Source organism: Flavobacterium sp. EDS, from assembly GCF_020991525.1.
Taxonomy (GTDB): domain Bacteria; phylum Bacteroidota; class Bacteroidia; order Flavobacteriales; family Flavobacteriaceae; genus Flavobacterium.
Genome location: NZ_JAJMOZ010000003.1, coordinates 115,343 through 230,685, shown reverse-complemented (window position 1 = coordinate 230,685; position 115,343 = coordinate 115,343). Strand labels below are relative to the sequence as shown.

The window sequence follows — 115,343 nt, the reverse complement described above, 5'->3', positions numbered from 1 at the left end:
TAGCTGCGGTTTTATGCATATCGGTAGAGGTAGTGGTGCCAACAGTATCGTAAGTTATTGCCTGGGCATAACTGATATCTGCCCTATCGAACTTGATTTGTATTTTGAACGTTTTCTGAACCTCAACCGTAAAACGCCTCCCGATTTTGATATCGATTGGTCGTGGAAAGAGCGCAATACCATCCTGGAGTATATTTTCAAACGTTATGGCGCGGATCACGTTGCTTTTTGTGGCACCAACGTAGAGTTCAAATACCGCTCGATATTTAGAGAAGTGGGTAAAGTATTCGGACTCCCAAAAGAAGAACTCGATATGTTGGCCAAGAATCCCATGGCACTGCATGAAACCAATACTATCGTTAAATATGTTCAGCAGTATGGAATGTTACTCGAGAAATACCCCAACCAGCGTAGTATGCACTCCTGTGGAATCATCATCTCTGAAGAGCCTATTACCAATTATACGCCACTAGAAATGCCTCCAAAAGGATTTCCCATTGTACTCTTTGACATGCACATTGCCGAGGACATTGGTTTTGAGAAGTTTGATATACTGAGCCAGCGTGGTATCGGGCATATTGATGATAGTGTAAAACTCATCCAAAAAAACCGCGGGATTACCGTGGATATTCGCAATACGGCGCTTTCTAAAGATGAAACCCTATGTAATACCTATTTGGCCACTGGTAAGACCATTGGCTGCTTTTATATTGAAAGTCCCGCCATGCGAGGGCTACTGCGCCGTCTCAATTGTGATAATTACAAGATACTCGTGGCGGCCTCTTCCATCATTCGCCCCGGAGTGGCCCAGTCTGGTATGATGAAGGAATACATCTTCCGTCACAACCATCCCGATAAGTTCGAATATTTTCACGAGGTGTTCAAAGAACAGCTCGGAGAAACCTATGGGATTATGGTCTATCAGGAAGATGTCATTAAAATTGCTTTACATTATGGTGGATTGCCCGCCGCCGATGGAGATATCCTGCGTCGCGCCATGAGTGGTAAAGGACGCTCCAAAGCTGCCTTGCAAAAAGTAAAGGATAATTTCTTTGCTTGTTGTCTGCAAAAAGGACATCCAGAAACACTCAGTCAGGAAATATACCGCCAGATTGAATCCTTTGCTGGGTATTCCTTTTGCAAGGCGCACTCTGCTTCCTACGCCGTGGAGAGTTATCAGAGTTTATACCTCAAGGTACATTATCCTGTGGAATTCATGGTAGCAGTGATTAATAATCAGGGAGGATTTTATAGAACCGAAGTCTATGCCCATGAGGCGAAAATGTCTGGCGCTACCCTGCACAATCCCTGCGTCAACAAAAGCGATTATGAAACCACACTATACGGCACCGATGTCTATTTAGGGTTCATGCACCTTGAGGGTTTGGAAACCAAATTGGCGCATCTTATTATCACAGAGCGTGAGACCCAAGGCGCCTTTTTATCTTTGGAGAACTTCATCAATCGTATTGCTATTGGTATTGAAGGCATACAAATCCTAATCTTCATCGGTGCCTTTCGCTTCACTGGTCAATCTAAGAATCAGCTACTGGTGATCGCCCGACTCATACTGGTAAATTTCAAACCTGAAAACAGAAGTCTGCTGTTACTTCAGCAACCTGTTAAAGAGTATCAATTGCCTGTGCTGGAACGCTCCGCTTTTGAAGATGCCTTTGATGAGATTGAACTGCTGAGTTTTCCAGTATCCTGCACCCCCTTTGATTTGTTACAAACCAAATACAGAGGATCGGTAATGGTTAAGGATTTAATTAGTCATCATAAAAAAACAATAAAAATGCTTGCCTATCTCATCTCCAGAAAACACGTACCCACCAAAAGAGGGACAATGTATTTCGGGACTTGGATCGATGCTAAAGGAGATTATTTCGATACGGTACATTTTCCCGATAGCTTGGGGCAGTATCCATTTCAAGGTGGTGGTTGCTATTTACTCTTGGGTACTGTAGAAGTAGATTATCATTTCCCAACAGTCACCATAACCAAAATGGCAAAGATGCCCTTTATTGCTGATCCTCGCTATTCTAATGCTCCAGAGAGACAATATACCGCTCATCAGCAGTTACGAGAAGATGTGAGTATGACCCATCGAGCTCCTTATCCACAAGAACATGAGATTAATATTCCAAGACAGAAAATGGTTGGATAAATACCAAAGGACGACTGCAGATGATTTGCTTTTTTTTGAGAAAATACAGGACTTACCAATGTAATAAATGAAATAGGAATTAGATGGCATTTAGTTACATAGATAGCTTGGATTCAGATAAACTATGTTGAAGTTATGACACTGGGCTGCCTATAAGATTAAGTATCATCTTTACGTTATATATACAGATGAAAGAAGTACAGTATGCCATAGTAGATATTGAGACCACAGGAGGTAATGCCAGTGGCAGTCGTATTACTGAAATTGCCATTATCATCCACAATGGTAAAAAAGTAATGGACCGCTTCGAAACGCTTGTCAATCCACAAAAAGAAATCCCTCTTCCCATTTTTGCCCTAACAGGTATCAATAATAAAATGGTACGCGATGCGCCTATCTTTGATGATATCGCAGAACAGGTACTACAAATGCTCGAAGGACGCATCTTTGTGGCGCATAATGTTAACTTTGATTATTCCTTCGTTCGCCATGAACTCGAAAGAGCTGGACTCAAATGGACAGCCAGAAAACTCTGCACTGTTCGTGCAGCCAGAAAAATTAGACCCGACTTTACCTCCTATAGCTTGGGAAATCTTTGCGTCTCCCTTGACATACCCGTAGAGAACCGACACCGCGCTGGCGGAGATGCTGATGCAACGGCTATATTGTTTGCCAAATTACTGCAATGGGATCATGAAGGTGAAATCCTAAAGATGATTAAAAATACTGCCCAAGATCAGCGCTTGCCTCCCAACTTACCTCCTTCAGACTTTGAGCAATTACCCGAAAAATCAGGAGTATATTATTTTTATGATCAGCAAAAAAAAGTAATCTATGTCGGAAAGGCTATCAACATAAAAAAAAGAGTGGCTTCTCATTTCAGCGGGCACAACATCAATCCACAACGACAAAACTTCTTGCGCGATATTTACGGAATTTCTTTTGAAATTTGTGCCACGGAACTCATGGCATTGCTCTTGGAATGCAGCGAAATTCAAAAACTCTGGCCCAGATACAACAGGGCTTTAAAACGTTTTGAACCCAAATATGGACTGTATCGGTATGAGGCTCGTAATAGGTACAGCTATCTTGTTATTGGAAAAATGGCAAAGTTTCAAACTGTCATTGAATCCTTCAATACTATCTACGACGCAATAAATGTACTCCGTAGTCTTGCCCAGCAGTTTGAAATTGACCATCGTTTCTGTAAATACGGTACAACAGAAGATGCAGCAGCTTTTCAAAATAATGATAAGACCAATTTACCTGATATTACACAACATAATCAACAAGTTGAATCTGCAGTTGATTTTTTGTTGACCAGCAGGAAAAGTTTTGCCATTATCGATAAAGGCCGCACTATAGACGAGCGCAGTTGCATCTGGGTTGAGAAAGGACACTTTTACGGTATGGGTTATATTTCATCTGATATGACCCTAACCCAAGACGATGAACTAAAAGAGTATGTAGAAGCCTATAGAAGCAACCACTACCTCATGCAGTTGATAACTGCCTATGCAACAAAATATCCTGGGAAAGTTTTTTTCTCTAAATAGTCGCTACAAAGCACTTTGGCATCAGCAGAGGATATTATGTTAATTATTAGGTGAAAAAGATGCCTGATAAAGTAAGTTGGTCGATTATTCTATTTTATCAAGATGGTTTTTAGCGAGCCAGTCCTCCATAAGCTGTAGAGCCATAACTTCTTTTAGGTCTCCTGTAGGATCTAATAATCCTTTAATCTTTTTAGTAGTATCATGAAATTTTTCATTTTCAAAAGTACAGGTGAATTTTGGAAATTCATGATGCAAGACCACCCATTTATTTTCTCCTGACTTTTTGATTCCAAATTTTTTCATGACATCCTTTTTTCAATAACTATACCATTTTTATCTTTTTCTTTCCTAATACCTATCCTTAATTCAGCTGGTTATTAGCCTAACTGCATCTTACTTTTTTTGATTAACTGTCAATCAAAAAGATATACAATACTATATCATTGACGCTATTCTTTTTTTAGATTGTATTTTATTTTTTTGAATCTTCAGAATTTAAAAAAAACGAAATCTTCATTAGGGTAATAATTCTGATTTTCGTTATCTCAAAGTGGCTTCATCCTTGACACACATTGACATTTTGCTTACTTTTGCGGTATGAATCACGAAGAAATAAAACGCTATTTTGAAAGCACACCTCCACCTGAAGAAGTACACTGGAAACCATGGGCTAAAATTACTAATACACAGCTTTTCTTAAGTAGCTGCTACATAGGGATACATAATTTTAATGGATCTCTTGAGATGTGTCCCGCCTGGTGGCATTTAAAAGATTTTTACTACCATATTAAGCGTAACGCTCCCGATAATAGCCAGACACAGCCTGAATAAAAAACAAAAAATGTATTAGTAAAAAATATATTAAAAAATAATTTCCTTGTATTTACATAATAAATTAGCCCATTAAGCAGATTGCATAATGGGCTAATTTATTATAGGCTCATAATTGTCAATACAGAATTATTTCCCATGTCCTATTTATATTGGATCGTGTATAAAAACGCACAATACGATAAAATTAATATCCGTACAAGATTATCTTAGTTTGCGGGATTTTCCATTTGGCTTATAATCTTATTTACTTCATTTTCCGTTGATTTGAGTTTCGTTTGGCAAAAAGTAATAAGCTCCGAAGCCCTCTTAACTTTTGTAGCTAATACATCAACCGAAATGGTTTCGTTTTCTATTTCCTTTGCAATTGCTGCAAGCTCAGCATAAGCGGCTTCATAAGTCAGTGTCTCTTCCATTGTATTTTGTTTTTTCTTTGACCGTAGTTTTAAAAATCGAATCAGCTAATATGACATCAATGGTATCACCTACTGCTATAGTATCAGCATTACTGGTAATCTTATCATTCACTTTAACTATTGCATATCCTTTTTTAAGGATATTCTCAGGGGACATCATTCTGATACTTGAATTGTAATGTGCCAAATATCCCTTTTGATTGCGAAGATACTGATTCGTGAATGTTTTTAAATTACTGATCGTATTACCAATATCATTGATCCTATTGTAAAGGATAATCCTGGGTTTACCTGAAATCTGATGTGATAGATTCACCAAAAGTCGATGTTCTTGATACAGTATTGATTTGGAGTTATTAATTGTATTTTGATTAATAGTCATTAAAGCATCTTTGTGTCCTGAAATGAGCTCCCTCGCACTATTGGTAATAGTAGTCTTAAGATTGGAAAGACTCTGATAATTTAGTAGAAAAAGTTGCTGCGATTTAATTACAATATTTTTTTGCAGCAAAAGGATATTTTGCTCAAAACTGCGATTATGTGCAATGATAAACTCAGCGGCTTTAGTTGGAGTCTTAGTCTGGGTATGCGCCATGAGATCCACAATAGAAATATTCTTCTGATGTCCTATCCCTGTGATAACTGGAATGGGAAATTTGGCTACGGCACGCCCAATGTTATAGTTATCAAATATCAGAAAATCAGACTGTGCACCTCCTCCTCTAGTGATAACCACAGCGTCATACAATTTTCCACTTCGGTACACTTCAATTAGTTTGTCTAAAAACAGCTTAGCATTATTGTCCCCTTGGACAATGGTAGGATAATCATCTATCTCAAAAACATAGCCGAAATTATTGTTTTCAAGCGTATGCCTGAAATCTTCAAGACCCGCGGAATTACTCCCTGATATCACCGCTACTTTTTGGATTACTGCTCTGAGCTTTATTTGATTGTTTCTCGTTATGTATTGTTCCCCTTCTTTAACGATAAAAGCATTCTCTTCCACAAGTCTTTTCAGCGTGGCATTTCGTTGCTGTTCAAGAACTCCAAGTGTAAAATTGGTGTCAATATCAAGTACACTCAATGACAAACCAAACAAAGGATGGTAATCCACACTTACCAAAACAAGTACATTAATATTATTGGTAAAACGCTGTCCAGTATTTTTTTCAAAATCGGAAAGATGCATCGATCCTGTTCCCCAGGCTTTCCCAAGAATTCTCGCAACAATGCTGTTTGATGTAGTTCCTTTTTCTACCAATTCAAAGTAATGGATTTTCTTATCCGCCTTATAGGAATGATTGGTAATATCAGCCACAACCCAAAAGGTCTGCCCTTTAAAACGATCCGTCAGGGCGTCACTAATTTTATTGTTTAGCTCTGAGAGTTTAATATGTTTTTCTGGTTCCATAAAAAGTGAGGAACTAAATGTTCCTTTTTAGATCATCCTAAATTCAATAGAAAATGCAATAGTTGAAAAAAAAATAACTGGATTTGCTTTAAAAAAAATATGCGCTCGCAAATTATCGCTCCATACCCAGAAGCGTAATGGTATCTGTAAGATCATGACTGGAAATATAATCCAATACAAAATCTTCTGCCTCTTTTCTATGATCGGCAGCAGTCGAAAACGAATTGAGATAAAAATCTTCGTTTTCATCGGCAATATGGATAATCTCAGTATACCCTTTGGTAATCAAGCTCCCTTTTAGTTTTAATACCTGAAGCTCATTCCTATTATCAATCTCCTTCTTCACTCTAAGCTTTATCGTTTTATCCATGGTATTGCTATTTAATTTTGTCTTATCATGTAAAATAATAGACTTAAAAGTCAAAAGATATAGAGGGTAGTTCCTTCGTTTTTATCTCTTGATTACCTCTTATTTTCTGCTTACCTCAAGAATTCAAGTAAGTAACTTACGAAAACAGACTTCTTGTACTCCCTATTTTACAAACCTAAAAATACTAAAAATCAAAACAGCATGATTGGGTTCAATCATAAAAATATGAACAATTAAAATTTAATTCCATTTACATTCAAAACGGACTAAAAGGGCAGCCAAAATAGTGCCCGCCGTCACCTGCATGCGCATAACGACTTAACGTCGCCCTTCGGGACTTATAGCACTCCGGCTCCTTAACCGGACACTTGATTTGTGCTTTCTTTTTTCCCGTTTTTTCTTTTGAAAAAATTTATTCAGCGAAAAAGCGATGGAAGAAAACTAAAAAAAATATTCACCAAAAAATCAAGTATCATGGAAATTACAGGACGAATTGTAAAAGATGCCTCCGTTTTTAAAGTAAAAGAAAACAGTGAGGTGGTAAACTTCTCCATAGCAGTCAATGACAGCTATAAACCCAAAAACAGCACCGAAGTTAAAAAAATGGTAACCTACATCGACTGCGCCTATTGGCTGTCGTCAAAATCAGCGCAGTGGCTCAAAAAAGGCGCATTAGTCGAGTTATTTGGGCGCATCGGTCTAAATGTCTACATCGGCAGTGATGCTAAGGTGCATGGCAATCTGACCTTTCACACCAGTCATATTAAAATACTTGCATTTGCCAAAGCCCCCCAAGAGACCCCAGAAACACATACCGCAGTTAAAAAGGATTCCGAAAAAGAACCTCACGACCTGCCTTTTTAATATCCCGATAAATAATGTACAAGCCTAAAGAAATGAATTATGAAAGCCTTAAAAAAATCAATATACAAAGAGTACGAAGTATGCCAAGCATTTAATAAAATAATCCTGTCCGATTTGGATTCTTATGATGGAACTAAAAAAGAACAGCTCAAATCCTATTTAGAGGATTTACAAAATGGCGGATGCATGAGTGGTATGATTTCCGAATTTATATACCACTCAGACTGTAAAGAATTTTATGTCGAGCATTTGAATGATTTGGAAAACATCAAAGACGAAATCGAAGATTCTCTTGGAGAGTCTGTAAAAAATAGGCATCGCCTTCCCCACTACACCTTTATTTGTTGGCTCTGTTTCGAAGAATACTGCTATGACATCTACAGAAACAGTTTTGAGTGACACCCATTTTTAATCTTAAATCTTTTGCCTTATGAAAGCTTCTGACCAATTTAAAACCGCTATAGAGAATTACCTGAGTGAAACTGCGCTCAGCGATACTGCCTTTGCTTCACACTTTGCCAAAGAATCAAAGAGCCTTGAAAATTGTATCAACTACATTTTCGGCGAAGTCAAAAAAACAGGATTATGTGCCTTTGACAATCAGGAAATCTACGATATAGCTGTCAAATACTACAGTGATGACAGTATTCTTGCGCCTGCTCCTATTAGCTGTAAAGCAGTGGTAAATCAGCCTGTAAAGGCTGATTTATTCACTCCTGCAACTACACCACAAAATACCGAGCAGAAAAGGGAAGTAATAAATACTCCCAAAACCCTGCAGACCACCTTAACATTTTTTGACCTATGATACCTAAATCGATTATAGAAAAAGAGATTTCTAATTTGAGTAGTACCTTGAAACCCATTACAGCACAGATGCACACTTGGGCAGAAAAAAGCATATTCCTTAAATGGGGTGTACTCTCACGTGGAAAATTTCATTGCTTTGAATGTGCACATTCTTGGAAACCCGAATCTCAAAGTAAATCTTGCCAGAAGTTTATAAAATGTACCTCTTGTGGGGGGAAACTCAAAATCCAGGGATGTAATCAGGTGCATTTCAGAGAAATTGAATACTTCGGCGTTTTAGATGTTTGCCAAGACTATCAAGTCGTTCGTATAATCTGCTCACACAAACACATGAAAAAGAATGTTACCCCGACCTATTCTCACAAAGAAGTGATGCAACATTGGATAAATCCAAAAGGAGAAGTTCGTACCATGTCCCTTAGTACAAATGTTTTTTCGCATGCTTATGATGCGTGGCAATATTATTCCTCCCTTGAAATACGACCAAAAAATTTTCAGAACTCGCCCAAATACCAAATTAATCCTTACAAGGTTTATCCACATATGAAAGTGCTCCCTATCCTAAAAAGAAATGGATTTAAAACAGGGGTTTATAATATCGCTCCACAAATACTCTTTACTGCGCTGTTAAAAGATTCCATTGCAGAAACGATTTTAAAAGCGAAACAAACTTCTCTACTTTCTTATTACTTGCAGTCACCTCATCAGAAGATTCTACGTAACTGGCAAGCCGTAAAAGTTTGCTTAAAAAACAACTATATCATTACGGATTACACTATTTGGGAGGATTATATTGCCACACTTCAATGGTTTAAAAAAGACCTAAGCTGTCCTTCTTTTGTCTGTCCTGAAAATCTAAACGCATCACATGATAAACTAGTTGCGAAAAAAAGGGAATTGCAACGAAAAAAATACCTTATAAAAATGCGTGCTGAAATACAGAAAGTACAGAAAGTTTATGCAGAAGAAAAAAAATGTTTTTTTGGTCTCTGTTTTTCACATCAAAATCTGAATATTACAGTTCTTGAAAACGTGCAGGATTTTATGGAAGAGGGTGATATCCTACAACACTGCATCTTTACCAATGAATATCACAAGAAAAATAATTCCCTGTTATTTTCTGCTAGAATAGATAATATTCCTGTTGAAACTATTGAGGTATCTCTTTCTAAAATGGAAATAACCCAATGTCGTGGCATAAAAAATAACAAATCAAAACATCATAAACTCATTATGAGCCTAATGAAGAAAAACTTGTATCAGATACATTCTCGAATGAAGAAAGGAAAGTCTGTAAAACGCTAAAAGCGGAAAAACCGAAGTAACTTCGGTTTTTCCGCTTGGCATCCCTTTGACAATGTAAAGCCAATAAGCTATATTAATTTTCTACAGAAAATAATTTAAAAAGCAAATCTCTTAATGAAGAAAGCATGCTTATTAAAATCTGTTAATTTAGCTTTAAGCTTCTCTGGTTTGTGAACAACAAGAACCTTTAATAAATCACTTTTTAAATCTTTTAAATCTAGTTCATCATCAGAATTAGTTGAAGGGTAAAGAAAATCAACCAGTTTGATTGTCTGTTTAGGACCTTGGGAATGATGAAGTAGTGATGTTATTACCGGTCTGTATCTGCTTAACAATAATGCAAGGGTCAGTAAAACCAACTCCAGGTCTTCTTTGCCGATTTCAGGACTTCTCATGTATTCATGGGATTTTATAATCCTATAGATATTAATAAATCTCTTGATTAGTCTTGGACTACTGCCTAAAATAATTGACATCTCTTCAATAAAACTGCGTTCTTCCTCAGTAAAGCTTAAAGCTTTTACTATTGTTTCTTTGCGAATCTGCTGTTTTTGAATTATTGGGTAATCAATCTGCACTAACGGATCAGCATTTTCCAAGGTTTCCTGTGCATCTGCATTTTGATTAGATTTCAGCGTCTGATCGGATTTTTTAACTTTTGGCAGTTCCTGTACCTCGGACAATCCTCTAAGCATGTCTTTGATATCGTTGTCATCTGCGGTTTTCAGATGGAAAGCAATTTGAAATATCTTCTCCAAATAATCAGAAGGATCTATTCCTTTATAACCATTCTTTCCCTCTTCATGCTTTTGCAGGTATTTGACCGTAAGGGCATTTCTTACCCATACAGGATCCACACCTACTACCACAACAAAAAGCGGGAATGCCATTAGCAGGTTTACTGCCTCCAATACCTCTACAACCCTTTCTTCAGGACATCTGTCTAAATCATCAATATAAAGTATTATTCGCTCCAAGGGCTTATTAAACAAAGCTCGAAACTCTGCGCTTTCACCTGATTTCAGCAGCTCTTCGCTGTGGCCTGTAAAGAGTTCACTTAGTATTTGAAAATCTTTCCTAATAATAGAAACAAGACCAAGGTGCTTTTTATAGTCATCGCTGTTACACCTTTTTTCAATAAAATCATAGAGTGTACTTGTAGTTAGCGCATTGGTTATTTTATATTCAATGGTGGATTTAACTACAGTTACACTGGTAATCTGTGCATTTATGGAATCCAATTCTTTTGTCTTGTACTCGATTTCCTGCAGCAGTGCCTTTTCCTGCTGATTGAATTCGTCAATTGCGGTTGCACGCTGTTTAAGATAATCTTCTTTTATGGTCCACATTTTTCTTAAAAAAGGCTGAAATTTCCTGTACGTGTTCACAGCCCGAACATATAAAGCCCCACCCGCAGTTATCAGGATCCAAAGCGATGGGGTCACCAAAACAACATTTAATTTAAAAAACTTGACAAATATCCCCAACAGCAATGGTATCAAAAAAATAATAGCGAGAGTACCAAATACCCAAAGCCAGTTATATCTTGCAGCTTTATCAGTAGTAAAGAGTTTAAAATAAGTTGGAAAGCTTTTTGCCTTTTCATAAAGTTCATCGGGTTTCACCCAATACTCCTCAGGGACAATTTTTTTAAAGTGGGCAATATCCATTTCAATACCAGGATTCTCAGTGAGTGCTTTGGTAATTTCGGTTTCTACTTTGAATTGAGTATCAACTTCGTTTAAAACAGACTGTAACGATTTATTTCGTAACAACTTTATTTTGGTATCCAGATCCTCTTTAGTATCCTTCTTTTTCTCATCAAGCTTTTTAAGCTGGCTGTCTATTTCATTCTTTTGGTTTTCAAGCAAGGCTACTTCTTCTTTGGCAGCGGAAAGATCTTTTACCAATTTCTCTTCGATTATCCTTGTATTGTTTTTTGCCAGACTGTCATTCTTTATATAGTAATTCAGCTCGTCAAAGATATTTGTTGTTATACTGGCCCACAGGTTGGTATCCATGTAGGACCAAGCATTGAAATGAACATGAACAATACCTTCACAGAAATACCCTGTACGACTTGCGGACAAATCTTCTATCTCCTTTCTGAGTTTTTTCATAAAAAAACTTTTTCCCGAGCCCCACTTGCCCAAAAGAGCTACTGCGAGCGGCGGACGAAAAGTTTTCGCGGCAAGAACAAGAGAAAAAGCATTGACATCAGGTCCTATGTTAAGGTAGTCAATCCCCGTATCACCATCGCAGACCAGACCTGGAATATGATGCATATCTTCGTCGCCCTGATTCATTATCGCATCAATCAAACCATCTAGTAGAACTTGCGGTAAAGTATCAAATATCTTTTGCAGATCATCGAAAGAAAGCTGGGTAATTGTGTTGCGGTAAAATCCTAAATCTTTGATATCAATTTTATGGTCTTTCTCCACCCATTTTACGGCAATTGTTGTTCCGTCTTCCAGATTTCGGGTTACCCTGCCCCAGCCTTTAAATCTTAGAAATGAATCCCCATCCCTGCTCGGATAGGTAGACTTGTGAATTAAAAAATCACCTTCGCTTATAGAATTTATAACCTCTGCATACTTTTCATCATAACCGGTTTCCCAGATTCCCTGTTCATAAAAACGTGAAGCCTGGTCAACACCATCCCAGTTGGATCCGACAAGAAAAAAACGATAATTATAATTTTTAAGAGCCATTATTATATCAGATCCTTCAATATTATTTTCCAAAATAAGCTTATCATAAAGCTCTTTGCCCATTTGATCCTCTGGTATAGCAATAATAAATTCAGCTGACACAGATACTAAAATCTCATGATTCTCCTCAAGGACAGATGATATGATTTCATAACTTTCTTCATACGACAATCCTGCATTACCTGTACCAAGGAGGGGTAGGAATATTTTCTTATCTGAAAGTTCCAGAGCATACATATTTAAGGCCTTAGAAAGATTTTCTCTAATTAGCTCAACTGTTGGCCTCTGTCCATCTATTGTAACGACAAACATCACTTCGGATTCATTAACTGTAAACAAATAACACCCCCTTTCGAGGTTAAGTCCTTTCAAAGCAGTTTGGTTATAGCCAAATGCAAGTAATATTTTGGAATTAAGGTTTCCAATTGCTCCCTCTTTATTTATTGGTGCAAAGGCAAAGTTAAAATCGGCAGGCGAAGGATTTAATGCAACTTTGTAAAGGTCACTCATAGGTAAAAGGTATATAGGGAACTAAAGTAGAAAAAATATAATACATTGTTAAGATTTTTCCTTAAGATGACGAGTGTTGAAATTATAGTATAAAAAGCTGTTATACAATGGTTATGAATAATTAAAATTATAGACGTCATTATCCATGATTATCATTGGGCGTAAAAGCAGCGCTATGGATAGTATTGTTACCAAGTAATTCTTTCCCTCAATTATATAATCAACATATCGTATTCCTCCATTTTTTTTAATCAAATAATAAGCAATGTACTTTTCACGTATACTTATTTTTTTATCAAATATCACTTTTTAATTCATAGCTCCATTACGGAAAACCATATTTCACTAAAATATATATTCGAGTAAGTAATCCTCCTTTAGATATTATAGATTTAATACCATTAGCTGAAAAAGCAGGTTTCCTTTTTGGGGAAGATATTTCTAAACATATACTATCTTTGGAGAATAAGACTGCAACGCATCCTTTTTTTCCAGATGAAGATTTTAGCAAACCATTCGTTAAATACTTAAAATTAAAAAAATAGTTTATTAAAAAACCAACATTATACAAAAATAAAACACTTTACTAACTAATTAATTTTATAAATGTTATCACTTACAAAATGCCAGAAAATTTTAAATAAGAAGGGGATTACCTATACTGATGACGAAATAATCATAATACGAAATATTCTTTATAAGCTTGCTGGTGTAGCAGTCAACATCATAAATAAAAAATCCCACGAAATTACGGAAAATAATAAAATTAATGAATTGTAATTCTCTTGTTCTCTTTAAATAAATAGCCTGTAGTCATATGTTTTGCCTTCAAATCTTGCCAGTAATTTCCCAATACGAGCAATCTGATTGGACGAATTAATAGTCGCTGGCAATTTTGAATACAAATCAAACGAATTCCAATTCATTTTTGTTAGTCCTAAAATTTCAATTGCAATCGTGTTCAAATCTGATTCTCCATAATGTCTTGTTATTTTAATAGGTGCTGGAATACTCCTTCCTCCTAAGTAATATCTATAATTTGGATTTCTGACAGAAGGAACAATTCCATGAGTCCATAATAGAGCTTCATATTTATTTGTAACAATGCAAGTCCCTCTTGATATTGGAAATTTATCTATACTTAGTAAACTGTTAAACACATTCATAGATAAAAAACGAGCCTCAGTTTCGTAGTTAATTTCTATTAAATCTATTTTTGTTATACCTGCCATATTCAGACTAGCAGTAATTCCCTTAATTTCGTCATCGGTGAATTTTGTCCTCTTATGTATTACAACTCTTTCAGGCAATCTATCGAGTGAATTATAGAAAAGCTCCCTAATAGAAACTCCAAACTGAAAGGCATCATTATAAGACATAAAGGGATTTGATTGTTTATCTAAAAAATAATTATCCACTTTTGATAACTTATATTTTAATCCTTGACCGTTGGAATCGTAAATATGACTACAACCAATTACAACCTCGCTATCATTTGAATTCTTTTTAATGCTATAACCAATTCCTGCATATGCTGTGTTTTTTTCTTGATTATTTAAAATCCAAGGTGTTCTCAATGATTTTACATAAAAAGATAATGATAACCACCAGTAAACTTGACATTTCAATCTATCATCTAAAGTTTCTTCTCTAATTAACTGTGTTGAAACCCCTTTAGAAGCTGAAAATGCTTTTATATAGTCATGCAAATCAAAAGTTTCACCGTTTTCTTGAAAGGTCTCAAATGCCTGCCATTCCTTTGGTATAAAAATTACAATCGTATGTTGACTTTGAATATTAATAATTTGTTCAATTTTTGAAGTTATTAATCTAGCCACAATGATTGCATATTCACTATCACTTTTATTAGACTTCTCTAATTCAATATTTATCCATTTATCGGTATCTTCATAATAGGGAATATTTATTGGGAGATTATATGCCGATGCAAAACCAGGATATTCAATCAAAAAATCTGGGTTTATATTATCCGTAGGATGTTTTAGATTTAGTTGATTTAAAAAATCAAACATTTTTTTTGAATAATTTTTACCACAAATGACAGCTAGATTAACCTCATTAGAATATATAATTCCATTCAAGTTATTATCATACGGTCGGTTATTTGTCAAAGCACGCATAGGATGATAATCTTTCGTATGAGAATTTGATAAACTGTTTTGAAATATTAATTGAGGCTCCAAATACTGAACACCTCTAAATTGAGTTAATTTATTATTATAATCAGAAGGTTTATAAACTCTATAGTTAGGGTCTAAAACCATTATCTCAGCAAAAGCAGTATTTCTAGAAATTTGAAATTCAAAACCAGTTCCTGAATTTAATGGGTATTCGAATTTTAAGTTTTTATAATTAAACAAAATTGTATTCCAATATTCTAAAATTTCATCAAATTTATCATTACGTAATTTCTCTAAAATTTCTTTACTAATTCGTTGTTTTTCCTCCTTTGAAATTTCATTTTCACTTGTTATATGTATCGAAGGGCTAAAAGACATATAACCAAATTTAGAACTTTTATCAAAATAAAACGACAAGTAAATTGCCTTATGTGTTTTTTTATCTCCAAATGAATTATCACTATTTCTAAGCCAAAGTTTATCTTTTAAATTTGAATCAAATATTCCATAACTTAAAAAATGCTTAATAACGGTTTGAATCATTAAAGACCTAAATGAACTAACATTATCAATATCAAACTTTGAAATAGGGACTCTTCTAATTTCACTTTTTAAAACATTTTTAAAAACACTTGATATACCCGATAATGTACCTAGCGCATAAACTTTTCTTTTAAAAGGTATTGCACAAATATCAGTATTATTAGTTTTATCTTTTAAAAATGACCAAGGTTTATTATCTCCGAATTCCACTTCAAATTGAAATAATTCTTTTGGAAATACAATAGCATGTAAATTACTTTTTAAATATTTATCGGTTCTGGTTATAGATTGGCTAAATTCAATTTTAGATAATTCCTCATTATTAGCCAATTTTAAAATAGAATTAAGTGATGCTAATGATATTGAATTATCTTCTAATGCAGATTTTGATAAATCAATGAGAGTTTTATCAAATCCATCAGTTGATATATAAAATGCTTCTCGTCCTGTGGTTCTTACATTTCTTATAAGTTCCTCAATTTCTTTATTAATTTTTTCACCATAACCACACCAGTAAAGTCTTCCCGCTCCTTGTTTAGTAAATGCATCATTTAAAGATTTCATTAAAGATTTATCCCTACCACTATATCCAATTACAATTAGATTTTTATCAACATGATAATTTCCGAGATGCTTAGAAAAAGTACCATCTTGAGAATCCAATTCTTTCTCTGTATTTTTAAGTGTGCTGTATTTATAATCACCATGGAGCGCAATTGAAAGAAGCTCTTTTTTACTTTGGTTGCGAAATAGTCTATCGACATTATCTAAAGTAATCTCAATTGGAGTTAAATTACTTTGAAAAGCTGTTCTTACTGTAAGCCCATCAAAATTTGTTGTCCAAACTGATTTAATTATGTCATTTTTAGCAAGCAAACATAATGCTTTATAACCTATATAGGGTTCCTTATTCTCAAATAAACTCTGAAAATATTTTCGTCTATCATCAGCTATTGGATAAGCCATTTGCGCATAAAAACTGTATTCTTCAGAAGAATCCAAAGCTGGATATACACCTTCATTATCTAACCATTTCTGAATACTACTTCGCACAGATTCATTTTTATGGCTCTTATAAAATTCTGACGTATTTAAATGTTTTGATAAATATATATCTTTTTTCCATTCCCAAATACAATCATATGCAGACTGAATACCTGAAGTAATTGACGCTCCAGCACCTAAAAAAAATGAATGAGGTGTATCAACATTGCGCTTAAATGATCTTAAAAATGCATCATAACTTAGAAAAAGACTTGCTTCGTCTTCAATTGTTTTTTTTATCATAACTAAAAATAAATTTATTTAAAATAATCAGGATTTACCATATTTTCTAAATGCTTGAATTGTTTGATAATATCCATAACCGATGAAAATCCTACCGATAAACAGGACTATGTATGAATAATTATAATCAGTTATGCCAAATGGTTTAATATCCCATTTTGCAATATTCAAAAATTCAAAAAAATGTCTAAAAAAAGATGCAACACCTTTCTCAGTTGGAAGGTAATAAATTTCATCCCATAGAAAGATTAAAAATAAACTATAAAAAATTATCGTTGCTCCAAAAACAAAAAGTAACCCCCTTGCCCAACTTGTCCCAAAATCATTTGAAATCTTATTAAAAAATAAAGAAGTTCGCTCTTCGATTTTATTTTTTCCATTATCAACTTTTAATTCCTTACCATAAGCAGACATTTCTCTCATATAAAATGAAATAGCTTCAATATTATTACCTTCTTTATAGAACACATCCTTAATAATTCTATACGTCTCCCTTAAAACCTGATAAGCTTTTTCATTATTTGTGTTTTGTGATTCAATAATTTCGTCTGTTTGGTATAACCATATTTCAGTAGGCAGGTAATTAATTTTTACACTCCAGAAATTTAGCTTACACCAAAAATTGGCTCTGGAAATATCCAAAGATTGTTTGAAATCTGCATTTTCAAAGCTAATTATTGTATCCTTGGATATTTTATTGTAAATAAATTGAACTTGGTGGGCAAAAGTAACATGTGAAAAAATCGTTACTCCCAAAAAGTCTGTCAGATAAAAACGCTGTACATCTGTAAAAGTAACATTCCAAAAATCTGCTAACTCTTTAAATGTTGTATTTCTAAAAGATACTGTTTTTATAAAGACACTACTATGAAATCTTATTTTTTCTAAAAAACTACTTTCATTAAAGTTTACCTTTTTTTTAAAGGTAGATTCCCGAAAGTCTACTTTAGCTTTAAAAATGCATTTTCTAAAGATTAACATCTCTTCAAATACACAATTTGACATATTAATTTTTGAATCAAATGTTAATTCAAGAAACGCCAATGTTGAATCAATGTGAATTTTCATTACGGTATCAATATTTCTTATAAAGTTTATTAAGATAAAAATATTGCTTTCATCATAGTTACTTAATTTACAAAAATATATACCATTATTATCTTCAATTGATATGCAATTTTGGTAATTATTATTTTGTATTAGAGTTTTAAAATCATCCACAGTTTGTTAAAAATTTGATTAGTTAGTTAGAATTATAAATATAATATAATACTGTGCAAAAATTACCTTCTAAAAGAAAAAATGCAATAGGTCACCGAATCGTGGCACAAATAATTTACAAGAATCAAACATCCCGCAAAAACAAGCGTTACAGAATTAAGGTTCGAATGGCCAAGCCATTACATTAAGCATATTATTTCTCTAAATTAAAATGGTTCGAATCTGCCTCCCTCTTGTACCTAAAATTCTTGAGCTCTACAAAACACAGGCTTGCTAATTACTGGCTCCGAATTTAGCGTATTTTAAACTCCATAAATACAGAGATAAGGTATCTTTACTCATAATTCAAGCATTTAAAGGTCACAATAACTAAGCGTAAATCTTAATTTGAAATATATTGCTTGAAGAATTATGTATTTTCGATAACAATCTTTAGTATTCATTTTTTCATGATTTAAAATTCTAAAGATAAAAGTTGTTTCCACATGTGACAGAACTCCAAAAAACACATATAATGATGTTATTTTTATTCCTGAAAATGCAATTATAAGAGCCAAAAACAACTGTATAATCAACTTATATTTGTACTTACAAATTTTTATCACCAATAACTCCAACTACCAACAAACCTATTGTTGTTACTACTATAGAAAGATACTCTCTAAGAAAAGTAAGTCAATAATTTGAAACAAAAATTACGATAAGTACTGAAACAATGTATAGTATTTCATAGCTGTTAAAGCATTGAACTCATTTGAAATCAATCTTATATTTAAGAAAGTATTTAACAATTCTTGTGATAAAATATTTTCTACAATTTCACTTCTAGTTCACTGTTATCCCAGAAAAACATCTCTCCCTATCTTAGTTACTTATTTTACTAATTCTTTGGACAAATTTTATAAGTAATGGTAAGGCAGGTCCAACCATATTGTGATCAAATCCTTGTAATTCAAACAAAGTAACATCTCGATGACCTACCAATGAAAACATACGGGCTAAATAGGCATTTTCTTCATAGCGTCCTAGTAATTCCATATCTCGATCTCCTGTTATTAATAAAATTGGAGGCGCATCTGGCCTGCAAAAATAAAGTGGGGCATATTTGTCAATAATTGGTTGCCTTTCCTCGATACCATTTTCCTTTCTAATTGTGAAATGCGTAATGGCCTGACCACTTAACGGGATTATACCTGCGATTTTATTTGCATCAATATTGTATTTAGACAAATACATCTTATCTAAGGTTACCATGAGCCCTAAGTAACCTCCTGCAGAATGTCCGGCGATGAAAATTTTACTTGGATCTCCCCCATAATCGCTAATATGGCTAAATACCCATGCAACTGCAGCTGCAGTATCATCAATATAAGCTGGTGCTTTGACTTTAGGAGATAATCTATAGTCAACACCAACTATAATAAATTTATTGTTTTTTAATGCCTCAGGAATTTCAGTTTGACCGCTAGTAAGTCCTCCACCGTGTAACCAAATTATAGTTGTACTACCTTGACTGTTTTCTGGATAATATATATCTAATTTGCATTTAGATTTTATGTAGGGATCCTTTTTACAAATTTCATCAGAATAATAATTTATGTCCGTTTTTGTTAAATAACCTTGACTATGAACAATAATAGTATTTAAAAAAAGTAAGAATAAAACAAAGCTTTTTTTCATGAATAGAGTATTTTGTGCTATTTAATTTTTCAAATATAAGTAGTATTTATGATTCTGTCGCATCTACATTGGTAACATTCTAAAGTTATACTACAAAAAAACAAAATGACTTACACGCAGTTATTCCCTCGATTTCTTATTTGTTTTTTTCAGCATGTGCGCAACCTCAATTCTAATAAGAGCTCTCTTTACAGATTCAAAATTTTTAAAACCTAAGTCTTTTTTATATCCTCCATTATAAAGTGAATAGAAAATCAAATGTATGCCAAGCTGCATATAGATAACACTACTGCCCTTTATCTTTTAAATAAATCTCATCCGTTGTACCCATTTCTTTCGTTTGTTGATTTACAATTCAGTAAATAGACTAATTTTATATACGCTACGAAAACTAGACTATTTATAAGACAAAACTATTGAACCTCTTTTTAACTATTTACAACACTTCTAAACAATTGGTTACTAAAAAAAATATCAGAATATTACGTATATTTGAACTGTGAAAAAATATTTATCCATATTATTTTTATCTGTTTACCTACTCTCAATTACTCAATTAGGTGAACTAATAAAGCTACCTCTCTTGGTAGAACATTATTTGGAACACAAACAGCAAAATAGTAACTTGACTATTTTGAACTTTTTACGTATTCATTACCAAGCGCAACATGTATTTGACGCTGATTACGATAAGGATATGAAATTACCTTTTAAATCACATACTAATATATCCTCTGTTGTATTTTATCCACTAATACAAGAATATAAAACAATACAAAAAGTCAATTTTAAATATAAAAAAGAAATTTTATATACCTATTCTTTTTCCTATTCTTCTATTTCACTTTCGTCTATCTGGCAGCCACCCAGAAACTGTTAATCGTTTTTTATTGGCTTAAAAACTTTCACGTCTAATGGCGCGTGTTTTTGCTATTCCTTATTTTTTATAACGACGATTAATAAAACAAACTTATGCTTACTAAAATAATTGAGTTTTCCGTGAGGAATAAACTCATCGTAGGGCTTTTTATAATTGCCCTGATTGGCTATGGCTCATACGAAGCCACTCACCTACCCATTGATGCTGTTCCAGATATAACCAATAATCAGGTGCAAATTATTACAATCGCTCCCTCATTTGGCGCGACCGACATCGAGAGATTGGTCACTTTTCCTATAGAACAGGCCAATAGTAATATCTCTGGAATGAAAGAAATTCGCAGCTTTTCCAGATTTGGATTATCACTTGTAACAATTGTCTTTGATGATGATATCGACGTATATTGGGCAAGACAACAGGTTGCCGAACGATTACAACAGGTTCAAAATGAGATACCACAAGGTATTGGTACTCCTACCCTAGGACCTATATCTACAGGACTTGGAGAAATTTATCAATATGTAGTAAAGCCTAAAAAAGGCTATGAACAAAAATATAATGTAACCGAACTAAGAACAATCCAGGATTGGATTGTAAGACGACAACTTCTAGGAGTCAAGGGTGTTGCTGAAGTGAGTAGTTTTGGAGGCAAACTCAAGCAATATGAAATCAGCATTAGTCCTGATAAGCTAAATGCTTATGGAATAACGATCAATGATGTTTTTACTGCTGTTCAAAACAATAATCAAAATACGGGTGGTTCTTATATCGAAAAAGGACCAACAGTACTTTATATTCGTAGCGAAGGTCTTATTGGAACTGTTACGGATATAGAAAACATTACTATCCCCAATAAAAATAGTGACACTCCTTTATTCATAAGAGATGTAGCTCAGGTAAAAACTGGATTCGCTACGCGATATGGAGCAATGTGCTATAATGATGAAGGGGAAGTTTCTGGAGCAATAGTTATGATGCTTAAAGGAGCTAATAGTAGCGAGGTCATTAAAAATGTAAAAGAAAAAATTGCTCAAATACAAAAAACACTTCCTGAAGGTGTAGAAATAGAACCTTTTCTTGATAGAACAAAAATGGTAAATAATGCCATTGGTACAGTCGAAAAAAACCTGCTCGAAGGGGCATTAATTGTGGTGTTTGTTTTGGTAATGTTTTTGGGTAATTTTAGAGCAGGTTTATTGGTTGCATCGGTAATTCCGTTAGCCATGCTCTTTGCTATTTGTATGATGAATTTCTTTGGTGTAAGCGGAAACTTAATGAGTCTCGGAGCCTTAGATTTTGGATTAATTGTAGATGGTGCGGTAATTATTGTTGAAGCCATTATGCATCAGCTCTCCAGTAATACTAAATATAAGGAGCATACTTCGCTTACTGCTGATCAGATGGATAAAACCGTTACAAGTTCGGCTAGCAAAATGATGAACAGTGCGGTATTTGGACAAATCATCATATTGATTGTTTACTTACCCATTTTTACGCTGCAGGGTATCGAAGGCAAAATGTTTAAACCTATGGCACAAACAGTTGCTTTTGCTTTGCTGGGTGCTTTTATTTTGTCTCTGACTTATATTCCGATGATGAGTGCTTTTTTTCTAAGTAAAAAAACAAAACACAAAGAAAATCTATCGGATAAAGTAATGAAACGACTTGAAAACACATATCAAAAAACACTAACAAAAGTACTTCGTTTTCCTAAAGCCGTATTAGGTTCTGTCTTACTACTTTTTATTTTGGCTGTTCTAACACTTACTACCTTGGGAGGCGAATTTATACCTGCACTTGAAGAAGGTGATTTTGCCGTAGATACACGAGTACTTACAGGCAGCAACTTAAATACAACAATAGAAAGCACCCAAAAAGCAGCGCACATATTAAAAAGCCAATTCCCTGAAGTACTAAAAGTAGTTACCAAAATAGGTAGCGGTGAAGTCCCTACAGACCCAATGCCTATGGAAGCCAGTGATATGATGGTAATTTTAAAAGATAAGAAAGAATGGACTTCTGCTAAAACTTTTAATGAATTATCTGCAAAAATGAGTAAGGCTCTAGAAGATGTTCCCGGAATTACAACAGGATTTCAATTCCCAGTACAAATGCGTTTTAATGAATTAATGACAGGAGCCCGACAAGATGTTGTTCTTAAAATATTTGGAGAAAATCTAGATACACTAGCAGTCACTGCGAGTAAACTAGGCAAAATTATTAATACAGTAGATGGAACTGCTAATTTATTTATAGAACCAGTTGCAGGTATGCCACAGGTAATTATAGACTACAACCGACCTGCGATTGCTCAACATCATCTGTCAATTGCAGATATTAATAAAGTTATAAATACAGCCTTTGCAGGGCAAAGTACAGGCTTGGTGTTTGAACAAGAAAAAAGGTTTGACCTAATAGTTCGATTAAATGCCAATGAAAGAAAAGATATTGAAGACATTCGAAATCTATTAATTCCCACACCAAGTGGCAATCAAGTTCCTTTATCGCAACTTGCTACTGTAGAAATTAAAAATGGTCCTAACCAAATACAACGAGAGGATACAAAACGTAGAATTGTTGTAGGTTTTAACGTAAAAGACAGAGATGTACAAAGTATTGTAAATGAATTACAAACCAAAGTAGATAAAGAACTAAAATTGCCTGCTGGTTATTACGTTACTTATGGCGGTGCATTCGAGAATCTAAATCAGGCAAAAGACCGCCTTATGATTGCCGTTCCTGTTTCGCTAATACTTATTTTCATTTTACTATTCTTCGCATTCAATTCCGTTAAACATGGTTTGCTTATTTATACAGCTATTCCGCTATCGGCAATTGGAGGAATATTTTTCCTTGCTTTGCGTGGTATGCCTTTTAGTATCAGTGCTGGTGTAGGTTTTATTGCCTTGTTTGGAGTAGCCGTTTTAAATGGAATCGTATTAATAGCTGAATTTAACCGACTTAAAAATAACGGAATGAAAAATCTGGCACAAATTGTTTTAACAGGAACAAAATCAAGACTTCGTCCTGTATTAATGACCGCTTTTGTAGCTTCTTTAGGCTTCTTGCCTATGGCTCTAAGCAACGGCGCTGGTGCCGAGGTACAGCGTCCTCTTGCCACAGTAGTAATAGGTGGTTTATTAGTCGCTACTTTTTTGACCTTGTTTGTATTGCCTCTACTCTATATATTATTTGAAAAAGGCTTTAAAATAAAAAGTTTAACTCAAAAAGCAGCGTTTGTTCTGGTTTTATTTTCTGTCTTTTCAGCTGCAAATGCACAGGAAAAAATAAGCCTTGAAACGGCATTAAAAATGGCAACAGAAAGAAATAATAGTATAAAAAATGAAAAACTTAGAACGGACTATGCACAAGCGCTAATTAAATCAGGAGCTGATATTCCTAAAACAACCATTTTTGGAGAAGCAGGACAAATAAACAGCGCTTATGATGATACCAAATTTGGTATTTCGCAAACTATTACCTTTCCTACCATTTATAAAAAACAAAAACAGCTTTTGTCTGAACAATGGAAAACATCAGTATTAAATACTTCATTAAAAGAACACGAAACTAAAAAAGCTGTAACGCTCGTTTTTTATACCATCTTGTATTTTAAAGAAAAAGAAAAACTGCTACAGCAAGCTGATACCTTATTTAATGACTTTTATGCTAAAGCAAATCTTCGATTGCAAAAAGGAGAAAGCAATATTCTAGAAAAAACGACTGCCGAAAACCAACGAGCTGCTGTTACTATACAATTAATGCAACTTCGACAAGAATTACAAGTAACCTTACTAGAGTTACAAATACTTTTAAACTCGGAAACTCCTATTATCCCTTTAGAAAAAAGCGTTAAATATTCTTTTATACCAATGAGCGATGGAATTGAGAATAATTTGCTTTTAAAATTGTCGCAGCAACAAAAAAATAATGCAATAGCACAAACCCAATTAGAAAAATCTAGATACCTGCCAGACCTCACTATAGGCTACTTTAATAATAGTTTTAAAGGCATGGGGCCTGATAACAACTATTATAACAGTAGCAACCGCTTTAGTTCAATACAAGCAGGATTAGGAATACCTCTTTTTTCAGGAAGCCAAAGTGCCAAAATAAAGGCCTCTAAAATTGGAGAAAGTATTGCAGATAACGAATATGAAATGCAATTGCAAATTTTGCAGACACGATATAAACAAGTAATGACTACATATAAAATCAATACGGAAATAACGCAATATTTTGAAGGTACAGGCTTAAAAAATGCTAGTTTGATTAAAGAAACAGCCAATAAACAATTTACTAACGGTGAAATTAATTTCTTAGATTTTGTAATGGTAGTCAATCAGGCTATTGGTATACAAAGCAATTATTTAGAAGCTGTAAAAGCACTAAACGAGAGCAGTATCGAACTTAATTTTATCACTTCAAATTAACTTTAAATGAAAAATATATCATTGTTTATAAGTATGCTTTTTATAGTAAATGCATGCAAAAACACGACCGAAGAACAAGTAGTAACAGAAAAAACTGTAAACGAAAATAATGTAATACTTACTGATGCGCAATTCAAAAATGCAAATATAGCAACAGCCTTGTTAACAGAGAAAAATATTTCTACGGTTATAAAATTAAACGGAAAAATAGATGTTCCGCCACAAAATTTAGTATCTGTAAATGCTCCACTTGGAGGATATTTAATAAACAGTAAGCTATTACCCGGAATGCTGGTAAAAAAAGGGGAAGTGATAGCTACTTTGCAAGATCAACAATATGTTCAGTTACAGCAAGATTATCTCATGGCTAAATCTAAATTACATTTTGCCGAAATGGAATACGCACGTCAAAAAGATCTTAATCAATCTAAAGCTAGTAGTGATAAAGCAACACAACTAGCCGAATCAGAGGTAAGCAATCTTCATATAATGGTAAATGCATTATCAGAAAAACTCAAGCTAATTAATATTAACCCAAATCGTTTGTCTGCCAATAAAATTTCTAAAAGTATCAGCATTGTAAGTACTATAACTGGTTTTGTAAGCAAGGTTAATATTAATGTAGGCAAGTACATATCTCCTGGTGAGGTAATGTTTGAACTTATAGATCCTAGTGACATTCACCTAAACCTTACTGTTTTTGATAAAAACATTGCACAACTTGCTATAGGACAAAAAGTGATTGCCTACAGTAATGCTGCACCCAACAAAAAGTACGACTGCAAAATTATACTAATCAACAGAGACATCAACTCTAACGGAAATACTGAGGTGCATTGCCATTTTTTAAAGTATGATAAATACCTTTTACCAGGCATGTACATGAATGCCAAAATAGAAACAACATCTGCCTTAGCCAATGCATTACCTGAATTGAGTATTGTGAGTTTTGAGAGTAAAGACTACGTTTTTATTGAAACTGCAAAGCAACAGTATCAAATGACTGAAGTTACAGTTGGAGCCAAAGAAAATGGCTATTTGGAGATTCTAAACCCTGAAAAACTTAAAAATAAAAAATTGGTTACCAATGGAGCTTATACCCTATTGATGAAAATGAAAAATAAAGAAGAATAAAAATTAATAACTTAAAACAAAACATTATGAACGGAGCGCATTATCATTTAGTATTGAATCACTTGCCGATTATTATACCAATCGTAGGCTTATTGGTTCTCATTGGTGGATTTATTGTAAAATCAGAAATTGTAAAAAGAACCGCTTATTGTATTTTTATTCTGGGTGCAATAGCAGCATTTGCAGCTATAGCCACAGGCGAAGGTGCTGAGGATGTAGTAAAACAAATTGACGGAATTTCTAAAAGTTTAATTCACGAACATGAAGAAAAAGCTGAAGTTTTTGCCCTATTATCTTATATATTGGGTATAACCTCAATACTAGCTTTATGGAGCAATTGGAAAAAGAAATCATATACAAATTACATTGGGTATGCTATAATTGCATACTGTCTTGTAGTTTTATACTTTGCCCAACAAACAGGTACTACTGGCGGTGAAATTAGACACTCTGAAATTAGGTAGTAACAGCATCAATGTGTTTGCAGAAATCAGTTATAATCCACAGCGGCTTCATAAATTCCCGCTGTGATTATTACTGATAAAATCAATTTAACCGTTTTATAACCAACTATTTAAACATAAAAACAAAATTACAAAATTTAGAATCATTCTATCTCCCCTAAACTATTATATTACACTTGGTTAATGTAATTTTATATAAAAAACAGAATATTTTATCATGAGTCTTATCCTAGATGAAGCAAAGCTTCATAGCCTTTTAAAAGTAGTAGATTTAAACATACAAAAACTTAATGACCAAAAAATAGTAGCCTTTCTTGAATCTTTAGGATTAAAAGACCGTGAGGATATTCCTAAGAATTATCTAGATTGGGAAACAATACTCATTGTAGTGCCTAATCGTCATGTTTCTCAGCAAATAAAACAATATAAATTCTTGATCTCCCGAATAGCATTTACAACTAATCCTAATGCCCAACAAATTCATATTTATGATTTTAATGAATGGAAAAACGCTACCCGAAATAAAACAGCATTACAAATAAGACAGTTATTGAAGACTAATTTTGGAGGTTTAGAAAAAACCAATAAAGATCCAGACTGGATTAAACAAAAATAAAAATTAAAACTATGCATGTTGAAAATCACTATATTAACAGAAGTGGCTGGCTAAGGGCAGCTGTACTTGGTGCCAATGATGGTATTTTATCCACAACCAGCTTGGCAATTGGTGTTGCGGCGGCGAGTGTAACTAGAGAGCCTATTTTACTTGCAGCAGTTGCAGGTCTGGTTGCAGGTGCACTTTCTATGGCTGCTGGCGAGTATGTATCGGTTAGTTCCCAATCTGATGTAGAGACAGCTGATTTAAAAAGAGAAAAAGCAGCACTTGAAACCCAGCCTGAAGAAGAACTGGAAGAATTAACGGATATCTATATTCAAAGAGGGCTAAATAAAGAATTGGCGAAACAAGTGGCAATCAAATTGACAGCCCATAATGCGCTTGAAGCTCATGCGCGTGATGAACTAGGAATTAATGAAATCACGCAGGCTAATCCTTTAACAGCCGCTTTTGCATCGGCAGTATCCTTTATTATTGGAGGCTTATTACCGCTTCTGGTAGCTATTTTTGCACCTATAAAAGAAATGGTGTTTTATCAATATGGTTTTTCGATACTCTTTTTAGCTTTTTCAGGGGTATTAGCCGCTAAAGCAGGTGGATCACATACTTTAAAAGCCGTTGCGCGAATTTGTATTTGGGGAACTTTTGCAATGGGAATGTCAGCTTTAGTAGGGTATCTCTTTGGCGTTCAAACCGCTTAAAAAATAAATAATTACTTATACGTAACTTCAAAATATAATGTAGTAACGAAGGGAATAATAAACAATCCATACCTAAAGCAATTCGAATATGCCTGCAAATAATTTCAATATAAATGGATTAACAGATAAAGAAGTAACTCTTTCTAAGGAGAAGTATGGTCTAAATAAGCTAGATTACAAAAAAGATAACAACTTGTTAAGTACAATTAAACGGATTGTAAAAGAACCAATGATAATTTTACTCCTAATTGCAGCACTTATTTATTTTGTAAGCGGTAAAACAAATGATGGTTTTTTTCTAGTAGCAGCAATCATTTTTCAAGTATCAATATCATTATTTCAATATTCAAGAAGCAAAAACGCATTAGAAAAACTTAAAGATTTTACACAACCAAAGTGTAAAGTGATTCGTAATGGGAAGGAAGAAGAAATAAAAAGTGAAGAAATAGTTATAGGAGATAGTTTAATTGTTGAAGAAGGCACTTTAATAGCCGCAGATGGTATTATAGTACATTCAAATGATTTTTCTGTAAATGAATCTATTCTTACTGGAGAATCACTATCTGTATTTAAAGATAAGACAAAAGAAGACAACCATATTTATTTAGGCACTACTGTAGCTACAGGTCTTGCAATCGCAACAGTAACTGCCATAGGCAATCAAACAAAATTAGGTAAAATAGGCACTAGCTTAGAGCATATTAAAGAAGAAAAAACACCTTTGGAAATACAAATAAGTGACTTTGTAAAAAAAATGGTCATTGTTGGGGCAATTGTTTTTGCCATAGTTTGGGTAATAAATTATTGGTATTCACAAAATATAACAAATAGCCTGCTACAATCTTTAACTCTGGCTATGAGTATATTACCCGAAGAAATCCCTGTAGCTTTTACAACTTTTATGGCCTTAGGAGCTTGGAGATTAATGAAAATGGGGGTTGTTGTAAAACAAATGAAAACTGTTGAAACATTAGGTAGCGCAACAATAATTTGTGTCGATAAAACAGGTACGATTACTGAGAATAAAATGACGCTTGCTAAATTTTTTTTAATGTCAAGCAAAAAAATAGTAACCTTAGAAAATATTGATACAGAAGAAGAAAAAGAATTGCTAACTGCTGCTATGTGGGCAAGTGAACCAATTCCTTTTGACCCAATGGAAATTGCCTTGCATAAGGCATATAAAGAGATCTGCCAGAAAGACGATCGTTCAAATTACAAACTCATTCATGAATACCCACTTGGTGGCAAACCTCCTATGATGACCCATATATTTGAAGCCATTGATGGTAAACGCATTATAGCTGCTAAAGGAGCACCCGAGGCCATTTTGAAAGTGGCTATGCTCTCAGAGATTGAAAAAAAACAAACTTATGATGCTATCAACACCTTATCTGCAGATGGATATAGAGTCCTTGGTGTAGCTTTATCAACTTTTACAGGAAATACTTTTCCTCTTAATCAGCAAGATTTTCCATTTAAGTTTTTAGGAATTGTAGCCTTTTATGATCCTCCAAAGAAAAATATCCAAAAAGTATTGGAAAATTTTTATAGCGCAGGGATCGCTGTAAAGATAATAACAGGCGATAATACTCCAACCACACAAGCGATTGCAAAACAAATAGGGTTTAAATATTGTGATAAAAGTATTTCTGGAGATGAATTGATGGCAATGAATGAAAATGAATTACAAACCAGTGTAATGAAAATAAACATTTTTACAAGAATGTTTCCAGAAGCTAAACTAAGAATAATAAATGCTTTAAAACAAAATAATCAAATTGTAGCTATGACTGGAGATGGCGTAAATGATGGTCCAGCACTAAAAGCAGCACATATTGGTATAGCGATGGGCAAAAAAGGGACAGAAATTGCAAAGCAAGCTGCATCACTAATTTTATTAGAAGATGATCTTTCAAAAATGGTAGAAGCAGTGGCTGTAGGCCGAAAAATATATGCGAATTTAAAAAAAGCAATTCAGTACATTATTTCAATACACATACCTATAATTCTAGTAGTCTTTATTCCCTTGGCTTTGGGATGGGTCTATCCAAATATTTTTTCGCCAATACATATCATTTTTCTTGAATTGATAATGGGACCTACATGCTCCATAATTTATGAAAATGAACCCATGGAAAAAAATACAATGTCACAAAAGCCCAAACCATTTACAACAACTTTTTTTAATTGGAAAGAATTATCTACAAGCTTTTTACAAGGAATAATTATTACAATCGGAACACTATCTATTTATCAATATTGCATTTTTAATAATTATAATGAAGCATTAACCAGAACTATGGTTTTTACTGTTCTAATAGTTGCTAATATATTCCTTACTTTAATTAACCGCTCGTTTTATTATTCAATCTTGACAACAATTAAATATAAAAACCCAATGGTGTCCCTTATTATTTTAATTACAATCATTCTGCTAGGGTTATTACTTTATGTAAAACCATTAACCTTGTTTTTTGAATTTGAGTTCTTAAATTCCAATCAATTAGCAATAGCAATTGCTACAGGATTTGTGTCGGTAGCTTGGTATGAAATTGTAAAACTATATAAAAGAAGCAAACAAAATATTGCCTAAATTTAATCTAATCTTAAGCGAATCAAAAAAATAAACGAAGTCACAATTCGTTATTTCATTACTATCTAAAAACAAAACTGCAAGATGAAACTAATTACAATGTTCCTTTTATTGACAGTGCTTCCTATAAACTGGGAATCTGACTTTAATAATGCAAAAAAAATTGCAAAGGAAAAAAATGAATTAATTCTATTGAACTTCTCTGGTTCAGACTGGTGTGGGCCTTGTATTATAACACGTAGAGACTATCTTGAAAATCAGTCATTCACAAATATGGCAAATGAAAATCTAGTATTAGTTAATGCTGATTTTCCTAGAAAGAAAAAAAACATTGGAACTCCAGAACAAGTAAAACGTAATGAAGAATTAGCAGAAATATACAATAAGGAAGGAAGTTTTCCTCTCACACTACTTTTAGATGCAAATGGCAAAATATTAAAAAGTTGGCATGGGAAACCAGAAATGACTCCTGATGAGTGGACTGCCGAAATAAAAGCGATTTGTGATAGCAAAAAATAGTATCCTAAAAAATCAAAAATATTCACAATCCCTAAAACTCATGGGAAACAACTTTACTATTACTGTTGTTGCAGAAAATGAGAAGATTGGAAACGAGAATATTAATCTGGCGATTAATGAAATCAAACGGATTGAAAAACTTTTGACTACCTACAAAACCGATAGTCAAACTAATCTGATTAATGAAAATGCAGGTATTGAACCTGTCAAAGTAGATCTTGAGGTTTTCAATCTCATTGAAAGAAGTCTTGGTATTTCGAAAATTACACAAGGAGCTTTTGATATTTCTTATGGAAGTATCGACAAAAGCCTTTGGAATTTTGATAAAACAATGACTAAACTGCCTGATTCTGATACGGCTTTAAAGATGGTACATCTTATTGATTACAGAAATATTATCCTAGACAAAAAACACACAACTGTATTTTTAAAAGAAAAAGGAATGCGAATTGGTTTTGGTGGAATCGGAAAAGGTTATGCTGCTGAAATGGCTAAGCAAATGCTCTTAAAACATAATGTCCAAAGCGGAATCATTAATGCAAGCGGAGATCTCTCGGCCTGGGGATTACAACCTAATGGCAAAAAATGGACTATTGGAGTTGCCAATCCCGACTCACCAACTGCTGCATTTTCGTATATGGAGATCTCTAATAAAGCAATCGCAACTTCTGGTAACTATGAAAAGTTTGTTACCATTAACAGTAAAAAATATTCGCATACCATTGACCCCAAAACAGGATTACCTGTAACTGGAATAAAAAGTGTCACCATTATTGCTTCAAATGCAGAATTTGCAGATGCAATGGCTACTCCAATTGCTGTTATGGGTATTAAAGCAGGTTTGTGTTTAATAGATCAAATTCCCGATTTATATTGTATTATCATTGACGACAACAATAAAATTTACACTTCAAAAAACATCAACTTGAAATGAAAAAGCCAAAACAAAAAGCGCTCGTACTATTCTGTAGCATTGCTTTTACAGGCATTCTACTCACCTCTTGTACTTCGGTAAAAGAATATCAAAAAGGAAAAATAAACGATTCTGAAATGGTACTTTCTAATAGAAAAATCGAAAAGACAGAACTTAGCTTTCAATCCTACCGTGAAGGAGCTTCCGGAGCAAATGCAGGAAAAAGCGGCGGTGGCTGCGGTTGTAACTAATTTTCATACTATCTACAAATGAAAAGAATATTTATTACTGGATTTGCCTTATTGGGATTACTCCAATCAAGAGCACAAAACATTCCTACAGATTCAACCAGTTACAAAAGCAAGAAATTAAAAATTGAAGAAGTAAATTTAGTTTCAAGTTATTATAACCAAAATGGAAACAATTCAGCGGTAACGGGTGGAATTGGTGATCAACATCTTACAGATATTGCCAATACCATCGATGTTAAACTGGTAAAATACGGAGAAACGGGAATCAAACATACTTTTGATATCGAAGCAGGTATTGATCATTATACTTCTGCATCTTCAGATATGATTGATTTGAGTGCCAATTCATCCGCTTCATCATCAGACATACGCTTTTATCCTTCATTATCTTATCTAAGAGAAAATGAAGCAACAGGAAGAAGTATTGGTATCGGAGTTTCGTCTTCGACTGAATTTGATTACCAGTCTTTTGGAGGGAATATAAGTTTCTCTCAAAAAACTAAAGATCGCAATGGCGAATTTACTGCCAAATTTCAAACCTTTATTGATCAGTTAAAACTAATTATGCCTATTGAGCTTCGTCCTCCAGGGAATCATGGTTATGATAACGACAATAGAAATACCTTTGCAGGAACATTAAGTTATTCTCAGATTATAAACCAACGATTGCAAGTAATGCTTGTAGGTGATGTAATTAGTCAAAATGGGTATTTAAGCCTTCCATTTCATCGAGTTTATTTCGCTGATGGTTCAGTGCATCAAGAAAAAATGCCTGATACCAGACTAAAGATTCCTTTGGGTATTAGAGCTAGTTATTTTTTAGGAGACAATATTATTATAAGAGCTTATTACAGATATTATTCTGACGATTGGAGTTTAAAAGCGCATACAGCTGATATTGAAGTTCCTGTTAAATTAACTCAAGCATTTTCATTGAGCCCATTTTATAGATATTATACTCAAACAGGAACGAAATATTTTAAACCTTATGGAGAACATACAGCTGCAGATGAATATTACACTAGCAACTATGATTTATCAAAGTTCGATAGTAGTTTCTTTGGTATGGGAATGAAATACACACCTCCTAATGGAATTTTCGGTCTTAAACATTGGAATACATTAGAGATTCGCTATGGACATTACACCAGAACTACTAATATGACATCTGATATTATTAGCATAAACATTAAGTATAAATAAAAATAAAAACCAGGATCTGTAATTTCAGTCCTGGTTTTGTTTTATGCAAATTATATAATAGTAAAAAAATCTAGCCATTCTTCTTAATTGTTAATTTTAAAATTAAGAAGCCAAATTTTTAATCATTCCATTAAAAATAAAGCCATGAAAAGGCAAAACAGAATACCAATATAACTTACCCAATATTCCTTTAGGTCGAAAAGTAGCTGCTTGATATAATACATTATTAATAATTCTAAATTCTAGCCAAGCTTCACCTGGTAATTTCATTTCAGCATATAAAATTAATTTTCCTTCTTCTTTGTTGGCATATACTACCCTCCAAAAATCTAAGGCATCACCTGGATGTATTTCGTTTTTATGAGTCCTTCCTCTTCTTGTTCCGACTCCACCGAAAATTTTGTCAATAAAACCTCGTAAACTCCAAAGCCAATCTCCGTAATACCATCCTGTTTGTCCTCCAATAGACCAGATTTTTTCAATAGTAGACTCCCTATTTATAATTTCTTTTTTTCTTCGATCTCTAAAACAGTTTTTTTTAGGGATCTTAAGATAATTGGCTACGTTTCCTTTAAACTGTCCGCTAATCAATGAATCTTTCCAACTCGAAACAACTGCATCTTCATTAATTTTTATCAAAGCTCTTTCTAATGCCTGCTTATAAGTAATTGGCTGCACTTCTAAAAGACTATTAATCCTGTTATCCTTACAAACGACTTCTACTTTCATGCTACTAACCAAAGCTGACGCTAGTTTATAGGAGGTTGAAGTAACAAAATAGAGCCAATAAGATGATAATTTTGGAGTCATTACTGGAATGGTATATATGTATCTTGAGAGTTTTTTTGCTTTAGCAAATTCTAATAACATCTCTTTATAGGTCAATATATCTGGTCCTCCAATATCAAAACTCTGATTATATGTTTTAGGATTTAACAATGATTTTGTTAAAAATTCTAAAACATCGGTAATAGCTATTGGCTGGCATTTAGTATTAAGCCATTTTGGAGTTATCATAATAGGCAACTTGTTCACCAAATCGCGTATTATCTCAAACGATGCGCTTCCCGATCCTACTATAATTCCCGCTCTTAAAGTCGTCGTTGGAATTGTCCCATTTTTTAAAATATCCTCTACAGCCTTTCTTGAAGATAGGTGTTTAGATAGTGACTTATCATTTACAATGCCGCTTAAGTATATAACCTGTCTTGCATTAGTTTTATTTATTTTATCTATAAAATAATTTGCCGAGATACTTTCTAATTCATCATAATTAGTAGCAGTACCCGACATAGAATGAATTAAATAATATGCTGCATCAATATCATTAGGAATACTTGCCAAAGTTTCAGAATTTAGAAAATCAACTTCAATAACTTTTATGTTTTTCTCAAATTCCTGTGGATAATAAAATCTGTTTTTATCTCTTACACAGCAAACAACATAATGTCCTTGCTCTATTAATAGTGGCAAGATTCGCTTACCTATATAACCTGTTGCACCTGTTAAGAGAATTTTCATGATTCTTTTTTTTTAAGGGGGTTACAATCTAAAAGTAACCAGACCATAATCCATTTGAAAGACCTGACCCGAAATTGATCCTGCTTTCTCAGAAATGAGATAATCTGCCATTTGGGCTACTTCTTCAACCTTTAAATATTTTTTCATAGGATGTCGTTCCATCATATTTTCTTTCATTCTTTCATTCCGTAAAATAGAAGCAGAAAGTGATGTTTCTGTAATTGTAGGCGCTATTGCATTTATGCGTATTATTGGAGCCAACTCGGCACCAAGTGATTTCACTAGCCCTTCTATCCCTGATTTAGCTGTCGCAATACTGGCATGAAAAGGCATCCCCAATTTTGCTGCAACTGTACTAAATAAAATAATAGATGGATTTTTTCCTCTTTTTAAGCTTGGCAAATATTTCTGAATAACTTTTACAGCACCAATTACATTAATTTCAAAATCTTCTCTAAAATCATCAATACTTAAGCTCAAAATAGGCTTAAGATTTATAGATCCTGGACAATAAATTAGAGAATCTATATTTTCAATCTCTGGTAATATATCTTTAAGTATATCAACTGAGAAATGAACTAAATTCGGATGAGAAATATCTGGCCTAGTTCTACTAATATTATAAACAAAATTATGATCTAATTGCTGTAGTAAAATAGCATTACCAATACCTTTACTTCCTCCGATAATTGCGATTTTTTTCATTGTTTAATACTTAAATTAAGCACGCTTTTTATAATAGCTAAAGATAACACTTGTTTAACTATTAATAACTAACATTAAACAAAAAAAATTCTTTTAAGCCTATTTACTATTTTCAAAAACTTCAGAAATCTTAATAACTAGCTTCATTTTTAAGAAAAACAATACTTTATCTGTTTTCTAATTTTTTTAATTTAAGTCTCCATAGATGAAGTTTATTAATCATTAAAAGCATTCTAATTATAGTTGAAAATGCAATAATACTAATACCTATCATTAAAGTAATTGAAATAAAAGACTTTAAAATCAATACTATAAAAAGTAAGAATACAAAAATAGCACTTACCATGAGAGCTGTTTTTTTATGATTAAGTCCTGTGCCAAGAAGTAAGTGATGTAAATGCGATTTATCTGCACTAAAAGGGGAATTTCCTTTTTTAATTCTTCCCATATAAACTCGCAAAGAATCGAAAACTGGAATGGAGAAAAATAAAATAAGTAATAAAACAGTATAGCTACTAGTGTGTACTTTACCCAACTCTTGCTTTTGTAAAAAATTTATTGCTTCGGTAATTAAAATGAATCCGATAAATAAGGAACCTGAATCTCCCATGAAAATCTTTTTCTTGCCTAAGTTAAATTTTAAGAAACCTAAAACAGCTCCAATAAATAATGCGCTTGAGAAAGCCAAGTTATAATCATTAAAATAAATAGCCATAAAAAAGAAAATTGAAAACCCTAATAAGGATAGCCCTCCGATTAAACCATCAACTCCATCCATAAGATTAAAAGCGTTGACAACACCTGTTATCATTAAAATTGTAACCAAATATTGTTGCCAAATTGCAATTTCATAAACTCCAAACACCCCATACAAAGATGTTATTCTTGTTCCTGAAAATGCAATTACAAGAGCCAAAAACAACTGTATAATCAACTTATATTTTGCACTTATATCTTTTTTATCATCAATAACTCCAACTACCAGTAAAACAATTGCTGTTATAAATATTGGAAAATATTCTTTAAGAAAAACAACTTTAAAATTTGAAACAAAAATTACGATAATTACTGATAAAGCTATTGAAATCCCTCCAACCAAAGGCACTGCACTTAAATGAACCTTTCTGTAATTAGGTTTATCTACAAGGTTCACTTTGATGGCAATATTTCTAATTATTGGAACAAAAACAAGGGTTAAAATCAAAGATAATAATCCGTACGATAAAATTTCAAGTATTGTTTTCATGATTGGTTAGTTTTCGTAAAATAAATTACTGTTATTTATGTGTAACAATTGAAATTCCTGCAAAAAAGAAGCATCCAGATTTTGTAATTCAGAAGTAACACCCACTTTACTTTTAATTGAAAGAGCTTCTTTTATTAACAAGTCATATAGATTAGAAATGTTTTTCCAAGTATATCTTCTTTCAGCAATTAATACCATTTCATTGGCTAGGCTCATTAATTTTAGGGGAGATAATGTACCCAATTCTTCAACTAAATCTTCTACGGATGAGAAATAGACTGCTTTACCTTCTGTAGTTGTAATATTATATGAAACCTTAAAAGCAAGAACAGGAAGCTTTAAATACATTGCTTCTACAAGAGAGGGGTTTGTTCCGCCAGCTGAATGTCCGTGAATATATAACGTTGCGTTTCCTCTTATTAAATCGATTTCCCGCTGATCGTATATAGGGTCAAATAAATGAATATTGGTTACGTCTTTATACTCTTCTTTTAATTTTTGTCCATAATCACTATTGCTCCAGTTCCCAACAAAAACTAAAGCCATGTCTTTTTTAATTTTAAATGCTTCCAAAACTAAGTGTACATTATTCTCTGGTTCAATTCTGCAGACTTTTACAGCATAGCTTGTTTTTAGAAAAGGGTACTTTTCGAAATCACCTGTTACTGGAGAAACTTTCATTGTATGATCTGCTCCATATTCAATAACACGACTTAAGGTTTTGTATCGCATTGCTGTGTAATCTTGTATTGATTCATTATCTGAGATATCAATATGTGAGTATTTAACAGCAATCATCTCAGACCACCACAAATATAGTTTTGCCAATAAAGACCATTTGTCTCTTTTCCATTCGATACCATCAATTGAAATTATAACTTTTTTATTAGTAAATAATCTAATAAAAGGAATAAGCCATGCTCCTGCCACACCTAAAATCAATAAAACATCATTTTTCATTAGGGCATAAAGTATAGAGAGAGAATCATAAGGAATACTTTGAATCCCATTTGCTTCTAAAGGAATATAGTGCAATTTTGCTCCTTTATAAGACACCAATTGCTCTTCTTTTTTATATTTCTTTTTAGAACAATAAACTGTAAAATCATACTTGTCTGATAAGTTACTTACTAAATGATCAGCAAGGGTTTCAAACCCTCCATATTTTGCTGGTAATCCTACTGTGCCAATGATGGCGATTCTTTTATTTTTCATAGCTCGTTATATTTATAATATACTTTGCCAAAATCATACTAAAAACACAATTATCTGATTTACAAGCTATTATACTTAAAAAAGAATTTAAATTTTCCATAATTTGGATTCCAATTTATTTATTGGAATATTATTTCAGCTGCCTTTTTTTCAAATAATTCCAAATTAAACTCTTTACTCATCTCAAAAGCATTGCAACTCATCCATTTATACAATTCATTGTTATCCAAAAGTTCATTCAATTTCTCGGATATTTCATCAATTCTTTTACTTTCAATTAAATAGCCATTTTTGCCCTCTACAACAAGTTCTGTAACACCACCTACAGGAGGTACGACTGTAGGCAGACCATAAGCCATAGCCTCAAGAATTGTTAAGCCAAATGTTTCTACCCATAATTTAGGGTCAGACAAATTCAATACAACACTAGCTTCTCTATAAAATGGATGTGTATCTGTTTGTGTTGGATAAATAACTAAATTTTCTGGAAGTACTACATCATTAAAATAATGTTCAATTTCTAAGGTCGAAGCATTTACCACTAGCTTAAAGAGATATCTTGAATTAGTCAGCGCTAATTTTAAAAATTCATCTACTCCCTTATAAGTCTTGAGCGAGCATATCATTAAAACAATTTTTTCATTTTTATTCCAGTTTTTATTAGCCATGGCCTGTTTTACAAAATCTTCTTCCAAAACATTATAAATCACTCTTTTTTTAATATTTACTGGTTCTTTATTTGCTAAAAAATTAGAAACATAAACAACCTCATCTGCAAATAAATTTAAAACTCCAAAAAGGAATTTCTTAAATACTATAGGTTTCATACTTGTTTCATGCACATGATAAATTACTTTATTACCTCTTATTTTTCCTGCAATGGCCGCTCCAAAAGGAAGTACTGTATTTATATACACCACATCGTTCTTTTTTAAGCTAAACAGTAATTTAAAGGCAAGTAAAAATTGGCTGCTCATAAGAAAAAGGAGTCTTAGTAAAGGATTTCTCATAAATTTATACCAGTAAAAATGGTATTTTACATCTGGTAGTCCTGATAAAAAACCTTCCCTTCCACTGCAAGTGTATAAGTGCAAGTCGATCCCTTTTTTTGCCCATCCGGCAAGTAACTGCTTCAGCACTTTAGGACTTCCGCTGTAATCGTTTAATAAATGAATTGCAATAACTCTCATCTTATAAATTATTATAAATTGTATTTAAATGCTCTCCTCTACTCTCCCATGTAAATCGCTCTATATATCGTTTTCTAGAATTAGCGCTCATTTCTGAAAGTAATGTTTTACTCAAATACAATTTATTTAAAGCTTCTTTCAAATTAAAAATTGTTGAGCAATAATCTGAATGAGGAACTACAAAACCACATTCGGGTGTGATGTATTGCCCCGGACCAATGTTATCAAGGCATATTACAGGCAATCCATACGATAAAGCCTCTGCCACTACCATTCCTGCTCCTTCATGTGAAGGAAACATAAAAACAGTTGCTTTTTCATACAACTTCATCAGTTCTTTACGTTCTATCCATTCAATTATTTCAACATTATCTTCAATATTACTCTCAGCTATTATTTTTTCATAAAAAACTCTTTCTGGACCTGATCCTACTAATGTTAATTTACAATTGGCACGTTCTGATAAAGAAACAGAATCCAGAAACGTAATAAAAGAACGAATAGTAAGGTCAAAACCTTTTAATGGCACAAAACGTCCGGCACTTATAACATGAAAGTTGCTTTCTTTATCATTATTCTCTGTAGTAAAATCTTCTGAAGCTACTGACGGAAACACCGAATAATTATTCCCACTAAGATTAAGTTTTTCTACCACCCCTGTGTTCATACACCATATATGACTTGCATTTTTTATAGTCTTTTTAAGACCTGCAGAGTAGTTCCAAAATAAATTCTTCACAAGCCAGGTAAGACGATCTTTGACAAAGTATTTGAATGAATACGGTTTTAAATAAACACTTGGAATAAGAGGATGATGCCCTACTGGTCCCCAAACCATAGGTTTTTCTAGTTTCCATAAAAAACTTGGCGTCCAATCATTGTGAAAGTTTACATTATGAACTATATCAAAATTGAGTTTCTTACTTTTAACATGAGCTATAATTCCTTTTTGCCACATATAATAATACAGCATAGCACCACGACTGCCTTTCTTCCAAAATCTCATCCAGTAAGGAAGATCAAAATATATAAAAGTAATATTACTGTAAATAACATCAGGATTTTGCAGCATATACAATTCAATTGCTTCTTTATTATTTTCTCTTGTAACAGCTATTACTTTATTAAAACGAGCAATCTGTCGTATAAAGTTCCATCCCATTCCGTCTTCTGATCCTTTATATGGGTTTACGGCATAACAACTAGCCAAAATAATTTTAGTGCTCATGATCTCGTTTTTAAAAGTTTAGAAGGTACACCTCCAATAATACAATCTCTAGGAAACGATTTAGTAACTACACTTCCTGCTGCTATTACACAACCTTCGCCTATTTCTACACCATCTAAAATGGTCACTTTGCTTCCAATCCAACAATTTTTGCCTATATTTATTCCTTTTCTGCTAACACCTTGATGTCTTATTAGAATATCTTTATGCTCATAATTATGATTCTCAGGATGACAACTTAAATATTGTCCTATTATACAATCATCACCTATTTCAAGACCTCCAGCTCCTCCTAGATAAGCAAATTCTCCAATACCAACATTATTACCTATTATGATCCTGTCTCCTAAATTATTTAATGAAGTCGAAATAATTATTCGACTAAAGGCTCCTATACTTACATTATTTCCAAACCAAATACCATTTTTACCTAAGGCCGAAATTGCTACATGATTCCCTAATCGTAAAAATTTACCCCAATGTATTTTTGAAGGATTAAAAAAAGTGACTGCTCTACCAAGCATAAGTCCTTTTGCCTTTTTGAAATAAATAAAAACAAATAATCCTCTGATAATAGCGATACCTTGTATCCAGAAAAATTGCAATAGCGCTAATGAATCTAAATTCTCATCAAATTTAAAAGCAGGATTACGAAGTTGTATTAGTTTTTGTAAAAGAGCTTTCATATTATCTATTAATTAAAGTTTGTAAAACAATATGTAGCGTCTGATCAATTTCTTTATTTTCGATTGTTTTGTAAATTGTAGTGTTACTTGTTTTATCCAGTTTACTAAAAAGGATACGATAGTTAGTAGTTAATTCATTTATAACTTTCTCATCTAACTCTTTTTTCCTACTCAGAATTATTTCTGAATCTGCAAAAAGAAAAAAATTGAATTTGGGTTTCAGTAATAACTTATAGCCTAGGAATGCCATTTTTTTTGACAAAACAAGGTTGCTTCTTTTACTATCTTCTATAAAATCAAAATAGTAACGATCGTAGATTACAACATATCCTCTGATAGTATATTTGATAAAAATAATAAACTGACCAAAAAAATAATCAGCATAATAATACATAAACCGAATTAAAGATGACACTAAACTTTTATTAGTTCCTGAATGCGGAAGCGTATTTTCAAAACTTTCCTGAGCTTTTTTTCCTCTAAAAAGAGCACTAATAATAGGCAATACCGAAGGACGATGGCGCAAAACAACTACTGGTTTTCTTAGTTGTTTTTCTATCATATTTTTCACATTTTCAATTATAGTAGATTTACCGGCTCCATCAACACCACTAAAAGTTATTACATATCCTTTGGAGAAACTTCTAAAAATTGAATCATACAAATAATAAAATAAGTTTCTAAAATAATAGATTCCTTTGTTTTGTTTATTCTTTCTTAGTATTTTAAGTAAATCTTTTTTAGAGGAACAAACATCCTGTTGACTTTGAATAAAGTCATTCTCTTTCTGTTCTTCGTAGATTTTATATTTTTCAGGAATTACCTCATTATTTAAAATATAAAACGCTTTTATATAAGTTTGGGTATCTTTAAAACACAAACTTTTTACTCCAAAATTATTAATATAAGCATTTTCAATAGCTTTTTTTGCGTCCATAAAAACTATATTTCTTCTCTTTAATTCCCATATTAAATCGATTGATAAAATTGATCCATCAGTCATTACTAACTGTAAAGTGTTCATAAATGATTTTTTATTTTGAGAAACTTTTACAACTAATGAATGGTTTTTAACTAATTTAGAGATTGATTCAGATAGATCTTTGTTCAGTAAAATATCAATATCTGAATTAACACAAAGCTGTTCAGGATAACCATTATGAAATTTAATCGTTGCGTACTCTTGATTTTGCAACGCATCGAAAACATCCATAATTACAAGTTCTCTTGCCGTTTTTTCTTTTATAACAAAACTATTTAAAGCATCATTCCAAACTTGCAATAACCAATGAACTTGTATATGCCATTTATCCTGTTCTGCATATGTTTTCAGGTAATTAATACAATTTATAAGAAGGTAAAATTTTAAATATTTATCGAGTATTTCTAAATCATAATTAAATAAAAAATTGGCAGATTCTCCACTACATTGCTCTTTTATGTCAACATAAATTTCTTTCCAGGATTTTTTATCTACCAAAATTCCTTGTTGTATAATAAAATGAAAATAATCAAATCCTGTAGATCTGTCAAAAGCAAATAACTCCCAATCATACAATGAAATTTTATCTTCAGCCTCAAACATATTCCATGAGGTAAAATCACCATGAGAAAGGGAAACATTAATATAATCTTCTTCAGAAACTCTGTTTAAAAGTATTCCAATTTTTCTCATCATATTTGTAGGAAGCCTAGTATCTATAATCTTAAAAAAGTCAAATTTTAAATCGCTAAATAATTCCCAATCTTTAATTTGGATTAAATGCTGTCCTCTAAAATTCATTTCTGTTAGTGCTTTTAGATGAGCAATTCCTATTTTATTAGTACGTATTCCTCCACAAGTAATATCTGAAAGTTGGATTATATCCTCTGAAATTTGTTTTGACTCCGGTGTCTGAAAAAAATCAAAAGTTCCATTAGATAAAATCTTATGCTCTGATTTAATTAACCTTTTAGCATTGTCAGTAGTTGCTATTTTAAAGAATGATCCATCAGTATATAAAATGGCTTTATTATTAACACCAACAGTTCCTGTAAATAAAGCCCAGTTATCTGTACAATCAAAAAAAGTTTTTTCTTGTTTCTTAAAATAATAAGTCATTTTATTGAAAACTATTTTCTGCACTTTTAAGCCAAAAATGACTTTAACTGCCAAACTGAATATTTTAGCTCTAATACCTCCAATATTATAAAATTTCAAGAAAAGAGGTTCTCTATCATTTGCGTTCCAAATCCATCTAATAGTTCCATTTAGATTTTTAATAAATAGAACATCCTGAACTATATCCAGTTCACTATTTTTTTGATTAGAAATAGTGTATCCGATTTTGCTAAATATATTTTCCATAATAAAAAAGTTTTATTAATCATTATATTTGGAAAATCGTGCCTAAAACATAAATACTTGAAAATCAATAGATTAAATAATTTAAATTGTTTTTAATTTCCATATTTTGGAAAAAGAACATTATTTTGGAAATTAATTATGTGACAAGGTCAGGTCTTCTTTTTCGCAAATAAATCTTCTGCTCAGAGGTAAAATGTTTATTACTTTTAAAACAAACTGAAAAAATGATCATTTGATAAAACAAAATTCCATAATTACTTTCCCCAAAAATTCCAAACTCTGTAAACGAATTTATTAAGACAGGAATAAGGATTCCGATGAGCATCAGACGATTTTCTTTATCCTCGCTGATGAATGCGCGAAAAGTAAAAAATAATTGAAAGATAGCTATGCAAAGACCAATAAAACCTAAATTCATTAATACTTGCATAAAAGTATTGTGCGTCATCTTACCAGGATAAGTATGAACACTTTGAAAAAACTCTTTATAATCGATCCTCATATAACCAAAGCCTAAAAGTGGTTCTCTAGGCAAGCCTTCGGTTATTAATGCTTGCCAAAAAGGCAATCGCCCAGTTAAGGTGAGTATTTCTTCCAATCGTTTTTGATCGCCTCCTTTTAAAATAATTTGATTTATCGCAAAAGGAACTACCATGAGCACTCCGGCTATAATAGCTAATTTTAATCCTTTCTTTTTAGTTTGATTGATATGAAAAAAAATAATTAAAAGTACTCCTATCAACGAAGATCTTGAGCCTGTCATGAATAAAGCATAAAATATTACAAGTATTTTTATTATGGTCCATACTTTACTTTTTTTTCTATATAAATCAAAAATAAGGCAGGCAACACCGACTCCAGCGAGCATTCCTAGTTCGTTCGGATTCATCATTACACCACCCAATCTGGCTTCTTCTCCTCCATTGGTAAGCCTGAAAAACGTATCAGGATCGATCCACATTCCCACAACAAAAATGGTTTGCAAAACAAACACGGAATTCCCTAAAAGATGATAAAGTCGAATTGTATGCCCCACAAAAAAGGCGTCTAATATTTTGATACTTTTGATAAAAAAGAAAGCAAAAGCAAAGCTTTGAAAAGTCATAAACCATTGTAAGGCACTAAAACCTGGGTTTGTACTCCACATAAAGGATAAAAAACCCAATGCTAAATAACCAAAATAAAATAAGGGTGAAAATATATTTTTGTAACTTAAGGTGCTTACTGCGCCATAACGAATTATTTTATAATATATAGCAATCGAAGAAAGCATAAGTCCCATTCGCCCAACAACTTTTATGGCTCTTGTAATATTTACATTTTCACTCCATGTAAAAAAACAAGCTATCATAAGTAGCAAAACAATAAACATATAATTGTTTATTGTTTTTAAAAAGGGTTCGTGGTTAATGATTTGCTTTTCCATCATATTTGATATAAATCTGTATTGAATTTTAAGAGTAGTTCATTCCAATTGTAATTTTCTTTTACCATTTTTATAGCATTGCGCTGCATCTCAATAAATTTATCATGATTTTTATAGTCTAGAAAAATTTCACTCATAGCGGCTTCTAATTTTTTACTACTTTGACTATAAATTGTTTTGCCAGAATTGTATTTTACTACTTCATAACCAATATTAGTTGCATCTGTTACAATACAAGGTTTTCCGTAACTAGATGCTTCTATCACTGAGAGTGGCAAACCTTCATTTCTTGAAGGATGAACAAAGACATCCATTTTTTGCAATAATTCATCCTTTTCCTTACCAAATTTGCTTCCGTAAAAAATAACGCTATTATCTAATAAATTTTTAGAAATAATATTTTGTAGCTCATTTTTTTCTTTACTGTCTCCAATTATCCATAACATTGAAGAGGGTTCTTTAACATGAAACTTTTTAAATGCTTTTACCAAAGTATCCAAGCCTTTCGTATAAATATCTAATCTGCCTATAAACCCAAAAACTATGTTTTCATCAGTAATCGTCTTTAACTCTATTGCCATGTTATTTTCAAAGCCATAGGGTAACAAAATGAATTTATCAGTATCAAATATTCTTTTTAAACCGTGTACCTCGCTTTTACCAATACAGTGAATTTTTTGAGCCGTTTGCAGTATTTTTTTTTCAAAAAAATAAAAATATATTTTCTTCAAAGTAGCACTCTTTTTCATAGCAATAACATTATAAGCTCCGTGGGGAGTAAGCACAAATTTTATATTATATCTAAAAAATAATTTTGCCAAAGAATAATATACTGGAATCCATCCTCCATGAAGGTGAAAAATTGCTTTGCCTTTTTTATTAATTATTGCCTGTTGAAGTTCTTTTGAAAAGGAAAAGGGAAAATTCATTTTTTGAAACAGATGTGTTTCAAAGTTTCTTTCTTCAAAATTTATTTCAAGATTATCAGCAATTCCCCAAACAGCAACTTTTTCACCAAAAAGCTGTTGTTTTGTAGCCAATTGATGAACTACTTTATTAACTCCATTCATCCTTTGAGGATTTGCTTTTCCGAGAATTAAGTGAATTATTTCCATAATTGAAATTGCTTTTTGTTTAACTGATATTGCCAATACAAAATCATTATAATTTGATTTATAATTAGCCCTGTAACAGCACCATATAAACCAGAATATTTTAATAGAAAATGAAAACTAGCCAGCGAAGTAAAAAACGAAAGTAAATAGCCCATAAAGAAAACTTTATTCAGCATCAATACCCTAATCATGATTCTTATTGGATATCCTAAAAAGATAAAGAAATAAAGAACAGCTACCATTTTTATTACATAACCATAATGTTCATATTTTAAACCTCCAGCCAATACTATAATTTGATCAGAAAAAACAAAAAATAATATTGTTAATATACCAAATCCAAAAGCTCCCCCTATAGTTAATTTTGATAAATACTTTTTTGCAGCCGCACTATTTTTATCATATATCATGGCTATTTTAGGAAGGAAATAGTTTTCTATTGTCTGTAAGCCAATATTTATGATTCCAAAAAATGATTGTACTAATCTTAAAGCACCCAATGCCTCGATACCCAGATAGATTCCTGAAATAAGAATAAAAAAATTACTTGAGCACCATTGTAATAAGGCTACACTCAACAGCCATTTACCTTGTTTTAAATGAGCTTCAAAAAATATCCTCCAAGCAATTGGTTTTTCATAATTCTTTATCATAAATAAAAACCCTGGGAGCGTTGAAATTAAATTAATAATTCCAAAAATTAATAAAACCTCTGATAAGTCTAATTTCTTTAGTACTAAAAATAAAAAAGACAGAATTAAGAATAGAATATCCATAAATAATACTCTTTTTATTTTGGATACTCCTAAGAGTAATTTTCTAAAAAAATCATTAATCAAAAATCCTATTGTAAAACAAATAACAGCACTTGGACTTATTTGAAACAAAATTCTATCTTTTAGAAAATGAAATATACCCGTTATTATTAGTAAGGGTATAATCAATAAAAAAAGTACTCCGAAAAATAAGGTTGTAATGTATTGCTCTTTATTTTCTGTTTTTGCAATAGTAACTTGAAATGGCTGAATAATTAAGGCATTATTGACACTTAATAAAAGATATGCAATCAATAAAACCGAAGAATATAAACCAAAACTTTTTACGTCTAATTTTTGGGCTATAACTAGTGTTAAGCAAAAATTTGTACCACTAGTAATTACTTGATCTATGAGAACTAAAAAGGAATCTTTGACTAGTAATGCTTTTAGTGTGTACATTTTATAAACTTATTTATTTAAATATTTTCTATAAATCTTTTTAGCACATGAAAAAATACTGGGGTTATAGCCCGATTTATTAAGAATAAATGACATATTAGGTAAATGATATTCTTCTTGTAATAACTCAATGGCTATTATTGTTTTTTCAGCTGTCTTTCGACTATCTAATACAACAAAATTTTGAGAAGCTAAACTCATAAACAATAATGCGAGCCTCCCCCTATTTATAGCTTGGTTATGAATAATACACAACTCATGATTTGTCATTTTTTGTTCAATTTCATTTTTAAAAACAGACTGGATTGCACTTAAATATTTAGAGTCCGAAAAGTTGATATAGTTATTGTGATCTATTTGATTAAGAAACTCGCCAGTAGTATCAACAACCAATACTTTTCGTCCCTGAGAGCGAAAAGCTTTGATAAGATTCTGAGAATGAAACAAATGCTCTCTTGTGCTATCATAAGAACTAATTGTTATAATCCCTTTGTCTTGAACGAGTCCTTTTAGCTCCATTTGTAATGCCTCTTTTAAAAAATGATCCTCAATATGGGTAGCAACTTTGATATATGGGGTTGCAATCGCAACAGGAATACTACTATTTTTTTCGATGGTATATATGTCATTGACTTTTGCTTTTGCAAAATGAACTATATATATTAATATTATAGATCCAAACATTCCCATTATAGCAGCAACTATAATTATTATAGATCGTATTGGTGAAACGGGAGTTGCCGAAATCTCGGCAGGGCTAATAACTTTATGAAAAGCAATTTTAGCTGATTTTGCTATTTCTGCATCAATTCTTTTTTCATTGAGAAAATTATAGTTTTTTTCATACAAGTTAAAATCTCTGTTTAGAATAGTTAATTTTTTTTCTTTTTCAGGAAGTCCTATAAAAGCTTTTTCAGATTCATTTATTTCGTTTGAAAGTTCTGAATATTTTGTTTGCAAGTTGTTTTCTGTGTTTTTTATACTCTCTATCTGATAGTCTGTCAAATCTTTTAGTTTAGCATCTATTACTTTTACTTTTTCGTTCTCAGGAGTATAAGTGAGTAGTAGATCTTTTTTTTCTGCTTGCAAACTTTTCATATTTTTAACCATCTCTGTCGAGAGTAAATCTGTAAAGGCTTCAAAATTTGGTGCTAAATCTAAGTAACTCCCTTTTGCGTTAGCGATATATTTATTTAGATCTTTTATTGCATCAAGACTCATTTTTAAGTTAACTTTTTCTATTTTTAACTGGGCAATTTTTCTTAAATCAGTCTCCGTTTCCTGGGGTATATTAATGATATGCTCTTTATCTTTAAAATTTTGAATATTATTTTCTGACGAAGAAAGTTTCTTATTAGAGCTGTTAATCTCTTTTTTTAAAAAATCAACAGTGGTATCTGCTGCTCTAAATTTACTTTCGATATAATCTTTTACATAAACTTCTGCCAATTTATTTACAAACAAAGCAGCCTTCTCCGGCACATTACTTTTAAGATTTATACGGATTACTGGCACATCTTTATCAACTGATACAATATCAAGATTCTTATTAATCTTATCCATTAATTTTTGTTTACTTAAAAACTCAAATTCATAAGAGTCTATAATTTTTAAGTCTTTTTTTGATTTTATAAAGGGCTCATTCAAATGGATCAAAACAATACCTCCATTAATTAAAAAAGGTTTGCCAAAATAACCATTCATTCCTTTTTCTGAATCTGGATAATAGAATACAAATTCTTTATTTGAAATAATATCTAAACCATATCTTTTATCTAGTGCCTTTTCAGAGTTAAAAGTCCCATCTACTAAGATTGGAGAGTTCTTAAACAACTCTACTGATCGTACATTACCTTTTCGATATATTTCTTTATTAAATGGTAGCTCATCAAGTGTTTTTCCTATTAACAAGCTTGATTTTAGAACTTCTATTTCTGTTGCTATTTTATTTGCCGAAGCAAAAACATCAAAATCTTTAAAAAGGTTAGCACTAGGAACTCCTTCCTGAACATCAGCTAGTTTTAATTTAGCAGTACTTTCATACATTGGAGTTACGTAATTAAGGTACTTTTTTGCTCCTAATATCGAAATTACCACTGTAAAAATTATAATAGGCAATCCTCTAAAAAATGGCTTTAGTATTCGTATATTTTCGTTCATAAGTCCTTTTTATAATATTCCTTTAATTATTGCTGCGGCACTTATAGTTGTTGCCAATGGAATTATAGTAGCTATTCGTTTATCAAACTCTTTATTCTTTTTGGAGGGAACAATAACGATGTCACCTGGACGCAATTGTATATTGCTATTTACAATATTATCTCCAAGTGTAAGATCTATATTGGTAACCCTCACGTTTTCTCCTTCTTGTCTTAAAATTTTAATTAATTTTAAATTGGCATAAAATTCAAATCCACCCGTTTTACTAATCATTTCCAAAAGACTAACATGATCCTTGTCTATTGCAACTGTATTTGGGTTTCTTACTTCTCCTAAAACGATGATCTCTTTGTTGAGTACTTTAATATCTACTATAGGATTGATCAACCATTTTTTAAGCTCATTTTTAATCATCTCTTTTAACTCTGGAACGGTTTTATCAAGAACAGACATTGCTCCTATTTTTGGTATTTCGATAGTACCATTTGCATCTACCATTAACCATTTTCCATAGACCTCGTTTGAATTGTAAATTCCGTAAACTGAACCTACGCTTAAATTATCCTCTCCCCATACTGAAATTGATATTTTATCGTCTTTTCTTATTTTATATTGATAATTGGGATCGCTTAAAAAAGAATCATTATCACTTACTTTTGCATCACTTACTAATAAATTTTGAGTCTTACAGGAACAAAAAAGTAACGTTATTAAAAAAAATGTAATTAAACTTTTCATAGTAGGTATGGTATGTTTGATTAAAAAATAGATAGCAAACGCTTAATTAGACCTGGGCATACTTTTTTTAATTCTTCCTTGATAGCAATTATTTTACTAATAATTACTGCTATTTTCTCATTAACATCATTTCCTTTTATTACATAATCAAAAGCACCAAATTTTAGAGCATCAACAGCGGTTTTTATATTTTCCTGCCCTGAAATCATGATTACATAAATATTAGGGTTGTAGCGTTTAATTTTTTTGAGCACTTCAAACCCCGTAATGTCTTCCATATTATGATCTAAAAAAATAATATCAGGATTTTGATGTAAATTATTAATACAATCACTACCATTAGAATAGTGTGTAATATCATTATAGTTCATATTGATGAGATATTGATTATATACATTCGCACAAAAAAAATCATCATCTACTATAAAAAATTTAAATTGAGTTTTAGTTTCCATGTTATCCTTATTTTATTGATAACATATAAGCTATAGTCAAGCCAAAATTTAAAAACACTGAAAACAAAGGGTTTGCGTTTGTTTTTTTTAGCAATTATTTCCATTTTTTGGAAATAATTCCAAGGAATAGAGAAATTAACTTTAAATTTCTTCTTGTAATTGTTCTATCACAGTAAGCAACACCATTTTTATTTGAGAGAATAGGTTACTAATCTTTTCTTTGTCTTTTCCTTCTTTAGTGATCTTTTCCAAAGTTTTGATTTTATCTGCAATACTAGTTATTCCCATCCCTTCAATACTTGGTTTAATCTTATGTATAAGTTTGCTCATAGCTAAAAATTCGCCTGAAGCAAGAGCTATTTCTGCGTTTAGAATAACTTCTTTTATTTGATCTATAAAAATCATTACCATTTTTGTAATAAACTCAGAGTTGCCTCTACTAATACTATCTAATGATTTTAAATTGTAGAGCTTTTCATTATTTTCTTTGCAAGGTTTATTTGTTGCATCTGATTGTTTATTTGTAAATCTTGAAATTGTTTCTATTAAATCAAACTCTTCAAAAGGTTTAGTGATATAATCATCCATGCCTGCATTTTTGCATTTATCAACTTCACTTTTAAAAGCATTTGCCGTAAGGGCTATAATAGGAGTTTGTAATTGTAATTCTTCCCGAATCTTTATTGTTGTTTCAATACCATCCATTTCGGGCATTTGCACATCCATCAATATAATATCAAAACTTTTATTTTTTAAAATTTCAATCGCCTCAATACCATTGGTTGCTTCGGTAACAACACAATTAAAATAGTTTAAAGAATTAATAGCAACCATTCTATTGATAATATTATCTTCAACCAATAAAACATTTATGCCTGAAATGTCTACATTAATTTCATTTTGAATCTTTTTAATATTATCAAAATTCCCCTTTTCTAAATCGATTATAAAACTAACAGTAGTACCTAAACCTTTTTCGCTTTGCACATTAATTTTACCATTCATAAGCAGAATTAGTTCTTTAGTAATCGCCATACCCAATCCTGTACCACCAAATTTGCGGGTAATTGCTTTGTCTTCTTGCGAAAATTTATTAAAAATATTTTCAGCATAGCTTTGTTCCATTCCTATTCCTGTATCTACAACTGAAATCTGTAGTCTTTGAAAAACTTTAGTATCTTTTAATACTTCGCATTTCAAATATATTTTACCTTTATTAGTAAACTTCAAGGAGTTTCCAATTAGATTAAATAATACTTGCTCTAATCTTAAAATATCTCCTTTTAAGACACCATTAACATCTTTAGATATTTGTGAGATCAATTTTAGTCCTTTTTTCTTTGCCAGTGGTTCGAGTACATTAACGACATTAGCAACTATATTCTCAAAAACAAAGTCTTCTACTTCAAGGGACATCTCACCTGCTTCTATTTTAGAAATATCCAATATATTGTTTATGATCGATAACAAATGTTTTGAAGCTACTGTACTATTCTCGACGTATTTTTTTTGTAAATCAGTTAATTGTTGTCTCTCTAATTCTCTTAAAAAACCAATTATACCATTTAGTGGTGTCCTTATTTCATGACTCATATTGGCTAAAAAAGCTTCCTTTGCTTTAGAGGCTTGTTCTGCTTTGATTTTTTGCTTTTCAAGTTCAATCTCCATTTGTTTTTGCTCAGTAATATCTAAGTGAATTCCGATCGACCCTACTAATTTACCTTTATCATCGTAATTTGGAGCTCCACCGATAGCCCACCATCTTAATTCTCCTCTTTTATTTTTTACTGGCATTTGATAAACATCTGATAAACCCTTTTCCCGTAATTTATTTTTAGTATTCATCATTTCAATATTCTTACCGAGAACAAAAGTTTTTGAAGGATTCAAACCAATAAGTTCCTCAACTTCAAATCCTGAGATAGTAGCAAAACTTTGATTAGCATATTGAATTATTTCATTAGTATCAACTTCAATGAGGCCTAAGTTCATATTTGCAATAATGTTGCGATATTTCTCTTCTTGAACTTTTAGTTTTGTTTCTGTTTTTTTTCGCTCTGAGATATCTTGCATAAAAGAGCAGAAAAACACTTCACCGTTGTGTTCCAATGGTATAATTGATATTTCAATAGGAAATTCGTGTCCACTATTATTTATTGCAGGTAGTTCGATTTGCTTATTCAAAATAGGTCCTTTACCTGTTTCTTCATAATATTTAAGTCCCTTTGTATGGCCTTTTTTATGACGTTTCGGAATTATGGTTTCATTTAATGTTTTACCTAAAACCTCTTCTTTTTTCCATCCAAAAATAATTTCGGCTTGATTGTTCCAAAAAGTTATTTTTCCAGTACTATCTATTGTTACTATAGCATTAAGTGACGAGTTCATGATAATGCGATTACGTTCTTCGCTTTGCTTTAATAAATTTTTACTTTTAATTCTTTGGGTTACATCTGTTGATTTCCAGAGGTGTCCAATGCATTCATTGTCTACCACGATTGGTATATAGTCTCTTTCAAAAAAACGATTATCTAAAGTTTCAAGTATTTCACCAGTTACAATTTCTTTATTGGATAAAATTTCATTAATCCTATTTCTATAGGCTTCACTATCTTTAAATAATAACTGGGCATCATTTAAATATTCCGCTGGTTTTTTTCCTATCATTTCCTCTGGCAGAGCATTGATATTACGCATATCGCATAAATACTGATTAACAAATAATATAGTATCATTATTATCTACAACTAAGATCCCCGATTGTAAGCTTTCTAATAATATTTTTAAAAATTGGGCAGTCTCAAATAATTTTTTTTCAGTCTCTTTTCTTTTAGTTATTTGTTCACTTAAATATTTTGAAATAAAAAGGAGATCATTTTTTTCACTTTCATTTATTAATCGATACCCTTCATCCAATTCTGTTAGGCTTTCATATAACTTTAAAATAGACTCTTGTTTTAATTCATATTCTTTCTTTAAACTCTGATTTACTTCATTGTATTCATTTTCACTTACTTTAAAAGAATGATCCATTAAATCTTTATCTCTTTCAAATGATAGATACGAGTCGTTGACCGTTTTTATAAAAGACTGAAAATCCGGATGATTTTTAAGATCATCACTTATATTTTTATTAATTTGTCTTTGCAAAAGCTTATGAATATCCATAACTACTCTATTTCATTTATACAAGTAATAGTCATTGTTTGGTTATGAAGTATGCATTCTCCAAAAGGTTTTAATGGCGAAATTTCTCCATAGGAGTAAAACCCTGAAAGAATAGTATCGCCTCCAAAAATATCAGAAACAGCTTCAACTTCTTCATCAATACGGCTTCCAAGAATTAATTTTCTTCCTACACAACTTATTAAGAGAGCCAGTTTTGGACTAAAACTATTTACTTCTAAGCAAGAAGACGCAGCATCACTTGCTGCATCAATTAGTCTGTCAAAGTTTGCCTTCATAAAACGCACTTTACTCCCCTCGGGAACATCTCCTGCAAAAGTCATGGTTTGATTGGTTTCATCTATAGATAAAATAGTTCTAACAATGGGTTCGTCTACTTCTTCAATCTTAATAGATAGTGGAAAAAGTAGTGCAGAACCAGGTAATTCATCCGCATATTTTCCTAAATAACTTTTATAAAGATCTAATACATTTTTACCATCAATTTCATAAAGAACATTGCTTTTCGATTTTGTAACTATTCTTTCTAATCCAAAACTTTCCCAGCCACCCAAAGAGCCATGAGATACTAATAACTTTTGGCCATAAAAACCAATAGCTATAATTTTACCTTGAGTTGGTCGGGCATTCAATCCTACAACAGTCTTTTCAAATTTAGCAGCATCACCAGCAAGACCACCCACTATTAATACTTTTTCCTTTTTTACGGCATTCATACCATTTACCAACTCACTCCCATTTACTTTTCCACCATCAGAGAGTACCAGAACTAATTTTAAATCCTCCTGAACAAATTTCTCAATCAGGGAAGAACCTGCCTCAAAACTATTCTTAAAATCCGTTATATCTACTTCAAAAGTTTTAATTACTGTTGAAGAAAATTTAATTGCAGTAAGAGCTATTGAATCATCAAGAACTTCATTGCCATAAATCTCCCCAGCCGAAGAACATAATATTAATTGTGAAGATGGAAATTTATTTTTCAACTGATTAAAAATTGTATCATCAGAAACTAAATCTCTTGATCCAAAACCTAAAACTAAGTCGGAATCCATAAAATCTAAATTATCATTATTTGATTCTCTTACAAAAGAATTATTTTCAAATAAAACTGTGGCTACTTTCATTTAAATTTTTTTTTTAGTTTGACCTGCTTGAATTAAATTATAAATTGTAGATTTTCCGATATCTAATTGTTTGGCTGTTTTTAATACATCATCATTATTCTTTTTTAAGTAATGTAATATAATTTCAGAAGTAAATTCTTTTAATGTTTTATCTTCTGACAAGAAAAAATCAGTATCATTTATTGTATCAAAAGTTAAGTCTTCTGCACAAATTTCATTGCTCTCACACATAACGCAAGCAAGATCTATTATAGATTTAAGTTCTCTTATATTTCCTGGAAATTTATGTTTAAGGAGTTTTTCTTTAGCTTCTTTGGTAATAGTAATCGTTTTCAATTTATTTTCTTTAATAAACAAATCGATAAAATGTTTTGACAAAAGTAAAATATCGTTACCTCTCTCTCTTAAAGGTGGCAATTCTATTGGCAAACCGATAATTCTATAATACAAATCTTCTCTAAATGCTCCTTTTTTAACCTCTTCTTTTAAATCTTTATGAGTCGCAATAATTAACCGAGCATTAAACTTAATAACAGCCTTTCCGCCAAGTCTTGTCACTTCGCGTTCTTGAAGCACTCGTAGTAATTTACTTTGAAGATTTAAATCTAGCTCAGCTATTTCGTCAAGAAAAATAGTTCCGCCATCGGCTTGCTCAAATTTCCCAATCGTTTTTTGATCTGCCCCGGTAAAGGCTCCTTTTTCATGTCCAAAAAACTCGCTTTCGACCAATTCTTTTGGAATAGCAGCCATATTTAATGCTACAAAAGGTTTATTTTTTCTCTCAGAATTGTAATGAATTGCCTTTGCAACAATCTCTTTACCAGTTCCTGTCTCTCCCGTTATAGAAACATTTATATTAGTACTTAAAGATTTATTTATTTTATTAAAAACAGCTTTTATTGCTTCACTTTGCCCTATTATAGTATTTTCAAAACTAAACTTTTGCTCGAGTTTTTCCTTTAGTTCTTCTACTTCATTTATAAGGTTTAAATTTTCCCTGATTTTAATAATTGAATTCCAAAGCAACTCTTTTGTGTGATTGCTTTTTACAATGTAATCTTTTGCACCAGATTTTAAAAAATCAACAGCTACTTCAATTTCTTCCTGACCACTTATAATGATAATTGGAATTTGATTATTTGTTTGCTGAATTTTTTTAAGAAGTAAATCGCCTGTTATATCTGGTAATCCAAAATCTAAACAAATTATATTAGGACTCTGAAATAAATTATCCAAACATTCTTTTCCCGTTTTAAACAAAAAAACTTCAAAATCAGGATTTAACTTAAGGTGATACTTTAAGGTTTCTCCAAAAAAAGGATCATCTTCAACTAAAAAAATTTTGAATAATTTCATAAGTATCTGTTTGTTAAAATTCAATATATTCTATACCAAATTACAAAAAAAAACACTATGTCGTTAATTTTCAATCGTATATTTATTACTTTTTGTAAGAATAAAAAAAAAGAATGTTTGATAACAATACGTTTGCGAAGTGGAATTGCCAACTAATTTGCAACAAAAACTTAAGATACTTTATCTTGAGAATATTTAAGTAATTTAATTTTTCTTTATCGGCAAACTAAACATGTTTGTATTTAGTTTTTTACATACATTTGCCGATAACGGAACTTTATTTAAAGCATAAAATATCTTTCAGTATATAATTCAAATAAAATTGAAGGAAGCAGACTTACGCACGATCAAACCAGATATATTTTTGAAACCAATACAATTGGTGCTTCTAAAGAAAGTATAAACGTAGATGACATTATTGAAACCTCTAATCATTTTCGCTGCATCGATTTTATTATTGAAAAAGCAAATACTAAGCTCATCGAAACCATCATTAAAGAACTTCATTTTTTATTAAAATCTGGTACTTCTGATAGTGGAAAAGGCTGGTTTAATGTTGGCGAATACAAAAAAACACCAAATGAAGTTGGAGGTAATGAGACTTCTCCCCCTAATCAAGTTGCTCAAAAAATAAAAGAACTTCTTGCTACGGCTCTGTCGCATCTGTCAGAATCAAATATAAAAATTTAAGTAATTTAAAATTTAGCCCGCTAGTTTACAGAATGATTTAAACATAGATATCGCTGGTCTAACCATCTGATTCTTTCTAAGCATATGATTCTTTCTCAGCATATGATTCTTTCTCAGCATATGATTCTTTCTCAGCATATGCACAACTTCAATTCCACTCAAGGTTCGTTTGGCCGATTCAAAACTTTTAAAGCCTAATGCGTTTTGTATGCGCCATTTGATAAAACGATGGTCCTGTTCTACAATATTGTTGAGATATTTACACTGTCGGATTTTAATCTTTGAGAACGAACGTTTGTTATATACTTTGATCGCTGCAGTATTAGAACCGCTTTTATCAATGTTTATTACTCTTGGTCTGCAGTTGTTACTCATTGCTTTAATTAGAAAAGACTGAGCGCTTATTCTCTGTCTTTTTCTGGTCAAAAGAAAGTCTACTGTATTGCCTAATTTATCTACTGCTCTATATAAATAACACCAAATACCATTTACTTTGATATAGGTCTCATCTAATCTCCAGCTCCCTCCAACTCTACCTTTTCTCTTCTTCATCGCTGACTCAAGCAAAGGTGTAAACTTATAAACCCAGCGCTGAATCGTAGCATGATCCACAAGCACTCCTCTAATTTTCATTATTTCCTCAACATCACGGTAACTAAGTGTAAATCTTAATTTGAAATATACTGCCTGAAGAATTATGTGTTTTGGATAACAATGACCTCTAGTATTCATTTTTTGATCGCTTTAAAATTCTAAAGATAAAAGTTATTCCCAGATGCGACAGAACCGTTTGTTTAGGCTATTGGTTTAAATCCTTGATATTTATTAGAAATTCCTTATATGAACCGTTCATTATAAAAGTATCGCAGATGAAGCACCGCATTACTGGCTCCGTCAGAAATTTCATCTTTACTTTTGTTTAAATATCTGCATAAAAAAAGCCCATAGAAATGGGCTTAAAATTTATTTTCAAAAAAAAATTACAATGTATTAGGTTTTATTCTGACTATTTTACCATCCTTCATTACTACTAAATCGCTGTTTGTTTTCTTTTTAAATTCAATTAGCTTTTCGTAAACTTTATCCATTCCTTCTAGAACTTTCTTCTGAGTCGATGTTGTTTTGTGATTTTCCATTTGTCGTTATTCTTTTAGTTTATCGAACTTAATTTTATTTAAAATTTCAATCGTATTACCTAATGTTTTTTGTGCTATTAATTCTGCCTTTGCATTAGTGTTATCAAATATCATTGCCTCATCAACTATTGGTAAATATATCTTAAATAAATTTATTAATCCATTGGCATATCGGCGTCTGATAACATCATTTTCAATATTATGACCACCTTCCTGGACTCTAGTTCTTACTCGTTCAATAGCCAGATTAACATCTTGAAGCCAAAAAAACAAAAGTATAACCTTATATCCTTTTTCCTGCGCCAGAATTACTTTTGATTTATAACTTTTTGTGGCTAATGTTGTCTCAAAAGCAAATACTTCATTGTTAGATAATAGCTCATTTATCCTATGTAACATTATTCTGCCAGCTTCAAAAGCAACTTTTTCTGGCTGAAAGGGTGATAGACCTTTCGCAATCTCATCTGCATTTACAAACTCCTTACAATTTAATATTTCTGGAAGTATTGTAAATGAAGTGGTTGTTTTACCTGCTCCATTACACCCTGCTATTATATAAAGATTTTTACTCATTTGAGCAAAGATAAGCAATTTCACATTTAATATAAATAGTTTATATTAGGTTCTGTCGCATCTATCAGAACCAAATATAAGAATTTAAGTGATTTAAAATTTAGCATGCCAGTTTACAGAATGATTTAAACATAGATTTCCCTGGTTTGACCATCTGATTCTTTCTAAGCATATGCACAACTTCAATTCCACTCAATGTTCGCCTAGCCGATTCAAAACTTTTAAAACCTAACCCGTTTTGTATTCGCCATTTTATAAATCGATGGTCCTGTTCTACAATATTGTTGAGATATTTACACTGCCGGATTTTAATTTTTGAGCATAAACGTTTGTTATATACTTTGATGGCTGCGATATTAGAACCGCTTTTATCAATATTTATTACTCTTGGCTGGTAATTATTACCAATTGCTTTAATTAGAAATGACTGAGCACTCATTCTTTGTCTTTTTCTAGTCAAAAGAAAGTCAACCGTATTGCCTAATTTATCTAATGCACGATATAAATAACACCATATACCTTTTTCTTTGATATATGTCTCATCCAATCTCCAAGTAGACCCTACTCTGCCTTTTTTCTTCTTCATCTCTGCCTCAAGCAAAGGTGCAAACTTATAAACCCAGCGCTGGATCGTGGCATGATCCACAAGCACTCCTCTAATCTTCATTATTTCTTCAACATCACGATAACTACTTGTAAATCTTAATTTGAAATATACTGCTTAAAGAATGATCTATTTTGGATAACAATTTTCTTTAATATTCATTTTTTGATCGCTTTAAAATTCTAAAGATAAAAGTTTTCCCCAGATGCGACAGAACCAACACATCGCTTTGTACTAAATGCTTTTTGATGATCTACTAGAGTGATATAAGTATTCCTGCTTGCTGTTATCCCTCTATTTATTTCGATTATGATTATACTTCAATACTTCTGATTCGATTTCTTGTATTGTTTTCTTTTTACCTTTAGAAATCCATTCTAAAAGTTCTTCTTCAAAAAAATACAGCTTTTTACCATATTTATAGCACGGAATTTTTCTCTGCCTTACAAGAGCGTAAATTGTAGGCTTTGCTTTTCCTATTAACCGGCTTGCTTCTTCCACACCAATAGGAATACTTTTTTCTTTAGATTCATATACCTGCACATTCTGAATCATAAGTTTAATCTCAGCAATTTCTTTCACTAAGTGTGCTACTGCTTTGGGCAGGTTCTCAAAAGAGATTTCGTTTATGTCCATAGCTATCGTTTTTAATAGTTATGGTGCAAATAAAAAAAGTGTTTTTGCTGTGTCCTACTTCACAACAAAAACATTTGAAAAATACAGTGTTTTATAACTATTGATATTTAAAAATCTTCCATAATCTTTATAAGACCTTTCTGTTCATCATCTTTGAGATGGGTTTTAATGCTGTTCTGCTCAACATCTTTTAAAGCCTCAGCAAAAGTCAGCTTTAAAAATTGTGCGGCTCTGTCCTGCCTGCTGACTTTAAAGCAATTCCAGATATTCCAGCCAAAATGATACAAATCGAGATTGGACAAATCCTTTACTTTTACCGGCTTAATATTTTCGAAATCTATTTCTTCAGCATATATGATTATATTCTTACCTAATTGTTTCAAATCATCGTCCGACGTATACATCGCAAACTCTTACTTTTTCCATCATTATCGTAATCTGTTGCAATATAATTATAACTATTAAACGAATCATTAGGAGTTATATAGGCTATATTTCTGTTTTCTTTAGCAAAAGTGGTACCTGTTGATAAATATCTGTACCAACCATTCCCCGATTCTATAGGAATCATAAAGTCCGATTTCCCATCACCATTAAAGTCACCTATCAAAATAGGTCTGCTTAATTGAATACTTGTATCTGTAGTTGGTGTTTGATATAATAAAATAAACTGTTTGTTGTCATTCAAGGAATAGACCCTTACTTTTCCAGTATCAAAAACATAAATGTCCGACTTTCCGTCCCCATTAAAATCAGCGACATAAGTTTTACTAGTCTCTAAAACAATTAATTTTCCAGCATTATTAACAAAATTTGAATTTAGTCGTCTGTCCAGATTCATAAAATAAGTATCGCCCGAATAATTACTTGTAGTGTGAAGCGGCTCATTATTTGAGTCGCAAGGTGCTAAGTAAGAATACTCAAGGTTCTCTTCTACAACTGCAATATCAGTTAATCCATCACCATTAAAATCACCATTAAGATAACGTTTCGGAATATTTACCGTATAAAAAAATGGTGGTCTAGTTGATGTACAACTTAAAGGATGCTCAGAATAATACGAGAATTTCGGAAAAGTATATGATTTTTCACCTTGAGGGTTTATAGAAGAAGGACCAACAGGATAAGTTTTAAAAGTGGTAAGATTTGTAGTTGGGTTAGTTTTTACAACTGTCCAGCCTTGACCATTCATAAGTTTGTTATTCGAACTTAACCAAGAAACTGGCAGAATTTCATCAAAAGCACCAGGCTCTTGAAGTAGTCCCAAATTTAGAATTGTTTGTGTGCCAGTATTAGGGGTGATACCAGTAAAAATCCAATATATTGATTTAGCTTCTACACCTGTCTTTGGATATAGTATGAAATCCATATTACCATCACCATCAAAATCTCCATTTACTGTAACAGCATTAGTCGAATTGACACTATTGACACTTAACACAGTGGGATTAGAATTGTAATTAATAGAATCATCTGTATTATTGTAGTTAAAAACTGTTGGATTATAACTTTTTGTATTATCTCCACTCTTTTCTGTAATGGAATACAATCGATCATATTTTTCTGAAGATTGAGCCATATTATAGTCTAGGACATAATTTCTGAATCCAATGTTATTTCCAGAAGATTTAATTTCCTTTAAACGATTACTTCTTATTATATTTTGTCCTCCAATATAATAATTTTCAGATTTTACTCTTGGTTCATATATAAATTGTATTTGATTTATGGGCGTAGTAGTTGTTAATGTTCCATATTTTATAGTAGCAATTTCCAATAAGTTATTTGCTTGGTTGTATAAATAACTAATTCGAATACCTTGCGCATTTTCCCAATATGTAATTGACCATTCTGTTATCGAACGTGAATCTGTAGAATTACCATAATAAGCTTTCGAACCGTCAGGATATTCTACAAGAAAGTAAGCTGGTCCAAAATTTACTCCACTTGGATGTATCCCATGAGAGGTAATTTTTATGTTGGAAAATATCTCTGTTTCATATGTTGTCTCATTGCCTCCATTAACCCCAGAAGTTCCATTTTTCACTAATAATCGTTGGCCGTCTAATGCAAATCGATCTAAAGCATCAAAATCAACCCCATCAATTGTACCATCATGGAATTTTGTGGCAGGGATTCTTGAAATTGATGATAATCCTGATAATGCCCATCCATAGCCCGCAGACCCATTTCCTCCCTGGCTGTTATAGTTTAAACTTACTTCTGGAATGACTCCATTAATTCCTGGGGGAACAGCTATTGGTACCGAGTAAGAAGCACCGCCAGACAAGGTAACTGATAAGTCGCCATCTGTAATACCTGCCTCACGCATGGGACCAGTAGGATTTGTTTGTTCTGTAGTAAAAAAACTAAGGCTTATAAAGAGAATCGTAAGGTAAAATTGCCTCATAATATTATTGCTTAATGATTTTTATTCTTTTTTGCTCTCCATTACTATATGATAATGATATGATATAGATTCCTGTGGGATAACTTTGAAAAGGAATATTTTGAAAGTTAGTTTCTTTTTTATTTTGGTATTCTGCTAATATTTGAGCATTCACTCCAATGACCTGTATAGATTTCACATAGTTTTCATTAACGAGATCCCATTTTAAGTAGAGTTCCTCTTTTACAGGATTGGGATGATATGAGATTATGTTTTCACTTGAAATTTCAAGTAAATCTTCTTCTATGATAGCTTCAATTTCTTTAACAGGTTTTGCAGTACCACAACTTTGACAAAATTCTCTAACGATTTGATTTCCTGTTATAGGATCGTAAGTAAATGTTAGTATTGGCTCCTGTGCTTTAACAACACAAAAAGTACTAAATAGAATGATTGATAAAATTTTTTTCATAATTGGTCACCATTTTTTACTAGATTAAAATGAGATAAAATTTTAGTTATTTTAAATGACAAACCTAGAGATAATTAAAACGTAAGATTTATAGTACATTAACTATGAACTATACTATTTTATCCTATTGTAGTTTAAAAAGAAGGAAGTCAATTTAATGTAAAAAGAAGTAAATCTTGACTTTATGAATACTAGAGCTGATATCTTATTTTTATAAATATGAAATATCTTTGGGTAGTAGAGTTTGTAAAAAAATAGAGCTATCCGCAAGAACAACTTACCAATACTCATCTGTGGGTAAAATAAAAAGAGCATTCCTAAATGGTAAAGCTTGGAATATTCAAAAAGATGCCGTATTTCCTTAAAAAGAAAATAAAACAAAAACAAGTAAGAACCTTTTACCCAATAGTTTCAATAAGGATATCAAACTATTTGAAAATGCTTTACAAATAAGGTTTTTAGTGTTATGATTCAAATCTTGCTTTCCCTTCCAAACGAAGAAAAGAAGTAAAAAAGGCAACTTTAACAATCTTTTCAAAAAACGCGCAAAACTTTCAAATCCAAAGATTCGTAGTTTTTTTTATAATCCTTATCAATGATTTATTAAAATGCTTAAAGGTTTTGTGGCAGAATTGTGGCACATAGAGTCACAGTGGGACACTTAAAGTCACATTTCCTATGAGTTCAAACATTAAGATTACCCGTATCTGCGAATTCTGTAAAAATGAGTTTACAGAACGTACAACAAAGACGCAGTATTGCTCGCATTAATCTTCCCGGCAGTTTTCACCACTTTAATGGATTCTTTTTAGTTAGACTTGGAGTTTCATTACACCAATTGTGTTTACTACAGTAGGCAATATTGATGGAATTGATGCCAATATAGGATTCATTGCCGATGCTTATGGGATAAGAATTGCGCTTTGCTTTTCACTAGGTCTTGCAGTTTTAATGTTGCTATTGATTTTGCGTTTTTTTAGAAATTATACCCTTTATTTAAATTCAGTACCCCCCCTTTATCAATAGTACAATTAGTGATCTTTTTAATTCTCTATAAAAAGAACTGTTCCCCTCCTCCATCACAAAATATCTTTGCACCTGTATTTTGTAATCCAAATGTAATATTCTTGTCTACTAAAGTATAGTGGCTCCATAACACCATTACAACTTGAAGTCTCATTCAGTAACAGAAAAAGATATAAAGCAAGTGAATTGTTAAAAATTCAGTCTAAAAGATAGTTATAAAGCTACTTTTTAGACTGAATCCTTGTGAATTCTATAGTTTCTCCTTTAGATCCATATCAGAATCATTTTATAGATTATGAAAAAACATCAAAATTTATTTGTTGTCTATATTATCATAACTAAGCATAACCCCCGAATAAATTTTAGTTTTTAAAGTTTAATTTTAATAAATATTATTTTATATTTTTGGAAGATGATTCTTAAACTTCCCTAAACTACAAAACCTTTAATTTTTTATATATGAAAATAAAATTACTAATACTATTATTAACAGTTTCTCTAAATTTTTATGGCCAAACAGGGTTTGATGAAAACATTATTGTAGGGAGTTCTTATACAACCAGAAGTCCTCAATTTGTTAAGGCAGTCGATCTTGATGGCGACAATGATTTGGATATTATCGCTTCTGGTGAAGAATTGAACTGGTATGAAAATGTTGATGGTCAAGGGAATTTTGGAGAAAAGAAAACCATCGCGGTAACCAATGGAGCTTCCACTTTGTATACTGTTGACTTTGATAATGATGGAGACCTTGATATATTAGGCTCAGCATACAATAAATTTGTTTTGTATAAAAATAGAGATGGTTTAGGGAATTTTGAAGTTATGCAAGATTTTACCCTAGGTACGCAAGCTTTAACAACAGTACCTAGTGATATAGATAGTGATGGCAATATAGATATTCTATGTTTTTATAATAACTATACTACTACTCCATCTAAGCCAAAGCTGGTTTGGTTCAAAAACGATGGTTCTGGAAAATTTGGACAAGAGCAAGTTATTACAAACAGTTATTACGATATAATTACAGCTTCATTCTTAGTTACTGAAGATCTGGATGGTGACAACGATAAGGATATTATCATTGGTTACAGAGATTATAATAAAATAGTATGGCTCAAGAATACGGATGGAAAAGGTACCTTTAGTACACCCAAAACAATAACTATTTTAGCTGGTGGATTAAGTTCGATTACTACCTCAGATATCGATCATGATGGTGATAGAGATATAATCTCTGCTTCAGCAAACGACAAGCAAGTCGTGTGGTATAAAAATCTAGATGGATTGGGTAATTTTAGTGATGAAATTATTATTGCATCCAATGCTGTTAGTACCAATGCTGTTTTAGTAACCGATATAAATAATGATAATAAAGTCGATATTTTATATACCAGTAAAAATGAAATTGGATGGATGAACAATACAACGGGTTTAGGAGATTTTGGCAATCAGCAAATTATTACAAATAAAGCGTTTGGAGTAAGATCTGTGATCACCGCAGATATTGATGGAGATGGAAAGAATGACATCGTCTCTGCATCTAGTGATGATGACAAAGTAGCTTGGTATAAACATATTGATGGGAACGGAAATTTTGGCAAGCAAGTTGTAATTGCCCGCAGAGTCAAATATCCAACCAATGTGTATTCTGGAGATTTTGATGGAGATAATGATATTGATTTATTAGTTAATTCTCAACATGATGCTAAATTAGCATGGTTTGAAAATGTTAACGGATTGGGTTTTTATGGCAAACAGCACATCATTACCGAAAGTGTCGAAGTTGGTAATACTATTCCTCGGGCATATCCTGTAGATATTGACGGCGATGGCGATTTAGATATTGCAAGTATAAATCGTTCAGTATTGTTTTGGTATGAAAATGATGGACTGGGGAATTTTACTACTGAACATTTAATTGACAACACCAGCTCTGCAGACCTTCTTCGTTCTAAGGACATGGATGGAGATGGTGACATGGATTTGGTTTGTGGAGTATATGATTCAAATAGAGTTTCGTGGTATAAAAACCTCGATTCCAAGGGTACCTTTGGTCCTGAACAAATCATTGCAGACACAGGAGGAACTAATGGTTCGCTAACCTCTTTGGAAGTAGCCGATATGGATGGAGATAATGATATGGATATTATTGCCTCTTCATATAATATGAATAGCTATTATTATAAGAATACGGATGGATTGGGAAACTTTGAATACCAATACTCATCTGCTTTTAGTAAGATGCAAGCGCTTTATCCTGCAGATATTGATGGTGATGGCGATAATGATGTGATTGGGGTAAGTGCAATGGGGGGAGATCCTTTTGATTCAGTTGTTTGGTATGAAAATATTAATGGAAAGGCCGATTTTTCCCTTAAGCATCATATTTCTAGATTGCCTATACAGGGCAAATCAATTCATGCGGCAGATATCGACAATGATGGTGATATTGATGTATTAACAGCATCGGGTAATGCACAAACTTCAGGACTACTTGCGTGGTATGCAAATGATGGAAAAGGTACTTTTTCTGAAAGACAAACAATCCACCAGATTTCTCCATATTTTGTAGGTTTAGACGTGAATACTGCTGATGTTGACAATGATAACGATTTGGATGTTTTAGCTGTATTTGGTTATGGTACCACAATTGGTAAAGTTTCTGTGTTTGAGAATCTAGGACCTTTGGGTAATAAGATACAAGGAAAAGTGTTAATTGATACAGATTCGAACGGATGTACAATTGCCGATGTAAAGGGAAGTAATCTTATGGTTGTTTCAGATAATGGAAGTAATAGTTTTGCAACTTTTACAGATCAAAACGGAGCATATCTTGTTGCAACCAATGAGGGAAATTTTACCACATCAATTACATCTCAGTTACCAGACTATTTTACTTCAAATCCAACGTCGCATGCTTTTAATTTTTCAGGAATGAATAATACCCATCTAGCTGACTTTTGTATAGCTTCAATTGGTGAAGTAAATGATTTAAATGTTAGTTTGTATCCTTCGCAAAATGATGTACGACCAGGTTTTGCTACAAACTATCGCATTGTTTACAGAAACACTGGCACTACAATATCAAACGGTACCATCAAATTTGAATACAATAACAATAAACTTAGCTTCCTGACTGCGACCGAAAATGTTTCCTCACAAACTGGCAATACATTGACTTTTAATTTCACAAATTTAAAACCGTTCGAGACCAAAACTATCGATTTGAACTTTACTGTTTTTGCATCACCTACAACTAATATAAATGAAAACGTTATTTCAAATGTAACTGTAATCCCTGATTCAGGAGATGATCATACAGAAAAAGATAATAACTTCACCCTAAAACAAACTGTTATTGGTTCATATGACCCAAATGACATTACCTGCCTTGAAGGAAAACAGGTACTAATTGAAGATGTCGACAAATTTCTTCACTACATAATCCGCTTTCAAAATACTGGTACTGCGAGTGCTATAAATGTAAGAGTGCAAAACATTCTGGACAACAAATTGGATTGGACAACTATGCAACTCGAGAGTATGAGTCACAATGGTAAGATAGAAATAAAAGATGGAAAGGAAGTTAAATTTATCTTCGATAAAATCAACCTTGCTGACAGCACGAACGACGAACTCAACTCACACGGTTTCATTTCTTATAAAATAAAACCACTAAACAATGTAGTCGCTGGTGATATCATCACTAATACAGCTGATATCTACTTCGATTTCAATCCAAAAATAGTTACAAATACAGCTTCAACACGTTTTTCAAGTACCTTGTCAGTTCTGAAAAACAATGCAAATGAATATAACATTTTTCCAAATCAAACAACCGGACTGTTAAACATTCATGCTAACACCATGATAGAAAAAATATCAGTAATCGATGTCAATGGAAGATTAATAAAAGAATTCCAATTTAATCCCTCTGTACTTTCTACTCAATTAGATTTAACACATGTAAGAAAGGGCATTTATTTCTTGAAAATTAAGTCCGATCAAGGTAATTCCAACAGAAAAATCATTAAAATATAACAAACACTAAAAAACTCTAATATTTAAAAATTATCTTATAAATTACCATGAAAGCATACCAATTGCTACACATCTTGTAGAAAATGGTTTGTAAATTATCTTGTAAGTGTCAATAACTGAAAAGCTCAATTCTTAAGAATTGAGCTTTTTTTATATCTTTTTGTGTTACTTAACAACTCATAAAAAACAACTATTTTGGTTCAGAAGAGGATACTTTTAATCTTTTTCCATTATACCTGCAAAGAAAAACATAGTCATCTAGTATCGTAATCTCTTTTAAAATTTCAATTTTATACAATGAAGCTACCTTCTTTAAAGCATACCTCAATTCATAATAGCTCAATCTGTAAAATTTAACTTTCATTAAATCTATTTTCCAAATGATAAGGTAAATTAATACGGATTTGTAATGATCTTATACATAGAGTGTAAACTAAGTGAATTGTTAAAAACTCAGTCAAAAAGATAGTTGTAAAGCTATCTTTTTTTTGTTTGTTACAAAAAGCTATCTTTTCGCCGTCTGTATTTTTTTAACTACTTAAAATTAGAGATCTCTTTGTTTTTTTAAAAACATAAAATCTTGATTTTAATCGCATTAATTCCATGAATTATCTATCTGTAGATAACTTATCGCTTTGTACTAAATGCTTTTTGATGATCTACTAGAGTGATATAAGTATTCCTGCTGGCTGTTATCCTTCTATTTATTTCGATTATGATTATACTTCAATACTTCTGATTCGATTTCTTGTATTGTTTTCTTTTTACCTTTAGAAATCCATTCTAAAAGTTCTTCTTCAAAAAAATACAGCTTTTTACCATATTTATAGCACGGAATTTTTCTCTGCCTTACAAGAGCGTAAATTGTAGGCTTTGCTTTTCCTATTAACCGGCTTGCTTCTTCCACACCAATAGGAATACTTTTTTCTTTAGATTCATATACCTGCACATTCTGAATCATAAGTTTAATCTCAGCAATTTCTTTCACTAAGTGTGCTACTGCTTTGGGCAGGTTCTCAAAAGAGATTTCGTTTATGTCCATAGCTATCGTTTTTAATAGTTATGGTGCAAATAAAAAAAGTGTTTTTGCTGTGTCCTACTTCACAACAAAAACACTTGAAAAATACAGTGTTTTATAACTATTGATATTTAAAAATCTTCCATAATCTTTATAAGACCTTTCTGTTCATCATCTTTGAGATGGGTTTTAATGCTGTTCTGCTCAACATCTTTTAAAGCCTCAGCAAAAGTCAGCTTTAAAAATTGTGCGGCTCTGTCCTGCCTGCTGACTTTAAAGCAATTCCAGATATTCCAGCCAAAATGATACAAATCGAGATTGGACAAATCCTTTACTTTTACCGGCTTAATATTTTCGAAATCTATTTCTTCAGCATATATGATTATATTCTTACCCAATTGTTTCAAATCATCGTCCGACGTATACATCGCAAACTCTTGCTGTGCATAACGGATGGCAATATCAATTCTGGCTTGTTTTTGATTTTTGATTGCATTTTGCCGCAGCTCCCTTATCAGCTGAATATCTCTGGCTGAATTTTTATTTTCAGACAATACGGGCTTAATTAAAGCACCCTGCAACTCCTCTTCCATTTTTTCAAGGTTTTCATTTGGAATGTGGCTTTCAGGCGATTCATTTTTTTTTGCCTTCAAAAAACGATTCACCAATCTCTCAGCCAAATCGTTTAGAAATAAACTTAGAATTGCAAACATTAAAATTCCAAATCCAGTGCTGATCCAGAAAAAAACGCCGGCTGTATATTCATCCGCACCTTTTTCCAGCAGCACCATTCTTCCGATTATGCCAACAAAAACGCAGACTAAAAAAACAGACAGGTAAACTGTAATATATTCAAAGTATTTAATTTTCATTGCGCTTATTTCTTTAAAGATTCCAATTGTATTGCCTGCGAGGCTCTGTTTTTCTTCTCATCTATTACTTTGGCATAGATTTCAGTAGTTTTTACATTGGTATGTCCCAGCATTTTACTGACCGTATAAATGTCTGTACCGCTCGATAATTGCAATGTTGCAAATGTATGGCGGAAGCAGTGGAAGGTAATATTTTTTTTAATGCCTGCCAATTCAATCCATTTTTTCAGAGGGCGTGAAATCCACGACGGGTCCGGCAGATCCTCAAAGACAACCTGTCCGGGAAGCCTCGGTTCTCCGCAGAGATCTAAAGCCTGCTGGGAAATAGGCATGTATTCGACACCCTTTGTCTTTTTCTGCGTGAAATGCAGTTTGGCCCTGCCGTCTTCCAGGCTTATCTCTTTCCAACGGAGCTTCTGAATGTCGGAATGCCTCAGACCTGTAAGCGCCGAGAAAAGCGCGGCTCTTTTAAGGACATCTTTTTCACATGGCGTTTGGACCAATGCATTCAATTCTTCAATGGTAAGATATTCACGTCTTGATTCCTGCTCAGGTATGCCTCTTATCTTTGAAGATAAATCAACGGTTAAATATCCATCAATAAAAGCCTGTTTCAAAGCGGCTTTAAATATGGAAAAATACGTTCCGGCAGTGTTGCGGGAAATGATTCCTTTTTTGCCTCCTCCGAGCGGGGCACCCAACAGAAACAGTTTAAAATCTTCCGCCATTCTGCTGTCAATTTGAGAAAACATGAGGCTGCCTTTGGAATAGCTCTTTAAAAACTCTCTGGTCCGCTGCCAATTGATCTGAATAGATTTTGAACTTCGGGCGTGCCTTTTAGCCGCCACCGCAGCAATGTATTTAATAAAATCCTCTTTTGCTTTTTCTTTCTGCTGAGCCAATAGGTTCTCAGCATCACTGTACAGATCTGTATTATCGTATTCTTTTTGCCGGATTTTACGCACTGCGTCAGCATAGAGCATTGTTTCACGGTCACTTTCGCTTCTGCAGATTATAATTCCGTTATCGCTGCGTCTGGGTTTATAGGATTTTACACCCTCTGCATCTGTACGGGCAGTTCTTTTCTTGTCCCACTCCACTGTTGTTACGGATCTGTTTAAATATTCACGGATTCTCTGGGGAGCTTTCTTTCCACAAACCTCAACAGGATAGCTTTCTATGTAAACATACCATTCCTTTCGGTCTTCTGCTTTTCGCAGGCGCACAGTCACCTTGGTTTTTGCTAATTGCTTCATATGAAATCATTTCCGTTATACAAGTTGTCAATTTCGCTTTTTGGGGCATATACATGCTTTCCAATCTGTCTGGTCGGGATTGAATATTTCCTGATGTGGCTGTAGACAGAACCTTCAGATATCTGAAATCTCTGGGCTATTTCACCGATGCAATAGCAGTCCTCTTTTTCAAGACTGTATAGTTTTTTCTTCGGTGGGCTTTCAGCCTGCTGCAGGATGCTTGCAGGGCCGAACATCTCTTCCATAACTCTGCGGTCTATTCTTATAAGGCGAGTCCCTAGATTAACTGAAGGAATTTTTCCCTGACCGACAAGCCGGTAAAGGGACTTATTGGGAATGCCAAAAAGCATGCCAGCTTCCGCAACAGAAATAAATGCCCTGTTCTGGGGTATTTTATCCGTAAGCGCTTTGATCTCCGCTTCATTCTTCAGCCGTATCATCTTCTGTTTGTATGCTTTTTTACTGCATACATGCGAGCAGTAAACAGAAGTCACGGTTTTAGGCAGAAATTCTTTCCCACAATTAAAACATTGTTTATCAGATCTTTTCATAGTCTTTGTCTCCCATTAAGGTACCATAAGGGTACATAAGTCCCACTTTGTCTCCTTTTAAGTGCCGGTACAAATATGGTACAAATATATGGCAAAAAACGATTAAAAAACAGCAGAAACAAAAAAGAATAAAAAAGAAAAACCGCTGTAAACATTTCGTTTACAGCGGTTTAACACTTAATATTAACTGATGTTAATCAGTAATTATTTGACTTCTTCGAATTCAACGTCTTCAACATTGTCTCCTTGAGCTTGCTCTTGTTGTGGAGCTGCTTGTTGACCTTGTTCTCCTTGAGCGTACATTGCTTCTGTAGCTGTTTTCCAAGCTGCATTAATGTTGTCAAGAGCAGTTTGAATAGCTGGAATGTCTTGAGATTGGTGAGCCATTCTCAATTCAGTTAAAGCGTACTCAACAGCAACTTTATGATCGTCAGCTAATTTACTTCCTAACTCTTTTAATTGAGTTTCAGTTTGGAAAATCATGCTGTCAGCTTCGTTTAATTTCTCAGCTCTTTCTTTTGCTATTTTATCAGCATCAGCATTAGCTTCTGCATCTTTTTTCATTTTTTCGATTTCTTCAGCTGTTAATCCAGAAGAAGCTTCGATACGGATATCGTGAGATTTTCCTGTTCCTTTATCAGTTGCAGAAACTTTAATAATACCATTTGCATCAATATCAAAAGTAACCTCAATTTGAGGAACTCCTCTTGGTGCTGGTGGAATACCATCTAAATGGAAACGACCGATAGTTTTGTTATCAGCAGCCATAGCTCTTTCACCTTGCAATACGTGAATTTCAACAGATGGTTGAGAATCAGCAGCAGTTGAGAAAACTTGTGATTTTTTAGTTGGAATTGTAGTATTAGCTTCAATTAATTTAGTTAATACACCACCCATAGTTTCGATACCTAAAGATAAAGGTGTAACGTCAAGTAACAATACATCTTTTACATCTCCAGATAATACACCACCTTGAATAGCTGCTCCAATTGCAACAACCTCATCAGGGTTAACTCCTTTAGATGCTTTTTTACCGAAGAATTTTTCAACTTCCTCAGCAATTCTTGGCATACGAGTAGAACCTCCAACAAGAATAACTTCGTCAATATCAGATGTAGTTAAACCAGCATCTTTTAATGCTTTAGCAACAGGCTCCATAGAACGTTTTACTAAAGAATCAGTTAATTTTTCGAATTGAGCTCTAGACAATTTTTTCACTAAGTGTTTTGGTCCAGAAGCCGTAGCTGTAACGTATGGTAAGTTGATTTCAGTTTCTGAAGAAGAAGACAATTCAATTTTTGCTTTCTCAGCAGCTTCTTTCAAACGTTGTAATGACATTGGGTCAAGACGTAAGTCGATACCTTCTTCAGCTTTGAATTCGTCAGCTAACCAGTCAATAATTTCGTGGTCAAAGTCATCTCCACCTAAGTGAGTATCACCGTTTGTAGACAATACTTCGAAAACTCCATCTCCTAATTCAAGAACAGAAATATCAAATGTACCTCCACCTAAATCGTAAACAGCAATTTTTTGATCAGTTCCTTTTTTGTCTAATCCGTAAGCAAGTGCAGCTGCAGTTGGCTCATTGATTATACGCATAACTTTAAGACCAGCAATCTCTCCAGCTTCTTTTGTAGCTTGACGTTGTGCATCATTAAAGTAAGCAGGAACAGTAATAACTGCTTCAGTTACTGTTTGACCTAAATAGTCTTCAGCAGTTTTTTTCATTTTTTGAAGAGTCATTGCTGACAATTCTTGAGCAGTATATAAACGACCATCAATATCCACACGTGGAGTATTGTTGTCACCTTTTACTACTTTGTATGATACTCTTTTTGCTTCATTTGTAGTTTCAGCAAAAGTGTGTCCCATAAAACGTTTAATAGAAGCAATTGTTTTTGTAGGATTCGTTACTGCTTGTCTTTTTGCAGGATCTCCTACTTTAATTTCTCCACCTTCAACAAAAGCGATGATAGATGGTGTAGTTCTTTTTCCTTCTGCGTTAGGAATAACAACTGCTTCGTTACCTTCCATTACAGAAACACAAGAGTTCGTAGTCCCTAAATCAATTCCGATTATTTTACCCATTTTTTTATATATTTAATTTTGATGTATACTTATTTTAACAACTCATGGTGCTTAAGTCAATCTTTGTGCCAATACAAAAAAACTATATAAATTGTCAGTTTTATAGGCTGGCACATCAAATACAATATGACAATATGACATTTTTACACCCTGACATCTGCGTCATAACACAATCTGTGATGTCATTATTAAGGAGCTATACTTCCATTCCTATAGCTTTCGTGACAGCGTCAGGAATTTTGTATTAATTCATATATTTTAATTAATTTAGACAAAGCGTTTAAATTTGTAATCAACTACCTTAGCAAGAAAATAATAAATGGTAAAGCTTAACTATAAAAATTATCAAATTGAAATCTTTAATGACAGCAATTACACAATAAACTCAATTGATAATTTAAAAGTTTATGATACCGTTTTCTTTCAAGAAAAGAAAGATAAAGATAAGCTTTATTCTACAAGTAAATGCGGAATTATTGTTAAGAAATCTGATACTAAAATTGCTAGTGCTATTATTTGTGAAAGTGGTAGTGCAACTGCAATAACCGAAAAATCATTTATAATCGAAGATGACAGGATCTGGATTTGCGTTTGTAATAAAGTGTATTGTCTCGAAATACCAAGCCTAAATTTAGTATGGCGAAAAGAAATAGATTTCATTACTAATTTCTCAATACATAAAATCCAAGATGATTTTATTATCCATGGAGAACTCGATATTAAGAGAATAACCAAAGATGGAGAAACAATATGGAGTTTTGGAGGAAGAAATATTTGGGTAAACCAAGAAGGTAGAACCGAATTTAATATAGAAAATAATAAAATTCATTTATTTGATTTTGAATCTAATGAATACATTTTAGACTTTAACGGAGAAACTATTTTAGACAATCCAAAACCAAGTACAGAAAAAAACTGGATGGACGTTCTTAAAATAGCACAAGAAATCAAGAAAAATAAACCATCATGATAATTATAAAAGCATAGAATTGTTAACCGAAGAAGATATAATGATTAATAAGTTTGCTCAAGAAAAAATTAATCTTGAGCAAATTTTAGATTGGTTTGATATTTTTGAAACTCAAATTCAAAGAAAAATTATTAGATTGACAAGCCAATGCTTAATACAATCACATCCTAACGAAGAAACATTCAATAAGGCAATTCAATTAATCCCTTTAAAACCAACAGTAACTGCTATTGTATTTTTAAAAACTTATAAGAACCTAAAGGTTGCTTTAGATAAGATTGAATTGCTTCCTAATTATGAAATAAAAAAAACTTTTATTTCATTAATTTCGGTATTTAAAATATCGGACATCGAAAGAAGAAATACATATTGTCAAGGTAATTGCTATCATGATTGGCATAATTTAGACAACCTCTAAAATTTTTCTTAAAATTAAAAAACATTGATAAAACCAATGAAAAATACTGCATTCCTCCTACTAACATCATTAATTCTTTTTTCTTGCAAGCAAGCCACAAAAGAAAAGGTAATCGATAAATCAGGAAAGAACATTGATTCGATTCAAATTGAAAAAAACAAAATAGATTCAATAAAAAAGCATCAAACTTTTAATGACTCCATTGATAGTTTAGACCAAGATTTAAAAGTATTTGTTCCAAAAGGGTATAGCGTGATAAGCATTGAGTCTGGAGATCTTAATCTTGATGAATACACTGATGCTATTTTAGTTTTACGAAAAACTAGTGAAGAATCAACATCTAACTACGCCGAAAACAAACCCGACAAAAGACCTATGCTCCTCTTAATAGGACAAAGAGACGGCACTTACAAACTGGCTTATCAAAATAATAATGCCGTTTATTGCATAGATTGTGGAGGTTTATTTGGAGATCCTTTTACTGGAATAACAATAAAAAATGGTTATTTCTCTATAGAACATGGCGTTTCAGGAGGTCATCATTGGGAAAATGTCACTACATTTAAATATAATAAACCCAAAAACAATTGGTTTCTCTACAAAGATCATTACATAAACTATAAATTTAATGATAGTGCTGACGAAAATGCTGAAGCCTTAGTTGTTGATTATGAGAAACTAAAAACAGTAAAAGACTTTGGAGAAATTTCTTTCGAAAAATTCAATATCTATAATGATAAAGGGTATTAAAAATAGTATTAAATTCGAATTACTAAAAGTCAAGTTTTATATTTAATTATTACCCAATGAAACAAACCCTATTCGTATTCTTGAGTTCGATACTATTATTATCTTGCTCTGATAAACAAAAAAACCAAACTGAAGGAAAAGAAGAGACCACAACCTCAACGACAGAAAACAAAACTACTAATGGTAAAACTGCCATTTTTAAATGGGATACTGAATTATGCTCAAACACAGGTGAATATAATTCTGAAAAATATACTGAAGAGGAATTAAAAAACACATATAATATATGGGGCATGCATTCTAGCGCCTATTTAAATACAAATACTACCCCAACTTCAGCTACCGATGCTGAGAAATTAACTCGTGAATTAACTGCAGAATACAACGAAAGAAAAGCTTCCTACAACCAAAAAATTGTCACCAATCCGTATTGGGAAAAAGTAAAAGCAGACAAAATACATGAATTAGAAGACATATATGAACTAAAAAAGATAGCTATCGAAGCTTATTCCAATCCTTCAGTTTTACTAAACAACCGATTCTCTAAAAACTGTACCGAATATGCAAAAGCATTAATTTCGAATGATACTATCTTACTGTTGAAAACCTGGAATAATCTGGCCGAAAAACAAAAAAAGAATAATGGTAGCCCTGAAAAATTTATGCAACGTCATTTAGAAAAATACAACTCTAAGGACAGAATACAAAATGCTAAACAAGAAATAATGACATATGGCTGGTGGAATTGTGCCAATGCAGAAGTTTATAGAGTAGGCGATGATGGTACAATGGAGAAAGAATTTAATAAATTATTTACAAACGTAACATTTGAGTGTGACGAACCATAAATAAACACATATTCTATAACACGATTAACATAATTCACAAATAGCACACATATAGGGTGCTATTTGTGAATTATCTTTTTTTAAAAAACGTTGTAAACTTTGCAGTTAAATACCCAAAAAAAGGGAACACAGCTATTAATCTTATTTTCTTCAGTATCTTGTAAACTATGTTTCTACCTATCAAAAAGACTATATCAATTATGAACAAAATAGTACTACTTCTTTTTATTTTCATTTCTTCATCGTTAATGGCTCAAAAAAGGAGCTCGAATGACAACTTTATTGTTCAAATAAAAAAAGCAACAGGAGACTTAAATAAAGATAATTTAGATGATTTAGTTATAGTAACCCAAGATACTATAGATAAAAAAGCACCTTATAAACTAAGCGTATTCTTTGCGCATCCCAACGGTGCTTTCAAAGAAATTATCTCAACAACAAAGGCCATTGATCCACAATATCCAGAAGGCAAAGATGGATATTACAATGGACAATCCTTCTATGATATCGCTATCGAAAAAGGTATTTTAACTATTAAAAACGAATTAACAAGAGGCAATTTTGAGCATAAATTTCGCTATCAGAATACTAATTTTGAATTAATAGGTTTTTCTGAAACATATTCAGATGGACAAGGAACAATGGGAACAGTTGATTTTAATTTATCAACCGGAATACGAGTAAGCACAACCGAACGTTACGATGATAGCGACGAAAAACCTACCAGATCTCAAAAGAAAATTCTAATACGACCATTGCCTAAATTACAGCATTTTACTCCATTTACAACCGAATTTTATTAAACGATGCTATCCCAATATCAATTCATGCTAGTCATACTTTAACTACCTAGCAATAACTTTCCAATTTTTATTCGTATTTTCGATTCTCAAAAAATGTATTTTCTCGAATAATCGATTGATTATTTGTAATACATTGAAAATAACTATAAAATAGAATTAAAATGGTTTCATTTAGTAAAGAATTGTCTTTCCGTTGGTCTGATCTAGACCCTAATTTTCACTTACGACATAGCGCATATTATGATTTTGGTGCCCAGCATCGTATCGAAATTTTAGAACAACTAGGCTTGACTTTAAGAGTAATGCAAGAACAGCGCTTTGGCCCTGTGCTCTTTAGAGAAGAATGTATTTTTAGAAAAGAAATAAAACTTTCTGATAAAATATTCATTCATACCAAAACATCAAAGATGAAATCTGACGGATCACGTTGGTCAATCATACATGAATTTATCAATGAAGAGGGCAAACTTTGCGCAACTATTACTGTCGATGGCGCATGGATGGACACAAAACTAAGAAAACTAGCTTCGCCTACTCCAGCGATTGCAATAGAAGCGTTGAGTATATTCCCAAAAAGTGAAGACTTTGTAGGTTTATAACCCCAGTAATACCTCATCAATATGCATAGGTAAGTCCATATTTTGTGTGGAATTATTAATAAGGTTCTTTGTAAAATAATAACAATTAAAAAAAACATAATTATGAAAAAAGTAATAGTCGTTCTAATAACAATTGTATCATTAATATCATGTAACAACCAAAACCCACAAAATATGGATTCTAAAAACACCGAATTAGTCAAACAGTATTTTACGCATTTCAACAATCACGATTGGAAAAAAATGTCCGAAATGTATATTCCAACTGCCGAGTTTAAAGACCCTTCTTTAGGACCTGGAATCGTAAAACAAACGCGTGCCGAAATAGAAAAAAAATACAGCGAGTTAAACCAAATCTTCCCCGATTTAAAAGATAAAGTAATACAAATATATCCATCAGGAGAAAACCACGTAATTGTTGAGTTTGTTTCTAGCGGAACAGCCGAAGATGATTCAACTTTCGAATTACCAATATGTACCATCTTTACTATCGAAAACGGATTGATAACAAAGGATTTTACTTACTACGACAATTTTGAAGAACAAGAATAAAGCTATTCTGAAGTATTGTATTAGAAAAAGCAATTTTCAGTTTTATTTTTAAATTTTCTCGCAAAATCGCAAAGCCGCAGTTTTTCTTAAGAATCAGTATTCTTTGCGTCTCCGAGCCTTTGCGAGAATAAACAATAACGTAACTATACAAACCATAAACAAATAACTTAATTTCAAAAATCAATAGTACACTCAAAAATGATAAACCTTTTAAAAGACTTTAGATTAATTGTTGCTATTTTAATAATACTAATTATAACGATCGTATTAGCTACTATTATCGACAAGCTTTTTATGCGCTTTATTCGCCGCAGATTAGGTATTAATGATTTTGATAGTACAGGATATAAATTCTTAAAGCATTTAGTCATTACCATAATCTATATCTTAGGAATTGCTTTTGCTTTAATTCAGATTCCAGAATTTAAAGTTATCGGACATTCATTACTTGCTGGTGCAGGAGTAATTTCAGTCATTGCTGGTCTTGCTTCTCAACAAGCACTAAGTAACATTATGAGCGGAATTTTCTTGGTGATTTTTAAACCTTTCAGAATAAATGATAAAATCACCATCAATAATTTTAGTGGTATTGTTGAAGATATTAATTTAAGACAAGTTGTCCTAAAAGACATGGAGAACAACCGCATTATTATTCCGAATTCCGTTATAAGCAATCAGATTATTCTAAATACAAATATGAATGACTCTAAATGCTGTAAAATAATCGAAATTGGTATTGGTTATGATTCAGATATCGATAAAGCATTAGAAATAATGAAAGAAGAAGTGGCTAAGCATCCTTTATTTATTGATACACGAACTGCTACAAACAAAAAGAACAATACACCATTAGTAATAGCAAGAGTTGTAGCACTTAAAGATTCAAGTGTGAATTTAAAGGTTTGGGCTTGGGCTAAAGATGCAACCGATGGTTTTATTATGTATTGTGATCTATTACACAGTATAAAAAAGAGATTTGATGCAGAAAAAATAGAAATTCCATTTCCGCAACAAGTCATTACACTAAAAAAAGAAGATTAAATTTTACTGAAACTTTAGTCCAAAATTTACCTTATCAAAAGTGGTACTACAAGAAACAGCAAATCTTGCGATAGTATAAGTGCCAAAAACGCCCTCAACTCCATGTCCCGAATAAAATCCTCCAAAAGAGAAATTACTTAACTGATATTTTAACGCAATATCATTAACCCTACTGCTCAATTGTCCAAAAACAATTATTCTAGGTAAAACTTCATAGCTAGCAAATATTTTTGGAGCCAATTTATTATAATAATCAAAACTTTCATCTGTTTTATAAGCATCAGCTACAGAATGCAAATTTTGTAAACTTCCTCCAACAAAATTATTATCACTTAGATGCCAGGAAACGCTTAACCCTGTATACGTTCCATAATAACCACTGCGTGATTCTAAATAACCAACTGAAATTGTTGCTCTGAAATTTTCACAAATTTTACCAATATAACCTATATAAGTTCTATCGATTTCTGATTTATTAATCCCAGCTCCTAGAATAATATCGTCAGCAGCTATTCTAAAAGCATACTGAAAATAAGTTGCGTATTGATTCTCATTCCCTGCAACAACACTCCTCCCTTTATCGAGATCAATATTTGGAGATATTAAAGTAGAGTTTATAACTGCAAAATCAAATGTATTAACTTCTTGAGCAAATGTAGAAACTGTAAATAGAAGTAAAAGTAATAGTAATGTGTTTTTCATAATGCTAGTTTTGACTTACAACATTCTACAGTAAATTTAAGTACATTTTTCTTATTAATAGAAATAATCTTTCCCAAATACCTCATTACCAGTTAAACTGCACTATTTTCATAACTTTACTCTCCTTAAAAAGGTTATAAAACATTTTTTATCTATTCTATTTTTTTACTTACATAAAAGAAAATATACAGGCATTAATCGTATTTTTGAATCAATAAATATTTTTAACCCTAGCACAAATCAATATGTTTACAATAGAGCAAATTAAAGAAGCACACTCAAAAGTAAAAACCGGAGCCGATTTTCCAAATTACATTCAAGATTTAATAATTCTAGGTGTAAAAGGATATGACACTAATGTAAAAGATGGTACAGTAGAATATTATGGCGTTAATAATTACAGAGTTGCTACTACTGACAAATACGATGAAATTAAAGTAACTTCAGCTGTCAATAAAGAGCTTTTCTTAGAATACCTCTTACAACATCAGGATGGACAAACCGATTATATAACATTTTGCAACCAAGCAGGTCAATGCGGGATAGCTAAATGGAGAGTTGATATTATCGAGATGACTTGTACTTACTATGATAAATCTGGAAACGAAATAGTGATTGAGAAGATTTCAGAATAAATTTCCAATTGTTAATCCATAAAAAATGTCAAAGCTATTGTCTCCAATCATAAGTCCTGAAGAATTAATAACATTACAAAGATCCGAAATTGTAATCATTGATGCACGAGCAGGAATTAATGCCAAAGAAAACTACATTACATCACATTTAGAAGGTGCTCGATATGTTGATTTAAATTATGACTTAGCCACTATTTCTCCGGATGCAGCAATAGGTGGGAGACATCCTTTACCTTCTTACCAAAAATTTTCAGAAGTATTATCAAAACTTGGTATAACACCATCAAGCCATGTAATTGTATATGATGACAAAAATGGCTCAAATGCCGCTGCCCGCTTTTGGTGGATGTTAAGAGCAATTGGTCATGAAAAAATACAAGTTGTAAATGGCGGATTACAAACAGCCATCAACGCAGGTTTCCCAATGAATTCGGGAGTTGAGACTTTTAGAACTACAACATTATACCCAATCACAAAATGGGAGTTAGATCAAGCGAATATTACTGAAATTGATATAGCAAGTAATAATTCTGAAACTATAATCATTGATGTAAGAGATAAAGACCGTTTTAATGGCTTAACTGAACCTATCGATTTAATAGCAGGACATATCCCTGGTGCTATCAATATTCCATTTAGTAGTAATTTAAATGAAGATGGCTCCTATTTATCCCCAGAGGCTTTAAACATAAAATACCAAGATACAATAGGTAATACCAAATCCGAAAATGTAATTGTGCATTGCGGCTCAGGTGTAACAGCCTGCCATACTTTACTTGCTTTTGATTATGCAGGATTACCAATCCCAAAACTTTATGTAGGCTCTTGGAGCGAATGGTCCAGAAATAATCGACCGATGATTACTGCACAAACAAAATAGATTTCTTAAATTGCTCAAATGAATACAATTGAACATTGGGACATACTTTTATCCAATACTGTTAATAAAAAAGCTTTTATTGATACTGTACTCGATGGAAATGCAGAAGGTGAATTAGCCACTTTTAACTCTCTAAACGGGATTCTGTTTTCGGATATTGCAATAGATAAATTCATCGAAAAAGAATACCAATATGATGTTATAGAAGCTGTAGCAGAATCAAAACGAAAACTAAGAACATTCTCCTCAGGCGAACGAAAAAAAGAGTTTTTGAATTATTGTGTTAAGCAAAACCCTGATTATATTATTTTCGATAACCCGCTCGATCATCTGGATCATGCCTCACGAATTACATTGGCAAATTCACTAGAACAATTGGCTAAATCCGTTCGAATCATTCAATTGGTAAATCGAGCAGCCGATTTATTCCCTTTCATTCATAACAAAGCTCAAATTACAGACAATACATTTGTTTTAAACGAAATAAAAAGCACTCAAACGAAATCAAATTCAGTAAAAGTTACTATTCCAAAACCAGCTGAACCAACAGATTACGATGAAGAAGTATTAATTCATATGAATGAAGTTTCGGTAAGTTATGACGAAAGAAAAATCGTTAATGCAATTACATGGACAATTAAAAAGAATGAATTTTGGCAACTTATCGGACCAAATGGCTCAGGAAAGAGCACTATCCTATCATTAATATCTGGAGATAATCCAAAAGGGTACGGACAAGAGTTATTCCTTTTCGGAAATAAAAAAGGCAGTGGAGAAAGTATTTGGGACATCAAAAAAAGAATCGGGTATTTTTCGACTTCTATGACCGATTTATTTCAGAAAAAACACAGTCTGGAACACATGATTCTATCTGGTTTTTTTGATTCGATTGGCTTATACACTGAACCAACTTCATTACAAAAGCAAATCGTGTCGCAATGGCTTGATGTAATTAAAATGAGTCATTTAAAAGACAAAACATTTACACAGCTTTCTATCGGACAACAACGAGTTGCATTAATAGTGAGAGCTGTTTTAAAACATCCTCCTTTAGTCATTTTAGATGAGCCTGTAGAAGGTCTTGATGATGAAAATGTTGCCTTAGTTATTGAACTCGTTAACCTTTTGGTTAAAGAAACAAATATGACTATCTTATACGTTTCACATCGTATTGAAGCTGGACTTACTCCTACCTCAATATTCGAATTAATTCCATCGGGAACTGGATCAAACGGAAAAATAATACGTTCGAAATCATAATTGCAAACAGACATTCATCAAAACGGGTTAAGAATACTATATGCCTCAAAAGAAAACTAATCACAGATGAAACTTAAGTACATCCTATTACTTCTATTAACTTTATTAATAAACTCCTGTAATACCACTATTTCAACCCCAAAAAAAGAATACCAATTAGCCAAACACAAACTCAAATCACATTGGAAACCAGATTTAGAAAAATGGTTATTGCAAAATGACACTTTAATTGGCAAAGGAGGTCCTATGGCATGGGCTACAATAGTATCTAAAAAACAGCTCCCTAAAAATTATGAAATAAGTTTTAAAGCTAATATGACAAAAGAGTCCCTATTTGAAATAATGCTAAATTTAGATCATGAGAAATACATCCGAACCTATCTTTATCAAATAAATCAGAATATAATTATTGGTAGAGGTAAATATGTCGAAAATAGTAACAAATACGGTGATCGAGGTGGGCCAACTTTATTTTCTAAGCCAATGAAACTTGAAAACAACCATTGGTATTCGATAAAAATTAAATTATCAAACAATCAATTGTCCTTTTCTGTAGATGATACTACTACATTAGAATGTTCTATCGAAAAAAGCAACTTAAGCCTACACGGAAAACTAGGATTTATAACCAATGGAGAAGTAAAAATAGTAGACTTAATTATAAAAAGCATTTAAAATAAAATAGGGAATCTCAAAACAATGAGATTCCCTATTTTATTAGTACTGATAAGTCATTTCTAATTTCTAATCAGTAGCAATTTTATAAGTAGGATCATCTACAATATCAACAATAACAGCAGCGTTTTTAAGCAATAATCTACAGTCTTCGCTTAAATGATACAAACGAACCGTTTTATTTACTTTAGCATACCGTTCCGTAATTTTATTTACGGCATCAATAGCGCTCATATCAACAATTTTACTTTCTTTAAAATCTATAATTACCTCATCAGGATCCTCATTAACATCAAATTTCTCCATGAATGCCATTGCAGAACCAAAAAAAAGAGGCCCAAATATCTCGTAATGTTTTACTCCATTATCATCAATATATTTTCTGGCACGAATACGTTTGGCGCTTTCCCAAGCAAAAACCAATGCCGAAATAACAACACCTATCAAAACAGCCAAGGCTAGATTGTGCATAAAAATAGTTATCACAGCTGCCACAATACCGACAAAGATATCATGTTTAGGCATTTTATTAATGATTTTAAAACTAGCCCATTCAAACGTTCCTATCGCAACCATAAACATGACACCAACCAAAGCAGCCATAGGTAATTTTTCTATTACAGGAGCTCCAAACAAGATTATAACAAGAATAGTTAATGACGCAATAATACCCGATAAACGAGCTCTGGAACCTGCTGAAATATTTACCAGCGTTTGAGCAATCATTGGACAACCACCCATCCCGAAGAAAAATCCATTTACAATATTGGCGCTTCCTTGAGCAATACATTCGCGATTTCCGTTTCCTTTAGTTCCCGTAAGCTCATCAACCAAGTTTAATGTCAGTAAGCCTTCAGTTAAACCTACAGAAGCCATAATCAAAGAATATGGGAATATTAATTGTAAGGTTTCCAAATCCCAATTAATATTAGGCAAATGAAAAGAAGGGAAACCACCGCTTATCGAAGCTATATCTGCGACTGTTTTTGTCTGAATACCTAAACCCAGAACCAAACCAAAGACCACAATAATAGCTACTAACGAAGCTGGAATAGCTTTAGTTACTTTGGGAAACAAAATTACGATAGCTACCGTTAAAGCAACCAGTCCCAACATAATAAACATAGGACTTCCCGAAAACCAAACAGCTTCCCCATTAACAACAGTTTTAAATTGTTTTAGTTGCGACATAAAAATCACAACAGCCAAACCATTTACAAAACCATACATTACAGGTTGAGGAACCAACCGAATAAATTTCCCCCACTTAAAAAAACCTACCAAAATTTGCAAAACTCCAGCTAAAGCTACAGCAGCAAAAACATATTCCAAACCATGAGAATTCATTAAAGCAATCAATACAATCACCGTTGCTCCTGCTCCACCCGAAACCATTCCTGGACGTCCTCCAAAAATAGCCGTAATCAATCCCATGATAAATGCAGCATACAAACCAACCAAGGGAGGAAAACCAGCAAGTATAGCAAACGAAAGTGATTCGGGAATCATAGTCATTGCCACAGTTAAACCTGCCAGGATTTCTGTTTTATAATTTACTTTTTGTGTAAAATCAAATAAGTTAAAATACTGCTTCATTATTTAAATGTAAATCTATAATCTAAAACTCATAAAAAAGGTTACCTCTTCTGTAATAAATGTTTCAAAAACAAGAAAGAACCTTTTTTATTAGCACTACAAAAGTAACTAATTTGAAACGCGCAACAACACTTATTCAACATAACAGTTCCTAATAAAATAAATGAATGAGATAAGGTAAAATACATCAATCGTTAGTACAATTTTTGATACTGCTGAAAGCAAAGAACAATCAATTTTTAAACATAAAAAAAGCCCCAAATTGGGGCTTTATATTTTTAACTTTCATCTTCATCAGTATTATGCGATTTAGAGTAATTCCTCCATCTTTCAATACAATCTTTAAAATCATCGGGTAATTCAGTGTCAAAACGCATCATTTCACCCGTTGTAGGATGAACAAATCCTAATGTTTTAGCATGTAATGCTTGTCTAGGTAAAGCTTTAAAACAATTATCAATAAACTGTTTGTATTTCGTAAACGTAGTACCTTTTAAAATCAAATGACCACCATAACGCTCATCATTAAAAAGCGGATGACCAATATGTTTCATATGCGCACGAATTTGGTGAGTTCTACCTGTTTCAAGCTGACATGAAATCAAAGTAACATAACCAAAACGCTCCAAAACTTTATAATGCGTCACAGCAGGCTTACCAATCTCTGGATCAGCAAAAACAGCCATTTGCATTCTGTCTTTCAGGTGTCTTGCCAGATTACCTTCAATAGTTCCTTGCTCCTCAGTAACATTTCCCCAAACCAGAGCAATATACTCTCTTTCAGAAGTTTTAGCTTCAAATTGTTTGGCAAGATGTGTCATTGCAGCTTCCGTTTTGGCAATAACCAAAAGTCCCGAAGTATCCTTATCAATTCTATGAACCAATCCTGGACGTTCACTGCTGTTCATAGGCAGGTTATCAAAATGATGTGCCAAAGCGTGAACCAAAGTTCCTGTATAATTTCCGTGTCCCGGATGCACAACCATTCCTGGCTCTTTATTGATTAACAACAAAGCGTCATCTTCGTAAACAATGTTCAGCGGAATATCCTCTGGAATAATATGATTTTCATACGGAGGATGTGATAACATAACCGTAACTACATCAAACGCTTTTACTTTGTAATTTGACTTTACAATAACGTCATTCACAAAGATATTACCCTCTGTAGCAGCATTCTGAATCTTATTTCTGGTTGCATTTTGTATTAAGCCCATTAAATATTTGTCGATTCGTAAAGGCGCTTGTCCTTTAGGAACTTCAAATCTAAAATGCTCATATAACTCTTCTTCTAAATCTAAACTATCGGTATTATTATTGTTCATTTGCTGTTTTTTCATCTTCAGGCACTGCTAGAGAATCTGCCGGTTGACTTTCATCTAAATAACTTGCTTTTCCATCGCCCAAAACCAAATCAATTTTTGATGATTTCAGTACACGATCTCCTACTTTTAAATTTCTTCCTTTGTAACGCATCTCCAAGACCATGTCTTTACCAAGGTTCGGAATATAGGTAATTGTACCTTCTTGAAGTCCTAATGCTTTTAAGGTTGGTACTGCTTCACGATATGTTTTTTCAATTAAATCCGGAATACGAACTGATGAAAAACCGGAAGAATTTATTTTAATATAAATCTTTCTCCCCACTTTTACTTTTGTTCCAGGCAAAGGATCTTGCTCAACAACACTATATTTAGGGAAATCACTTTTGTAATCTACACTATCCAAAAGCACGTAATCCAAATCCAGACCGTCCAATTTTGCCTCAACTTGCTCTTCTGTCAATTTTTTCAAATCAGGTACTTCAATTTCATGTCCGTGATCAGTGGTAAATGTCAGCCAGTGCATAAACAAATACCCCAAAACTGCAATAATTGCAACAGCAATTAGTATTTGCGTAAAAAATACTCGGCTAGTTAGATACTTACGTAAACTCATAAATTTATTTTTATTTGTGGCAAAGATAAAGATTTCGTTTCAAAAAAAATGATAATTTTGTTTAATACAACAAAGTGGCCCAATAGCCAATAATAGTAGAAACAAAGAACAATCGAAACGAACATTTTTAGGAGCCATTCCCGCTATTCGCTTTATCTTTTTCTATGCAAAAAAGCATAAAAAAAGGATGTCGCTACTATCGGGGCTAAAAACAAGCCGTTTTCACAACAACTTTAAAATCAAGAAACAAAACATACTTACATAGCTTTCAACAGCATAAAAAAGAAAAAAATGAAAAACATTGCCATTATCATGGGAGGATATTCTAGCGAATATCAAATATCACTAATCAGCGGAAACGTAGTATATCAATACCTTGATAAAACCAAATACAATGGTTTCCGAATCCATATTTTTAAAGAAAAATGGGTTTATGTAGATGAAAAAGATGCCGAATTTCCGATAGATAAAAATGATTTTTCGGTTACAGTAAACGGAAATAAAATCACTTTCGACTGTATATTCAACGCCATTCATGGAACACCAGGAGAAGATGGACTAATGCAAGCCTATTTTGAATTATTGCACATTCCACAAACATCATGTGACTATTACCAAGCAGCATTAACCTTTAACAAACGTGATTTACTTTCTGTTTTAAAGCCATACGGAATAAAAACAGCAATTTCTTACTACCTAAACAAAGGAGATCTTATCAATACCGACGAAATTGTAAAAAAAGTAGGATTGCCATGTTTTGTAAAACCAAATAAAGCAGGTTCAAGCTTCGGAATTTCAAAAGTAAAAACTGCGGCCGAGCTTCCTATTGCGATAGAAGTTGCCTACAAAGAAGATAACGAAATTATCATTGAAAGCTTCCTTGACGGAACCGAGGTTTCTGTTGGAGTAATTAATTACCAAGGAAAAGTTATCGTGTTACCAATTACCGAGATAGTCTCAGACAATGATTTCTTTGATTATGAAGCCAAATACCAAGGAAAATCACAAGAAATTACACCAGCAAGAATCTCTGACGAATTAACACAAAAAGTAAGTGAAGTAGCAAAACGCGCTTATGAAGTCTTAAAAATGAAAGGATTCTCAAGAAGTGAATTCATTATTGTTGACAACGAACCATATATGCTAGAAATGAACACCATTCCTGGTTTAACAACTGAAAGTTTGATTCCACAACAAGCAAAAGCAGCCGGAATCACTTTAGAAGATTTGTTTACAAATTCAATCGAGTTAGCTTTGGCGTAGCCAAAAGTTGCTAAGGCCCTAAGGTTCTGAGGTACTAAGATAAAAAACTTAGAACCTTAAAAAAACCTTTGCCACTCTGAACCTCTGAATCTTAAAAAAAAATGAGAAAAGCCATATTTCCAGGATCATTTGATCCAATTACACTTGGACACGAAGACATCATTAAACGAGGAATTTCTCTATTTGATGAAATCGTAATTGCTATTGGTGTAAATGCCGAAAAAAAATACATGTTCTCGCTCGAAGAAAGAAAGCATTTTATCGAAGAAACATTCAAAGATGAACCCAAAGTAACCGTAATTACCTATGAAGGACTTACGATTGATTTGGCTAAAAAACAAAAAGCCCATTTTATTTTAAGAGGTCTTCGTAATCCTGCCGATTTCGAATTTGAAAAAGCCATTGCACATACTAACAGAAAACTTTCTAAAATAGAAACCGTATTTCTGCTTACCGCTGCCAGCACATCGTATATCAGCTCAAGCATAGTTCGTGATGTACTTAGAAATGGTGGAGAATACGAGATGTTAGTTCCTGATGCGGTTAGAGTTCAGAAGTAATTCAACCAAAAAAACATAAATTTGCAAAACGTAGTATTTAACTGTATTTTTGCATTTAAAATAATAATAGAAGAAAATGAGCATAGAAAGAGAATTAAACAAACGTAGCGGATCAAAATGTGAACTTTGTGGTGCAACCGAAAACCTAAAAGTATATCAAGTACTACCTACTCAAAAAGGCGGAATTGATGAAAGTGTAATGGCTTGCAGTACTTGTATAGATCAAATAGAGAATCCAGATAACGTAGATTTAAATCATTGGAGATGTTTAAATGACAGTATGTGGAACGAGAATGTTGCCGTACAAGTTGTAGCTTGGAGAATGTTAAGCAGAATGCGCGCAGCTGGATGGCCACAAGAATTATTAGACATGATGTACCTAGACGAAGACACTTTGGCGTGGGCACAAGCAACAGGAGAAGGTGAAGATGATGAGAATAAAATAATACACCGTGATAGCAATGGCGTAATTTTAGAACATGGAGATTCTGTAGTTTTAATTAAAGACTTAAAAGTAAAAGGATCTAGTATGGTAGCTAAGCAAGGAACTGCAGTACGTAACATCCGTTTAGACCATGAAAATGCCGAATACATCGAAGGAAAAGTAGACGGTCAGCAAATTGTAATTATTACACAATACGTGAAGAAAATATAATTTTTTAAAAGTTACAAAGGGACAAAGAAACAAAGGCTTGTGTAGCTTACTCTCAAAAACTTACAACCCTAAAACTAAAAAAGGCTATTCAAATGAATAGCCTTTTTTAGTATATAGATTAAAAAATCTAATTATTTTTGAAACAATTTACTTACTTGGTCTTTTGTTAAAGCCTCAGAAACATTGTTTGAGTTACCTTCTTTATTCGAAACCATAAATTGAACTGTAGGTTTATCAATACTTGCTGTATAATGCAACCAAACGTAATTGTTAGGTAATTCTAATTTGATATCATACAAAGGAGTTGCTGCAAATCCGTTTACGATAATATTGTAAAGATTAAGATAATCATTATCAATATTCTTAAAAGTGAATTTTCTTAAAGTATTGTTTTCATCATCACTTTGAATACAGTTGTAAAATACAGTGTATTCATCTCCAATTTTTTGGATATAATTATTGTTTACTTTACCTAATTTCTCAACAGGTACAGTTTCAATAACTTTAATTTGAGCAAAAGATGCAAAACTTAAAAACAAAACAGTAATTGTAATAATTTTTCTCATAATATTCTTTGGGGTTTATTTATTTGATGGCGCAAACATAATAATAAAAAAAACTAACTCCTTTCTTACACAGTTAATTTATTGACATTAAATTCAAATTAATTTTTACAATTATTCCTTTCCCTCAAAAAACAAACAAGTAACTATTTGTTTATAAATAAATTACTCCTCTTCCTTCTTAATTACTTTTCTTGCTACTTCAATTTTAAATTTTTTGCCTTTCATCTTCTCATCTTTAATGTTTTTAAGCAAATCTTTTACTTTATTGAATTTCACAGCAGCAAATGAAATAAAATCTTTTACTTCAATTAATCCCAAATCACCTTTTTCAAGTTTTCCTTTTTGAGAAAAGAATCCAACAATATCTATTTTGTTTAATTTGGTTTTCTTTCCGCCACTAATATATATTGTCTGAAATTCTGGAGGTTTAGGTAAAGTCGTAATATTGTCGACCTTTAAAACATCCATATCATAATTAATATAGTCTAATTTTTTCTCACTTTCATGAACGATAATATAAGCTGTACCCGATGCAAGCATACGAGCAGTACGACCGTTACGGTGTGTAAACTCATCTTCCTTTAATGGTAAATGATAGTGAATAACATGGTTCATCTCAGGAATATCAAGACCACGAGCAGCTAAATCGGTTGTGATTAAATAACTCACACTACCATTTCTAAACTGAATCAAAGCACGCTCACGCTCATCCTGATCCATTCCGCCATGATAATATGTCGCGTAAATTCCTTTTTCATTTAATGTATCACTAATACGTTCAGCAGCATCACGATGGTTACAAAAAATAATAGCCGATTGCGATTTTAAAGAACATATTAAGTTAAACAAACTTCCTATTTTGTCTTTAGATGGAGAAACAACCATTTTCATCGAAAGATTCGATTTCTCTTCTTCCTCAGGAATAAAATCCAAAATCGTTGGATTGATTACTCTTGTGTATTTTGGAATTTCAATATCAGATGTAGCCGAAACTAACACACGCTTGTTCAATTTTGGCAATTTACCAATGATAAAAGACATTTGCTCATGGAATCCCAATTGCAATGATTTATCAAATTCATCCAAAATTAAAGTCTGAATTTTATCTAAACGGAAAGTTCCTCTATCAATATGATCGGCAATTCTACCTGGAGTTCCTATTAAAACTGCTGGTGGATTACTTAAATTCTTAATTTCTGTATCGATCGAATGGCCTCCGTAACAAATATTAACTTTGTAATCGGTTCCCATTTTCTTCCAAACCTGTTCAATTTGCAATCCTAATTCACGCGAAGGAACAAGGATTAAACATTGTACAGAAAGAATTTCGGGTTGTAGTAATTCTAAAACTGGCAGCAAAAAAGCTAGTGTTTTCCCAGAACCAGTTGGAGAAAGTAGTAAAACATTGTTGTCATTCAGGATAGCATCCTGAGCAACTTCTTGCATTTCGTTTAGGCTTTCGATACCTAAATTCAAAAGTATATTATTCGAATGGTGTTTCTTATTCATTTTGCAAAAGTAGACAAATTTGTTTCAAGTTTTATTTGTTTAAGGTTTCATGTTTGAAATGAGAATAGAAAATTTAACCGCAAGGTTCGCAAAGCTGCATGTTTTATAAACCTTGCGGACTTTGCGAAATCTTTGCGCCCCTTGCGGTTAAAAACTTAAAAATCCCAATACCCTACTGTTCTAATTCCTTAAAAATCAACTCCAATTCAGCTATTTCACTTTCTGTTAATGGTTTCAACGGACTTCTTAAAAAACCTCCATCAATCCCTTTTATTTTCAAACCAGCTTTAATCGTTCTTGGCAAACCTTTGTTTACAATGAATTTTAAAAGATTTAATTGTTTGTAAAATACCTTTTGAGCTTCCTGTAAATCATTTTTCTGAATAGCATTGTACAAATCAACATTCAGTTCTGGAATCAAATTTGGTGCAGCAGTACACCATCCTGTTGCCCCAGCAGAAAATGCTGCTAATGCCAACGGATTTGATCCATTAAAAAATGCGACATCATCGCCAAGTTCCCTTTTTAAATAATGCATTCTTTGCACATCTCCACTACTTTCCTTAATCATAGTAACATTCGGAATCTCCAATAGTCTTTTTAATAATGCAGGAGACATATCTACTCCACCCGTTGCAGGGTTATTGTACGCCATTATAGGAATCGAAATTTGCTTGGCAACTGCATCATAATGTTGTACAATTTCATCATCTGTAAGTTTCCAATAACTCATCGGAATGATCATAACTGCATCTGCACCTGCTTTTTCAGCAAACTTAGCATGATAAATTGTTTTTTCAGTAGTTAGGTTTGACACACCCACCAAAACAGGAACCCTACCATTAACTTGTGCTATAGTAGCTTCAGTAATTGCTTCTTTTTCTTCATCTGTCAAATACGGCATAACACCTGTACTTCCTAGCGGAGCAACACCATGAGATCCAGAAACAATCAATCTTTCTAATAGCTTTTTGTACAATACAATATCTACTTTTTCGTCTTTGTCAAACGGAGTAATCGGATAGGCAATAATACCTTTAAACAATGTGTTTTTCATTTACTTTTCTTTTTAGTTAAAGATCTCTTCCTTCTTCTTCACGTAATGCAACTCCTAAATTCTGAAGCTGAGGTGCGTTTTCACAAGCAATATATTTAGCCGATACTTCACTGCTCAAATTCTTGTGTCTGTGCCAAGCCCAACTCGGAATATAAACAGCATCACCTGCCTTCCACTCTACTTTTACATCTTCAACTTCGGTATAACCGTGCCCCTCGATTACATACAATACCGTTTCATAAGTATGTCTGTGCCTGTTTGTCATTTGATCTGGCAATAAACCACCAATAGTCATACTTACGTTTTTACTAGGAAGATCAATAAAAAAAACAGGATGCTTTCTTTCCGTAGAAAATTGGTTATGAACTCCCTCTTGCTCAACATTTTTGTGTATTAATTTTTCTGGCATCACAAAAGTTGGTCGTGCAAATGTTTCATGAAAGTCTTTTGATGAAAATTGTTTTTTAGTTTCCATAATTATATAATTTATTTGTTTTTGCATTATTGCGTTACAAAATTACCGTAACTTTGGACTACCCATATAACACAGTTTAAACACAAATACCTAGTCCAGATGTTAAGACCTTGGCAATTAGAAATTCAGATAAACAATAATTCTGATAAAGCAATTTATCTCCAAATCGCTGATGCAATTATTGAAGCTATAAAAACAGGAGTTCTCAATAACGGAAATGCTTTACCAGGAAGCAGGCAACTTGCTGGACTACTTAAAGTGAATAGAAATACAGTTATTGAAGCCTTAGATGTTCTCATAGCCGAAGGTTGGCTTATTACAATGGAAAGGAAAGGCACTTTTGTTGCCGATATTTTACCTATCGTTACCGAAACTACAAATCATAAAAGGGAAATTGAATCTATAACTAAAGAAGTAAAACCTCTTTTAGTTTTTGACGATGGTATTCCCGATAGCCGAATTGCGCCAATGAATGAACTGGCAAGGGCTTACAGACAGATTTTTAATCGAAAATCGCGCTGGCAGATAATGGGTTATAGCAACGAACTTGGGAATTTAGAATTCAGAAAAGCCATTGTTCAAATGCTAAATTTTAAAAGAGGAATGAATATTACTCCTGATGAAATATGTATTACCCGAGGAAGCCAAATGGCTATGTACCTCGCTTCCCATTGTTTGTTTACCAAAGGAGATTATATAATGGTCGAAAACCCTGGATACAAACCTGCTTGGGAAACATTTGAAAATGCCGGAGCCGAATTGCTTCCTATAAATGTTGACAAAGATGGGTTGTTAATTGATGAAGTCGAAGAATACCTAACGAAATACAAGAATATTAAAGCCATTTACGTTACACCGCACCATCAATTTCCAACGACTGTAACATTGAGCTTAAAAAGAAGATTAAAGCTCGTAGAATTATCCAATGCATACGGTTTTACAATCATAGAAGATGATTATGACAACGAATTCCATTTCGGACAAAGACCAATCTTACCTATTTCGAGTTACAACAATGCCAAAAACACGGTTTATATAGGAACATTAAGTAAAATTGTTGCACCAGCATTGAGAATTGGTTATTTGGTAAGCAATCCAGAAACTGTAGAACAAGTGGCCAAACATCGAAAGATAATCGATGTACAAGGCGACAATATAATGGAAGAAGCTGTTTTACAACTGATAAATGAGGGTGAAATAAAAAGACACCTCAAAAGAACAACTGTCATTTACAAAGCCAAAAGAGATTATTTTGAAACCATTTGTAATAAATACCTAAAAGACAAAACAACTTTCGTAAAACCTGAAGGTGGCTTAGCCTTTTGGATTGTACCCAATTCACCCGTAAACATCTTCGAAATTGCAGATAAACTCCTTTTAAAAGGCATAAAAATTATGACACCCGAAAAGTTTAGCTTCAATAAACCCATATCAGGTTTCAGACTTGGCTACGCCTCCCTAACTGAACAACAAATCGAAGAAGGGATTATCGAGCTCGCTAAACATTTGTGATCGGGAATTTGTTTCAAGTTTTTGTTTGTTTCAAGTTTAAAGTTTCAGGTTTAAAGTTTAAAGTTTAAAGTTGAATTGCGGTTAAACTTTGTGCAGATTTTACCGCAATCCCACTAACTTTTGGAAGCAAAGAGCTATACACCGTTTAGTTTCTTTGTGGTATTGCAAGTTTGCTAGAAATAAGTTAATGTGTTTTACTGTAAATATACCTAAGTAACTCTACTCTCATTTCAACTTGAAACCTGAAACAAATAAAACTTCATATTTATTTTCTATTAAAACCCCGCTCTTTGAAGTATTCTTAAATTGCTATACGAAGTCGGGAGACTTTTCACAGCACTAATTTTAGTGATTAAAAAGGCTTCTGAAAGTAAGATATTTATAGTAATTGATTATTATTTCTTGTCAATCTTATAAAGTCTTCCTCCATCAGTAACAGCATATAATGCTCCGTCTTTTCCTTGAGTAACATCTCTAAAACGCTGGTTTTCTGAAACCAAAAGTCTTTCTTCGCCAACAACTTTATTGTCCTTTATAGCAAGGCGTACAATATGCATCCCGCTTAAAGCCCCTATGAAAAGATTATTTTGCCATTCCGGAACACGATTTCCTGTATAGAAAGTCATTCCACTTGGTGAAACCACTGGATCCCAATAGTAAACCGGCTGTTCTAAACCATCTTGTTGCTGAGTTCCCGCTCCAATTTTTTCTCCGCTGTATTCTATTCCGTATGTAATGGTTGGCCATCCATAATTTGCACCTGCTTTTATACGATTGATTTCATCTCCTCCACGTGGTCCGTGCTCGGCAAGCCAAATTTCATTAGTAACTGGATTAAGTGCTAAACCCTGTGGATTTCTATGACCAATACTATATAATTCCGGTAAAGCTCCAGCTTGCGTAAAAATAGGATTTCCAGTTGCGGGTTGTCCCTCTTTTGTAATTCTGACTACTTTCCCCAAACCTGTTGTAACTGATTGCGCTAAAGGTCTGGTTTCAAGTACAGATCTTTCTCCAGTACTTACAACAAGAAAACCTGTTTTATCAAAAAGAATACGTCCGCCATAATGAAGTGTACTTGCATTGGCTGGTTTAGCTCTGTAAATAACGGTTGCCCCTTCGATTGTTTTTTCATCAGCTGCTAATTTTCCTTTGGCTACTGCTGTATTGTTTCCGCCAGCTGTAGCTTCTGCAAAAACCCAGTAAATCATACGATTAGTTGCAAATTCAGGATCAATACATAACCCTAATAAACCTCCCTGCCCAGCAGAATTAACGGCAGGAATACCTGTAATTGCGCCACTTACTACTCCAGCTGTTGTAGCAATACGCATTGTTCCTGTTTTTTCGGTGATTAATAATCTGCCATCAGTAAGACTTGTAATTCCCCATGGGCTTGTTAATGTTGTAGCAATAACAACTCCCTCGTAAGGTGTATTAGTTTGCACACCCCTTATTCGGGTTTGTCCTTCAAATGCCGGTTTGTAAGTTGTATTAGCAGCATTTCCTTCTACAGGATTTGTTGTTGTACCTGGATTTACATCGACATCTTTATCACCAGAGCAGCTTAATAAACTTATTAGCACACTCGAAACAATAGCAATTTGGTTAATATTTCTCATGATTTTTTTGGGGTTTAATAGTTAGAACATATCAAAAGTCTTAATTATAAAACAAAAAAAGTTATATAATTTATGAGAAAGCTTATACGATTATAAGTTTCAAAGTGCTGGTTTTATTTTAATGTCAAGTTATTTTACCACAAAGTTCGCAAAGCTTTTTGCATTTGACCTCGAAATACAGCTAAAAATCTAAACTTTAAGGCTTTGCGAAAAACAAGTAACTATATTTCACTATAAATACATCAAAATAAGGCTACTCTCATTTCAGCTTAAAACTTGAAACCTGAAACAAATAAAACTTTATATTTGATTTTTCTATTAAAAACCAAACCATGAGACTTTTTACTATTGTCATTTCACTTTTCACACTTACTCTTTTCGCTCAAAAAAGCAATAAATACGACACTTTTTTCGAGAAAGGAAACAAAAACCAATCGGCTAATTATCAAGAAACCATAAAATACTACACGCTTCTTGCACATGATTTTCCGACTATCAAAATGCAAGAAATGGGACTAACAGACAGTGGTTATCCACTGCACATGATCACTTTTAATCCTGACAAGCAATTTGATTTTAATGTAATCAAAAAAAGTAAAGCTGTAATTCTTCTTAATAATGGAATTCACGCTGGTGAACCTGACGGAATTGATGCAACTATGCAACTGTTTAGAGATTTGGCTTTAGGAAAGATAAAAGCACCAAAAAACACTGTGATAGTAACAATTCCTGTTTATAATATTGGTGGAGCATTAAACAGAAACTCCACTACAAGAGCCAATCAGGATGGTCCAGAAGAATACGGCTTTCGCGGAAACGCCAGAAACTATGACTTAAACCGTGATTTAATTAAATCGGATACACGCAACACCAAAAGTTTTGTAGAAATTTTTCATAAAACAAACCCTGATGTTTTTATCGACAACCACGTAAGTAATGGTTCTGATTACCAATACAAACTGACTTATATTATGACACAACATAATAAACTAGGTACTATTTTAGGTGATTATCTAAATCAGGAAATGATGCCAGCATTGGTAAAAGATTTACAGAAAAAAAATCTGGAAACAACTCCTTATGTTAATGCTTTTGAAGAAACTCCTGATAATGGTTTTATACAATTTTCGGATAGTCCGCGTTACACAACTGGTTATACTTCCCTTTTTAATACCATCGGTTTTGTGGTCGAAACACATATGCTTAAAAATTATGCCGATCGCGTAAAAGCAACTTACGAATATATGACATCTACAATTGATTTTACAGATGCAAATTATAAGAAGATAAAGGAAATGCGTTTGAAAAACGAAGCGCAATACGCACCTAAAAAACCTTATACTATTAAATGGGAAATTGATAGCACAAAAATGACAACATTTTCATTCTTAGGTTATGAAGCAAGTCATAAAAAGAGTGAAGCCACAACAGGAGATAGATTATTCTATGACAGAACAAAACCATACAAAAAAGACATTCCTTATATAAAAGAATTCAAATCGGTTAAGGATATTACCGTTCCTACAGCCTATATTATTCCTAAAGGATTCTGGAATGTGATCGATTTACTCAAAAGTAATGGCGTTACCTACACACAACTAAAAAAAGATACGATAATAGAAGTTGAAAGCTATAGAATTGCCGATTTTAAAACAACAAATTCAGCTTACGAAGGACATTATTTACATCGAAATACTAAAGTGACTTCTCAGATAATAAAAGTTCCTTTTCACAAAGGCGATTATGTATTCTCGACCCAACAAAAAGCAATTAAATACCTATTAGAAACATTAGAACCCGAAGGTGTTGACTCGTTCTTTAACTGGAATTTCTTCGATACCATGCTACAGCAAAAAGAAGGGTATTCAGAATATGTTTTTGAAGATACAGCCGCTAAACTCCTAAAAGATAATCCAAAATTAAAAGCTGATTTGGAACAAGCCAAACTCAATGACCAAAAATTTGCTAAAAATCCCGAAGCACAATTAGATTGGATCTACAAACATTCTGCGTATTATGAGAAGGCACATATGCAGTATCCGGTTTATCGATTACTGTGAGATGTTTTTTGTTAGAAGAAAAATGCGGACTAGATTGAAATTTAACCGTAACCCCGATAGCTATCGGGAGCAAAGATTTTTATTTAAATTATCTTGAAAACGCAAAGGTCACAAAGCTGTTTTGCAAATCTTTGTCAAAGTTTTTCAACTTTGACAAAGATAAATAGTTTTTCTGCTTATAAAGCTTCAAAATTCGCTCAATTTACATATCAACCTTACTTCACAGAAAATATAATCGATTATTTTCACAAAATCAACATTAATCGTGTATCATCATGGGATTGTCAAAGAAAAATAGCAAGACAAGCTTCACAAATAGAACCTTAAAAAATGATATTTTATGAAACGTTTAATACATATATCCCTAGTATTATTAATTATCCAAGGATGTACCACAAATAAAAATATAAAAACAAAAAAACCAGCAATAAATAATTCTATCGAAAAATTAGAAATATCAAATCTTCCTGATGAAATTCGAACAAGTAAAACAAATAAAAACACTTATATAACTAAAACAGATAATTCATATAATGTTAGAAATAAGGACGGGAAAACTATCGTTTATTATTCTAAAGGACATGAAACTGGTAGTGCATTTTCCGGATATGATTATTCAGAAAATCCAATAATAGGGATATATAAAGAGTTTTATCCTAATAATAACATAAAAATAAAAGGAATTTATTGTTGGTTTGGATTTAAAATAGGGAAATGGTATAGCTATTCAGAGAATGGAGATCTAGTCTCTACTGAAGATTTTGACAATGGCTTTATATACACTAATGATCAAGTGTTTTCATATTGTCAAGAAAATGGAATCTCATTAGAAAAAAAAGAGAGTGGTTATACAACTACTATATCTAAATATAAGTCCATTCCTGATAATAAAAATTATTGGGTTATTCGATATCCTAATTATGAAAAAAAAGCTTATATAAATATTCAAATAGATGGTTTAAATGGAAGTGTTGTCAAAACAGTAGAATCTCCATTCCCTACAGATTAAAAATTTTATAGTAGTCTTAAATATAATTTTCTAAATACTTTGATAATATTTTTTTTTAAAAAAACCGATAGCGCGGATTTGCAATCCGTGCCCGCAACAAGAAACCATGAGATTGAATTTTGCTTTACTATGTGGAACGGATTGCAAATCCGTGCTATCGGATAAGCTCTTACCCTAACATTAATCCATAAAAATATATAATATGAGTATTTTAGATAATTACAATATAAGTTTTAGTAATGATGTTTTTACATATCATGATGGTAAAAAAGTATATCATAAGAATGCAAATCATAATGTTACACGGGATTTTTTTGGATATTTATTACATTTTTTCAAAGATGTAGAAGATGTAACTGAAATAATAGCTGATGTAGATTTCATCTTAACAGATGGTCATTATAATGATGAATATTTAAGAGAGATATATTTAGATAAATTATTTGTACGTTATAAAGATACAACTGTAAATTTCGAAACACAAAATAGTGTTTTAATTCAAGAAATTCCACTTATTGATTTTAAAGAAATATTAATATTGTGGTGTTCTTTTTTACAAACTTCTCCCTTAAATGGTAGTAGCGTATAATACCCGACCTTGCCCCGCTCTACGAAGTGTTCGCACAGCAATCAGCAAACTGAATATTTCGTTTAGTTGGATTTTAGTACTATAAAAGATTATTTATCTTTTAATATGTTTTGCAAAAATTCAACTTTATCTTTTTCAGCCTGAACTAAACGTTCATAAAGTTTTTTATTCTCTTCATAAGATTCAATTAACTTATCTAATGGGTTGAAAGTACAATGATTGTTAAACGTTCCTGCACTATTATCTGTGAAATTATTAAAATAATTAATAACACTTTCTTCTGAGAAATTCTTAAGTGCTTCAACACTTACTCCCAAAGCTTTTGCTACATCAATAAGTTTTTCGTCATCTATAGTTTCGCTGTTTTCCATAGTCGATATAGCTTGCTGATTTGTACCTAAAGCTTGTGCCAAAGCTTCTTGTTTCATATCACGAAGTTCACGAATTCGGCTAATTTTTCGCCCTATATGGTTTGGTTTTGTAAGTGTGCTCATAATTCAAAGATAATATTATGGGTAATAACAAGCAATATATAAAAAACATATTTTGTTATGTACGATACAGTCAAAATGATTTGCACTGCAGAATCTATTGCTCATTGTGTATAAAACAAAAGTACGATTTTTGAGACATGAAATAGTTAAAAGTAAAAAATTATACTTACCCACTAGTAAAAGTAAAAAAACTTAAAACCTGAAACTTGATACAATAAAAACTCATGCAATAGCTTTACTTCAGAGATAAAACAAATTATCAAATATAAAAGAATAAACTTACAATCTATTAAAATTAACAAATTAATTACTATATAAAAGCCAAAAGAAAAGTTAAATGGTGATTACATAGAAGTTATATTTGGTAGTTTCGTAATATTAGTTGTACAAAGCAACTAAAGTAACTTAAATCTTAAAAAATGGGGCAATTATCACGTTTTTCGAATAAAGTAATAATCATTACTGGAGCAGCTTCAGGAATGGGACGTGCAACCGTAATCAGAATGGTTGCAGAAGGAGGAACAGTTATAGGTGTTGATTTAAATGAATCAGGACTTGAAGAAACTGTTCAATTGGCACTAAAAACTGCTGGGAATGGCGGATCAGTTAGCTATATGATAGGTTCAGTAAGTGATGAAAAAACAGTTATAAAGATTGTTTCTGATGTGGTAACCAATTATGGAAAATTAGATGTTCTGGTTAATAATGCAGGTATTTTACGTTCATCACATACTACAGAAACTTCAGTTGAAGAATTCCAAACTATAATTAATACCAATTTACTAAGTGTCTTTATGTTCTGTCGTGAAGCTTTACCTCACTTAATTAAAACACAGGGAAATATTGTAAATCTGGCTTCTACTTCGGCTTTTTTTGGGCATCCCTATATGATTCCATATGCAGCAAGCAAAGGAGGAGTTGTTTCTATGACCCATTCATTAGCATGGGAATACTTAAAACAAGGAGTAAGAGTAAATGCTGTAGCTCCTGGAGGAATAAGTACTCCTATGATCAAAAATCCTTTTGGAAAAATAGCCGCGGATGTAGATATGAGCCTATTTACACATTTAGCTCGTCCTGATGGAAAATTTGGAGAGCCAGAAAATATTGCAAGCGTAATTGCAATGCTAGCTTCTACAGATGGAAATTTTATTAATGGAGAAGTAATTCGTATCGACGGAGGAAATCACTCTTAATTTATTCCCGATCATATAAAAAGCCCCAATGAACGTAATGCTCATTGGGGCTTTTTTTATACGGTGGCACGCCATCATTAAGGTAATAAGTAATTAAGTTTCTGTGATGCTAAGTTTTTTTCATTTCACATTTCACAAAAAACATCTCACAAAAAACATCTCACATCTTTACTCTTTTACAATAGCCTTATTCTCTTCTTCAAACAACAATTTGATGTTTTCATAAGAGTTTTTAAGTGCTTCTTTTATTTGCACTGGATTTAACCAGGCAACTTTTTCGATTCCTTCTTCTAATTGTCCTTGTGGTGTCCCTTTAAAATCAGAATGCATTTCGAACCAATGCGTAATTTTTAATTTGTACTTGCCATTGCGTTTAAAAACGTGATAGGTCTTCTGTAATTTATTGGTAATTGTCAATTTCCCAACTCCCGTTTCCTCTTCTACCTCACGCATAGCGGTCTCTTCGATCGATTCGCCTTTTTCAATTCCACCTTTTGGCAAGTCCCATTTTCCATTTCTGAAGATGAATAACACCTCTCCTTTTTTATTATAAACTAGTCCTCCTCCTGCTTTATTGACAGGAATTTTTGACTTTAACGTTTTCATAATCTCCTTCTCATCAGGATGATATAAATAAGCTGCTTGAATTTTATTTTGGAACATTTTGACAATAATTTGCTCTATGTCAATACTTTCCAACAAGAACAATTGAAAATTAGTCTCTTTTGAGATTTCATTTGTCAAAAAAAGTGGTTTGTCGTTCACAAAAACTTTATACATTTGTACTATGATTTTTAATAAAGATACTGCCGAAAAAACAGCCGAATTGCTTTTGCAAATAAATGCAATTAAATTGAATCCAGGAAATCCTTTTACATGGGCTTCGGGATGGAAATCACCTATTTATTGTGATAACAGGCTAATCCTCTCATTTCCAAGCATCAGAAATTATGTTAGAGATGAGTTTGCTAAGAACATTGAAAAACAATTTGGTAAACCAGATGTAATCGCTGGAGTTGCTACAGGAGCCATAGGTATTGGTATTCTTGTTGCAGAAAGCTTAGGATTACCGTTTGTATATGTTAGACCAGAACCTAAAAAACACGGAAGACAAAATCAAGTTGAAGGTTTTTTACAAAAGGGACAAAATGTTGTTGTAGTTGAAGATTTAATAAGCACAGGAAATAGTAGCTTACTTGCAGTTGAGGCTTTGCGTAATGCTGGAGCCAATATTAAAGGGATGGCTGCGATATTTACTTATGGCTTTGATGTTGCTGAAAAAAACTTTAAAGATGCAAATATCGACTTATACACATTGAGTAACTATTCTAATTTATTAAACCTAGCGGTTGCAAAAAAATACATTCCCGAAGAAGATTTAATTACCTTACAGGAATGGAACGTAAACCCAGCTGCCTGGAAACAAGAATAATTTTTTAAAATTTTAAAATAAAATTTTCTGATTTTTCAGAATAAAACACAAATAAATATGAACTTAGAAAGTCCAAAAGTTACTGTTCAGAAATCGGCTCAAGAATTATTTGATTTATTGAGTGATGTGAAAAATTTTGAAAAATTGATGCCTGATAACATTGCTAAATTCGAAGTAATCGGCGAAGATGCTTTTATTTTTGGTTTGAAAGGAATGCCAGAAATAAAATTAAAAATGAAAGAAAAAACAGCTCCAAGCAAAATCGTTTTGGGTGCTGCAAGCGATAAATTACCATTTACATTGGTATCTAATATCGAAACAGTTTCTGACACTTCTAGCGCTGTAAAACTTGATTTTGAAGGAGAATTCAATCCAATGATGGCAATGATGATAAAAGGGCCTATTGGAAAATTTATTGAAACTCTTGCCAATAATATGACTAAACTATAATTGTCAATTGTTAATTATAAAATTTAAAAAGTCCGATTAGAAATTCTAGTCGGACTTTTTGTTTTTCTGCCACTCTCGATAGCTATAATTTAAAAAAAATAAAATAGTTTCTCGCAGATTAGGCAGATTAAGCCGATTTTTTTCTAAAAGCCCCAAAAAGACTAAGAAAAGACTAAGAAAAGACTAAAATTTAACTCTTTAAAAAATATTACACAATCAAAAAAACTCTATTCCGATAACTATCGGAACTTTGCACCTCTGAACCTTTGCCTCTTAGTACCTTCAAAGAACCCTTGGCACCTTTCAAAAAACAATTCATCTATAAAAAAACACAATTCAGTAATAAATTTTATGCTGCATTAAATTAATATCCGAAGTTTGAACCATTAACTAAAAAACACAAAATGGAACCAGCTATTAAGATTTTAATTTACATTCATGCATTCTTTGGAGGAATTGGATTAATCACAGGAATTGGAAGTATAATTGTAAAAAAGGGAAAAACACTTCATAAAAGAATGGGGAAATTATTCTCTATCGGAATGCTGACCAGTTCGATTCTTTCACTTATTGTCTGCTGCTTTCCAAACCATCACAATATCTTCTTATTCTTGATTGGGTTATTCACAATATATCTTGTCATATCTGGAAACAGAGCATTAGCTTTTAAAAACAAGATTGAAGCCGATTTAATCGATAAAATAACTTCTGGAGCAATGTTGTTTTTCTCTGTAATAATGATTTCACTGGGAGTGTACTGCCAATGGAATACTATTGATAACGGAATATTATTTACCTTCTTTGGCGCATTTGGCCTTTATATGACAGTTAAAGATTTTATCTTTTTTAGAAATCTTTCCGAAGAAAACAAAAACTGGTTATCCAAACATATCGGAAAAATGATTGGAGCATTAATAGCTTCGGTAACAGCTTTTATTGTCGCTGGATTAGGCATTGGCAACATAATTGCATGGATAGCTCCATCAATCTTAGGAACAATCTATATAATATACTGGAATAGAAAATTAAAATCTAAAATGGCAAAAACAATAAGAATTCAAGTTTAAAACCTTAAACTAACCACAGATTAAATGCATTAAATGATTAAAAAAGTTTCACGCAGATTACACAGATTTAAGCAGAGTTTATCTCACAGAGTTACTAAGAGTAATAAAAAAAGGAATCAGAATAAAACCTCTGCTCCAATAACTTTCAGCACTTTATCTCTTAGAACCTTAGCATCTTCAAAAAAAACTTTGCTCCGATAACTTTCAGCACTTTGCACCTCTGAACCTTTGTCACTTAGAACCTTAGCATCTTCAAAAAAACCTTTGCTCCGATAACTTTCAGAGCTTTGCACCTCTGAACCTTTGCCACTTAGAATCTTAGCTCCTTCTAATAAAGCATCTGTATTTCCTTAATTTCAAACTCTGAAACGGAATCATCTTCTAATAAAACTTGTAGCTTTCCTATTGGAGAAACCCCTTGAATAATCCCCATAAAATTTTGATTATCTATATTTTTAAAGGGCATTGGCACTCCTTTTCTAAACAATTTATTAAAATATTCACTCCAAAATATGGCAGATTGCTGTTCCCATAGAAGAATTTTCTCTTTTATTTTCTCTACAATCAAAATAACAAGTTCATCTTTGTTAAATTCGACATTAGAAATGACCACTAAAGAAGAAGCATTTGGCAAATTTTGAAAGTTTATTTGGTTAACATTTAATCCTAAACCAACTACTGACACGATAGTACCATCACTTTTGAGAGTGTTTTCTATCAAAATGCCACCAAGTTTCTTATTATATGACATAATGTCGTTTGGCCATTTAATACTTAAATCAGGAATATTTAATTCTTCTAAAGTTTTTATTACCGATAGTGAAATAATAATATTTAAATTAAAAACCTCTTCATTACTAAGTAAAAAATCCCTAACCAACACACTCATTATTAAATTCTTACCTACTTCAGAACGCCAAACTGCTCCCATTTGTCCCTTCCCTTTTGTTTGATTTTCGGCAGTAACAATTGTAAAATTCTCAAGTTCCTGTTGGCTACTTAATGATTTTAAGAACTCATTCGTTGAATCTATGGCATCGAGTTTGATTAGTTTCATTTAAATAATTTATATAACTTAATTTAATATTTTGTTAAGGTTCAAAAATAATCACAAAAATTGGTAACTTTACAAACTCATATAAAATAATTCATGGCGAAAAAGACTGTTAATAATGATGTTCTGTTAGCGAACATAATCAAAGGAATCGAAGAAGTAAAAGGAAATGATATTAGTATCTTGGACTTAAGGGAGATAGACGCAGCAGTTTGCGATTATTTCATCATATGCAACGGAAATTCGAATACTCAAGTTAACGCCATCGTAGGCTCAATTCAAAAAACGGTATCAAAAGAACTAAAAGACAAACCTTGGCATGTAGAAGGAACCGATAACGCAGAATGGGTTCTTATCGATTACGTGCATATTGTTGTTCACGTATTTCAAAAACACATTCGAGAATATTATAATATCGAAAGTCTTTGGGGAGATGCCAAAATAACTACAATCGAAAACAAATACTAAAGAAACTTTCTTCAAATGGCTAAAGATAATAATCCAACCCCGAGTAAATTTAAAATAAGTCCTTGGTTAATTTATACCGCAATACTTTTAATATTTTTATTTATCAGTTTTGCAACCGGAGGATCAAGTTTACAAGAGCCGGCTCAATTAACCTCTTCTAAGTTTAATGACTTTTTAGATAAAGGACAAATTGAAAAAGTAATTGTATACAATAAAGCTGAAGCTGAAGTGTATCTTAATGCTGCTGCACTTAAGGATCCAGCGCAAAAAAAAGTATCTAAAGATATTTTTGATCGACCAAACAAAGGCCCTCACTATACTTTAGAAATTGGTAATGACCAAATTTTTCAAACAAAATTAGAGAAAGCAGTTACCGAAGGGAAACTGAAAGATTATGATTTTGTTCAAAAAAATAACTGGACCGACATTTTAGTTGGTTTACTTCCAATAATCATACTTGTTGGAGTTTGGATTTTCATTATGAGAAAAATGTCAGGCGGCGCTGGTGGCGGTGGTGGACAAATTTTTAATATTGGAAAATCAAAAGCGAAACTTTTTGATGAAAAAACAGATATCAAAACTACATTTAAAGATGTAGCTGGTTTAGAAGGTGCAAAAGAAGAAATACAAGAAATTGTAGAATTCTTGAAAAATCCTGAAAAGTATACCAATTTAGGAGGTAAAATACCTAAAGGAGCATTACTTGTAGGTCCTCCTGGAACCGGTAAAACATTATTAGCAAAAGCAGTAGCTGGCGAGGCACAAGTACCATTCTTTTCATTATCAGGTTCTGATTTTGTTGAAATGTTTGTAGGTGTTGGAGCTTCACGTGTACGTGATTTGTTTAAACAAGCCAAAGAGAAATCTCCTGCAATCATTTTTATTGATGAAATTGATGCTGTAGGTAGAGCACGTGGAAAAAGCAATATGTCAGGCGGTAATGACGAAAGAGAAAACACATTGAACCAACTACTAACAGAAATGGATGGTTTTGGAACAAACTCAAACGTAATTGTATTAGCTGCAACAAACAGAGCTGACGTTTTAGACAAAGCTTTAATGCGTGCAGGTCGTTTTGACAGACAAATCTTTGTAGACTTACCAGACATTCGCGAAAGAGCAGAAATCTTCCAAGTACACTTAGCTCCTTTGAAAAAAGTAGAAGGTCTTGATTTAGATTTCTTAGCAAAACAAACTCCAGGATTCTCAGGAGCTGATATTGCAAACGTATGTAACGAGGCTGCATTAATTGCTGCAAGAAACAATAAAACTGCTGTAGACAGACAAGATTTCCTTGATGCTGTAGATAGAATTGTAGGTGGTTTAGAAAAGAAAAACAAAATCATTACTCCAGAAGAGAAAAAAGCAATCGCAATTCACGAAGCTGGACACGCTACTGTAAGTTGGATGTTGGAACACGCAGCACCACTTATTAAAGTAACTATTGTTCCTCGTGGACAAAGTTTAGGAGCTGCTTGGTACCTACCAGAAGAGAGACAAATCGTGAGAACAGACCAAATGTTAGACGAAATGTGTGCTACTATGGGCGGAAGAGCTGCTGAAAAAGTAACTTTTGACAGAATTTCGACTGGTGCATTAAGCGATTTAGAAAAAGTTACACGTCAAGCTCGTGCTATGGTAACAATTTACGGATTGAATGAAAAAATCGGAAATGTTACTTATTACGATTCAACAGGACAAAGTGAATACAACTTTTCAAAACCGTATTCTGACGAGACTGCAAAAATTATTGACCAAGAAATATCAGAACTAATTGAAGGTCAATACCAAAGAGCTATCGAAATATTAGAAGAAAACAAAGATAAGTTAAATCAACTTGCTGAAATCTTGATTGAAAAAGAAGTTATTTTTAAAGATGACTTAGAAGCAATTTTCGGAAAACGTACATTTGACAAAAATCTAGAAGAAGTAGTTTCATAATACTACCCGAATAATATAATTATTTTTAAAATCTTAATTCAAAAGCTACTTTTGAATTAAGATTTTTTTATCTTTGAACGTTTTCAATTAACACGTAAAGCATTTCAACAATAATGAGTTTTTTTAAAAAATTATTTGGCTCTAGCCATGATCAATCTGATGAAGAGAATCAAAGTGAATATAGCAATTCACAAGCTGATAATTCTCTTTCTATAGATGAGCAATTCATTTTTAATTTTAAGAAAAATGGAGGTAAATTTTTATATTGCGAAAACATCCAAGAAGTAACGGAACAATTTGAAAACATCTTAGAAGAAAACGATTGGTTTGAAAGCGAAGTTTCGTGTTTTGAACCTGCGTTATTCCATTTACTTGAAGAAAATAAACTAATATATCAAAGTCCCGCTAATCCAAAATTTCTATTAGCTAGTTGCGAAAACTTAATCGCAGAAGAAGGTGCGATATTATTTTCATCGAAACAAATCAAACAAAACAAACCAAATGAGTTGCCTGTAAACATTGTTATCATTGCAACTACAAGTCAAATCCTTACCGCCAAAAGCGATGGACTAAGTGCCATAAAACGTAAATACGAAAGAGACTACCCTACCAATATTACTACTATAAAATATTTCGAAAAAGCTAAAGAAGAAGATTTTACACAATACGGAAGTGTTGCTAAGAATTTATACTTATTGCTCTTAGAAGATCTATAATATGAATGAAACCCTCAAGAGAGCACTATCAGGTGCAGTCTATATAGTATTACTATTAACGTCTATCCTGTTTTCAACGGAAAGTTTCATCATACTTTTCGGTGTTTTTCTAGTAATTGCAACTTACGAATTTTGCAATCTAGCTAACATCAATAAAATATTTTCGCTTTTATTTGTTTCGCTTTTTTATACTTCAGTTGCATTAATTAGCTTTTACAAAAATGAAACTGAGAATTACATCAATAGATTCCTAAAAGAAGACATTAAATTTACCATTAATATAGATCAACTAAACACTATTTTGTTGGCGATCACATTGCTGATATCAGTAAAATGTATTGTGTTTTTATTTGATGATACACAAACAATAAGCAGAACATCTAAATATATCTACTTATTAGGATATATTACTCTACCTTTTATTTTCATCACCAAAATTTCATTTGGAGTTAAAGATTACAATCCTAAAATCATTATTGGATTATTCATACTTATATGGACAAATGACACTTTTGCCTATTTGGTAGGAAAATCTATTGGAAAACATAAATTATTTGAACGTATTTCGCCGAAAAAAACCATAGAAGGGTTTCTAGGCGGACTTGTTTTTGCTTGTTTTGCAGGCTATTTAATTTCAAAATTATATATCAAGCCAAACCCCAATTTTAGTGATAAATCTATTTTAATATGGACAATTATCGCTTTAATAGTTGGTGTTTTTGGTACAATCGGTGATTTAATTGAATCAAAATTTAAAAGAATAGCCGGAGTTAAAGATAGCGGAACAATAATGCCTGGTCATGGAGGTGTTTTAGATCGATTAGATAGTGTTATATTTGTAGCACCAATTGTATTTTTATTTTACCAAATTTTAAATTATGTTTCATAAAGAAGGAACCCAATCCATTTTATTAGGCACTATATTCGTTAGTGTTGTGCTTTTATTAACTGATCACTTTATTGATACCAATTGGATCAAAATGCTTATTCAGTTTAGTGCATTATTGCTACTAATCATCATCTTGCAGTTTTTTAGAAACCCAAAAAGAACTGTAATCAAAGACATCAATCAAATTCTTGCTCCAGTTGATGGAAAAGTTGTTGTGATTGAAGAAGTTTACGAAGGAGAATATTTTAAAGACAAACGTCTTCAAATCTCGATTTTCATGTCACCGATCAATGTACACGTAACTCGTTATGCATTAGATGGGATTGTAAAATTCAGCAAATATCACCCAGGTAAATTCTTAGTTGCATGGCATCCAAAAGCAAGTGAAGAAAATGAAAGAACAACAGTTGTAATCGAAAACAAATCTTTCGGAGAAGTTTTATACAGACAAATTGCAGGCGCTTTGGCTCGTAGAATTGTAAATTACGCACAAGAAGGAATGCAAGTAGAACAAGGTACAGATGCTGGTTTTATTAAATTTGGTTCAAGAGTGGATATTTTCTTACCTTTAGGCACACCTATCAATGTAGTATTAAACCAAAAAGCAATTGGGGGTAAAACAATTATTGCTACAAAAGCTTAATGACAGAAAAAGACCTAGACATACGATTTTTAGAGGCTGTCGAAATTGCTTCCAAAATGACGCAAGCCTCACTGCCACAAGATGTGCAATTGAGGCTGTATGCTTTTTATAAACAGGCTACTTTTGGAACTGCAAAGTATAACCAATCTGAAAATTTTGACTTAAGAAATGCTTTTAAAACAAATGCATGGATTCAAATTAGCCATTTAAGTATAGATGAAGCCAAGGAAAATTATATAGAAATCATTAATTCACTAATAACTAAATAGATATTTTATGAAAAAATATGGTACTCAATTTTCGTTATTTATCTTGATTGCATTTACGATTCTTTCTTGTAACGATAACAATAAACTTACCGAAGTCGTAGAAGTTCCGTTACCTTCGAAAGATGAAAAAATAATAATTGGTAGTCCAGACGAAGTAAAAGCAAACCCAGGAACATTTCAGCTTGAAAAACTTCCGTATGCTTATAACGCGCTGGCTCCTAATATCAGATCATTAACACTCGAAACGCATTACTCAAAGCATTATTTAACCTATACTAATAATCTGAACAAGGCAATAGCCAATACAGATTATGTAAATATGACGATTGAGCAAATTTTGGGAAAACTAGATCTGAATGATGCTAAACTTCGTAATAATGCTGGTGGATATTATAACCATTCTCTTTATTGGAAATGCATGACTCCAAAACCTGAATCAGAGCAGGCTACAGATACATTAGCAAGCGCAATGAATAAAGAATTTGGATCATACAATAATTTTAAATCATTATTTAAAGCCGAAGCAACAAAACAATTTGGCTCGGGATGGGTTTGGCTAGTTGTTGACAAAGCTGGAAAACTTCAGATAACAACAACCGAAAACCAAGATAATCCATTAATGAAAAATGCATTAATTCCAGGAACTCCAATTTTAGCTATAGATTTATGGGAACATGCCTATTATCTAGATTATCAAAATAGAAAAAATAGCTACGTCGATGCTTTCTTCAATGTTATCAATTGGGAAAAGATAAACGAAAATTATAAAACCGCACTAACCAAGGTTGGTAAAGTCTAAAAAAAAAGCTGATACAAAATGTATCAGCTTTTTTTTTTAGCTTAAATTTTCCTTTATCCATAATTCAATTTATTTTGTTTCAATACCTTTATCAATAAAAAACCTTGTTTTATGAATTCTAGCTCACAAAACAAGGTTTATCTAATTACAACAGGCCCTGTCTAGCAGGTTTTAAAACCTGCATGCCAATTATTATTTCACTTCATAAATAAACGATTCAGATGGTGCTATTTTAATCTTAGCAGTCCCTTCCCCATTTATTACATTCAATTTTGTCTTATCCTTCAAATACAATTGATCTGTTAATTGATATACTCCATCTTTCAGATTCCATTTTGAAATAATAGCAACAGGAATCTTTAATTCAAATGTGCTTTCTTTATCCGCAGAAAAATTAGCTACAACAATTAATTTTTGATTACCTGACCAACGTACATAAGAATAAATACCTGCATCATACCCATCCGTTTCTTTTCGATTTGGAGTTTGAATTTCTTGAAATTGCCCCATTAATGCTGGGCTTTTTATAGAAAAGTTTAGTAGTCGCTTGTAAAAATCACGTAAATTCTTTTCAGACTGAGAAAGTTGCCCTCCATCAAACTTACCATTATTCATCCATCGCTGATGATTAGGTACTCCAATATAATCAAAGATAGATGTTCGAGAAGGCTTGCCAAATCCAGCATCTTCATGACCAGCCTCTCCTACTTCTTGCCCAAAATAAACCATCGTAGGCGAAGTGCTAATTGTAGTAGAAACAACCATTAACGGCTTTCCTTTTTCTGGCGTTCCTGCAAATTCAGCATTTGCCAAACGTTGCTCATCATGGTTATCCAAGAAATGCAGCATATTATGCTCGATGTCGGCCATGTTATGTTGAATTTCTGAAAGTTCATCTGGAGACGATTTGCCTTTAATAACATCTTTTAACTTGTCATATGTCTCAACTTTATCGTATAAATAATCCATTTTCCCCAAATGAATATAGTTGCGGTATTCTTTTGGATTATACACCTCGGCAAGTAAAAAAGCATTTGGATTCTGAGTTTTTATAGCTGAGTTCATATAGCTCCAAAATTCATACGGAACCATTTCGGCCATATCATAACGAAAGCCATCAACACCTTTAGAAATCCAGTATAATGCAATCGATTTGAATTTTTTCCAAGAATCAGGAACATCTTTGTCTTTCCAAAAAGCAAAATGCTCTTGATATGATTTCTTGTCGAAACCAACCGGAAGTTCAGAAAAATCTTTAGAGCCATCAGGACGGATACCGTAGTTTACTTTTACTGTTTCGTACCAGTCATTTTGATCTGGTTTTGCTTTACTAGAACCATTACCAGTCCATTTTGCTGGATTTTCATCAAATTTACCATCTACAAGCGGATTTTTTTCTCCATTTAATGGAACAACATTATCTGGAATTTCAAATGGAGTATTTGGTATATAATAAAAATTATTATCTCGTTTATACACAACTGTCACATCATCATTAGCTCCAAAATCTGTTACTCCAGCAGGATTGTTTTTTCCTTCATACTTACGCGCAATATGATTTGGAACGATATCGATAATAACTTTTAAACCTGCCTTATGAGTACGAGCTATCAATGCTTCAAATTCCTGCAAGCGATTGGCAGGATTAACTGCCAAATCGGGATTTACATTATAATAATCCTTTACTGCGTATGGCGATCCGGCTCTACCTTTAATCACTTCGGGATCATCATTCGAAATTCCATATGCAGTATAATCACGAACCAAAGCATGATGCGGAACACCAGTATACCAAATATAGGTAACTCCTAAATCTTTAATTTCATGTAGTGCTTTATCAGTAAAATCATTAAACTTACCTACTCCATTTTCTTCAATAGTTCCCCAAGGCTTGTTAGTCGTATTTTTATTTCCAAACAAACGGGTGAAAACCTGATATACAACTACTTTATTCTCAGAAACAATTTCCTTTTTGTCTGTGTTTAGTTTTATATCCTTTGTTTTACATGCAGTAACCAAAACCATTGCGGTAATCCCTGCCACAAGAACTCGTGCTTTTATCATATTTTTTATAATCTGATTTTATTAATTTTTAATGCCAAAACGCATTATTGAATTTTTAAATTTAATCTATTTTTTAAGACCTAAAATCTTAGATTAAAATTTAACTAAAAAAGTGCTTCTACTACAAACACTACAACGTGTTAGTACGGTTATTTGTTGATAACTTGAGGAGATTTAAAAACTTCTTCATTAATACTTTTACCACATTTTTTTCCACCATTAAGATATTAAGAAAAGTTAAGCTTAATAAAACTTAATGCCTTAATGGTTAAACTTATTCTGCCACAGATTAAAGGATTAAAAAAATTAAAGCTTTGCTTGCAAATTACCACAAACTTGTCACCCTGACGCAGGAAGGGTCTCCGCTAGTAGCTCGACAAAGATTATGGAGTTTCTCGTGGAGATTCTTCGTTCCTCAGAAAGACAAAATTGGAGAGTTTCTTTGCGTTTTCGGTTATTTTTTTTTTCTGCCACAGATTAAAAAATCCGTTTTTGTCCGTGTTTTCGCTTAAGCAAATCTGTTTTATCCGCGTTCCTTTTCGCCACAGATTAAAGGATTAAATAGATTCAAATCTTGGCGAACCTTGCGAAAATCTTGGCGCTCTTTGCGGTTAATTTTTTTCTACCACAAATTAAAAAATCCGTTTTTATCCGCGTTCCTTTCCCCTACATATTAAAGAATTAAACAAAAACAATCCAATTCGAGTAAAATCGTGCTATTGGCGGCTAAAAACTTTAAAACAATCTAATAATATCAGTTATAAATAAATCCTAATATCTGTTAAGGTTGTTTCCTTTTTCATAAATTTGACAAAAATTTAATCAATTGAAGAAATCACTCTTTTTCATATATAGCTGTTTGCTAATTTTAAGTGTAAATTTAGGAATAGCACAAGCTCCAAAGAAAATCATTATTGAGAATGCTGATTGGTCCACTGTCGACCAAGAAGCAGTACCAGATGCACTTTTGTTGACTGGCAACGTGAAGATCAATCATGATGGCGTTACACTAACTTGCAATAAAGCTTATTTTTTTCAGAAAGAAAATTACCTAAAAGCATTTGGAAATGTACAAATCGTACAGGGTGATACTTTGTTTCTAAATAGTAAATATGCTGAGTATAGTGGTAATTTTAAAAAAGCATTTGCAACAGGAAATCCTGTTATGAGTTCACCAGACGCAACATTACAAACAGATACTATTAATTTTGACAGAAATGTTCAGGAAGTATACTATAATTCTAAAGGAACAATCATAAACAAAGAAAACACTTTAGAAAGTAAGTCTGGAAGATATTATGTAGCCGAAAAAAAGTTTAAATTCTTAACAGCTGTCACAATCACCAACCCTAAATATGTTATAAAATCAAATCATTTAGATTATTATAGTAATTCAGGGCATTCTTATTTATTTGGTCCATCAACGATAACCAGTAAAACCGATTATATTTATACGGAAAAAGGGTTTTATGACACTAAAAAGAATCTAGCACATTTTCTCCGAA

99 protein-coding genes and 1 pseudogene (2 of these 100 running past the window's edge) are annotated in these 115,343 nt (G+C 32.5%); 49 read left to right on the top strand and 51 right to left on the bottom strand.

Annotated features, from left to right (window positions below; genetic code table 11):
- On the top strand, window positions 1-2,167 hold the 3' portion of the coding sequence (dnaE, locus tag LPB87_RS06395; protein ID WP_230605341.1) for a DNA polymerase III subunit alpha. 890 nt of this gene lie to the left of the window's left edge; only the last 2,167 of its 3,057 coding nucleotides appear in the window; its start codon lies beyond the left edge, outside the window; it ends in the stop codon at window positions 2,165-2,167.
- A 188-nt stretch (window positions 2,168-2,355) separates the two neighbouring features.
- Window positions 2,356-3,723, top strand: coding sequence for an exonuclease domain-containing protein (locus tag LPB87_RS06390; RefSeq protein WP_230605340.1), 1,368 nt, complete (start codon window positions 2,356-2,358; stop codon window positions 3,721-3,723).
- An 84-nt stretch (window positions 3,724-3,807) separates the two neighbouring features.
- Here LPB87_RS06390 and LPB87_RS06385 read toward each other — a convergent pair whose 3' ends face one another.
- Window positions 3,808-4,026: a hypothetical protein gene (locus tag LPB87_RS06385; RefSeq protein WP_230605339.1), complete on the bottom strand. Its 219-nt coding sequence runs from the start codon at window positions 4,024-4,026 to the stop codon at window positions 3,808-3,810.
- A 294-nt stretch (window positions 4,027-4,320) separates the two neighbouring features.
- On the opposite strand from LPB87_RS06385, the gene LPB87_RS06380 reads away from it, so the two are divergent.
- Window positions 4,321-4,554: a hypothetical protein gene (locus LPB87_RS06380; RefSeq protein ID WP_230605338.1), complete on the top strand. Its 234-nt coding sequence runs from the start codon at window positions 4,321-4,323 to the stop codon at window positions 4,552-4,554.
- Between the two features lie 209 nt (window positions 4,555-4,763).
- Here LPB87_RS06380 and xseB read toward each other — a convergent pair whose 3' ends face one another.
- From xseB to LPB87_RS06365, 3 genes are all read right to left on the bottom strand, one after another.
- Window positions 4,764-4,970, bottom strand: coding sequence for an exodeoxyribonuclease VII small subunit (gene xseB, locus LPB87_RS06375; RefSeq protein ID WP_230605337.1), 207 nt, complete (start codon window positions 4,968-4,970; stop codon window positions 4,764-4,766).
- Entirely contained in the window at window positions 4,948-6,384 is a 1,437-nt protein-coding gene (gene xseA / locus LPB87_RS06370; protein ID WP_230605336.1) for an exodeoxyribonuclease VII large subunit, read from the bottom strand. Before xseA ends, xseB begins: the two co-directional genes overlap by 23 nt.
- Before the next feature lie 112 nt (window positions 6,385-6,496).
- A complete protein-coding gene (locus LPB87_RS06365) occupies window positions 6,497-6,754 on the bottom strand; it encodes a hypothetical protein (RefSeq protein WP_230605335.1) in 258 nt (85 codons plus the stop codon).
- A 474-nt stretch (window positions 6,755-7,228) separates the two neighbouring features.
- On the opposite strand from LPB87_RS06365, the gene LPB87_RS06360 reads away from it, so the two are divergent.
- The 4 genes from LPB87_RS06360 to LPB87_RS06345 are packed head-to-tail and all read left to right on the top strand — an operon-like array spanning window position 7,229 to window position 9,733.
- Window positions 7,229-7,618 carry a single-stranded DNA-binding protein gene (locus tag LPB87_RS06360; protein ID WP_230605334.1) on the top strand — a complete coding sequence of 130 codons (390 nt, stop codon included), beginning with the start codon at window positions 7,229-7,231 and terminating at the stop codon, window positions 7,616-7,618.
- A gap of 39 nt (window positions 7,619-7,657) precedes the next feature.
- Window positions 7,658-8,017 carry a hypothetical protein gene (locus tag LPB87_RS06355; protein ID WP_230605333.1) on the top strand — a complete coding sequence of 120 codons (360 nt, stop codon included), beginning with the start codon at window positions 7,658-7,660 and terminating at the stop codon, window positions 8,015-8,017.
- Window positions 8,018-8,048: 31 nt separating this feature from the next.
- A complete protein-coding gene (locus tag LPB87_RS06350) occupies window positions 8,049-8,426 on the top strand; it encodes a Cas9 inhibitor AcrIIA9 family protein (protein WP_230605332.1) in 378 nt (125 codons plus the stop codon).
- Window positions 8,423-9,733 carry a PcfJ domain-containing protein gene (locus LPB87_RS06345; RefSeq protein WP_230605331.1) on the top strand — a complete coding sequence of 437 codons (1,311 nt, stop codon included), beginning with the start codon at window positions 8,423-8,425 and terminating at the stop codon, window positions 9,731-9,733. Before LPB87_RS06350 ends, LPB87_RS06345 begins: the two co-directional genes overlap by 4 nt.
- A 95-nt stretch (window positions 9,734-9,828) precedes the next feature.
- On the opposite strand, the gene LPB87_RS06340 is transcribed toward LPB87_RS06345, so the two are convergent.
- The 4 genes from LPB87_RS06340 to LPB87_RS06325 form a co-directional block, all read right to left on the bottom strand.
- Window positions 9,829-12,957 (bottom strand): P-loop NTPase fold protein, encoded by a 3,129-nt coding sequence (locus tag LPB87_RS06340; protein ID WP_230605330.1) that lies wholly within the window; start codon window positions 12,955-12,957, stop codon window positions 9,829-9,831.
- A gap of 794 nt (window positions 12,958-13,751) precedes the next feature.
- Window positions 13,752-16,928 carry an SIR2 family protein gene (locus tag LPB87_RS06335; RefSeq protein ID WP_230605329.1) on the bottom strand — a complete coding sequence of 1,059 codons (3,177 nt, stop codon included), beginning with the start codon at window positions 16,926-16,928 and terminating at the stop codon, window positions 13,752-13,754.
- Between the two features lie 27 nt (window positions 16,929-16,955).
- Window positions 16,956-18,149 carry a pentapeptide repeat-containing protein gene (locus LPB87_RS06330; protein ID WP_230605328.1) on the bottom strand — a complete coding sequence of 398 codons (1,194 nt, stop codon included), beginning with the start codon at window positions 18,147-18,149 and terminating at the stop codon, window positions 16,956-16,958.
- Between the two features lie 864 nt (window positions 18,150-19,013).
- Entirely contained in the window at window positions 19,014-19,829 is an 816-nt protein-coding gene (locus tag LPB87_RS06325) for an alpha/beta hydrolase fold domain-containing protein (RefSeq protein WP_230605327.1), read from the bottom strand.
- A 972-nt stretch (window positions 19,830-20,801) separates the two neighbouring features.
- Here LPB87_RS06325 and LPB87_RS06320 point away from each other — a divergent pair.
- The 10 genes from LPB87_RS06320 (at window position 20,802) to LPB87_RS06275 (ending at window position 33,539) form a co-directional block, all read left to right on the top strand.
- Window positions 20,802-25,142, top strand: a complete 4,341-nt coding sequence (locus LPB87_RS06320) for a CusA/CzcA family heavy metal efflux RND transporter (protein WP_230605326.1) — start codon at window positions 20,802-20,804, stop codon at window positions 25,140-25,142.
- Window positions 25,143-25,148: 6 nt separating this feature from the next.
- Window positions 25,149-26,276, top strand: a complete 1,128-nt coding sequence (locus LPB87_RS06315) for an efflux RND transporter periplasmic adaptor subunit (protein WP_230605325.1) — start codon at window positions 25,149-25,151, stop codon at window positions 26,274-26,276.
- 26 nt (window positions 26,277-26,302) lie between these two features.
- The gene (locus tag LPB87_RS06310) at window positions 26,303-26,740 is read left to right on the top strand and encodes a hypothetical protein (protein ID WP_230605324.1); all 438 of its coding nucleotides are present in this window, start codon (window positions 26,303-26,305) and stop codon (window positions 26,738-26,740) included.
- Between the two features lie 217 nt (window positions 26,741-26,957).
- Window positions 26,958-27,356, top strand: coding sequence for a hypothetical protein (locus tag LPB87_RS06305; protein WP_230605323.1), 399 nt, complete (start codon window positions 26,958-26,960; stop codon window positions 27,354-27,356).
- Window positions 27,357-27,367: 11 nt separating this feature from the next.
- Complete coding sequence (locus LPB87_RS06300; protein WP_230605322.1) at window positions 27,368-28,057, top strand: VIT family protein; 690 nt, start codon at window positions 27,368-27,370, stop codon at window positions 28,055-28,057.
- An 88-nt stretch (window positions 28,058-28,145) separates the two neighbouring features.
- Window positions 28,146-30,653: a cation-translocating P-type ATPase gene (locus LPB87_RS06295; protein ID WP_230605321.1), complete on the top strand. Its 2,508-nt coding sequence runs from the start codon at window positions 28,146-28,148 to the stop codon at window positions 30,651-30,653.
- 84 nt (window positions 30,654-30,737) lie between these two features.
- Complete coding sequence (locus LPB87_RS06290) at window positions 30,738-31,172, top strand: thioredoxin family protein (protein WP_230605320.1); 435 nt, start codon at window positions 30,738-30,740, stop codon at window positions 31,170-31,172.
- Window positions 31,173-31,212: 40 nt separating this feature from the next.
- Window positions 31,213-32,106, top strand: coding sequence for an FAD:protein FMN transferase (locus tag LPB87_RS06285; protein ID WP_230605319.1), 894 nt, complete (start codon window positions 31,213-31,215; stop codon window positions 32,104-32,106).
- Window positions 32,103-32,336 carry a DUF4266 domain-containing protein gene (locus LPB87_RS06280; RefSeq protein WP_229335590.1) on the top strand — a complete coding sequence of 78 codons (234 nt, stop codon included), beginning with the start codon at window positions 32,103-32,105 and terminating at the stop codon, window positions 32,334-32,336. Before LPB87_RS06285 ends, LPB87_RS06280 begins: the two co-directional genes overlap by 4 nt.
- A gap of 18 nt (window positions 32,337-32,354) precedes the next feature.
- The gene (locus LPB87_RS06275; protein WP_230605318.1) at window positions 32,355-33,539 is read left to right on the top strand and encodes a DUF3570 domain-containing protein; all 1,185 of its coding nucleotides are present in this window, start codon (window positions 32,355-32,357) and stop codon (window positions 33,537-33,539) included.
- A 102-nt stretch (window positions 33,540-33,641) separates the two neighbouring features.
- Here the strand turns inward: LPB87_RS06275 and LPB87_RS06270 are convergent, their stop codons facing one another.
- From LPB87_RS06270 to LPB87_RS06150, 25 genes and pseudogenes are all read right to left on the bottom strand, one after another.
- The gene (locus LPB87_RS06270; protein ID WP_230605317.1) at window positions 33,642-35,060 is read right to left on the bottom strand and encodes an SDR family oxidoreductase; all 1,419 of its coding nucleotides are present in this window, start codon (window positions 35,058-35,060) and stop codon (window positions 33,642-33,644) included.
- A gap of 21 nt (window positions 35,061-35,081) precedes the next feature.
- Entirely contained in the window at window positions 35,082-35,765 is a 684-nt protein-coding gene (locus LPB87_RS06265) for an SDR family oxidoreductase (RefSeq protein ID WP_230605316.1), read from the bottom strand.
- 166 nt (window positions 35,766-35,931) lie between these two features.
- Window positions 35,932-37,011, bottom strand: coding sequence for an MraY family glycosyltransferase (locus tag LPB87_RS06260; RefSeq protein WP_230605315.1), 1,080 nt, complete (start codon window positions 37,009-37,011; stop codon window positions 35,932-35,934).
- Window positions 37,012-37,017: 6 nt separating this feature from the next.
- Window positions 37,018-38,226 (bottom strand): DUF1972 domain-containing protein, encoded by a 1,209-nt coding sequence (locus LPB87_RS06255; RefSeq protein WP_230605314.1) that lies wholly within the window; start codon window positions 38,224-38,226, stop codon window positions 37,018-37,020.
- A 119-nt stretch (window positions 38,227-38,345) separates the two neighbouring features.
- Entirely contained in the window at window positions 38,346-39,416 is a 1,071-nt protein-coding gene (locus LPB87_RS06250; RefSeq protein ID WP_230605313.1) for a glycosyltransferase family 4 protein, read from the bottom strand.
- A 1-nt stretch (window position 39,417) separates the two neighbouring features.
- A complete protein-coding gene (locus LPB87_RS06245; RefSeq protein WP_230605312.1) occupies window positions 39,418-40,644 on the bottom strand; it encodes a glycosyltransferase in 1,227 nt (408 codons plus the stop codon).
- On the bottom strand, window positions 40,641-41,330 hold the full coding sequence (locus LPB87_RS20740) for an acyltransferase (protein ID WP_305070207.1): 690 nt from the start codon (window positions 41,328-41,330) through the stop codon (window positions 40,641-40,643). The genes LPB87_RS06245 and LPB87_RS20740 overlap by 4 nt, the downstream gene beginning before the upstream one ends.
- A 1-nt stretch (window position 41,331) precedes the next feature.
- The gene (locus LPB87_RS06235) at window positions 41,332-43,677 is read right to left on the bottom strand and encodes a hypothetical protein (RefSeq protein ID WP_230605311.1); all 2,346 of its coding nucleotides are present in this window, start codon (window positions 43,675-43,677) and stop codon (window positions 41,332-41,334) included.
- A 136-nt stretch (window positions 43,678-43,813) separates the two neighbouring features.
- Complete coding sequence (locus LPB87_RS06230) at window positions 43,814-45,028, bottom strand: O-antigen ligase family protein (protein ID WP_230605310.1); 1,215 nt, start codon at window positions 45,026-45,028, stop codon at window positions 43,814-43,816.
- Between the two features lie 74 nt (window positions 45,029-45,102).
- Window positions 45,103-46,218 (bottom strand): glycosyltransferase family 4 protein, encoded by a 1,116-nt coding sequence (locus LPB87_RS06225; RefSeq protein ID WP_230605309.1) that lies wholly within the window; start codon window positions 46,216-46,218, stop codon window positions 45,103-45,105.
- On the bottom strand, window positions 46,209-47,435 hold the full coding sequence (locus LPB87_RS06220; protein WP_230605308.1) for a hypothetical protein: 1,227 nt from the start codon (window positions 47,433-47,435) through the stop codon (window positions 46,209-46,211). Before LPB87_RS06220 ends, LPB87_RS06225 begins: the two co-directional genes overlap by 10 nt.
- Before the next feature lie 9 nt (window positions 47,436-47,444).
- Window positions 47,445-49,595 carry a GNVR domain-containing protein gene (locus tag LPB87_RS06215; RefSeq protein WP_230605307.1) on the bottom strand — a complete coding sequence of 717 codons (2,151 nt, stop codon included), beginning with the start codon at window positions 49,593-49,595 and terminating at the stop codon, window positions 47,445-47,447.
- A 9-nt stretch (window positions 49,596-49,604) separates the two neighbouring features.
- Window positions 49,605-50,333 carry a polysaccharide biosynthesis/export family protein gene (locus LPB87_RS06210; protein WP_230605306.1) on the bottom strand — a complete coding sequence of 243 codons (729 nt, stop codon included), beginning with the start codon at window positions 50,331-50,333 and terminating at the stop codon, window positions 49,605-49,607.
- 20 nt (window positions 50,334-50,353) lie between these two features.
- Window positions 50,354-50,788, bottom strand: a complete 435-nt coding sequence (locus LPB87_RS06205; protein WP_230605305.1) for a response regulator — start codon at window positions 50,786-50,788, stop codon at window positions 50,354-50,356.
- A gap of 141 nt (window positions 50,789-50,929) precedes the next feature.
- Window positions 50,930-53,956, bottom strand: coding sequence for a PAS domain S-box protein (locus tag LPB87_RS06200; protein WP_230605304.1), 3,027 nt, complete (start codon window positions 53,954-53,956; stop codon window positions 50,930-50,932).
- Window positions 53,957-53,958: 2 nt separating this feature from the next.
- On the bottom strand, window positions 53,959-55,101 hold the full coding sequence (locus tag LPB87_RS06195) for an FIST N-terminal domain-containing protein (protein ID WP_230605303.1): 1,143 nt from the start codon (window positions 55,099-55,101) through the stop codon (window positions 53,959-53,961).
- Window positions 55,102-56,457, bottom strand: a complete 1,356-nt coding sequence (locus tag LPB87_RS06190) for a sigma-54 dependent transcriptional regulator (protein WP_230605302.1) — start codon at window positions 56,455-56,457, stop codon at window positions 55,102-55,104.
- Between the two features lie 702 nt (window positions 56,458-57,159).
- Complete coding sequence (locus tag LPB87_RS06185; RefSeq protein WP_230605301.1) at window positions 57,160-57,879, bottom strand: IS6 family transposase; 720 nt, start codon at window positions 57,877-57,879, stop codon at window positions 57,160-57,162.
- 248 nt (window positions 57,880-58,127) lie between these two features.
- Complete coding sequence (locus tag LPB87_RS06180; RefSeq protein ID WP_165572135.1) at window positions 58,128-58,283, bottom strand: hypothetical protein; 156 nt, start codon at window positions 58,281-58,283, stop codon at window positions 58,128-58,130.
- Window positions 58,284-58,289: 6 nt separating this feature from the next.
- Entirely contained in the window at window positions 58,290-58,856 is a 567-nt protein-coding gene (locus LPB87_RS06175) for a zeta toxin family protein (RefSeq protein ID WP_230605300.1), read from the bottom strand.
- A 100-nt stretch (window positions 58,857-58,956) separates the two neighbouring features.
- A pseudogene (locus LPB87_RS06170) lies at window positions 58,957-59,589 on the bottom strand (IS6 family transposase).
- Between the two features lie 165 nt (window positions 59,590-59,754).
- Complete coding sequence (locus LPB87_RS06165; RefSeq protein WP_230605295.1) at window positions 59,755-60,096, bottom strand: helix-turn-helix domain-containing protein; 342 nt, start codon at window positions 60,094-60,096, stop codon at window positions 59,755-59,757.
- A gap of 107 nt (window positions 60,097-60,203) precedes the next feature.
- Window positions 60,204-60,500, bottom strand: a complete 297-nt coding sequence (locus LPB87_RS06160) for a hypothetical protein (protein WP_230605299.1) — start codon at window positions 60,498-60,500, stop codon at window positions 60,204-60,206.
- On the bottom strand, window positions 60,476-62,506 hold the full coding sequence (locus tag LPB87_RS06155) for a VCBS repeat-containing protein (protein ID WP_230605298.1): 2,031 nt from the start codon (window positions 62,504-62,506) through the stop codon (window positions 60,476-60,478). The genes LPB87_RS06160 and LPB87_RS06155 overlap by 25 nt, the downstream gene beginning before the upstream one ends.
- A gap of 4 nt (window positions 62,507-62,510) precedes the next feature.
- Window positions 62,511-62,957: a T9SS type A sorting domain-containing protein gene (locus LPB87_RS06150; RefSeq protein WP_230605297.1), complete on the bottom strand. Its 447-nt coding sequence runs from the start codon at window positions 62,955-62,957 to the stop codon at window positions 62,511-62,513.
- 1,485 nt (window positions 62,958-64,442) lie between these two features.
- Between LPB87_RS06150 and LPB87_RS06145 the strand changes: the two genes are divergently transcribed.
- Window positions 64,443-68,027, top strand: a complete 3,585-nt coding sequence (locus LPB87_RS06145) for a T9SS type A sorting domain-containing protein (RefSeq protein ID WP_230605296.1) — start codon at window positions 64,443-64,445, stop codon at window positions 68,025-68,027.
- 700 nt (window positions 68,028-68,727) lie between these two features.
- On the opposite strand, the gene LPB87_RS06140 is transcribed toward LPB87_RS06145, so the two are convergent.
- The 5 genes from LPB87_RS06140 to dnaK form a co-directional block, all read right to left on the bottom strand.
- Window positions 68,728-69,069: a helix-turn-helix domain-containing protein gene (locus tag LPB87_RS06140; protein WP_230605295.1), complete on the bottom strand. Its 342-nt coding sequence runs from the start codon at window positions 69,067-69,069 to the stop codon at window positions 68,728-68,730.
- A 107-nt stretch (window positions 69,070-69,176) separates the two neighbouring features.
- On the bottom strand, window positions 69,177-69,917 hold the full coding sequence (locus LPB87_RS06135) for a hypothetical protein (RefSeq protein WP_230605294.1): 741 nt from the start codon (window positions 69,915-69,917) through the stop codon (window positions 69,177-69,179).
- A gap of 5 nt (window positions 69,918-69,922) precedes the next feature.
- Window positions 69,923-71,173 (bottom strand): site-specific integrase, encoded by a 1,251-nt coding sequence (locus LPB87_RS06130; protein ID WP_230605293.1) that lies wholly within the window; start codon window positions 71,171-71,173, stop codon window positions 69,923-69,925.
- Window positions 71,170-71,724 carry a helix-turn-helix domain-containing protein gene (locus LPB87_RS06125; protein WP_230605292.1) on the bottom strand — a complete coding sequence of 185 codons (555 nt, stop codon included), beginning with the start codon at window positions 71,722-71,724 and terminating at the stop codon, window positions 71,170-71,172. Before LPB87_RS06125 ends, LPB87_RS06130 begins: the two co-directional genes overlap by 4 nt.
- Before the next feature lie 204 nt (window positions 71,725-71,928).
- Window positions 71,929-73,812 carry a molecular chaperone DnaK gene (gene dnaK / locus LPB87_RS06120; RefSeq protein ID WP_129538099.1) on the bottom strand — a complete coding sequence of 628 codons (1,884 nt, stop codon included), beginning with the start codon at window positions 73,810-73,812 and terminating at the stop codon, window positions 71,929-71,931.
- Window positions 73,813-74,131: 319 nt separating this feature from the next.
- Between dnaK and LPB87_RS06115 the strand changes: the two genes are divergently transcribed.
- The 8 genes from LPB87_RS06115 to LPB87_RS06080 all read left to right on the top strand — a co-directional run bounded on the left by LPB87_RS06115 (window position 74,132) and on the right by LPB87_RS06080 (window position 79,793).
- On the top strand, window positions 74,132-74,782 hold the full coding sequence (locus tag LPB87_RS06115) for a hypothetical protein (protein WP_230605291.1): 651 nt from the start codon (window positions 74,132-74,134) through the stop codon (window positions 74,780-74,782).
- 19 nt (window positions 74,783-74,801) lie between these two features.
- Window positions 74,802-75,200 (top strand): DUF5958 family protein, encoded by a 399-nt coding sequence (locus tag LPB87_RS06110; RefSeq protein ID WP_230605290.1) that lies wholly within the window; start codon window positions 74,802-74,804, stop codon window positions 75,198-75,200.
- A 36-nt stretch (window positions 75,201-75,236) separates the two neighbouring features.
- Window positions 75,237-75,950, top strand: coding sequence for a hypothetical protein (locus tag LPB87_RS06105; protein ID WP_230605289.1), 714 nt, complete (start codon window positions 75,237-75,239; stop codon window positions 75,948-75,950).
- A gap of 56 nt (window positions 75,951-76,006) precedes the next feature.
- Complete coding sequence (locus tag LPB87_RS06100) at window positions 76,007-76,798, top strand: hypothetical protein (protein WP_230605288.1); 792 nt, start codon at window positions 76,007-76,009, stop codon at window positions 76,796-76,798.
- Between the two features lie 200 nt (window positions 76,799-76,998).
- On the top strand, window positions 76,999-77,601 hold the full coding sequence (locus LPB87_RS06095; RefSeq protein WP_230605287.1) for a hypothetical protein: 603 nt from the start codon (window positions 76,999-77,001) through the stop codon (window positions 77,599-77,601).
- A 161-nt stretch (window positions 77,602-77,762) separates the two neighbouring features.
- Window positions 77,763-78,200: an acyl-CoA thioesterase gene (locus LPB87_RS06090; protein WP_230605286.1), complete on the top strand. Its 438-nt coding sequence runs from the start codon at window positions 77,763-77,765 to the stop codon at window positions 78,198-78,200.
- Window positions 78,201-78,302: 102 nt separating this feature from the next.
- Window positions 78,303-78,752 (top strand): nuclear transport factor 2 family protein, encoded by a 450-nt coding sequence (locus LPB87_RS06085; RefSeq protein WP_129538092.1) that lies wholly within the window; start codon window positions 78,303-78,305, stop codon window positions 78,750-78,752.
- A gap of 198 nt (window positions 78,753-78,950) precedes the next feature.
- Window positions 78,951-79,793 (top strand): mechanosensitive ion channel domain-containing protein, encoded by an 843-nt coding sequence (locus tag LPB87_RS06080; protein WP_230605285.1) that lies wholly within the window; start codon window positions 78,951-78,953, stop codon window positions 79,791-79,793.
- 3 nt (window positions 79,794-79,796) lie between these two features.
- Here LPB87_RS06080 and LPB87_RS06075 read toward each other — a convergent pair whose 3' ends face one another.
- Entirely contained in the window at window positions 79,797-80,495 is a 699-nt protein-coding gene (locus tag LPB87_RS06075; RefSeq protein WP_230605284.1) for a hypothetical protein, read from the bottom strand.
- Between the two features lie 245 nt (window positions 80,496-80,740).
- On the opposite strand from LPB87_RS06075, the gene LPB87_RS06070 reads away from it, so the two are divergent.
- The 4 genes from LPB87_RS06070 (at window position 80,741) to LPB87_RS06055 (ending at window position 83,945) form a co-directional block, all read left to right on the top strand.
- Window positions 80,741-81,130, top strand: coding sequence for a DUF1398 family protein (locus tag LPB87_RS06070; RefSeq protein ID WP_129538089.1), 390 nt, complete (start codon window positions 80,741-80,743; stop codon window positions 81,128-81,130).
- 25 nt (window positions 81,131-81,155) lie between these two features.
- Window positions 81,156-82,010 (top strand): sulfurtransferase, encoded by an 855-nt coding sequence (locus LPB87_RS06065; protein ID WP_230605283.1) that lies wholly within the window; start codon window positions 81,156-81,158, stop codon window positions 82,008-82,010.
- 18 nt (window positions 82,011-82,028) lie between these two features.
- Entirely contained in the window at window positions 82,029-83,270 is a 1,242-nt protein-coding gene (locus tag LPB87_RS06060) for an ATP-binding cassette domain-containing protein (RefSeq protein WP_230605282.1), read from the top strand.
- A gap of 66 nt (window positions 83,271-83,336) precedes the next feature.
- Complete coding sequence (locus tag LPB87_RS06055) at window positions 83,337-83,945, top strand: hypothetical protein (RefSeq protein WP_230605281.1); 609 nt, start codon at window positions 83,337-83,339, stop codon at window positions 83,943-83,945.
- Between the two features lie 69 nt (window positions 83,946-84,014).
- Here LPB87_RS06055 and LPB87_RS06050 read toward each other — a convergent pair whose 3' ends face one another.
- The 3 genes from LPB87_RS06050 to LPB87_RS06040 form a co-directional block, all read right to left on the bottom strand.
- Window positions 84,015-85,541 carry a SulP family inorganic anion transporter gene (locus LPB87_RS06050; RefSeq protein ID WP_230605280.1) on the bottom strand — a complete coding sequence of 509 codons (1,527 nt, stop codon included), beginning with the start codon at window positions 85,539-85,541 and terminating at the stop codon, window positions 84,015-84,017.
- A 278-nt stretch (window positions 85,542-85,819) separates the two neighbouring features.
- Complete coding sequence (locus tag LPB87_RS06045) at window positions 85,820-86,866, bottom strand: RluA family pseudouridine synthase (protein WP_129541023.1); 1,047 nt, start codon at window positions 86,864-86,866, stop codon at window positions 85,820-85,822.
- Window positions 86,856-87,479, bottom strand: coding sequence for a PASTA domain-containing protein (locus LPB87_RS06040; RefSeq protein WP_129538085.1), 624 nt, complete (start codon window positions 87,477-87,479; stop codon window positions 86,856-86,858). Before LPB87_RS06040 ends, LPB87_RS06045 begins: the two co-directional genes overlap by 11 nt.
- Window positions 87,480-87,770: 291 nt before the next feature.
- Between LPB87_RS06040 and LPB87_RS06035 the strand changes: the two genes are divergently transcribed.
- The 3 genes from LPB87_RS06035 (at window position 87,771) to LPB87_RS06025 (ending at window position 89,957) form a co-directional block, all read left to right on the top strand.
- Window positions 87,771-88,742: a D-alanine--D-alanine ligase gene (locus LPB87_RS06035; RefSeq protein ID WP_230605279.1), complete on the top strand. Its 972-nt coding sequence runs from the start codon at window positions 87,771-87,773 to the stop codon at window positions 88,740-88,742.
- A 101-nt stretch (window positions 88,743-88,843) separates the two neighbouring features.
- Window positions 88,844-89,302 (top strand): pantetheine-phosphate adenylyltransferase, encoded by a 459-nt coding sequence (coaD, locus tag LPB87_RS06030; RefSeq protein WP_129538083.1) that lies wholly within the window; start codon window positions 88,844-88,846, stop codon window positions 89,300-89,302.
- Between the two features lie 76 nt (window positions 89,303-89,378).
- On the top strand, window positions 89,379-89,957 hold the full coding sequence (locus tag LPB87_RS06025) for an alkylphosphonate utilization protein (protein ID WP_129538082.1): 579 nt from the start codon (window positions 89,379-89,381) through the stop codon (window positions 89,955-89,957).
- A 131-nt stretch (window positions 89,958-90,088) separates the two neighbouring features.
- Here LPB87_RS06025 and LPB87_RS06020 read toward each other — a convergent pair whose 3' ends face one another.
- The 4 genes from LPB87_RS06020 to LPB87_RS06005 all read right to left on the bottom strand — a co-directional run bounded on the left by LPB87_RS06020 (window position 90,089) and on the right by LPB87_RS06005 (window position 93,564).
- Complete coding sequence (locus tag LPB87_RS06020) at window positions 90,089-90,523, bottom strand: hypothetical protein (RefSeq protein WP_230605278.1); 435 nt, start codon at window positions 90,521-90,523, stop codon at window positions 90,089-90,091.
- A 162-nt stretch (window positions 90,524-90,685) separates the two neighbouring features.
- Window positions 90,686-92,032: a DEAD/DEAH box helicase gene (locus LPB87_RS06015; protein WP_230605277.1), complete on the bottom strand. Its 1,347-nt coding sequence runs from the start codon at window positions 92,030-92,032 to the stop codon at window positions 90,686-90,688.
- Window positions 92,033-92,204: 172 nt separating this feature from the next.
- Window positions 92,205-93,089 carry a dihydrodipicolinate synthase family protein gene (locus LPB87_RS06010; protein ID WP_230605276.1) on the bottom strand — a complete coding sequence of 295 codons (885 nt, stop codon included), beginning with the start codon at window positions 93,087-93,089 and terminating at the stop codon, window positions 92,205-92,207.
- A 16-nt stretch (window positions 93,090-93,105) separates the two neighbouring features.
- A complete protein-coding gene (locus LPB87_RS06005; protein WP_230605275.1) occupies window positions 93,106-93,564 on the bottom strand; it encodes a cupin domain-containing protein in 459 nt (152 codons plus the stop codon).
- A gap of 99 nt (window positions 93,565-93,663) precedes the next feature.
- Between LPB87_RS06005 and LPB87_RS06000 the strand changes: the two genes are divergently transcribed.
- Window positions 93,664-95,076: a PLP-dependent aminotransferase family protein gene (locus LPB87_RS06000; RefSeq protein WP_230605274.1), complete on the top strand. Its 1,413-nt coding sequence runs from the start codon at window positions 93,664-93,666 to the stop codon at window positions 95,074-95,076.
- A gap of 395 nt (window positions 95,077-95,471) precedes the next feature.
- Here the strand turns inward: LPB87_RS06000 and LPB87_RS05995 are convergent, their stop codons facing one another.
- A complete protein-coding gene (locus LPB87_RS05995) occupies window positions 95,472-96,698 on the bottom strand; it encodes a PQQ-dependent sugar dehydrogenase (protein WP_230605273.1) in 1,227 nt (408 codons plus the stop codon).
- A 332-nt stretch (window positions 96,699-97,030) separates the two neighbouring features.
- Here LPB87_RS05995 and LPB87_RS05990 point away from each other — a divergent pair, with 332 nt between their 5' ends.
- From LPB87_RS05990 to LPB87_RS05980, 3 genes are all read left to right on the top strand, one after another.
- A complete protein-coding gene (locus LPB87_RS05990) occupies window positions 97,031-98,758 on the top strand; it encodes a M14 family metallopeptidase (protein ID WP_230605272.1) in 1,728 nt (575 codons plus the stop codon).
- A 340-nt stretch (window positions 98,759-99,098) separates the two neighbouring features.
- Window positions 99,099-99,767: a hypothetical protein gene (locus tag LPB87_RS05985; RefSeq protein WP_230605271.1), complete on the top strand. Its 669-nt coding sequence runs from the start codon at window positions 99,099-99,101 to the stop codon at window positions 99,765-99,767.
- Between the two features lie 202 nt (window positions 99,768-99,969).
- On the top strand, window positions 99,970-100,356 hold the full coding sequence (locus LPB87_RS05980; protein WP_230605270.1) for a hypothetical protein: 387 nt from the start codon (window positions 99,970-99,972) through the stop codon (window positions 100,354-100,356).
- An 89-nt stretch (window positions 100,357-100,445) separates the two neighbouring features.
- Here the strand turns inward: LPB87_RS05980 and LPB87_RS05975 are convergent, their stop codons facing one another.
- Window positions 100,446-100,850 carry a helix-turn-helix transcriptional regulator gene (locus tag LPB87_RS05975; protein ID WP_230605269.1) on the bottom strand — a complete coding sequence of 135 codons (405 nt, stop codon included), beginning with the start codon at window positions 100,848-100,850 and terminating at the stop codon, window positions 100,446-100,448.
- Between the two features lie 419 nt (window positions 100,851-101,269).
- Between LPB87_RS05975 and LPB87_RS05970 the strand changes: the two genes are divergently transcribed.
- Window positions 101,270-102,046: an SDR family oxidoreductase gene (locus LPB87_RS05970; RefSeq protein WP_230605268.1), complete on the top strand. Its 777-nt coding sequence runs from the start codon at window positions 101,270-101,272 to the stop codon at window positions 102,044-102,046.
- Window positions 102,047-102,214: 168 nt separating this feature from the next.
- Here the strand turns inward: LPB87_RS05970 and LPB87_RS05965 are convergent, their stop codons facing one another.
- Window positions 102,215-102,826: an NUDIX domain-containing protein gene (locus LPB87_RS05965; protein ID WP_230605267.1), complete on the bottom strand. Its 612-nt coding sequence runs from the start codon at window positions 102,824-102,826 to the stop codon at window positions 102,215-102,217.
- A 7-nt stretch (window positions 102,827-102,833) separates the two neighbouring features.
- On the opposite strand from LPB87_RS05965, the gene pyrE reads away from it, so the two are divergent.
- The 3 genes from pyrE to LPB87_RS05950 all read left to right on the top strand — a co-directional run bounded on the left by pyrE (window position 102,834) and on the right by LPB87_RS05950 (window position 104,995).
- Complete coding sequence (gene pyrE / locus LPB87_RS05960) at window positions 102,834-103,478, top strand: orotate phosphoribosyltransferase (RefSeq protein WP_129538071.1); 645 nt, start codon at window positions 102,834-102,836, stop codon at window positions 103,476-103,478.
- A 57-nt stretch (window positions 103,479-103,535) separates the two neighbouring features.
- Complete coding sequence (locus LPB87_RS05955) at window positions 103,536-103,928, top strand: SRPBCC family protein (RefSeq protein ID WP_039112984.1); 393 nt, start codon at window positions 103,536-103,538, stop codon at window positions 103,926-103,928.
- Window positions 103,929-104,332: 404 nt separating this feature from the next.
- A complete protein-coding gene (locus LPB87_RS05950) occupies window positions 104,333-104,995 on the top strand; it encodes a hypothetical protein (protein WP_230605266.1) in 663 nt (220 codons plus the stop codon).
- Window positions 104,996-105,323: 328 nt separating this feature from the next.
- Here the strand turns inward: LPB87_RS05950 and LPB87_RS05945 are convergent, their stop codons facing one another.
- Window positions 105,324-106,052, bottom strand: a complete 729-nt coding sequence (locus LPB87_RS05945) for a biotin--[acetyl-CoA-carboxylase] ligase (protein WP_230605265.1) — start codon at window positions 106,050-106,052, stop codon at window positions 105,324-105,326.
- A gap of 93 nt (window positions 106,053-106,145) precedes the next feature.
- Between LPB87_RS05945 and rsfS the strand changes: the two genes are divergently transcribed.
- The 7 genes from rsfS (at window position 106,146) to LPB87_RS05910 (ending at window position 111,774) form a co-directional block, all read left to right on the top strand.
- On the top strand, window positions 106,146-106,517 hold the full coding sequence (gene rsfS, locus LPB87_RS05940; protein WP_129538068.1) for a ribosome silencing factor: 372 nt from the start codon (window positions 106,146-106,148) through the stop codon (window positions 106,515-106,517).
- A gap of 15 nt (window positions 106,518-106,532) precedes the next feature.
- Window positions 106,533-108,458 carry an ATP-dependent zinc metalloprotease FtsH gene (gene ftsH / locus LPB87_RS05935; protein WP_129538067.1) on the top strand — a complete coding sequence of 642 codons (1,926 nt, stop codon included), beginning with the start codon at window positions 106,533-106,535 and terminating at the stop codon, window positions 108,456-108,458.
- Between the two features lie 113 nt (window positions 108,459-108,571).
- Window positions 108,572-109,174, top strand: a complete 603-nt coding sequence (locus LPB87_RS05930) for a lactate utilization protein B/C (protein ID WP_129538066.1) — start codon at window positions 108,572-108,574, stop codon at window positions 109,172-109,174.
- A gap of 1 nt (window position 109,175) precedes the next feature.
- Window positions 109,176-110,063, top strand: coding sequence for a phosphatidate cytidylyltransferase (locus LPB87_RS05925; RefSeq protein ID WP_230605264.1), 888 nt, complete (start codon window positions 109,176-109,178; stop codon window positions 110,061-110,063).
- Complete coding sequence (locus LPB87_RS05920; RefSeq protein WP_129538064.1) at window positions 110,053-110,706, top strand: phosphatidylserine decarboxylase family protein; 654 nt, start codon at window positions 110,053-110,055, stop codon at window positions 110,704-110,706. Before LPB87_RS05925 ends, LPB87_RS05920 begins: the two co-directional genes overlap by 11 nt.
- Window positions 110,706-110,975: an acyl-CoA-binding protein gene (locus LPB87_RS05915; protein WP_129538063.1), complete on the top strand. Its 270-nt coding sequence runs from the start codon at window positions 110,706-110,708 to the stop codon at window positions 110,973-110,975. The genes LPB87_RS05920 and LPB87_RS05915 overlap by 1 nt, the downstream gene beginning before the upstream one ends.
- 7 nt (window positions 110,976-110,982) lie before the next feature.
- Complete coding sequence (locus LPB87_RS05910; protein WP_129538062.1) at window positions 110,983-111,774, top strand: superoxide dismutase; 792 nt, start codon at window positions 110,983-110,985, stop codon at window positions 111,772-111,774.
- A 192-nt stretch (window positions 111,775-111,966) separates the two neighbouring features.
- On the opposite strand, the gene LPB87_RS05905 is transcribed toward LPB87_RS05910, so the two are convergent.
- Window positions 111,967-113,838, bottom strand: a complete 1,872-nt coding sequence (locus LPB87_RS05905; RefSeq protein ID WP_230605263.1) for an alpha-amylase family glycosyl hydrolase — start codon at window positions 113,836-113,838, stop codon at window positions 111,967-111,969.
- Window positions 113,839-114,664: 826 nt separating this feature from the next.
- Between LPB87_RS05905 and LPB87_RS05900 the strand changes: the two genes are divergently transcribed.
- On the top strand, window positions 114,665-115,343 hold the beginning of the coding sequence (locus LPB87_RS05900; protein WP_230605262.1) for an OstA-like protein. It continues 983 nt past the right edge of the window; only the first 679 of its 1,662 coding nucleotides appear in the window; the start codon lies at window positions 114,665-114,667; its stop codon lies beyond the right edge, outside the window.

What these genes read in the sequence shown, in the direction of transcription:
- LPB87_RS06390 (WP_230605340.1), top strand. Translation starts at nt 2,356, where the DNA reads ATGAAAGAAGTACAGTATGCCATAGTAGATATTGAGACCACAGGAGGT.
- LPB87_RS06385 (WP_230605339.1), bottom strand. Translation starts at nt 4,026, where the DNA reads ATGAAAAAATTTGGAATCAAAAAGTCAGGAGAAAATAAATGGGTGGTC.
- LPB87_RS06380 (WP_230605338.1), top strand. Translation starts at nt 4,321, where the DNA reads ATGAATCACGAAGAAATAAAACGCTATTTTGAAAGCACACCTCCACCT.
- xseB (WP_230605337.1), bottom strand. Translation starts at nt 4,970, where the DNA reads ATGGAAGAGACACTGACTTATGAAGCCGCTTATGCTGAGCTTGCAGCA.
- xseA (WP_230605336.1), bottom strand. Translation starts at nt 6,384, where the DNA reads ATGGAACCAGAAAAACATATTAAACTCTCAGAGCTAAACAATAAAATT.
- LPB87_RS06365 (WP_230605335.1), bottom strand. Translation starts at nt 6,754, where the DNA reads ATGGATAAAACGATAAAGCTTAGAGTGAAGAAGGAGATTGATAATAGG.
- LPB87_RS06360 (WP_230605334.1), top strand. Translation starts at nt 7,229, where the DNA reads ATGGAAATTACAGGACGAATTGTAAAAGATGCCTCCGTTTTTAAAGTA.
- LPB87_RS06355 (WP_230605333.1), top strand. Translation starts at nt 7,658, where the DNA reads ATGAAAGCCTTAAAAAAATCAATATACAAAGAGTACGAAGTATGCCAA.
- LPB87_RS06350 (WP_230605332.1), top strand. Translation starts at nt 8,049, where the DNA reads ATGAAAGCTTCTGACCAATTTAAAACCGCTATAGAGAATTACCTGAGT.
- LPB87_RS06345 (WP_230605331.1), top strand. Translation starts at nt 8,423, where the DNA reads ATGATACCTAAATCGATTATAGAAAAAGAGATTTCTAATTTGAGTAGT.
- LPB87_RS06340 (WP_230605330.1), bottom strand. Translation starts at nt 12,957, where the DNA reads ATGAGTGACCTTTACAAAGTTGCATTAAATCCTTCGCCTGCCGATTTT.
- LPB87_RS06335 (WP_230605329.1), bottom strand. Translation starts at nt 16,928, where the DNA reads ATGATAAAAAAAACAATTGAAGACGAAGCAAGTCTTTTTCTAAGTTAT.
- LPB87_RS06325 (WP_230605327.1), bottom strand. Translation starts at nt 19,829, where the DNA reads ATGAAAAAAAGCTTTGTTTTATTCTTACTTTTTTTAAATACTATTATT.
- LPB87_RS06320 (WP_230605326.1), top strand. Translation starts at nt 20,802, where the DNA reads ATGCTTACTAAAATAATTGAGTTTTCCGTGAGGAATAAACTCATCGTA.
- LPB87_RS06315 (WP_230605325.1), top strand. Translation starts at nt 25,149, where the DNA reads ATGAAAAATATATCATTGTTTATAAGTATGCTTTTTATAGTAAATGCA.
- LPB87_RS06310 (WP_230605324.1), top strand. Translation starts at nt 26,303, where the DNA reads ATGAACGGAGCGCATTATCATTTAGTATTGAATCACTTGCCGATTATT.
- LPB87_RS06305 (WP_230605323.1), top strand. Translation starts at nt 26,958, where the DNA reads ATGAGTCTTATCCTAGATGAAGCAAAGCTTCATAGCCTTTTAAAAGTA.
- LPB87_RS06300 (WP_230605322.1), top strand. Translation starts at nt 27,368, where the DNA reads ATGCATGTTGAAAATCACTATATTAACAGAAGTGGCTGGCTAAGGGCA.
- LPB87_RS06295 (WP_230605321.1), top strand. Translation starts at nt 28,146, where the DNA reads ATGCCTGCAAATAATTTCAATATAAATGGATTAACAGATAAAGAAGTA.
- LPB87_RS06290 (WP_230605320.1), top strand. Translation starts at nt 30,738, where the DNA reads ATGAAACTAATTACAATGTTCCTTTTATTGACAGTGCTTCCTATAAAC.
- LPB87_RS06285 (WP_230605319.1), top strand. Translation starts at nt 31,213, where the DNA reads ATGGGAAACAACTTTACTATTACTGTTGTTGCAGAAAATGAGAAGATT.
- LPB87_RS06280 (WP_229335590.1), top strand. Translation starts at nt 32,103, where the DNA reads ATGAAAAAGCCAAAACAAAAAGCGCTCGTACTATTCTGTAGCATTGCT.
- LPB87_RS06275 (WP_230605318.1), top strand. Translation starts at nt 32,355, where the DNA reads ATGAAAAGAATATTTATTACTGGATTTGCCTTATTGGGATTACTCCAA.
- LPB87_RS06270 (WP_230605317.1), bottom strand. Translation starts at nt 35,060, where the DNA reads ATGAAAATTCTCTTAACAGGTGCAACAGGTTATATAGGTAAGCGAATC.
- LPB87_RS06265 (WP_230605316.1), bottom strand. Translation starts at nt 35,765, where the DNA reads ATGAAAAAAATCGCAATTATCGGAGGAAGTAAAGGTATTGGTAATGCT.
- LPB87_RS06260 (WP_230605315.1), bottom strand. Translation starts at nt 37,011, where the DNA reads ATGAAAACAATACTTGAAATTTTATCGTACGGATTATTATCTTTGATT.
- LPB87_RS06255 (WP_230605314.1), bottom strand. Translation starts at nt 38,226, where the DNA reads ATGAAAAATAAAAGAATCGCCATCATTGGCACAGTAGGATTACCAGCA.
- LPB87_RS06250 (WP_230605313.1), bottom strand. Translation starts at nt 39,416, where the DNA reads ATGAGAGTTATTGCAATTCATTTATTAAACGATTACAGCGGAAGTCCT.
- LPB87_RS06245 (WP_230605312.1), bottom strand. Translation starts at nt 40,644, where the DNA reads ATGAGCACTAAAATTATTTTGGCTAGTTGTTATGCCGTAAACCCATAT.
- LPB87_RS20740 (WP_305070207.1), bottom strand. Translation starts at nt 41,330, where the DNA reads ATGAAAGCTCTTTTACAAAAACTAATACAACTTCGTAATCCTGCTTTT.
- LPB87_RS06235 (WP_230605311.1), bottom strand. Translation starts at nt 43,677, where the DNA reads ATGGAAAATATATTTAGCAAAATCGGATACACTATTTCTAATCAAAAA.
- LPB87_RS06230 (WP_230605310.1), bottom strand. Translation starts at nt 45,028, where the DNA reads ATGATAGCTTGTTTTTTTACATGGAGTGAAAATGTAAATATTACAAGA.
- LPB87_RS06225 (WP_230605309.1), bottom strand. Translation starts at nt 46,218, where the DNA reads ATGGAAATAATTCACTTAATTCTCGGAAAAGCAAATCCTCAAAGGATG.
- LPB87_RS06220 (WP_230605308.1), bottom strand. Translation starts at nt 47,435, where the DNA reads ATGTACACACTAAAAGCATTACTAGTCAAAGATTCCTTTTTAGTTCTC.
- LPB87_RS06215 (WP_230605307.1), bottom strand. Translation starts at nt 49,595, where the DNA reads ATGAACGAAAATATACGAATACTAAAGCCATTTTTTAGAGGATTGCCT.
- LPB87_RS06210 (WP_230605306.1), bottom strand. Translation starts at nt 50,333, where the DNA reads ATGAAAAGTTTAATTACATTTTTTTTAATAACGTTACTTTTTTGTTCC.
- LPB87_RS06205 (WP_230605305.1), bottom strand. Translation starts at nt 50,788, where the DNA reads ATGGAAACTAAAACTCAATTTAAATTTTTTATAGTAGATGATGATTTT.
- LPB87_RS06200 (WP_230605304.1), bottom strand. Translation starts at nt 53,956, where the DNA reads ATGGATATTCATAAGCTTTTGCAAAGACAAATTAATAAAAATATAAGT.
- LPB87_RS06195 (WP_230605303.1), bottom strand. Translation starts at nt 55,101, where the DNA reads ATGAAAGTAGCCACAGTTTTATTTGAAAATAATTCTTTTGTAAGAGAA.
- LPB87_RS06190 (WP_230605302.1), bottom strand. Translation starts at nt 56,457, where the DNA reads ATGAAATTATTCAAAATTTTTTTAGTTGAAGATGATCCTTTTTTTGGA.
- LPB87_RS06185 (WP_230605301.1), bottom strand. Translation starts at nt 57,879, where the DNA reads ATGAATACTAGAGGTCATTGTTATCCAAAACACATAATTCTTCAGGCA.
- LPB87_RS06180 (WP_165572135.1), bottom strand. Translation starts at nt 58,283, where the DNA reads ATGGAAAATCACAAAACAACATCGACTCAGAAGAAAGTTCTAGAAGGA.
- LPB87_RS06175 (WP_230605300.1), bottom strand. Translation starts at nt 58,856, where the DNA reads ATGAGTAAAAATCTTTATATAATAGCAGGGTGTAATGGAGCAGGTAAA.
- LPB87_RS06165 (WP_230605295.1), bottom strand. Translation starts at nt 60,096, where the DNA reads ATGGACATAAACGAAATCTCTTTTGAGAACCTGCCCAAAGCAGTAGCA.
- LPB87_RS06160 (WP_230605299.1), bottom strand. Translation starts at nt 60,500, where the DNA reads ATGTATACGTCGGACGATGATTTGAAACAATTAGGTAAGAATATAATC.
- LPB87_RS06155 (WP_230605298.1), bottom strand. Translation starts at nt 62,506, where the DNA reads ATGAGGCAATTTTACCTTACGATTCTCTTTATAAGCCTTAGTTTTTTT.
- LPB87_RS06150 (WP_230605297.1), bottom strand. Translation starts at nt 62,957, where the DNA reads ATGAAAAAAATTTTATCAATCATTCTATTTAGTACTTTTTGTGTTGTT.
- LPB87_RS06145 (WP_230605296.1), top strand. Translation starts at nt 64,443, where the DNA reads ATGAAAATAAAATTACTAATACTATTATTAACAGTTTCTCTAAATTTT.
- LPB87_RS06140 (WP_230605295.1), bottom strand. Translation starts at nt 69,069, where the DNA reads ATGGACATAAACGAAATCTCTTTTGAGAACCTGCCCAAAGCAGTAGCA.
- LPB87_RS06135 (WP_230605294.1), bottom strand. Translation starts at nt 69,917, where the DNA reads ATGAAAATTAAATACTTTGAATATATTACAGTTTACCTGTCTGTTTTT.
- LPB87_RS06130 (WP_230605293.1), bottom strand. Translation starts at nt 71,173, where the DNA reads ATGAAGCAATTAGCAAAAACCAAGGTGACTGTGCGCCTGCGAAAAGCA.
- LPB87_RS06125 (WP_230605292.1), bottom strand. Translation starts at nt 71,724, where the DNA reads ATGAAAAGATCTGATAAACAATGTTTTAATTGTGGGAAAGAATTTCTG.
- dnaK (WP_129538099.1), bottom strand. Translation starts at nt 73,812, where the DNA reads ATGGGTAAAATAATCGGAATTGATTTAGGGACTACGAACTCTTGTGTT.
- LPB87_RS06115 (WP_230605291.1), top strand. Translation starts at nt 74,132, where the DNA reads ATGGTAAAGCTTAACTATAAAAATTATCAAATTGAAATCTTTAATGAC.
- LPB87_RS06105 (WP_230605289.1), top strand. Translation starts at nt 75,237, where the DNA reads ATGAAAAATACTGCATTCCTCCTACTAACATCATTAATTCTTTTTTCT.
- LPB87_RS06100 (WP_230605288.1), top strand. Translation starts at nt 76,007, where the DNA reads ATGAAACAAACCCTATTCGTATTCTTGAGTTCGATACTATTATTATCT.
- LPB87_RS06095 (WP_230605287.1), top strand. Translation starts at nt 76,999, where the DNA reads ATGAACAAAATAGTACTACTTCTTTTTATTTTCATTTCTTCATCGTTA.
- LPB87_RS06090 (WP_230605286.1), top strand. Translation starts at nt 77,763, where the DNA reads ATGGTTTCATTTAGTAAAGAATTGTCTTTCCGTTGGTCTGATCTAGAC.
- LPB87_RS06085 (WP_129538092.1), top strand. Translation starts at nt 78,303, where the DNA reads ATGAAAAAAGTAATAGTCGTTCTAATAACAATTGTATCATTAATATCA.
- LPB87_RS06080 (WP_230605285.1), top strand. Translation starts at nt 78,951, where the DNA reads ATGATAAACCTTTTAAAAGACTTTAGATTAATTGTTGCTATTTTAATA.
- LPB87_RS06075 (WP_230605284.1), bottom strand. Translation starts at nt 80,495, where the DNA reads ATGAAAAACACATTACTATTACTTTTACTTCTATTTACAGTTTCTACA.
- LPB87_RS06070 (WP_129538089.1), top strand. Translation starts at nt 80,741, where the DNA reads ATGTTTACAATAGAGCAAATTAAAGAAGCACACTCAAAAGTAAAAACC.
- LPB87_RS06065 (WP_230605283.1), top strand. Translation starts at nt 81,156, where the DNA reads ATGTCAAAGCTATTGTCTCCAATCATAAGTCCTGAAGAATTAATAACA.
- LPB87_RS06060 (WP_230605282.1), top strand. Translation starts at nt 82,029, where the DNA reads ATGAATACAATTGAACATTGGGACATACTTTTATCCAATACTGTTAAT.
- LPB87_RS06055 (WP_230605281.1), top strand. Translation starts at nt 83,337, where the DNA reads ATGAAACTTAAGTACATCCTATTACTTCTATTAACTTTATTAATAAAC.
- LPB87_RS06050 (WP_230605280.1), bottom strand. Translation starts at nt 85,541, where the DNA reads ATGAAGCAGTATTTTAACTTATTTGATTTTACACAAAAAGTAAATTAT.
- LPB87_RS06045 (WP_129541023.1), bottom strand. Translation starts at nt 86,866, where the DNA reads ATGAACAATAATAATACCGATAGTTTAGATTTAGAAGAAGAGTTATAT.
- LPB87_RS06040 (WP_129538085.1), bottom strand. Translation starts at nt 87,479, where the DNA reads ATGAGTTTACGTAAGTATCTAACTAGCCGAGTATTTTTTACGCAAATA.
- LPB87_RS06035 (WP_230605279.1), top strand. Translation starts at nt 87,771, where the DNA reads ATGAAAAACATTGCCATTATCATGGGAGGATATTCTAGCGAATATCAA.
- coaD (WP_129538083.1), top strand. Translation starts at nt 88,844, where the DNA reads ATGAGAAAAGCCATATTTCCAGGATCATTTGATCCAATTACACTTGGA.
- LPB87_RS06025 (WP_129538082.1), top strand. Translation starts at nt 89,379, where the DNA reads ATGAGCATAGAAAGAGAATTAAACAAACGTAGCGGATCAAAATGTGAA.
- LPB87_RS06020 (WP_230605278.1), bottom strand. Translation starts at nt 90,523, where the DNA reads ATGAGAAAAATTATTACAATTACTGTTTTGTTTTTAAGTTTTGCATCT.
- LPB87_RS06015 (WP_230605277.1), bottom strand. Translation starts at nt 92,032, where the DNA reads ATGAATAAGAAACACCATTCGAATAATATACTTTTGAATTTAGGTATC.
- LPB87_RS06010 (WP_230605276.1), bottom strand. Translation starts at nt 93,089, where the DNA reads ATGAAAAACACATTGTTTAAAGGTATTATTGCCTATCCGATTACTCCG.
- LPB87_RS06005 (WP_230605275.1), bottom strand. Translation starts at nt 93,564, where the DNA reads ATGGAAACTAAAAAACAATTTTCATCAAAAGACTTTCATGAAACATTT.
- LPB87_RS06000 (WP_230605274.1), top strand. Translation starts at nt 93,664, where the DNA reads ATGTTAAGACCTTGGCAATTAGAAATTCAGATAAACAATAATTCTGAT.
- LPB87_RS05995 (WP_230605273.1), bottom strand. Translation starts at nt 96,698, where the DNA reads ATGAGAAATATTAACCAAATTGCTATTGTTTCGAGTGTGCTAATAAGT.
- LPB87_RS05990 (WP_230605272.1), top strand. Translation starts at nt 97,031, where the DNA reads ATGAGACTTTTTACTATTGTCATTTCACTTTTCACACTTACTCTTTTC.
- LPB87_RS05985 (WP_230605271.1), top strand. Translation starts at nt 99,099, where the DNA reads ATGAAACGTTTAATACATATATCCCTAGTATTATTAATTATCCAAGGA.
- LPB87_RS05980 (WP_230605270.1), top strand. Translation starts at nt 99,970, where the DNA reads ATGAGTATTTTAGATAATTACAATATAAGTTTTAGTAATGATGTTTTT.
- LPB87_RS05975 (WP_230605269.1), bottom strand. Translation starts at nt 100,850, where the DNA reads ATGAGCACACTTACAAAACCAAACCATATAGGGCGAAAAATTAGCCGA.
- LPB87_RS05970 (WP_230605268.1), top strand. Translation starts at nt 101,270, where the DNA reads ATGGGGCAATTATCACGTTTTTCGAATAAAGTAATAATCATTACTGGA.
- LPB87_RS05965 (WP_230605267.1), bottom strand. Translation starts at nt 102,826, where the DNA reads ATGTATAAAGTTTTTGTGAACGACAAACCACTTTTTTTGACAAATGAA.
- pyrE (WP_129538071.1), top strand. Translation starts at nt 102,834, where the DNA reads ATGATTTTTAATAAAGATACTGCCGAAAAAACAGCCGAATTGCTTTTG.
- LPB87_RS05955 (WP_039112984.1), top strand. Translation starts at nt 103,536, where the DNA reads ATGAACTTAGAAAGTCCAAAAGTTACTGTTCAGAAATCGGCTCAAGAA.
- LPB87_RS05950 (WP_230605266.1), top strand. Translation starts at nt 104,333, where the DNA reads ATGGAACCAGCTATTAAGATTTTAATTTACATTCATGCATTCTTTGGA.
- LPB87_RS05945 (WP_230605265.1), bottom strand. Translation starts at nt 106,052, where the DNA reads ATGAAACTAATCAAACTCGATGCCATAGATTCAACGAATGAGTTCTTA.
- rsfS (WP_129538068.1), top strand. Translation starts at nt 106,146, where the DNA reads ATGGCGAAAAAGACTGTTAATAATGATGTTCTGTTAGCGAACATAATC.
- ftsH (WP_129538067.1), top strand. Translation starts at nt 106,533, where the DNA reads ATGGCTAAAGATAATAATCCAACCCCGAGTAAATTTAAAATAAGTCCT.
- LPB87_RS05930 (WP_129538066.1), top strand. Translation starts at nt 108,572, where the DNA reads ATGAGTTTTTTTAAAAAATTATTTGGCTCTAGCCATGATCAATCTGAT.
- LPB87_RS05925 (WP_230605264.1), top strand. Translation starts at nt 109,176, where the DNA reads ATGAATGAAACCCTCAAGAGAGCACTATCAGGTGCAGTCTATATAGTA.
- LPB87_RS05920 (WP_129538064.1), top strand. Translation starts at nt 110,053, where the DNA reads ATGTTTCATAAAGAAGGAACCCAATCCATTTTATTAGGCACTATATTC.
- LPB87_RS05915 (WP_129538063.1), top strand. Translation starts at nt 110,706, where the DNA reads ATGACAGAAAAAGACCTAGACATACGATTTTTAGAGGCTGTCGAAATT.
- LPB87_RS05910 (WP_129538062.1), top strand. Translation starts at nt 110,983, where the DNA reads ATGAAAAAATATGGTACTCAATTTTCGTTATTTATCTTGATTGCATTT.
- LPB87_RS05905 (WP_230605263.1), bottom strand. Translation starts at nt 113,838, where the DNA reads ATGATAAAAGCACGAGTTCTTGTGGCAGGGATTACCGCAATGGTTTTG.